This is a genomic window from Exiguobacterium sp. s150 (assembly GCF_018618435.1).
Taxonomy (GTDB): Bacteria; Bacillota; Bacilli; order Exiguobacteriales; family Exiguobacteriaceae; genus Exiguobacterium; species Exiguobacterium alkaliphilum.
Map to the genome: position 1 here is coordinate 1 of NZ_JACSMC010000002.1, position 112,983 is coordinate 112,983.

General features: G+C 55.2%; 124 protein-coding genes, 1 tRNA gene and 2 pseudogenes (1 of these 127 only partly in view). 95 read left to right on the plus strand and 32 right to left on the minus strand.

Annotated features, from left to right (window positions below):
* Positions 1-309 precede the first annotated feature (309 nt).
* The 12 genes from KNP76_RS01560 (at position 310) to KNP76_RS01615 (ending at position 9,737) form a co-directional block, all read left to right on the plus strand.
* On the plus strand, positions 310-912 hold the full coding sequence (locus KNP76_RS01560) for a TetR/AcrR family transcriptional regulator (RefSeq protein ID WP_211780691.1): 603 nt from the start codon (positions 310-312) through the stop codon (positions 910-912).
* 98 nt (positions 913-1,010) lie between these two features.
* Entirely contained in the window at positions 1,011-2,018 is a 1,008-nt protein-coding gene (locus KNP76_RS01565) for a tRNA dihydrouridine synthase (RefSeq protein ID WP_214842243.1), read from the plus strand.
* 70 nt (positions 2,019-2,088) lie between these two features.
* Complete coding sequence (locus KNP76_RS01570; protein WP_214842245.1) at positions 2,089-2,598, plus strand: hypothetical protein; 510 nt, start codon at positions 2,089-2,091, stop codon at positions 2,596-2,598.
* A 195-nt stretch (positions 2,599-2,793) separates the two neighbouring features.
* Positions 2,794-3,924 carry a Fic family protein gene (locus tag KNP76_RS01575; protein WP_214842247.1) on the plus strand — a complete coding sequence of 377 codons (1,131 nt, stop codon included), beginning with the start codon at positions 2,794-2,796 and terminating at the stop codon, positions 3,922-3,924.
* Between the two features lie 46 nt (positions 3,925-3,970).
* Entirely contained in the window at positions 3,971-4,621 is a 651-nt protein-coding gene (locus tag KNP76_RS01580; RefSeq protein ID WP_034817904.1) for an SIMPL domain-containing protein, read from the plus strand.
* Positions 4,618-5,040 carry a hypothetical protein gene (locus KNP76_RS01585; protein ID WP_214842249.1) on the plus strand — a complete coding sequence of 141 codons (423 nt, stop codon included), beginning with the start codon at positions 4,618-4,620 and terminating at the stop codon, positions 5,038-5,040. Before KNP76_RS01580 ends, KNP76_RS01585 begins: the two co-directional genes overlap by 4 nt.
* Complete coding sequence (locus KNP76_RS01590; RefSeq protein ID WP_214842251.1) at positions 5,037-5,936, plus strand: SWIM zinc finger family protein; 900 nt, start codon at positions 5,037-5,039, stop codon at positions 5,934-5,936. The genes KNP76_RS01585 and KNP76_RS01590 overlap by 4 nt, the downstream gene beginning before the upstream one ends.
* A 72-nt stretch (positions 5,937-6,008) precedes the next feature.
* Complete coding sequence (locus KNP76_RS01595) at positions 6,009-6,479, plus strand: flavodoxin family protein (RefSeq protein ID WP_214842252.1); 471 nt, start codon at positions 6,009-6,011, stop codon at positions 6,477-6,479.
* A gap of 108 nt (positions 6,480-6,587) precedes the next feature.
* Positions 6,588-6,989 (plus strand): hypothetical protein, encoded by a 402-nt coding sequence (locus tag KNP76_RS01600; protein WP_214842259.1) that lies wholly within the window; start codon positions 6,588-6,590, stop codon positions 6,987-6,989.
* 77 nt (positions 6,990-7,066) lie between these two features.
* On the plus strand, positions 7,067-8,179 hold the full coding sequence (locus KNP76_RS01605) for a M14 family metallopeptidase (RefSeq protein ID WP_034817910.1): 1,113 nt from the start codon (positions 7,067-7,069) through the stop codon (positions 8,177-8,179).
* 78 nt (positions 8,180-8,257) lie between these two features.
* Positions 8,258-9,058 carry an alpha/beta fold hydrolase gene (locus KNP76_RS01610; protein WP_034817911.1) on the plus strand — a complete coding sequence of 267 codons (801 nt, stop codon included), beginning with the start codon at positions 8,258-8,260 and terminating at the stop codon, positions 9,056-9,058.
* Between the two features lie 250 nt (positions 9,059-9,308).
* Positions 9,309-9,737, plus strand: a complete 429-nt coding sequence (locus KNP76_RS01615) for a CBS domain-containing protein (RefSeq protein ID WP_021066516.1) — start codon at positions 9,309-9,311, stop codon at positions 9,735-9,737.
* 95 nt (positions 9,738-9,832) lie between these two features.
* On the opposite strand, the gene KNP76_RS01620 is transcribed toward KNP76_RS01615, so the two are convergent.
* From KNP76_RS01620 to KNP76_RS01640, 5 genes and pseudogenes are all read right to left on the minus strand, one after another.
* Complete coding sequence (locus KNP76_RS01620; RefSeq protein ID WP_214842261.1) at positions 9,833-10,255, minus strand: hypothetical protein; 423 nt, start codon at positions 10,253-10,255, stop codon at positions 9,833-9,835.
* Between the two features lie 394 nt (positions 10,256-10,649).
* Positions 10,650-11,627: pseudogene (locus KNP76_RS01625) on the minus strand (MFS transporter); the annotation flags it as partial.
* A 123-nt stretch (positions 11,628-11,750) separates the two neighbouring features.
* Positions 11,751-12,842, minus strand: coding sequence for an IS200/IS605 family element RNA-guided endonuclease TnpB (gene tnpB, locus KNP76_RS01630; RefSeq protein WP_214842263.1), 1,092 nt, complete (start codon positions 12,840-12,842; stop codon positions 11,751-11,753).
* A gap of 5 nt (positions 12,843-12,847) precedes the next feature.
* Positions 12,848-13,246 (minus strand): IS200/IS605 family transposase, encoded by a 399-nt coding sequence (tnpA, locus tag KNP76_RS01635; RefSeq protein ID WP_214842265.1) that lies wholly within the window; start codon positions 13,244-13,246, stop codon positions 12,848-12,850.
* Positions 13,247-13,377: 131 nt separating this feature from the next.
* Positions 13,378-13,608 (minus strand): annotated as a pseudogene (locus KNP76_RS01640) (MFS transporter); the annotation flags it as partial.
* A 256-nt stretch (positions 13,609-13,864) separates the two neighbouring features.
* Here KNP76_RS01640 and KNP76_RS01645 point away from each other — a divergent pair.
* From KNP76_RS01645 to KNP76_RS01655, 3 genes are all read left to right on the plus strand, one after another.
* Positions 13,865-14,194, plus strand: coding sequence for a winged helix-turn-helix transcriptional regulator (locus KNP76_RS01645; RefSeq protein WP_200881502.1), 330 nt, complete (start codon positions 13,865-13,867; stop codon positions 14,192-14,194).
* 80 nt (positions 14,195-14,274) lie between these two features.
* Positions 14,275-14,778: a cupin domain-containing protein gene (locus tag KNP76_RS01650; RefSeq protein ID WP_214842267.1), complete on the plus strand. Its 504-nt coding sequence runs from the start codon at positions 14,275-14,277 to the stop codon at positions 14,776-14,778.
* Positions 14,775-15,665 (plus strand): aldo/keto reductase, encoded by an 891-nt coding sequence (locus KNP76_RS01655; RefSeq protein WP_214842269.1) that lies wholly within the window; start codon positions 14,775-14,777, stop codon positions 15,663-15,665. The genes KNP76_RS01650 and KNP76_RS01655 overlap by 4 nt, the downstream gene beginning before the upstream one ends.
* Positions 15,666-15,688: 23 nt before the next feature.
* On the opposite strand, the gene KNP76_RS01660 is transcribed toward KNP76_RS01655, so the two are convergent.
* A complete protein-coding gene (locus tag KNP76_RS01660; protein ID WP_034817915.1) occupies positions 15,689-16,120 on the minus strand; it encodes an Lrp/AsnC family transcriptional regulator in 432 nt (143 codons plus the stop codon).
* 115 nt (positions 16,121-16,235) lie between these two features.
* Between KNP76_RS01660 and KNP76_RS01665 the strand changes: the two genes are divergently transcribed.
* Complete coding sequence (locus KNP76_RS01665) at positions 16,236-16,664, plus strand: carboxymuconolactone decarboxylase family protein (RefSeq protein ID WP_034817916.1); 429 nt, start codon at positions 16,236-16,238, stop codon at positions 16,662-16,664.
* 11 nt (positions 16,665-16,675) lie between these two features.
* On the opposite strand, the gene KNP76_RS01670 is transcribed toward KNP76_RS01665, so the two are convergent.
* Positions 16,676-18,370 (minus strand): M3 family oligoendopeptidase, encoded by a 1,695-nt coding sequence (locus tag KNP76_RS01670; protein WP_214842271.1) that lies wholly within the window; start codon positions 18,368-18,370, stop codon positions 16,676-16,678.
* 206 nt (positions 18,371-18,576) lie between these two features.
* Between KNP76_RS01670 and KNP76_RS01675 the strand changes: the two genes are divergently transcribed.
* Both KNP76_RS01675 and KNP76_RS01680 read left to right on the plus strand, forming a co-directional pair.
* Positions 18,577-19,077, plus strand: coding sequence for a PTS sugar transporter subunit IIA (locus KNP76_RS01675; RefSeq protein ID WP_024370518.1), 501 nt, complete (start codon positions 18,577-18,579; stop codon positions 19,075-19,077).
* A gap of 85 nt (positions 19,078-19,162) precedes the next feature.
* Complete coding sequence (locus tag KNP76_RS01680) at positions 19,163-19,762, plus strand: helix-turn-helix domain-containing protein (RefSeq protein WP_214842273.1); 600 nt, start codon at positions 19,163-19,165, stop codon at positions 19,760-19,762.
* Between the two features lie 36 nt (positions 19,763-19,798).
* Here the strand turns inward: KNP76_RS01680 and KNP76_RS01685 are convergent, their stop codons facing one another.
* From KNP76_RS01685 to KNP76_RS01695, 3 genes are all read right to left on the minus strand, one after another.
* Positions 19,799-20,224 carry a hypothetical protein gene (locus KNP76_RS01685; RefSeq protein ID WP_034817920.1) on the minus strand — a complete coding sequence of 142 codons (426 nt, stop codon included), beginning with the start codon at positions 20,222-20,224 and terminating at the stop codon, positions 19,799-19,801.
* A gap of 63 nt (positions 20,225-20,287) precedes the next feature.
* On the minus strand, positions 20,288-21,481 hold the full coding sequence (locus KNP76_RS01690; protein WP_214842275.1) for an ABC transporter permease: 1,194 nt from the start codon (positions 21,479-21,481) through the stop codon (positions 20,288-20,290).
* A complete protein-coding gene (locus tag KNP76_RS01695; RefSeq protein WP_214842277.1) occupies positions 21,471-22,361 on the minus strand; it encodes an ABC transporter ATP-binding protein in 891 nt (296 codons plus the stop codon). Before KNP76_RS01695 ends, KNP76_RS01690 begins: the two co-directional genes overlap by 11 nt.
* Before the next feature lie 118 nt (positions 22,362-22,479).
* Here KNP76_RS01695 and KNP76_RS01700 point away from each other — a divergent pair, with 118 nt between their 5' ends.
* Positions 22,480-23,424 carry a VOC family protein gene (locus KNP76_RS01700; RefSeq protein WP_214842279.1) on the plus strand — a complete coding sequence of 315 codons (945 nt, stop codon included), beginning with the start codon at positions 22,480-22,482 and terminating at the stop codon, positions 23,422-23,424.
* Positions 23,421-24,020: an alpha/beta hydrolase gene (locus tag KNP76_RS01705; RefSeq protein ID WP_211780709.1), complete on the plus strand. Its 600-nt coding sequence runs from the start codon at positions 23,421-23,423 to the stop codon at positions 24,018-24,020. Before KNP76_RS01700 ends, KNP76_RS01705 begins: the two co-directional genes overlap by 4 nt.
* A 2-nt stretch (positions 24,021-24,022) precedes the next feature.
* Here the strand turns inward: KNP76_RS01705 and KNP76_RS01710 are convergent, their stop codons facing one another.
* Positions 24,023-24,517, minus strand: a complete 495-nt coding sequence (locus KNP76_RS01710) for a hypothetical protein (RefSeq protein ID WP_214842281.1) — start codon at positions 24,515-24,517, stop codon at positions 24,023-24,025.
* A gap of 257 nt (positions 24,518-24,774) precedes the next feature.
* On the opposite strand from KNP76_RS01710, the gene KNP76_RS01715 reads away from it, so the two are divergent.
* The 5 genes from KNP76_RS01715 (at position 24,775) to KNP76_RS01735 (ending at position 28,919) form a co-directional block, all read left to right on the plus strand.
* Positions 24,775-25,830 carry an acyltransferase family protein gene (locus KNP76_RS01715; RefSeq protein ID WP_034808252.1) on the plus strand — a complete coding sequence of 352 codons (1,056 nt, stop codon included), beginning with the start codon at positions 24,775-24,777 and terminating at the stop codon, positions 25,828-25,830.
* A 92-nt stretch (positions 25,831-25,922) separates the two neighbouring features.
* Entirely contained in the window at positions 25,923-26,240 is a 318-nt protein-coding gene (locus KNP76_RS01720) for an Asp23/Gls24 family envelope stress response protein (RefSeq protein ID WP_251137287.1), read from the plus strand.
* A gap of 199 nt (positions 26,241-26,439) precedes the next feature.
* A complete protein-coding gene (pgmB, locus tag KNP76_RS01725) occupies positions 26,440-27,105 on the plus strand; it encodes a beta-phosphoglucomutase (RefSeq protein WP_034817926.1) in 666 nt (221 codons plus the stop codon).
* Positions 27,106-27,321: 216 nt separating this feature from the next.
* The gene (locus KNP76_RS01730; RefSeq protein ID WP_034808248.1) at positions 27,322-27,735 is read left to right on the plus strand and encodes a Rok-like winged helix domain-containing protein; all 414 of its coding nucleotides are present in this window, start codon (positions 27,322-27,324) and stop codon (positions 27,733-27,735) included.
* A 125-nt stretch (positions 27,736-27,860) separates the two neighbouring features.
* Positions 27,861-28,919 (plus strand): glycosyltransferase family 4 protein, encoded by a 1,059-nt coding sequence (locus KNP76_RS01735; RefSeq protein ID WP_034817927.1) that lies wholly within the window; start codon positions 27,861-27,863, stop codon positions 28,917-28,919.
* Positions 28,920-29,264: 345 nt separating this feature from the next.
* Here KNP76_RS01735 and KNP76_RS01740 read toward each other — a convergent pair whose 3' ends face one another.
* Positions 29,265-30,269, minus strand: coding sequence for an LCP family protein (locus KNP76_RS01740; protein ID WP_214842283.1), 1,005 nt, complete (start codon positions 30,267-30,269; stop codon positions 29,265-29,267).
* 41 nt (positions 30,270-30,310) lie between these two features.
* On the minus strand, positions 30,311-30,952 hold the full coding sequence (locus tag KNP76_RS01745; protein WP_034808245.1) for a YigZ family protein: 642 nt from the start codon (positions 30,950-30,952) through the stop codon (positions 30,311-30,313).
* Between the two features lie 173 nt (positions 30,953-31,125).
* Here KNP76_RS01745 and KNP76_RS16010 point away from each other — a divergent pair, with 173 nt between their 5' ends.
* The 8 genes from KNP76_RS16010 to KNP76_RS01785 all read left to right on the plus strand — a co-directional run bounded on the left by KNP76_RS16010 (position 31,126) and on the right by KNP76_RS01785 (position 40,488).
* The gene (locus tag KNP76_RS16010; RefSeq protein ID WP_200871117.1) at positions 31,126-32,250 is read left to right on the plus strand and encodes a sensor histidine kinase; all 1,125 of its coding nucleotides are present in this window, start codon (positions 31,126-31,128) and stop codon (positions 32,248-32,250) included.
* 27 nt (positions 32,251-32,277) lie between these two features.
* The gene (locus tag KNP76_RS01755) at positions 32,278-32,970 is read left to right on the plus strand and encodes a response regulator transcription factor (protein WP_034808242.1); all 693 of its coding nucleotides are present in this window, start codon (positions 32,278-32,280) and stop codon (positions 32,968-32,970) included.
* A 95-nt stretch (positions 32,971-33,065) separates the two neighbouring features.
* On the plus strand, positions 33,066-33,914 hold the full coding sequence (locus KNP76_RS01760; protein WP_214842285.1) for a DegV family protein: 849 nt from the start codon (positions 33,066-33,068) through the stop codon (positions 33,912-33,914).
* 52 nt (positions 33,915-33,966) lie between these two features.
* The gene (gene treR, locus KNP76_RS01765; protein ID WP_214842287.1) at positions 33,967-34,674 is read left to right on the plus strand and encodes a trehalose operon repressor; all 708 of its coding nucleotides are present in this window, start codon (positions 33,967-33,969) and stop codon (positions 34,672-34,674) included.
* Positions 34,675-35,241: 567 nt separating this feature from the next.
* Positions 35,242-36,690: a PTS system trehalose-specific EIIBC component gene (treP, locus tag KNP76_RS01770; RefSeq protein ID WP_214842300.1), complete on the plus strand. Its 1,449-nt coding sequence runs from the start codon at positions 35,242-35,244 to the stop codon at positions 36,688-36,690.
* A 79-nt stretch (positions 36,691-36,769) separates the two neighbouring features.
* A complete protein-coding gene (gene treC / locus KNP76_RS01775) occupies positions 36,770-38,401 on the plus strand; it encodes an alpha,alpha-phosphotrehalase (protein ID WP_214842302.1) in 1,632 nt (543 codons plus the stop codon).
* 173 nt (positions 38,402-38,574) lie between these two features.
* Complete coding sequence (locus KNP76_RS01780) at positions 38,575-38,985, plus strand: GNAT family N-acetyltransferase (protein WP_371816143.1); 411 nt, start codon at positions 38,575-38,577, stop codon at positions 38,983-38,985.
* 162 nt (positions 38,986-39,147) lie between these two features.
* Complete coding sequence (locus tag KNP76_RS01785; RefSeq protein WP_251137288.1) at positions 39,148-40,488, plus strand: hemolysin family protein; 1,341 nt, start codon at positions 39,148-39,150, stop codon at positions 40,486-40,488.
* A gap of 101 nt (positions 40,489-40,589) precedes the next feature.
* Here the strand turns inward: KNP76_RS01785 and KNP76_RS01790 are convergent, their stop codons facing one another.
* Positions 40,590-41,336 carry a hypothetical protein gene (locus tag KNP76_RS01790; RefSeq protein ID WP_214842307.1) on the minus strand — a complete coding sequence of 249 codons (747 nt, stop codon included), beginning with the start codon at positions 41,334-41,336 and terminating at the stop codon, positions 40,590-40,592.
* A 164-nt stretch (positions 41,337-41,500) separates the two neighbouring features.
* Here KNP76_RS01790 and KNP76_RS01795 point away from each other — a divergent pair, with 164 nt between their 5' ends.
* From KNP76_RS01795 to KNP76_RS01845, 11 genes are all read left to right on the plus strand, one after another.
* Positions 41,501-42,652 carry a DEAD/DEAH box helicase family protein gene (locus tag KNP76_RS01795; RefSeq protein WP_214842309.1) on the plus strand — a complete coding sequence of 384 codons (1,152 nt, stop codon included), beginning with the start codon at positions 41,501-41,503 and terminating at the stop codon, positions 42,650-42,652.
* Entirely contained in the window at positions 42,649-43,317 is a 669-nt protein-coding gene (locus KNP76_RS01800) for a ComFC family protein (RefSeq protein ID WP_051622681.1), read from the plus strand. Before KNP76_RS01795 ends, KNP76_RS01800 begins: the two co-directional genes overlap by 4 nt.
* A 19-nt stretch (positions 43,318-43,336) precedes the next feature.
* Positions 43,337-43,720, plus strand: a complete 384-nt coding sequence (locus KNP76_RS01805; protein WP_214842311.1) for a flagellar protein — start codon at positions 43,337-43,339, stop codon at positions 43,718-43,720.
* 20 nt (positions 43,721-43,740) lie between these two features.
* Positions 43,741-43,992: a flagellar biosynthesis anti-sigma factor FlgM gene (locus KNP76_RS01810; RefSeq protein WP_034815907.1), complete on the plus strand. Its 252-nt coding sequence runs from the start codon at positions 43,741-43,743 to the stop codon at positions 43,990-43,992.
* A 107-nt stretch (positions 43,993-44,099) separates the two neighbouring features.
* Positions 44,100-44,456: a flagellar export chaperone FlgN gene (flgN, locus tag KNP76_RS01815; RefSeq protein WP_214842312.1), complete on the plus strand. Its 357-nt coding sequence runs from the start codon at positions 44,100-44,102 to the stop codon at positions 44,454-44,456.
* Positions 44,457-44,468: 12 nt separating this feature from the next.
* A complete protein-coding gene (gene flgK, locus KNP76_RS01820) occupies positions 44,469-45,959 on the plus strand; it encodes a flagellar hook-associated protein FlgK (protein WP_214842319.1) in 1,491 nt (496 codons plus the stop codon).
* Between the two features lie 6 nt (positions 45,960-45,965).
* Positions 45,966-46,895: a flagellar hook-associated protein FlgL gene (gene flgL / locus KNP76_RS01825; protein WP_214842321.1), complete on the plus strand. Its 930-nt coding sequence runs from the start codon at positions 45,966-45,968 to the stop codon at positions 46,893-46,895.
* A gap of 27 nt (positions 46,896-46,922) precedes the next feature.
* Positions 46,923-47,477, plus strand: coding sequence for a DUF6470 family protein (locus KNP76_RS01830; RefSeq protein WP_251137289.1), 555 nt, complete (start codon positions 46,923-46,925; stop codon positions 47,475-47,477).
* 15 nt (positions 47,478-47,492) lie between these two features.
* On the plus strand, positions 47,493-47,930 hold the full coding sequence (fliW, locus tag KNP76_RS01835; RefSeq protein ID WP_214842326.1) for a flagellar assembly protein FliW: 438 nt from the start codon (positions 47,493-47,495) through the stop codon (positions 47,928-47,930).
* Positions 47,930-48,157: a carbon storage regulator CsrA gene (gene csrA, locus KNP76_RS01840; RefSeq protein WP_024370483.1), complete on the plus strand. Its 228-nt coding sequence runs from the start codon at positions 47,930-47,932 to the stop codon at positions 48,155-48,157. The genes fliW and csrA overlap by 1 nt, the downstream gene beginning before the upstream one ends.
* A 99-nt stretch (positions 48,158-48,256) precedes the next feature.
* Positions 48,257-49,312 (plus strand): GGDEF domain-containing protein, encoded by a 1,056-nt coding sequence (locus KNP76_RS01845; protein WP_251137290.1) that lies wholly within the window; start codon positions 48,257-48,259, stop codon positions 49,310-49,312.
* Positions 49,313-49,339: 27 nt separating this feature from the next.
* Here KNP76_RS01845 and KNP76_RS01850 read toward each other — a convergent pair whose 3' ends face one another.
* A complete protein-coding gene (locus tag KNP76_RS01850; RefSeq protein WP_251137291.1) occupies positions 49,340-50,254 on the minus strand; it encodes a YitT family protein in 915 nt (304 codons plus the stop codon).
* Between the two features lie 138 nt (positions 50,255-50,392).
* On the opposite strand from KNP76_RS01850, the gene KNP76_RS01855 reads away from it, so the two are divergent.
* From KNP76_RS01855 to KNP76_RS01865, 3 genes are all read left to right on the plus strand, one after another.
* Entirely contained in the window at positions 50,393-51,241 is an 849-nt protein-coding gene (locus KNP76_RS01855) for a YitT family protein (protein ID WP_251137292.1), read from the plus strand.
* Between the two features lie 94 nt (positions 51,242-51,335).
* Positions 51,336-52,286: a DMT family transporter gene (locus KNP76_RS01860; protein ID WP_214842338.1), complete on the plus strand. Its 951-nt coding sequence runs from the start codon at positions 51,336-51,338 to the stop codon at positions 52,284-52,286.
* Positions 52,287-52,288: 2 nt separating this feature from the next.
* Positions 52,289-52,582 (plus strand): putative quinol monooxygenase, encoded by a 294-nt coding sequence (locus KNP76_RS01865; RefSeq protein ID WP_214842340.1) that lies wholly within the window; start codon positions 52,289-52,291, stop codon positions 52,580-52,582.
* Positions 52,583-52,615: 33 nt separating this feature from the next.
* Here KNP76_RS01865 and KNP76_RS01870 read toward each other — a convergent pair whose 3' ends face one another.
* The gene (locus tag KNP76_RS01870; RefSeq protein WP_024370477.1) at positions 52,616-53,113 is read right to left on the minus strand and encodes a hypothetical protein; all 498 of its coding nucleotides are present in this window, start codon (positions 53,111-53,113) and stop codon (positions 52,616-52,618) included.
* A gap of 155 nt (positions 53,114-53,268) precedes the next feature.
* Between KNP76_RS01870 and KNP76_RS01875 the strand changes: the two genes are divergently transcribed.
* The 7 genes from KNP76_RS01875 (at position 53,269) to KNP76_RS15980 (ending at position 60,614) form a co-directional block, all read left to right on the plus strand.
* Positions 53,269-53,754 (plus strand): hypothetical protein, encoded by a 486-nt coding sequence (locus tag KNP76_RS01875; protein ID WP_251137293.1) that lies wholly within the window; start codon positions 53,269-53,271, stop codon positions 53,752-53,754.
* A gap of 55 nt (positions 53,755-53,809) precedes the next feature.
* On the plus strand, positions 53,810-54,637 hold the full coding sequence (locus KNP76_RS01880) for a GNAT family N-acetyltransferase (protein ID WP_214842342.1): 828 nt from the start codon (positions 53,810-53,812) through the stop codon (positions 54,635-54,637).
* Positions 54,638-54,646: 9 nt separating this feature from the next.
* Complete coding sequence (locus tag KNP76_RS01885; protein ID WP_214842344.1) at positions 54,647-54,970, plus strand: hypothetical protein; 324 nt, start codon at positions 54,647-54,649, stop codon at positions 54,968-54,970.
* Between the two features lie 122 nt (positions 54,971-55,092).
* Positions 55,093-56,385 (plus strand): methyl-accepting chemotaxis protein, encoded by a 1,293-nt coding sequence (locus tag KNP76_RS01890; protein WP_214842346.1) that lies wholly within the window; start codon positions 55,093-55,095, stop codon positions 56,383-56,385.
* 148 nt (positions 56,386-56,533) lie between these two features.
* Positions 56,534-57,805, plus strand: a complete 1,272-nt coding sequence (locus tag KNP76_RS01895; protein ID WP_251137295.1) for a YlbE family protein — start codon at positions 56,534-56,536, stop codon at positions 57,803-57,805.
* Entirely contained in the window at positions 57,798-58,748 is a 951-nt protein-coding gene (gene arcC / locus KNP76_RS01900; RefSeq protein WP_214842348.1) for a carbamate kinase, read from the plus strand. The genes KNP76_RS01895 and arcC overlap by 8 nt, the downstream gene beginning before the upstream one ends.
* A gap of 216 nt (positions 58,749-58,964) precedes the next feature.
* Complete coding sequence (locus tag KNP76_RS15980; protein ID WP_214842544.1) at positions 58,965-60,614, plus strand: flagellin N-terminal helical domain-containing protein; 1,650 nt, start codon at positions 58,965-58,967, stop codon at positions 60,612-60,614.
* Positions 60,615-60,704: 90 nt separating this feature from the next.
* On the opposite strand, the gene KNP76_RS01910 is transcribed toward KNP76_RS15980, so the two are convergent.
* Entirely contained in the window at positions 60,705-61,580 is an 876-nt protein-coding gene (locus tag KNP76_RS01910; protein WP_214842350.1) for an endonuclease, read from the minus strand.
* 97 nt (positions 61,581-61,677) lie between these two features.
* Here KNP76_RS01910 and KNP76_RS01915 point away from each other — a divergent pair, with 97 nt between their 5' ends.
* The 5 genes from KNP76_RS01915 to KNP76_RS01935 all read left to right on the plus strand — a co-directional run bounded on the left by KNP76_RS01915 (position 61,678) and on the right by KNP76_RS01935 (position 64,764).
* Positions 61,678-61,893 carry a hypothetical protein gene (locus KNP76_RS01915; protein WP_214842352.1) on the plus strand — a complete coding sequence of 72 codons (216 nt, stop codon included), beginning with the start codon at positions 61,678-61,680 and terminating at the stop codon, positions 61,891-61,893.
* A 67-nt stretch (positions 61,894-61,960) separates the two neighbouring features.
* Entirely contained in the window at positions 61,961-62,317 is a 357-nt protein-coding gene (locus KNP76_RS01920; RefSeq protein ID WP_214842354.1) for a flagellar protein FlaG, read from the plus strand.
* A gap of 12 nt (positions 62,318-62,329) precedes the next feature.
* Complete coding sequence (gene fliD / locus KNP76_RS01925) at positions 62,330-64,024, plus strand: flagellar filament capping protein FliD (protein WP_214842356.1); 1,695 nt, start codon at positions 62,330-62,332, stop codon at positions 64,022-64,024.
* A gap of 15 nt (positions 64,025-64,039) precedes the next feature.
* The gene (gene fliS / locus KNP76_RS01930) at positions 64,040-64,414 is read left to right on the plus strand and encodes a flagellar export chaperone FliS (protein ID WP_034815960.1); all 375 of its coding nucleotides are present in this window, start codon (positions 64,040-64,042) and stop codon (positions 64,412-64,414) included.
* Positions 64,411-64,764 (plus strand): flagellar protein FliT, encoded by a 354-nt coding sequence (locus KNP76_RS01935; RefSeq protein ID WP_024370467.1) that lies wholly within the window; start codon positions 64,411-64,413, stop codon positions 64,762-64,764. The genes fliS and KNP76_RS01935 overlap by 4 nt, the downstream gene beginning before the upstream one ends.
* 36 nt (positions 64,765-64,800) lie before the next feature.
* Here KNP76_RS01935 and KNP76_RS01940 read toward each other — a convergent pair whose 3' ends face one another.
* Positions 64,801-65,178 (minus strand): DUF3021 family protein, encoded by a 378-nt coding sequence (locus KNP76_RS01940; protein ID WP_214842357.1) that lies wholly within the window; start codon positions 65,176-65,178, stop codon positions 64,801-64,803.
* A 162-nt stretch (positions 65,179-65,340) separates the two neighbouring features.
* Here KNP76_RS01940 and KNP76_RS01945 point away from each other — a divergent pair, with 162 nt between their 5' ends.
* The 3 genes from KNP76_RS01945 to KNP76_RS01955 all read left to right on the plus strand — a co-directional run bounded on the left by KNP76_RS01945 (position 65,341) and on the right by KNP76_RS01955 (position 67,093).
* A complete protein-coding gene (locus KNP76_RS01945) occupies positions 65,341-65,526 on the plus strand; it encodes a hypothetical protein (RefSeq protein WP_029334567.1) in 186 nt (61 codons plus the stop codon).
* 147 nt (positions 65,527-65,673) lie between these two features.
* Positions 65,674-66,300 (plus strand): DUF4352 domain-containing protein, encoded by a 627-nt coding sequence (locus KNP76_RS01950; RefSeq protein ID WP_214842360.1) that lies wholly within the window; start codon positions 65,674-65,676, stop codon positions 66,298-66,300.
* Between the two features lie 175 nt (positions 66,301-66,475).
* Positions 66,476-67,093 (plus strand): DUF4352 domain-containing protein, encoded by a 618-nt coding sequence (locus KNP76_RS01955; protein ID WP_214842362.1) that lies wholly within the window; start codon positions 66,476-66,478, stop codon positions 67,091-67,093.
* A gap of 30 nt (positions 67,094-67,123) precedes the next feature.
* On the opposite strand, the gene KNP76_RS01960 is transcribed toward KNP76_RS01955, so the two are convergent.
* The 8 genes from KNP76_RS01960 to KNP76_RS01995 all read right to left on the minus strand — a co-directional run bounded on the left by KNP76_RS01960 (position 67,124) and on the right by KNP76_RS01995 (position 72,804).
* Positions 67,124-67,621 (minus strand): DUF1572 family protein, encoded by a 498-nt coding sequence (locus KNP76_RS01960; RefSeq protein WP_214842364.1) that lies wholly within the window; start codon positions 67,619-67,621, stop codon positions 67,124-67,126.
* A gap of 280 nt (positions 67,622-67,901) precedes the next feature.
* Entirely contained in the window at positions 67,902-68,567 is a 666-nt protein-coding gene (locus KNP76_RS01965; RefSeq protein WP_214842366.1) for a DUF2225 domain-containing protein, read from the minus strand.
* An 8-nt stretch (positions 68,568-68,575) separates the two neighbouring features.
* Complete coding sequence (locus KNP76_RS01970) at positions 68,576-69,019, minus strand: YaaR family protein (RefSeq protein WP_029334571.1); 444 nt, start codon at positions 69,017-69,019, stop codon at positions 68,576-68,578.
* A 21-nt stretch (positions 69,020-69,040) separates the two neighbouring features.
* Complete coding sequence (locus KNP76_RS01975) at positions 69,041-69,865, minus strand: flagellin N-terminal helical domain-containing protein (RefSeq protein WP_214842368.1); 825 nt, start codon at positions 69,863-69,865, stop codon at positions 69,041-69,043.
* On the minus strand, positions 69,849-70,229 hold the full coding sequence (locus KNP76_RS01980; RefSeq protein WP_214842370.1) for a flagellar protein FliS: 381 nt from the start codon (positions 70,227-70,229) through the stop codon (positions 69,849-69,851). The genes KNP76_RS01975 and KNP76_RS01980 overlap by 17 nt, the downstream gene beginning before the upstream one ends.
* A complete protein-coding gene (locus KNP76_RS01985; protein ID WP_034815980.1) occupies positions 70,226-70,516 on the minus strand; it encodes an EscU/YscU/HrcU family type III secretion system export apparatus switch protein in 291 nt (96 codons plus the stop codon). Before KNP76_RS01985 ends, KNP76_RS01980 begins: the two co-directional genes overlap by 4 nt.
* A gap of 9 nt (positions 70,517-70,525) precedes the next feature.
* Entirely contained in the window at positions 70,526-72,205 is a 1,680-nt protein-coding gene (locus tag KNP76_RS01990; protein ID WP_251137296.1) for a hypothetical protein, read from the minus strand.
* A 92-nt stretch (positions 72,206-72,297) separates the two neighbouring features.
* A complete protein-coding gene (locus KNP76_RS01995) occupies positions 72,298-72,804 on the minus strand; it encodes a competence protein ComK (protein WP_245175480.1) in 507 nt (168 codons plus the stop codon).
* Between the two features lie 259 nt (positions 72,805-73,063).
* Between KNP76_RS01995 and cspD the strand changes: the two genes are divergently transcribed.
* The 12 genes from cspD to KNP76_RS02055 all read left to right on the plus strand — a co-directional run bounded on the left by cspD (position 73,064) and on the right by KNP76_RS02055 (position 87,020).
* Positions 73,064-73,261, plus strand: coding sequence for a cold-shock protein CspD (gene cspD, locus KNP76_RS02000; protein ID WP_024370455.1), 198 nt, complete (start codon positions 73,064-73,066; stop codon positions 73,259-73,261).
* 312 nt (positions 73,262-73,573) lie between these two features.
* Entirely contained in the window at positions 73,574-74,134 is a 561-nt protein-coding gene (gene hpf / locus KNP76_RS02005; RefSeq protein ID WP_034803921.1) for a ribosome hibernation-promoting factor, HPF/YfiA family, read from the plus strand.
* Between the two features lie 140 nt (positions 74,135-74,274).
* Positions 74,275-76,797: a preprotein translocase subunit SecA gene (secA, locus tag KNP76_RS02010; RefSeq protein ID WP_214842374.1), complete on the plus strand. Its 2,523-nt coding sequence runs from the start codon at positions 74,275-74,277 to the stop codon at positions 76,795-76,797.
* Positions 76,798-76,851: 54 nt separating this feature from the next.
* Positions 76,852-77,952, plus strand: a complete 1,101-nt coding sequence (gene prfB, locus KNP76_RS02015) for a peptide chain release factor 2 (protein ID WP_034803918.1) — start codon at positions 76,852-76,854, stop codon at positions 77,950-77,952.
* Between the two features lie 61 nt (positions 77,953-78,013).
* Entirely contained in the window at positions 78,014-78,871 is an 858-nt protein-coding gene (locus KNP76_RS02020) for a YitT family protein (protein ID WP_214842376.1), read from the plus strand.
* A 107-nt stretch (positions 78,872-78,978) separates the two neighbouring features.
* Positions 78,979-79,311: a cytochrome c551 gene (gene cccB / locus KNP76_RS02025; protein WP_214842378.1), complete on the plus strand. Its 333-nt coding sequence runs from the start codon at positions 78,979-78,981 to the stop codon at positions 79,309-79,311.
* A 90-nt stretch (positions 79,312-79,401) separates the two neighbouring features.
* On the plus strand, positions 79,402-81,009 hold the full coding sequence (locus KNP76_RS02030) for a BCCT family transporter (protein WP_214842380.1): 1,608 nt from the start codon (positions 79,402-79,404) through the stop codon (positions 81,007-81,009).
* Between the two features lie 339 nt (positions 81,010-81,348).
* Positions 81,349-82,035 carry a cell division ATP-binding protein FtsE gene (gene ftsE / locus KNP76_RS02035; RefSeq protein WP_034806846.1) on the plus strand — a complete coding sequence of 229 codons (687 nt, stop codon included), beginning with the start codon at positions 81,349-81,351 and terminating at the stop codon, positions 82,033-82,035.
* Complete coding sequence (gene ftsX / locus KNP76_RS02040) at positions 82,025-82,927, plus strand: permease-like cell division protein FtsX (protein WP_214842382.1); 903 nt, start codon at positions 82,025-82,027, stop codon at positions 82,925-82,927. The genes ftsE and ftsX overlap by 11 nt, the downstream gene beginning before the upstream one ends.
* 23 nt (positions 82,928-82,950) lie before the next feature.
* On the plus strand, positions 82,951-84,333 hold the full coding sequence (locus KNP76_RS02045) for a murein hydrolase activator EnvC family protein (RefSeq protein ID WP_214842384.1): 1,383 nt from the start codon (positions 82,951-82,953) through the stop codon (positions 84,331-84,333).
* A gap of 97 nt (positions 84,334-84,430) precedes the next feature.
* Complete coding sequence (locus tag KNP76_RS02050; RefSeq protein WP_214842386.1) at positions 84,431-85,843, plus strand: S41 family peptidase; 1,413 nt, start codon at positions 84,431-84,433, stop codon at positions 85,841-85,843.
* Positions 85,844-85,883: 40 nt separating this feature from the next.
* On the plus strand, positions 85,884-87,020 hold the full coding sequence (locus tag KNP76_RS02055; RefSeq protein ID WP_211780753.1) for a PDZ domain-containing protein: 1,137 nt from the start codon (positions 85,884-85,886) through the stop codon (positions 87,018-87,020).
* Positions 87,021-87,065: 45 nt separating this feature from the next.
* Here KNP76_RS02055 and glpK read toward each other — a convergent pair whose 3' ends face one another.
* The 3 genes from glpK to KNP76_RS02070 form a co-directional block, all read right to left on the minus strand.
* Positions 87,066-88,583: a glycerol kinase GlpK gene (glpK, locus tag KNP76_RS02060; RefSeq protein WP_214842389.1), complete on the minus strand. Its 1,518-nt coding sequence runs from the start codon at positions 88,581-88,583 to the stop codon at positions 87,066-87,068.
* 27 nt (positions 88,584-88,610) lie between these two features.
* The gene (locus KNP76_RS02065; protein ID WP_029334585.1) at positions 88,611-89,318 is read right to left on the minus strand and encodes an MIP/aquaporin family protein; all 708 of its coding nucleotides are present in this window, start codon (positions 89,316-89,318) and stop codon (positions 88,611-88,613) included.
* 118 nt (positions 89,319-89,436) lie between these two features.
* Complete coding sequence (locus KNP76_RS02070) at positions 89,437-90,273, minus strand: sulfite exporter TauE/SafE family protein (protein ID WP_214842390.1); 837 nt, start codon at positions 90,271-90,273, stop codon at positions 89,437-89,439.
* 132 nt (positions 90,274-90,405) lie between these two features.
* Between KNP76_RS02070 and uvrB the strand changes: the two genes are divergently transcribed.
* The 4 genes from uvrB to KNP76_RS02090 are packed head-to-tail and all read left to right on the plus strand — an operon-like array spanning position 90,406 to position 96,896.
* The gene (gene uvrB / locus KNP76_RS02075; RefSeq protein ID WP_214842392.1) at positions 90,406-92,376 is read left to right on the plus strand and encodes an excinuclease ABC subunit UvrB; all 1,971 of its coding nucleotides are present in this window, start codon (positions 90,406-90,408) and stop codon (positions 92,374-92,376) included.
* Complete coding sequence (uvrA, locus tag KNP76_RS02080; protein ID WP_214842394.1) at positions 92,377-95,250, plus strand: excinuclease ABC subunit UvrA; 2,874 nt, start codon at positions 92,377-92,379, stop codon at positions 95,248-95,250. It abuts the gene before it with no gap.
* 59 nt (positions 95,251-95,309) lie between these two features.
* Positions 95,310-96,485 (plus strand): DUF4097 family beta strand repeat-containing protein, encoded by a 1,176-nt coding sequence (locus KNP76_RS02085; protein ID WP_251137297.1) that lies wholly within the window; start codon positions 95,310-95,312, stop codon positions 96,483-96,485.
* Positions 96,486-96,536: 51 nt separating this feature from the next.
* Positions 96,537-96,896: a hypothetical protein gene (locus tag KNP76_RS02090; protein WP_214842396.1), complete on the plus strand. Its 360-nt coding sequence runs from the start codon at positions 96,537-96,539 to the stop codon at positions 96,894-96,896.
* A 226-nt stretch (positions 96,897-97,122) separates the two neighbouring features.
* On the opposite strand, the gene KNP76_RS02095 is transcribed toward KNP76_RS02090, so the two are convergent.
* Complete coding sequence (locus tag KNP76_RS02095) at positions 97,123-97,479, minus strand: hypothetical protein (protein ID WP_214842398.1); 357 nt, start codon at positions 97,477-97,479, stop codon at positions 97,123-97,125.
* 154 nt (positions 97,480-97,633) lie between these two features.
* Between KNP76_RS02095 and hprK the strand changes: the two genes are divergently transcribed.
* The 12 genes from hprK (at position 97,634) to KNP76_RS02155 (ending at position 107,716) form a co-directional block, all read left to right on the plus strand.
* Positions 97,634-98,572 (plus strand): HPr(Ser) kinase/phosphatase, encoded by a 939-nt coding sequence (gene hprK / locus KNP76_RS02100; RefSeq protein ID WP_214842400.1) that lies wholly within the window; start codon positions 97,634-97,636, stop codon positions 98,570-98,572.
* Positions 98,569-99,390, plus strand: coding sequence for a prolipoprotein diacylglyceryl transferase (gene lgt / locus KNP76_RS02105; RefSeq protein ID WP_211780758.1), 822 nt, complete (start codon positions 98,569-98,571; stop codon positions 99,388-99,390). Before hprK ends, lgt begins: the two co-directional genes overlap by 4 nt.
* On the plus strand, positions 99,390-100,040 hold the full coding sequence (gene ppaX, locus KNP76_RS02110) for a pyrophosphatase PpaX (RefSeq protein WP_211780759.1): 651 nt from the start codon (positions 99,390-99,392) through the stop codon (positions 100,038-100,040). Before lgt ends, ppaX begins: the two co-directional genes overlap by 1 nt.
* Positions 100,033-100,515 carry an acyltransferase gene (locus tag KNP76_RS02115; protein ID WP_034806821.1) on the plus strand — a complete coding sequence of 161 codons (483 nt, stop codon included), beginning with the start codon at positions 100,033-100,035 and terminating at the stop codon, positions 100,513-100,515. The genes ppaX and KNP76_RS02115 overlap by 8 nt, the downstream gene beginning before the upstream one ends.
* Positions 100,516-100,937: 422 nt before the next feature.
* Positions 100,938-102,284, plus strand: coding sequence for a tetratricopeptide repeat protein (locus KNP76_RS02120; RefSeq protein WP_051690299.1), 1,347 nt, complete (start codon positions 100,938-100,940; stop codon positions 102,282-102,284).
* A 68-nt stretch (positions 102,285-102,352) separates the two neighbouring features.
* On the plus strand, positions 102,353-103,306 hold the full coding sequence (gene trxB / locus KNP76_RS02125; protein ID WP_034806817.1) for a thioredoxin-disulfide reductase: 954 nt from the start codon (positions 102,353-102,355) through the stop codon (positions 103,304-103,306).
* Between the two features lie 125 nt (positions 103,307-103,431).
* Positions 103,432-104,304, plus strand: coding sequence for an RNase adapter RapZ (gene rapZ / locus KNP76_RS02130; protein WP_034806816.1), 873 nt, complete (start codon positions 103,432-103,434; stop codon positions 104,302-104,304).
* 1 nt (position 104,305) lies between these two features.
* On the plus strand, positions 104,306-105,301 hold the full coding sequence (locus KNP76_RS02135; RefSeq protein ID WP_034816034.1) for a gluconeogenesis factor YvcK family protein: 996 nt from the start codon (positions 104,306-104,308) through the stop codon (positions 105,299-105,301).
* Positions 105,302-105,331: 30 nt separating this feature from the next.
* A complete protein-coding gene (whiA, locus tag KNP76_RS02140; RefSeq protein WP_214842402.1) occupies positions 105,332-106,285 on the plus strand; it encodes a DNA-binding protein WhiA in 954 nt (317 codons plus the stop codon).
* An 86-nt stretch (positions 106,286-106,371) separates the two neighbouring features.
* Positions 106,372-106,608: a hypothetical protein gene (locus KNP76_RS02145; protein WP_024370426.1), complete on the plus strand. Its 237-nt coding sequence runs from the start codon at positions 106,372-106,374 to the stop codon at positions 106,606-106,608.
* 93 nt (positions 106,609-106,701) lie between these two features.
* On the plus strand, positions 106,702-107,217 hold the full coding sequence (locus tag KNP76_RS02150) for a DUF2179 domain-containing protein (protein ID WP_034806813.1): 516 nt from the start codon (positions 106,702-106,704) through the stop codon (positions 107,215-107,217).
* A gap of 70 nt (positions 107,218-107,287) precedes the next feature.
* Positions 107,288-107,716, plus strand: coding sequence for a hypothetical protein (locus KNP76_RS02155; protein ID WP_251137298.1), 429 nt, complete (start codon positions 107,288-107,290; stop codon positions 107,714-107,716).
* A 36-nt stretch (positions 107,717-107,752) separates the two neighbouring features.
* Here KNP76_RS02155 and clpP read toward each other — a convergent pair whose 3' ends face one another.
* Complete coding sequence (gene clpP / locus KNP76_RS02160; protein WP_024370422.1) at positions 107,753-108,328, minus strand: ATP-dependent Clp endopeptidase proteolytic subunit ClpP; 576 nt, start codon at positions 108,326-108,328, stop codon at positions 107,753-107,755.
* 152 nt (positions 108,329-108,480) lie between these two features.
* Positions 108,481-108,553, minus strand: a tRNA-Arg gene (locus KNP76_RS02165).
* A 123-nt stretch (positions 108,554-108,676) separates the two neighbouring features.
* Between KNP76_RS02165 and KNP76_RS02170 the strand changes: the two genes are divergently transcribed.
* The 5 genes from KNP76_RS02170 to KNP76_RS02190 form a co-directional block, all read left to right on the plus strand.
* Positions 108,677-109,813: an RNA polymerase factor sigma-54 gene (locus tag KNP76_RS02170; protein ID WP_214842545.1), complete on the plus strand. Its 1,137-nt coding sequence runs from the start codon at positions 108,677-108,679 to the stop codon at positions 109,811-109,813.
* Positions 109,814-110,071: a glutaredoxin family protein gene (locus KNP76_RS02175; protein WP_034806809.1), complete on the plus strand. Its 258-nt coding sequence runs from the start codon at positions 109,814-109,816 to the stop codon at positions 110,069-110,071.
* A 110-nt stretch (positions 110,072-110,181) separates the two neighbouring features.
* Positions 110,182-111,210 (plus strand): sugar-binding transcriptional regulator, encoded by a 1,029-nt coding sequence (locus KNP76_RS02180; protein WP_081825840.1) that lies wholly within the window; start codon positions 110,182-110,184, stop codon positions 111,208-111,210.
* Between the two features lie 58 nt (positions 111,211-111,268).
* Positions 111,269-112,276 carry a type I glyceraldehyde-3-phosphate dehydrogenase gene (gene gap, locus KNP76_RS02185; protein WP_034806807.1) on the plus strand — a complete coding sequence of 336 codons (1,008 nt, stop codon included), beginning with the start codon at positions 111,269-111,271 and terminating at the stop codon, positions 112,274-112,276.
* A gap of 98 nt (positions 112,277-112,374) precedes the next feature.
* Positions 112,375-112,983, plus strand: the 5' portion of a protein-coding gene (locus KNP76_RS02190) for a phosphoglycerate kinase (protein WP_214842405.1). 576 nt of this gene lie beyond the right edge of the window; the window shows 609 of its 1,185 coding nt (coding positions 1-609); its start codon is at positions 112,375-112,377; its stop codon lies off the right edge, out of view.

A 112,983-nucleotide genomic window follows, 5' to 3' on the forward strand; every position in this document is an offset into this window, starting at 1 on the left:
CTTTCGGATACATGAAGTGTCAAAACCGGCGGTTTATTACTGACGCTCCGTATCCGACATAGCTTTCATCCCACCCCTAAAGGAGTGGGCTTTCTCGCTATGAAGTTCTGTAACGCCCCTTTCATTTTAAAGTGTAGTGGAAAAAAATGATTTCTAAAACATACCGAACGTTCGTTATGTTTATGTGAAAAGTGTAACAAATTTAAGAAAGCGTTATCAATCGAGTTTGGGACGTCACAGTGACATGTCATAAATCCGTCAAATCATTATGATATAATTAGCCATTATTGTGTGAGGAGCGTCGAGCAGATGATGAACGAAGGAAAGCAAAAAATATTAGAGGCGGCGCGAGCGACGATCGTCGAACACGGGATTCAAGGAACGACGCTTCGGGGGATTGCCAAGCGAGCGGGTCTGAGTACGGGTGCCATCTATCATTATTACAGTTCGAAAGAAGCAATTCTGTACGATGTGATGGATGAAGGGCTAGGAGAGATTCGCCGGATCGCGACCGTGTCTCTTGAAGATCAAAAAGAAGTGAAAGAAATCATTCAAGAAATTTTTGCTGGGATGCAGGACCGATTAAAAAAAGATGCGGAGAATCGGTTACAGTTTTACTTGGCCCATGAGGCGATGCTCGGGAACGAGGAACTACAACTCAAGTTCAAGCAAAAGTACGAGGATTGGATCAGTCGGGTGGAAGCCATCTTCGTGCGGGCATACGGCGTCGAGCAAGGTCCCTCAACACGAGCGGTCGCCGCGTGGACGATGGCGGCAATCGATGGGATGGTGTTGCAGACGTTGCTGCAAACGAACGTCGTCGCGGTCGAGCATACGGATCGCGTATTGGAGTACTTGTTGCAAGACGGGTTTGCCCATTTCTTCAAAATCATTGAGACTGGACGGGGCTAAAGGAATTTGGAAGTATTGTCAGTTGATACATTCCCCCGTCCATAATAGAATGGATGAAGTGATTTTGTTGGATTGATTAAGAAAGGGAATGATTTTATATGAACGAAAACTTCTGGCGCGATTTGCCGCGTCCATTCTTTATACTAGCCCCGATGGAAGACGTGACCGATGTCGTCTTCCGTCACGTCGTCGCCCACGCCGGCCGACCGGACGTCTTCTTCACCGAATTCGCGAACTCGGACAGCTACTGCCATCCGGAAGGGAAAGGCAGCCTGCGCGGACGTTTGACGTTCACCGAGGATGAGCAGCCGATGGTCGCCCACATTTGGGGCGACAACCCGGACTACTTCCGCGAGATGAGCATCGGCATGGCCGAGATGGGCTATAAAGGGCTCGATATCAACATGGGCTGCCCGGTCCCGAACGTGGCGAAACGCGGGAAAGGGAGCGGACTCATCCTCCGTCCTGACGTCGCAGCGGAACTCATTCAAGCGGCGAAAGCGGGCGGCATCCCGGTCAGTGTCAAGACACGACTCGGTTTCGCGAAGCTCGACGAATGGCGCGACTGGTTGACGCATCTCTTGAAGCAAGATATCGCCAACTTGTCGATTCATTTGCGCACTCGCAACGAGATGAGTAAAGTCGATGCGCATTGGGAGATGATCCCGGACATCGTCAAACTGCGTGATGAGATCGCACCGGATACGCTCATCACGATCAACGGGGACATCCTCGACCGTCAGATGGGACTCGAGCTCGTCGAGAAGTATGGTGTCGACGGCGTCATGATCGGCCGCGGGATCTTCAAGAACCCGTTCGCGTTCGAGAAAGAGCCGCGTGAGCACTCGATGGAAGAGCACCTCGATTTGCTTCGTCTCCAGCTCGACTTGCAAGACAAGTTCCAAGAAGAGGTGCCGCGTTCGATCTCGAACTTGCACCGTTTCTTCAAGATTTATGTGAAAGGGTTCCGCGGGGCGAGCGACCTCCGCGTGAAGCTCATGGACACGAAATCAACCGACGAAGTAAGGGCGCACCTAGATGCGTTCGTCGAGAACTATCATAAAGAAGAAGCCGCGCTTGCCGAAGCAGCGTCGACAGTCGAATAAGTTTTGCCGGGATTCAGTGTATACTGGGTCCCTTTTTTTGTAAAATGAGAAGTGGGAAAGAGGTGGAGCAATGGACATCCGAGAAGTATTGTGGGGTGGGGATTTGCGCTCAATCGGTCGCGTCGATGAGGTAGTCGAATTTGTTGGGGACGACCCGGGCCGATTCAGTGAATTGATGACCGGCTTGACCGATGCCCATCCCGTCGTCCGGATGCGGAGCGCAGATGCGGTAGAAAAAGTGACGCGCCATCATCCGAAGTTACTTCAAGCGCATCAGGCGTCTTTGTTCGAGCAACTGCATCGTGCCACCCAACACGAAGTGAGGTGGCACTTGGCGCAACTCATGCCACGTATGAGGTGGACGGAGGAAGAGGCGGCCGAAATCGTCCATGTGCTCATCGGTTGGATTGACACCGAGACGAGCAACATCGTCATCGTGAACTCCCTGCAAGCGCTGTTCGACTTGAGTATGTTCCATCCATGCTTCCGGGAAGAAGTCGTTGCCTTGCTCGAAGCAAATCTGGAGTCGGGAAGTCCGGCCGTGAAGAGCCGCTGTAAAAAATGTTTACGAAACGTGTGACCGGTGTTCCCGTATTTCGGTTTATAAAGGTGCGGGACATGGAGATGAGAGATGGGAATGGACAATTGAGGATGTAGCGACGCTCATGATGACAAAAATCAAATAAGTCATCATGAACGTTGATTTTAATGTTTAATCGGAAATGAATTATAATTAAGTCATTATTTAATATAATATGACTTAAGGAGTGGCGGTATGGCGATAAAAGAGTTAACTAAATTACCTGTCAAAATAGAAATCACACAAGCCATCAAACTACTGGAACGGTTGGCGCATGTGAATACGCTACTTGGAAAACTCGATGTTGAATTGATGCATTCGAAAGCAAGCAAACAATTGATGCAACTCTTATCGCTTCAAGAGTCTGTGGAATCAACGAAAATCGAAGGGTCACAAGTGACATTCACTGACATGATGGAGTCTTCGCTAAAGAAAAGTGACGATTCCGATATCATTGAAATTCAGAACTATATGAGAGCCTTGCAATTTGGTTATGAATCTGTCGAAAATGGTTATCCGGTGACGACGCGATTGATCAAGCAGTTACATGAGATTTTAATGAAAGGAAGTCGAGGCGAAATCAGTTCAGCCGGTGAGTTCCGTAAAATTCAAAATTTCATCGGGCCGACGAATCGATTAGAAGATGCTTCTTACATTCCGGTAGAGGCTCATTTGATTAACGAATACATGGAGAACTTAGAAAAATTTATCAATACGGATTCTTACGGACGATTGCTACCGCAGAACCATTTAAAGTCAGACGGCTATGTCATTAACGAACAAGCGGCTCCACTTCTTAAAACAGGAATTATGCATGCTCAGTTTGAATCCATCCATCCGTTTTTGGACGGGAATGGACGTTTAGGACGGATTCTAATTGTGCTTTATCTCCTGCAGCAAAAAGTGATCACGCACCCCATCTTCTTTGTGAGTGAAGAACTTGAGAAAGAAAAGGCCCGCTACTACGATTTGCTCAACGGTGTCCGTGGAGACCGGTCGGATTGGGGAAAATGGTTACTGTTTTTCGTTGATGCTTCAGAACGAATGGCGACAAAGTTATTGGATCAATTGAATAAAGCCAATCGCTTGCTGACAGAAGGTGAGCAACTAATTGAAAACGAAGCGGAACGGAAACTATGGATTACGAGCTTTGAACAACCAATTTTGACGGTGGCGAAAGGTGTCGAAATGACGGGCTATTCACCTAACACGGTTCGGAAAGCACTCCATCAACTTGTTGACAAAGAACTCTTGTACGCCTCGAACACAGAGCGGAGAAATCGTAAATATCGAAATTATGCGTTATTGCGCATTTTCGTGAACTAAAAGCAGTATGCCGTTTTGAATCGCGAGCAATGAAGGGGGAAATCATATGGACCGCACAATCACTGTCAAAGGTACGGGAAAAGTATCGGCCAAGCCCGATTTGATTGTCGTGAAAATGGAGTTGACGTCAAAAGCTGTCCGTTATGAGGAGACGATGAACGGGGCGGCGCTCGCCGTCACACGGCTCCATAAAGCGATTGAGCAGGCCGGTTTCGCAAAGACGGATTTAAAGACGACCGACTTCTCGATTGACACGGACTACGAGAGCTACCGGGACAAGCAAGGCAACTATAAATCGCGGTTCCGGGGTTATGTCTGTCAGCAGAAGACGAAACTCGAGTTTCCGCTCGATACGAAACAGTTGTCCGCGGTCATCGAACACGTCAGCAACTCGCTAGCCGAACCAAAGCTGTCCATCTCGTTCACAATCAAGGATGCGGATACGATTCAAGATGAACTGCTCGCGAGTGCGGCGACGAACGCGCGGCATCGGGCCGAACTGTTGGCAAAGGGAGCCGGGGCGTCGCTCGGCGAATTGCTTCAAATCGATTACACGTGGGGCGAGCTCCATCTTTATTCACCGACGCGTCTCACGCTCCATGACGAGGTGCTCTTCTCAGAGGCGGCGATGCCGGAACTCGAGCCGGACGAGATCGACTTGAACGACTCAGCGACGTTCGTCTGGGCGATTCGATGAGGCGCGTCATCGGATTGGTGCTATTGTTGCTGTCCATCTCCTTGTCGACCCAAGCGTTGTCGTGGGCGTATGCGTTCGTCGTCTTGGACGGACGGGTGTACGAAGTGATGGACGTCGCCGTGTTGGAGTCGGACTTAGGTGAAGTCGTCGGTGAGGTGAAGACATTGGCGGACGATATGGACGGCAGCTATTACGGGGACGCCTCGAACACGTATCCGCTTGGAACGAAATATCGTGCTGTGGACGGGGAGTCGATTGAGGATGTGATTGCGGTCGAGGACGAGTCGGGGTGGAAACGGGCCGAGTATAGGCATGACGCCCCGTTCAGCATGCGTGATCATTTGGATAAGGTGGCGTATGCCGCCCTAGGAATTGGGGCCGCATTGTTCATTTTCACTAGAGTGAGGAAACGACAATGAATTTATATGATTTTGTAGACCATATACCAAATCGCATATTGGATCGTGGCTATGAATATTGGCTCGATGGTCGGGTCGTCGTGGAGTCAGAACGAGAATCGACATATTATCTTACAGCGGAAGGGTCGGAAACATACGAACTCCTCATCACGTTATCAGGTATTGATATTGTCGATTCGTCTTGCGATTGTCCATATACGAAAGGGCACTGTAAACACGAGGTCGCCGCATACTTTTTGTTGCGGGAAAAGGTGGCAGCACCTTCAAACCGTAATGTAAGACAACAACTCCAAAAGTTAACGAAACAACAACTTGTCGATCTCATCGCGGGACTGGCGAATGATCCAGAACTGTATCCGCGAATCGCGCGTTCGTTTGATACAAGTCATAAGTCGTTCACTCAAGTTATCAAAGAAATGCGACGTCGATTCAGTGAAAAATTTCCCATGTTCGAACTTGATTATACTTCGTTGTCGAGCTTCCAGTCGTTCGTTGATGCACGAGTTAGTGATGTACTCATTGTTCAAAATCATGAGATGAGGTTAAAACAAGGCATCGCGTTGATGCTCGGAATGTCAGACTATGACTTTGAAGAGTTGAGCGAGATGAGTCTGGAGACGGCAAATGAACTTGATTCGGCTATCTGTTCTGCTATCAACATGCTATCGAATGATGTAGTGTATCTAGAACTATTAGATGTTTTGAAGTCGGTAGATACATGGAACTGGACAGATTTACATCTAGAAATTCTGAAATCACTCACGTTTGAGATGAAGGACGGATTGGATGTGTTGCGCACATATATCGAGACGTACCGTGAGACCGAAGCGGATGATTATGAAGTTGAGGAGTTAGAGGTGCTTTTAAGGATTATTGAGGAAAAAAGAGATTCATGATGAACGCTTCACCATTAAGGGAATAGTTCTGTGTAGATAACAGAGGTCGTTCGTTTATGGGAGGGAAATCGCATGAAAATCCTCATCATCTATGATTCGATGTACGGTCACACGGAAAAAGTCGCCCATGCCATCAAAGACGGATTCGGAGAACTGCATCAAGTCAGGGCCGAACAAGTCGGTCACATCGGGTACGGGGACTTGGCGAACTTGGACTTACTCGTCGTCGGTTCGCCGACGCACGGCGGAAGGGAGACCGAGGACGTCAAGACGTTCTTAGACGGCATGTCTGACCATGCGTTACGCGGGATGCGAGCCGCTGCGTTCGATACGAGCATGGCCGAGGAAGACCAGGGCTTTTTCGTCGGGAAGATTGTGAAGTGGTTCGGGCACGCCTCGACACGAATCGAACGGTCCCTGCTTGAAAAAGGCGCGGAACCGGTGTTAAAAGAATCGTTTCTCGTCCTCGGGAAAGAAGGTCCGCTCAAAGAAGGAGAACTTGAACGGGCTCGAAACTGGGCCAATCATTTGTTTGAGAATTGAGTGAACGCATTCCAAACGGAGTGCGTTTTTTCTGTGGAGGGAGAGTCGAATGGTTTCGAAAACGGGTAAATAGAAGTATGGCTTTTTCTCTAGATAGGAGGGAGAACGATGAAAAAATGGGAACGTGATGTCCTCGTCGGTTGGATTGTCGTCTTGCTCATTGTAGTCGCTCACTATTTGATTACCATCTCGCTCGGGAATAGCTACTTCGCCGAAGCGACGTTGAACCGGATGCTTTGGTTCTCGAGCTTCCCCGCCTTCTTGATCGCATTCGGTGCGGCGTTCTTCTTGAAGACCGGAACGCTCACGCTCGCCGTTCGCCGAGGCGTCATTTGGACGGCCGAACTGCTCGTCGCCTTCGCCGTCGTCGCCTGGCTCTTCCGCTCGTTCAATGCGTTGTTTGAGAGCCCGGGTGCGTATTGGTTGTTCGGTGCCGTCTTGCTCGCCCCGCTCGTCTACTTGTTCGAGTTCCGACGGCAACACCATAATCGAAAGGCTCGGACACATTAAGCGCCCCCGAAAGGAGGCGTTTTTAGCATGCGACGGAATGGGAATTGGATAACAGAAGACACGAGGAGGGATGCAACATGAGTCATTATTTTTCAAGTTCCTATGAAGAGTCGCGCGAGAAGTTTCTCGGCTTGCTCGACACGGTGAAACACTATTATCCGAGCGCGCGGTCGATGTCGCACACGATTGAAGAAGGCACGATCGACGTCATCATCGGGGAACCGCCGGGCTCGCGCGAGCTGGTGCTCCTCATGACGATTGGGGAGCACGGCATCGAAGGGTATGCGGGAGCGGCCGTGACGCATCAGTTCGTCGAGACACAGCTTCAACACGTCCGGCACGAGTCGACCGGGATCTGTCTCATCCACGCCGTCAATCCGTGGGGGATGAAGCATTTTCGCCGCGTCAACGAGCATAACGTCGATTTGAACCGGAACTACGTCATTGACCGGGAGTCACTCCCGCGAAACGTCAACAAAGAGTATGAAGTGATGCGCCACCTGTTCGTCCCGGACGGTGTGATTGACGACTATCACGAGGCACGGGAACACATCTACTCGTTCCTCGGCTCCGGTATCAAGCTCGACGGGTTCGAGGCGATGAAGGAAGCGAAAGGCATGGGTCAGTATCAGTTCCCGAAAGGTGTCTATTACGGCGGCGAGGCCGATGAACCGTCGGCCATCTTTATAAAAGAAGTGCAACACGACCTGCTCGAGCGCTACGACCGCGTCGTCCATATGGACTGGCACACCGCACTCGGCCCGACGAACGAAGTGACGATGGTCGTCAGTGAACGGGACGGCCGTGACGTCGACACGTTGAAACAGACATACGGGCTAGCGAACGTTCAAACGTATGACCCGCAGGACGTGCTCGGGGATTCGACGAACCACTTCTATTACGTCCGCGATACCCATTATCCGGACAAACGGCTCGTCTCGGCGTTGTTCGAGTTCGGTACGTTCGGGACGTCGACGAAAGCGACGATTCGCGAATTTTTGACGATCATTCTGGAGAATCGCCTCTATTTCGAAGGGACAAAAGACCCGACGGCGCGTAACGAGATTCGTAAAGAATTTATGGCCATGTTTTATCCGGAAGATGCGGCGTGGCGCGAGGCCGTGCTCGCGGAAGGGGCGAAAGCGGTCGAGCACGTCTTGCGGGCCGAAGAGCTGTGGCGCGCGCGTTGACAGGTTTTCACTTCAACAAAACGGGAAAAGTCGCTTGTGGGCAACAACGGCTCAACACGAATCATCGGAGGTCATACAATGGGGAACTATATTACGGCACATGACGGGACAAATATTTACGTCGACGACATCGGCACCGGGGAAGCGGTCGTCTTCTTGCACGGCTGGCCGGCGAACAACAACATGTTCGAGTATCAGAAGAACGCGCTACTCGAGGCGGGTTACCGCTACGTCGGGATTGACTATCGCGGCTACGGCAAATCGGATGCCCCGGCAACGGGCTACGATTACGCGACGATGGCATCTGACGTGCACATGGTCGTCAACGGGCTCGGGGTCAAGGACTTCACGCTCGTCGGCTTCTCGATGGGTGGCGCGATCGCCATCCGCTACGCGGTCGACTACCCGGACGACGGCTTGAAGAAATTAGTGCTCGCCGGAGCCGCCGCGCCGGTGTTCACACAGCGTCCGGACTATCCGTACGGGATGACGAAAGAAGAAGTCGACGCCTTGATTCAAGACACGTTGCAGGATCGTCCGAAGATGCTCGAAGGGTTCGGAGAGATTTTCTTTGCGAAAGAACACTCGAAACCGATGCAAAACTGGTTCCATCATCTCTCGCTCGTCGCATCAAGCCAAGGGACGATCGCTTCGGCGAAGGCGTTGCGCGATGAGGACTTACGCGACGATTTGCAACATGTCGCGGTCGAGACGCTCATTATTCACGGTGTCCATGACAAGATTTGCCCGTTCGAGTTTGCCGAGGAGATGGAAAAAGGTATCCCGAACGCACGCATCGAACGGTTCGAAGAGAGCGGGCATGGGACGGTGCTCGATGAGATGGAGAAGTTCAACGAGACGTTGTTGCGATTCATTTGATGGGACAAGGCGCCTGATTTTGGGCGCTTTTTTTTAGTTAACGAGGCGGATAGCACAGTTTTGTTTCGGGTATACATAATGTGGGAGACACGTCGTCGGATTTGGTCATCCGGCAAGCGTTTTCAATCAAAATGAACAAATCGATGAAAGGATGGTGAAACAATTGTGGGGAGCGACCATTTATTGCGGTCGTCCGCACGATTCATGGTACAATGATGGGGTGGATTAACAGATTGAGGAGAGATTTGAGATGAATATCGCTTTCTTTTTATATCCGAAAGAAGACGTCAAATATTTAGACCCGGAGTCGACGGTACGCCAAGCGCTCGAGAAGATGAAACATCACCGTTTCACCTCGGTGCCGCTCGTGTCCGAGAACGGCTTTTACGCCGGAACGATGACAGAAGGGGATTTACTCTGGGCACTCGCCGAACAGCTTCGCGGGGAAGAAGACTACGAAAAAGTGCTCCGGACACGTCTGAAAGATATCAAGCAACGCGTCCGCTATAAACCGGTGGCAATCACGGCGCAAATCGAGGAGCTCGTCGATGCGATCACCGATCAAAACTTCGTGCCGGTCGTCGATGATGGCAAGTATTTCATCGGTATTATCCGGCGCCGTGACATCATCGAGTATTACTCGACGAAGTTGCAACAGCTCGAGAATAAAGTGAATTGAGAGAACGGACCAACCTGCTTGAAAAAGCGGGTTGGTTTTTTGTATGCGTGATACCGAGCAACTGTGTAAGCCTGTAGAATAAGGAAAAGCTTGATTCAACAAAGAAATACATTTGCCGCCCAATCCTGCCACTTGTCTTTCAAGGCAGAGATAAGTTCCTGGCCCCCAAAGGTAATCGAACCTTCGTGTGAAGCGTAAATCACCCAATTCATGTCTTCATTGAACCAAAAGCGTTCACCATAATGACCGTCATAGGATGGGTCTAATGAAGTTGTTTCAATCATCTGGATCGTGAGGTCTTCTTGCATTTCAAAAATACGATCTTTGTTTTGACTCAATAAGAAGTTTTGAATATCCAATACTTTACTTTCAATATCCTCGATGTAATCAGCGTTGAATGCAATAACATCGCTTCGCTTACAATCATAGAGCGGATACCAATAATGTTTTTCAATATCCCATATGGATAATAGCTTTTTTAGAAGATGATCAGCATGTTGGCTTGGTTCAAGGTCCATATAAGTTAAATCCCTCTGTCCAAATGGTAAGTTGGACAACCGAAACGATGAAGCTTGCCTTTCAGAAAGCTTGAGTCTCGCTCATCCTCATTCACTAACAATATCAAATTTCTAAATCCCACCATAGTCTGAATAGAAGTGTTCTGATCATGGACTGTTGCCGTAAATCTGTCCGACAGCTGAGTCCAAGAAGTTTGAATCTTTTAACAAGACGTCCCGAAGTCAGAGCGCCGTGAAGCCATAGTCGTCCGCTCGTTTGGTGAGCTAGACTTGACGTTCGAGTGTCGGGGTGCGCATCTTGAATTTTTCTAACGGGATGTGGAGACCGAGCGTGAGCTCGCCCTCCCGATACATCCGATTGTAGCTTTTGTGATTATTGAACATAAGCTCCTCCTTATTTCGCTTCCAAACGACGTGAGACGGCGGTCAAGATGACAGCGAGGATGACCATGATGCCACCGACCCAAGGCGTATGCACGAGACCAATCGAGTCCGCGACGATTCCACCGATGGTCGCACCGAGCGCGATTCCGATATTGAAGGCGGCGATGTTGAGCGCCGACGCGACATCGACCGCAGCCGGTACATATTTTTCAGCGAGTTGCACAATATATAGCTGAAGTCCAGGTACGTTCATGAAGGCGAGCAGTCCCATGAACATGATGGCGATGAGGCCCGCGACTTTGAACGGAATCATGAACGACATGACGATCATGACGGCCGCGTGGACGATGAACATATAGAACAACGCCTTGGCCGGGTTTTCATTGGCGAATTTACCGCCCGCCCAGTTGCCGATGGCGACGGCGATTCCGTAGACGAGCAGGACGATACTAATCAAGCTCGGACTGATGTTCGTCACGTCCTGTAAAATCGGTGTCAAATACGTGAAGGCGACGAACGTGCCGCCGTAACCGAGCGCGGTGATCAAGAAGCCGAGTAGGATACGGCCGTTCGTGAGCAATTTCAACATATCCGAGAACTTCGCCGGCGGTGACTGTTTCAAGTCGTTCGGGATCAAGAAGAAGCTGGCGATGATTGAGACGACCCCGAGTGCGGCGACGGCGAAGAACGTGGCGCGCCATCCGAACGCCTGCCCGATGAACGTGCCGAGCGGGACGCCGGTGACGGTCGCGACCGTCAAGCCGGTGAACATGAGGGCGATGGCACTCGCCTTCTTTTGTGGCGGGACGAGTTGGACGGCGATGGTCGCCCCAATCGAGAAGAAGACCCCGTGAGAAAAGGCGGTGATGAACCGGGCGGCGATCAGCAGTTCAAAACTCGTCGACAGGGCGGAAACCAAGTTTCCGATAATAAAGACGACCATGAGTGTCATGAGTAGCGTCTTGCGATTCATCCGGTTCGTGAGCGCGGGTGAACTACTCGCCACTTATTTGCTTCGCAAATTGAAGTGGGAGCTTCTTGGGAAGAACGTACTTTTATTAGCTACGTTTATTTACCAAGCTCGTCGGGTGGTTCCCACCCTGAAGAGCCGTTAGTCAGCTAACATCAGAAGATTGATGCTCGCGTTGATGTCACGGTCATGATGCGCGCCACAGGCACACGTCCATTCTCGGATGTCCATGGTCTTCATCTCGCCTTTTTCGCCGCAAGAAGAGCAGATTTGAGTAGAAGCAAACCATTGATCTGCCTTGATGAGCGTCCGTCCGTAGAACTTACACTTGTATTCTAGCTGGCGGACGAACTCGTACCAACTGACGTCGGCGATCGATTTGGCGACCTTGTGGTTCTTCATCATGTTCTTCGATTTTAATGTCTCCACGACGATGACTTGGTTCTCGTCAACGATTTGTTTCGACAGTTTATGAAGAAAATCTTTGCGTTGATTTGCGATCTTCTCGTGTTTCTTGGCGAGGATCAGCTTGGCCTTCTCTCGATTTTTACTCCCAACCTTCTTGCGAGACAAAGCGCGCTGCGCCTTCTTGACCTTTTCTTCTGACTTGCGAAGAAAGCGAGGGTTGTCGATCTTCTTAGACACCATCTCGTCATTTGTCATGATGACGAAGTGTTCCAACCCGAGATCGATACCCACTTTGTTTTTAGCAGGAATCCATTCTTCTTCCTTTTGGTCTACAAGAATAGAGACGAAGAACTTGCCCGTCTTCGTCATCGAGATTGTCGCGGACTTGATGATTCCCTCGAAAGAACGATGTTGTTTGAACTTCACGAATCCGATCTTAGGAAGTTTCACCTTCCCGTCCTCGATCCGGACGCTCCCGTTCTGATTGTTGGTCGTATAGGAGGAACGGTCTCTATGCTTCGATTTGAACTTCGGGAACCCGACAGATGTGTCGCGGAAGAAGTTGGCATATGCCTTGTTCAAATCCATCTGTGCATTCGCCAGAGACAAGCTATCGACCTCTTTCAAGAAAGGGAACTCGGACTTATACTTCGCAGGAGTAGGCAGCTTCTGCTTTGCGTCAGGGTTCAGCCTCGACTCTTCGTACAGTCGGATACGTTCTTCGAGCATCTTATTGTAGACGAAACGGACGCAACCGAACGTCTTCTTGAAGTATTCTTGTTGTGGCCTTGTCGGGTATAGTCGAAACTTGTACGCCTTCAGCAAAGTGATCACTCCTCTCCTTGTTTTTCGATGTATTGCCTGATGACGTCGATCGTCGCACCGCCGGTCGTCACGAGGCAGTAGCTCCGGGACCAGAACATTTCTTTCCACAGTCGTCTCTTGACGTGTGGAAAGTCTCGTTTGATCAGTCGGCTGCTCGCGCTCTTGTAGGCGTTCAGAAACTTCGACATCTCTGTGTTCGGATGGGCTTTGAACAACACATGGATATGATCACCGTCATGATTCCATTCGGTCAGTGTGATACGGTATGACGCGCCGATCCGTTCGAACGTCTGTCTCGCGAACTCCGAGACTGCGTCGTCAATCACCTTGCGTCTGTATTTGACCACCAAGACGAGGTGGTAATTCAGAAGGAAGACTGAATGTTTGTTTGTATCCATTTTCATTGATAGTTCAGTCCTTTTGATTGGTTACACTGATTGTATCAAACAATTGTAATCCTGCCAAGACGGGCGATTCATCTCCCACCTACGCTGGGCTTCGCCCCAAGACACTTAGAGGAGGGAGAATTCTCGCATAATTTAGTTAAAATTGGTGCGCCGAGGGCGACGCCGATCGCGTAACCGGAGATGATGAGACCGGCGAGCGTGATGCCGATATTCAAGTCACTGGCGATCGAGGCGAGCAGTCCGACCGGAACGAACTCGGTCGTCCCGATGCCGAAGGCGCTGATGGCGAGGGCAAGCAAGGCCAGCCCCCCGTTTTTGGGTGCCTGTTCGTCGACAGGCTGTGTGTATGGTTCATTCATGAGTCATTCCTCCTAAAAAATGGTTGATGAGACGAGGGCCCTTCGTCTCGAGGCAGCTCGAGCCTCTCAATCTCCTCTATTGTCCAGTACGGTCGAAAAAGAACCTTACTGTCTCAAGAAGCAGTTACGGATGAGATGGACTTGTATAACTGAGCTACAGTTGCTATCATAAGTCCAGCGAATTCAGTTGGGAAGTACGCACTTTCAAGTACGATAGGCACCGAAAAGTACCTACCCCGGCCAATAAGGAGGAACCATCATGCCATACAACATCCCGGTCGAGGCGACGCTCGACGTCATCGGCGGCAAATGGAAAGTCGTCATCATGTGTCATCTCATCAAAGGCGAACGCCGGACGAGCGAATTGAAAAAGCTCATGCCGAACATCACGCAAAAAATGCTCACGCAACAATTGCGCGAGCTCGAGGCAGATGGGGTCATCATCCGCACCGTCTATGAACAAGTTCCACCGAAAGTCGTTTACTCGCTTTCGGACTACGGATGGTCGCTCCAACCGATTTTGGATGCGATGTGTGCGTGGGGAGAGGGACATATCGAACAGACAGGCGAAGACGTCATCTCCTAATCAATCGGTCGCACAATAGGGTGCGGCCGTTTTTTGTTGGCTCAACTCGGGTACAGTCACAGAGACAAGGAGGGGACAACATGGAAGTGAAAGCGTATCGATTTGAAGATGACGGTTCAATCCCGAACAACCCGTATTTTCCGGTGTTGTTATATAAAGAAGCGTTCGCCGAGACCGATGCCATCCAATCGACGTTCGAGAACAACGGTTGGGGCAACAGCTGGGTGAACGGGGTGTTCGACTATCACCATTATCACAGCAACACGCATGAAGTGCTCGGCGTGAAGTCAGGACGGGCGACGGTGCAGCTCGGCGGGGCGACGGGGGATCTCGTCTCGCTCCAGGCGGGAGATGTCTTGATTTTGCCGGCAGGGACCGGTCACCGCCGATTGGAGGCGAGTGAAGACTTCGCCATCGTCGGGGCGTATCCGGACGGACGCGACTACGACACGTTGACGGGGAAACCGGAAGAACGGCCGGACAGCGTGAATCGAATCGAAACGATTGCCAAACCAGAGACCGACCCCGTGTTCGGGACGGCCGGTCCGTTGCATACCGAATGGAACAAGGAGGAGACGACATGAACCGCATTCCACATTCATTGATTTTAGCGACCTTGAAGCAACAGGTCGTCACGTTACCGGACGGGCGCGAGGTACGTACGCTCGGACAAGGCACGTGGCGGATGGGTGACGACGACTCAAAACGAAAAGCTGAGATTGAGGCGCTCCAGACGGGGCTCGATTGCGGGTTACACGTCATCGACACGGCCGAGATGTACGGGGAAGGGAAGGCCGAGTCGCTCGTCGGCGAAGCGATTCGAGACCGGCGCGACGACGTCTTCCTCGTCTCGAAAGTGTATCCACATAACGCCGGCGGCGACAAACTCGTGCAGGCGTGTGACGCCACGCTCGAGCGGCTCGGGACGGACTACCTCGACCTGTACTTGCTCCACTGGCGCGGCGACATCCCGCTCGAGGAGACGGTCGACGGGCTCGAGCAGTTGAAGGCGGACGGGAAGATTCGGGCGTGGGGCGTCTCGAACTTTGACGTCGACGATATGAAGGAGCTGCTCGCCTTGCCGAACGGGAAGCATTGCGCGGTCAACCAAGTGCTGTATCACCTCGGCAGCCGCGGCATCGAGCACGACTTGTTGCCGTTCCACGAAGAACAAGGCATCCCGGTCATGGCGTATTCACCGCTCGCCGAAGGAAGCGATGTGAAAGAGAAAATCTTTAACGACGAGACAGTGAACCGGATCGCCGAGGCGTATAGCGCGACACCAGCTCAAATTCTGCTCGCCTGGACGACGCGGAGCGGCAACGTCATCGCCATCCCGAAAGCAGGGCAGGCGGCGCACGTCGAAGAGAACGGCGCGGCGATGCTCCTTAACTTGAGCGAGGACGATTTAGGTGCACTCGACGAAGCGTTCCCACCACCGAGCGGGAAAGAACCGCTCGATGTGATTTGACGAAAATGGGTGAGCCTTTGGGCTTACCCATTTTTTATGTCGACTTCAGAGAAGACGAACGTCGTCTTCGTGTGCGCGTAGGGAATCGCGTCATCGATGAACTGTTCGGCTTCAGCGAACGTGGTAAAGCGCATCTTCAGGAGGAAACAAGCATCCCCAGAGACCCGATAGCAAAACGCGATGTTCGGATACGCCTGAAGGAAACGGGTGAACGCCTCGTAGTTCCCGTTCTTCACGGTCGCCTCAATCAGACAGTGAATCGGTTGGCCAAGTAAATCGTGGTCGAGCTCGATCGTATATCCTTTGATGACACCGAACGACTCGAGCCGACGGACGCGTTCGCCGACGGACGGGGCTGACAAGTTGATGCGACGTCCGAGTTCACTCATCGACAGACGGCTGTCTTTCGTCAATTCATCCAGCAGAAGACGGTCCGTTTCATCAATTTTTAGCATCGAATGAATTCCTCCTTATCTCGTTCTGTTTGCTATGTATTGTACCGCGAACACGTTAAGGATGAAATGGGAAACTCGACACATGGCTTCTATACTTGGATAAAGAGGTGATGAAATGAGTCGAATCGAACCAGCCCGTAACGGCGATACGCCATTCGAGCGATTGCTCGGTCATGACGAGAAGGTGATGCGACAATGGTCCGCGCTCGGAGACACGTTAGCAGGTGGAGGGAAACTGTCTACCGCATTGAAAGAACAAGTTCGACGGACGCTCGCGCAACAGAACGGGTGCGACTACTGTAAGGCGAAAGGGAAGCCTGAACCGGAAGCGTTCGATGAGCGGACGGCACTCGCCGTCGGATTCGCCGATGTGTTCATCCAACTGAAAGGCGATACACCCGCCTCGTCAATCCGTGTGCTCCAAGACGTCTTCACGGATGCCGAGATCAGTGAACTCTGTGCCTTTATCGCCTTCATGACGGCCTCGCAATACGTCGGGGCGATGCTCGGATTGGAACGAGAAAACCCACTCACGTCAATGTGAGTGGGTTCGTTTCAGTTCGCGAGCGGATGCTTCAACAAATAGTCTTCAATCTGCTCGAGCGTTTCTTTCAACACGCCGTCCTCAAACGGTGACTTGAGCCCGGCCAATTCGACGAGCTCGAGGAACGAGCGGCTGCCGCCGGCTTGGCAGAGCGTGAGGTAATCGTTCCACGCCGCCTCGCGGTCCTCATGCATGCGTACCCAGAACTGGAACGCACACACTTGTGCGAGCGTGTAGTCGATATAGTAGAACGGGCTTTGGAAGATGTGGCCTTGTTGGTGCCACCATGCCCCTGACTCGAGATACGCGTTCTCCTCATAGTCACGGTGCGGGAGGTACACCTTCTCGAGGTCACGCCATGCCTGGCGACGCTCCGCCGCCGTCATGTCCGGATTCCGGTAGATGACGTGTTGGAACTCGTCGACGAGGACGCCGTATGGAAGGAACGTGACGCTACCGGCGAGGTGATTGAACTTATACTTGTCGACTTGGTCGCCGAAGAACAGCTCCATCCATGGCCAACAGAAGAACTCCATCGACATCGAATGGATCTCACACGCCTCGTACGTCGGGAACGCGTATTCCGGCGTCTTCAAATGACGGCTCTCGTACACTTGGAAGGCGTGGCCGACCTCGTGCGTCAAGACGTCGATGTCCCCGGCCGTGCCGTTGAAGTTCGAGAAGATGAACGGGAGTCCTTCAGACGGTAAATATGTGCAGTAGCCGCCGCCTGACTTGCCCGGTTTTGCCGTCAAATCGAGGGCGCCGCGCTCTTGCATGTACTGGAAGAACGCATCTGTCTCATTCGACAGCTCCTTATACATCGTGTTGCCGCCTTCGATGATGAACGCTTCGTCGCCTTGCGGCGTGGCGTTGCCGTCCGGGAAGACGAACGACTCGTCGTAGTACGTGAGCGTGTCGACACCGATCCGTTTCGCTTGTTTCTCTTTTAAACTCGAGGCGAGCGGGACGATGACGTCACGGACTTGTTTCCGGAAGTTTGCGACGTTCGACTCGTCGTAGCCGACGCGTTGCATCCGGGCATAGCCGAGCTCGACGAACGACGGGAAGCCGAGGGTGTGGGCGATGTCGGTACGGACCCGGACGAGTTCGCCGTAGATGCGGTCGAGCTCTTCTCCGTTATCGCTTAAATATGTATAGCGTGCCTCTGATGCCGCTTTTCGTACCGAACGATCAGGGGACTGGAGGTATGGACCGAACTGGGACAAGTTGAGCGTCTTGCCGTCGAACTCGATCTGGGCGGCCGACATGACTTTCTGATAGCTCGTCGAGAGTCGGTTCTCTTCCTGCAGTTTCGGGATGAGCGACTCGTCGAACGTTTTGAGCGCGCGTTCGGCGAGCTCGAACAGTTGGCTGCCCCATTCTTCTTCAAGTTGGCTACGCAGCTCGTGCTCAGTCAGGACGCGGTAATACGCCTGCACTTCTTTCTCGTACACCGGCAACGCATCGTCAAAGAACGTCTGCTCGGCCTCGTAAAATGCGTCGCGTGTGTCGACCGAGTGGCGGATGGCGACGAGTTGACTTTGCGTCTCGAAATCGTTCCGCTCCTTGTTGATTTGGCGAATGAGCTCGTTCGCTTCTTCGAGTGTGCTCGCTTGTTGCAATTCGACTGAATAGTCCGACAATCGGCTGTTTAGAGCGTCCAAGTCGGGCCGTGCATATGACAATTTTGTGAAAGTCGTCATTGTAAGCGCCTCCATGATGTGAAATTTTTATAAAGTGTAAAAAGGGCTTGCAAAAGCGATTGCACACTCGTATCCTTACGATGTGTAAACGAATTCGCACTACCTTAAGACTACTATACCGTTTCTAAGGTAGGGATTGAAGTGCGAGCTTTTCGGGTATAAAAGCTAAGACTTTGATTAACAGAACATGTTGGAGGGATTAAGCTATGGGATTCTTTAAAAAACTTTTTGGTGGTAAAGAAGAACAACTTAACGCGGTTTCACCGCTTACAGGAAAGGTCATCGACATCACGAACGTTCCTGACCAAGTGTTCTCACAAAAAATGATGGGCGACGGCATCGCAGTCGAGCCGACAGACGGCAAAGTCGTCTCACCAGTCAACGGGACAATCGCGACAGTGTTCCCAACGAAACACGCGATCGGTATCAACGCGGATAACGGTGCGGAGTACTTGATCCACATCGGCCTCGACACGGTCAACCTTAAAGGGGAAGGCTTCGAGACGCACGTGACAGAAGGCCAAGCGGTCAAAGCGGGCGACACGCTCGTCACGTTCGACCTTGATTTCATCAAAGCGAACGCGCCATCGACGATCACACCGGTGATCATCACGAACCACGACAGCTTCGCAGTGAACAAGCTCGTCGCAGAAGGCGACAACGTGACGGCCGGCTCGTCTGAAGTCGTCGAATTGACGAAGAAATAAGATGATTTTCTTGCTCGGAGGCAGTCGCTTCCGAGTATTTTTTTGTCGTTTCGGGAACTATAATGAGAGAGAGGGGGAGAGACACATGGATGGAAAGAACGCACCGTACCGGGGTTACGGGGATCGGATTCGGATTTTACGTGAGCGGGCCGGCATCTCGATTGAGGCGCTCGCCGACAAGCTCGGGGTCGCGCCGTACTTTATTCGCCGGACCGAACTGAGCGAAGTATACCCGACGATGCCTTACATAGAGGCGCTCGCCGAGGCGCTCCAGATTGACGCGAACTACTTGGCCCGCCACATTTGGACGGGAGAGTCGCTGAAAGTGCTCATGAAAGGGAAAGTCCCTGAAATCGAACAGATGCGACTCGCCTATGACGAGGCGATGCACGGCAAGTCGACCGAGGACATGCAGCTCGAGCTCGAGGCGAGGATGCGCATCTTTGATTTGATGCACGAGGAGGAGTTGCGTCGCATCTTCGCCGAAGATGAGGAGCCGACGAACCATCACGCGCTCGAGGCACTCGTCGACGCCGTGCTCGACCTCGGCCGTGCCCAAGATATGTCGCACCGTATCGTGCCGTTTGCCCGTTACGTCGACCGCCTCGTCCCGGAACAATTCACCGAGAACTCGTTCCAGTACGCGGAATTCGGGTTGAGCGATAAATCCTATCGATTGCAATGAAAAAGCAGCCGTCCAAATTGGACGGCTGCATTTCGTTTAGCGCGACATGCGCGCTTCATAACGGACTTTCGGTTTCGTCCCGGCGAGCAAGAAGCCGAGCACGATGTTCAAAATCGTGAGCACCCATCCGACGTAACCGAACGTGTAGGCGAGGCTCGCGACCATCGTCTGCCAGTCGAGTAAGGAAGCGGCGTCACCTCGTACGGTGAAGCGGATGATCGTGAACCCGACGAGAGTCGTCGCCGTGATCAAAATCCCGATCCAGGCCCCACCGAACCGCGACGTCTGGGCACGCCGGCTGACTGGGTACCAGAACGCAAGCGTTCCGAGAAACGTACTTCCCGCATATGCGAGCAAGATTTGCCACAACGCATCGGCTTCCAAGAAGACGGTGTAACAGATAAACGTCGTGAGCGTCGTCATGAATGTAAAAATCAAAGCTGCGAGTAATCGTGATCGCATAGTTCGTTTCCTCCTCATTTTGCACATTCTTTAGAGTATACGAAAACGAAAATGCTGTAAACGTTATTGGCGATTCTGTAATATTTGTCTCCATTGTTTCAATGCGTTGTTTCCATAGAACAAGACGCCACCGCGATAGAATTTTGAGCCAATCCAAAGGATGACGCCAATCGAGCCGAGCATGATCCCAATCGACAGGGCGACTTCCCATACCGGCACGTCGACGAGCATGACCCGGAGGAACATGAGCATCGGTGTGAAGAACGGGACGAACGACAGAATCGCGACGATCGGTGCGTCCGGATTATTCAAGCCGAACATGGCGGCGAGGAAACCAGCGACGAGGAGCATGATGACTGGCATCGTCATCTGTTGTGCCTCTTCGACACGGCTGACGAGCGAACCGAGAACGGCGAAGAGGGCCGCATACAGCAAATAACCGAGCGCGAAGAACGTTAAGAGATAGAGAACGGCGCGGGCGTTGCCGGCGTTGTCGATGACGGACTGGGCCATCTCGTTGCTCCGGGCACTGAAGTATCCGAAGCCGAGGAAGATACCGATTTGCAGAAGCGCGAGCGTCCCGATGGCCGAGATTTTCGCGAGCATGTGCGTTACCGGGTGCGTCGTCGAGATGATGAGCTCCATGACGCGCGACGATTTCTCCGTCGTGACCTCGGTCGAAATCATCGACCCATACGTGATGATCGAGACGTATAGGAGCATGAGCATCACGTATACGAAGGCGAACGACGAGAACAGCTCGTCGGAGTTCTCCCCGCCGCGGCCGAGATACGATTCTTCGACCGGGATCGGCTCGTTGAAGGCGGCGATAACGGCCGGGTCGACATTCGCCGAATCGATCAACTCGGCGTTACGCACTTCACGGAGCGCCGTCTGAAGGAGCGTCGTGAACTCAGTCTCCGGACGTTCCGACAAGACGCGGGCCGAATAGCCGTCGATGAAGGCGACGACCTCGTAATCACCGTTATCGAGTCCTGCCCGTGCTTCGTCCTCGGTGACGTTTGCCGCCTCGACGTCTTCGTAGCCGAGCGACTGCATGACGGTGACAAGTTCTACGTTCTCCGTGACGAGGAGCGCCTCCCCGCTGTCCGTGTCCGCGAAGTTTGATAGGATGCGATCGATGTTCGTGAAACCGAAGATGAAGAGGATCGTCAACAGCGTCGAGATGAGAAACGCCTTGGAACGAAGTTTCGAACGTAACGTGAACGAGTAGAGCGGTCCGAAGTTATGAAACATGTTGGCCGACCTCCTTGATGAAGATGTCGTTCAGAGAAACAGGCTGGCGCATGAACGTCTTGACGGAAGCCCCCGCTTGGACGAGGGCGCCGAGCACGGCGTCACTGTCATCGAACGAGGCGAGGCGGACAAGGTGACCCGTTTTATGCGGTTCGACCGCGCGGACGACCGGGAGCGCCGTGACGACGTCGATTCGGTCCGTCTCAAGGAAGAGGTCTGGCTCTTCGTATCGGGACTTGATGGACGTCACGTCGCCGCTGACGACGGCGCGCCCACCCTTCAAGATGCCGATATGTTGGCACAGCTCCTCGACGTGCTCCATCCGGTGGCTCGAGAAGACGATTGTCGTCCCGGCGTCACGAAGGGCGAGCACTTCCCGCTTCAGAATTTCGACGTTCACGGGATCGAGCCCACTGAACGGCTCGTCTAAGATGAGGAGCTCCGGGTTGTGAATCAGCGCGGCGACGAGCTGGACTTTCTGCTGGTTTCCTTTTGACAGCTGCTCGACGCGCATCGTTTCATATTGAGGAATCTCGAGTCGTTCGAGCCACGACTTGACGGCTCGTTTCGCCTCGGCCGAGCGCATTCCTTTTAGACTTGCGAGAAAGACGAGCTGGTCGCGCACGGGCGACTTCGGATAGAGCCCGCGTTCTTCCGGCAAGTAGCCGACGAGGCGATGGTCGACGACACGCCCGTCCCACGAGATGTTGCCGTCGCTCGGTTTCAAGATGTCGAGGATCATTCGGAACGTCGTCGTCTTGCCGGCGCCGTTTGCTCCGAGTAACCCATACATCTCGCCTTTCGGTACGGTGAAGCTCAAGTCGTCGACGGCCGTGAAGTCGCCGAACTGCTTCGAGACGTGATCGATGTGTAATGTCATGTTTATACCCCCTTCAAAAAAGTGTCTACGCTTAGCGTACGCCTTCGTGAGCAAAAAGTTTCACATTTCTTCAAAAATGATTTATCTTGAAATCAAGATAATAAAAGGAGGACATGACATGACACTGCAATCAGTGGGCATCCATCACATCTCGGCGATGGTGAAAGAGCCGCAACGGACCATCGACTTTTACGGTGACGTCCTCGGACTCCGTTTCGTCAAACAGACGGTCAACTTCGACGACCCGGGCACGTATCATCTCTATTTCGGGGACGAGGAAGGCGCGCCGGGGACGGCCATCACGTTCTTCCCAATCCCAGGCTTGAATCAAGGCAGCGTCGGCAGTGGGCAGGTCGGCGTCACGGCGTACCTCGTGCCGGAAGGGAGCCTCTCGTTTTGGGAAGATCGCTTGAACGCGCATGGCATCCAGACGGTCGCGACCGAACGGTTCGGGGAGCCATCGCTCTTGTTCGAGGACCCGGACGGCCTCGTCGTCGAGCTCGTCGTCCGAAAGAGTTCGAAACGGACGAAATGGGTCGTCCCCGGCATCACGCAAGCAGAGGCGATCACCGGGTTTGCCGGGGCGACGCTCTTGTCGAAACAGCCAGAAGCGACCGTCACACTCTTGACCGACCTGTTTGGTTTTAAAAAGGTAGGGGAAGATTCGGAATGGGTCCGACTCGTCGGTACGGCCGACTACGGCAACGTCATCGACGTGAAAAAGACCGTCCTCCCGAACGGGGTGCCGGGAACGGGGACGGTCCATCACATCGCCTGGCGCGTCACGGACGGAAGCGACTATGACAAATGGCAAGACGCCATCTTCGAGCGCAGGCTCCGCCCGACCGAGGTGAAGGAGCGGCACTATTTCCGCTCGGTCTACTTTCACGATGACGGGCGCATCTTGCACGAGCTCGCGACCGACGCGCCGGGCTTCCTCGTCGACGAGACGATGGAGTCGCTCGGTACATCGTTGAAACTGCCGGACTGGTTCGAGTCGAAGCGCGACGCCATCACGAAGACGTTACCCCCAATCACGATTCCAAAAGGAGAAATACTATGATTCATCAATTCATTAAAGGCACGACCGAGACGACGTTCGTCCTCTTACACGGTACAGGCGGGACGGAGCAGGATTTGATTCCGCTCGCGAAAGAATTGAACGCGGACGCCAACATTTTGACGCTCCGGGGCGACGTCCTCGAGAACGGGATGTCACGCTTCTTCCGCCGCCACGCGGAAGGTGTGCTCGACTTGGAAGATTTGAAGAAGCAGACGGAACGCTTCCTCGCCTTCCTCGACGAGGCGGCCACGGAGTATGGGATTGACCGCGACAAGATGATCCCGCTCGGCTATTCGAACGGGGCGAACTTGATCGGCTCGGCGCTCTATCGTCAGAACGCGTTCCACGCGTCGCTGTTGTTCCACCCGATGGTGCCGGACCGTTCGCTCACGCTCCCGAGCCTTTCCGGCGCGAACGTATTCATCTCGGCCGGGGAACGGGATCCAATTTGCCCGAAAACAGAAACAGAAGAGCTCACATCGACGCTCCGGACAGCCGGGGCGGACGTTGAACTCTTCTATCACGGAGGCGGGCATGAACTGCGGATGGAGGAAGTCGAGGCGGCCCGGACATGGGTCGCGTCATTCATCGGCTGACCTTACGCCATCTTCTTCGGCTTCGATGTCGATGGTCGAGAGTAGACGACGAGGACACCGCGGTCAATCAAATAGGCGGCGAACAGACGTTTCGCCTCTTCAGAACGGACAGTTCGGTCGATGTGGATATACAATCGGCCGAGCTTTTTTTGTGACGTGCGGGTGAGGAGCCAAATCGAGTCGAGCGTATATTCCCAGCTCTTCAGCGTATCAGGCCCGATGTAGAGGTAACGGTTCGCGGTGCGTTCGAGCAAGTAGTTGAGCCACCAGACGTCCCGGGCGAGCTTCATGACGACACCGGTCAAGAACGTGATGCCGATGAAAAAGAGTGTAGACAGAAACGGATGCATGTCGGTGAACCGGTCGCGCAACGGTTCGAAGGCGACGAGGAACAGTCCGACGGAAAAGGCGCCGATGAACCACCAGAATCCGAAGTTAGAGAATGATCGTTTCGGGTCGTGGACCATGTGGTGGCGGTTACGGATGACGGAAGACATTCTCTACACCTCCTTTTTTTAGAATATTCAGACTATTTAGTAAAACTACTATACTATACATTACCCAAACTCGTCTATTTGAATACGCGGCAAACGTGCTTACACGTGAGCATTTTTTGAAGAAATCGCTTGCAACGGATGAAACGTGGGAATGATGACAGTGACGTCATCGTTTTTTTGTGAAATCGTAATTTCCGTACGCAGAAAAATCGGCTATGATGAGTGAGGAAAAATTAGATAGAACTTGAGGAATGTTTATGCGAAACCATTGGTACGACAATATTAAAGGCGTGCTCGTCTTGCTCGTCGTCTTCGGTCACTTGCTGACCGATGTGCGCGGCGCCTATGACGACCTGTTGCCGAATTGGATTTATTTGTTCTTATACACGTTTCATATGCCGTTGTTCATCATGCTGAGCGGTTACTTCTTCCGGGAGAACCGTTATTTGCGCGTCATCCAGCTGTTCGTCGTCTACGTCATCTGGCAAGTCATTCTCGGGTCGTGGTTCGCCTTCACCGAGGGTATCCCGCTTTTGTCGATTGACAATCCGGGTCTGAACGTCTTGAAGCCGTATTGGGCGCTCTGGTACTTGATGGCGATCATCATCTGGTACGTCATCACCCCGTACGTCACCCAGTTGAAAGGCTACGTCCTCTATGCGCTCTTGTTCGCGCTCCTTTTCGGCTTCCAAGCTGAGTCGACCGGCTTTTTCGCCTTGCGTAAGGTCATCATGTTTTATCCGTTCTTCTTAATCGGCAACTGGATGAGCGAGCGCAATACGTTGAACTTCTTCGAACTGCCGAAGCGGGCCGAGCAGCGCAACCGTTACCGACTCGGCGGAGCAGCCGTCTTCACGACACTCACGCTCGGGTTGCTCGCCTCGATGAGCTTCCAGCGCACGGACGCGTTCTATCATGTCGGCAACTTGTTCAAGTTCCGCTTCGCCTACGAGACGGCTGTGCCGGAGGCGATTTGGAGCGGGCCGTTCGCGTTCCTCATCGTCTACACGGTGTCGCTCCTCATGGCGATCAGCTTCGCGCTCATCGTGCCGGGACGTGAGCTGCCGCTCTTCACCCGGGCCGGGAAGTATAGCCTGTACGTCTATTTGGTGCACGTCTTCTTGGTCGTCGCCTGGAAGGCGTTCATCCCGGCCGCGTTCATGCCGACGTCGTGGCAACAGCTCCTCGTCTTGTTCGGGGTGTCACTCCTCATCGTCGCGGTCATCATCAGCCCGCCGGTCGTGCGCTTGTTGCGCCCGCTCGTCGAGATTGACGTCCGCCGCGCGCAGGACGAACGGGCGACAAAGGCGTAAACCCTTTTCTAAACGAGCGTTTTCCGCTACACTTTAAAGTAGGGTAACGAAACTAGAGCTAAGGAAGTGACACCATGCCATACGGAAATGGAATGAACAGTACTGAAGGAGACGTCAACGTCTCACGCCACGTCGTGGAAATGATTGCCGCGGTCGCGGTGAAAGAGACGAAGCACGTCTCGTTCACACAGGAAGACACGAAGTTGTCGGAGCGTGCGCTCATGAAGCACGTGAAAGTCGACGAGACCGAGGAAGGCGTCGTCATCCAGCTCGCGGTCTTCGTCGCGTACGGCCAGTCGATCATCAAGACGGTCACTGCCGTCCAAGAACGCATCACGCAAGACATGGACACGATGCTCGCGATGACGCCGCTCGCGGTCAACGTGAAAGTCGTCGGCATCCAATTATAAGGATCGGGAGAGGGGCGATGTGCTCCTCTTTTTATTTTTTTCTGCGAAAGCGGTTGCATAGATGAACCGATATCCGATATAATAGAAATCGAACAAGTGCAACCGTTTGCATCGATGACCAACGAGCAGCGGGTACTTGTCAAGTTCCCTAAATGTAGTCTGACGACAGAAACATTGGAAGGAAAGGCGGAAAGCATGTATGTCAACGATTGAAGCAGTTATTTTCGATTTGGACGGTGTCATCACCGACACCGCGGAGTACCATTACCTCGCTTGGAAACAACTCGGAGAAGAGCTCGGCATTCCCTTTGACCGTGAGTTCAATGAGACGCTAAAAGGCGTGAGTCGCACCGACTCGCTCGAACGCATCCTCGCGCTCGGCGGACGGCAAGCTGACTTCACACCGGCTGAAAAAGCGGAACTCGCGGACAAGAAGAACGAGCATTACGTTGAACTCATTCAGCACATCTCTTCTGACGATCTGCTCCCAGGCATCGTTTCATTCCTCGATGAAATCAAAGAGGCGGGACTCAAAATCGGAATGGCATCTGCTTCAAAGAACGCATTCGCGGTCGTTGACGCACTTGGCGTCCGTCATTACTTCGACCACATTGTCGATGCAGCAACTGTCGCCGATTCGAAACCACATCCCGAAGTGTTTTTGAAGGCTGCCTCTGCCCTTGGCGTGAAACCCGAACATGCCATCGGCGTTGAAGACGCAGCCGCAGGCGTGACTGCGATTAAAGCGGCAAACATGTTTGCTGTCGCCGTCGGGGACGAGTCGATGCTCGGTCATGCAGACCTCATCGTCTCTTCAACCGACGAACTCTCGCTCGGACGCATCCTCGAACGCGTCGGAGCGTAAAGACTACAATCATCTTCCGTGAGACGGCGACTGCCCCGAACAGTCGCCGTCTTTATTTAGGTATAAAGTCCCGAATAGACAGAAATGCCCAAAAACAGATGACAAGGACGTTACAAATCCGTTACACTTTTATATGAAAACAAGGAATTATTAGAAATTCTTGATTTAAAATAGGTAATCAAGGGTTTTAAATGGAATGTAGAAGGGGATTTGTGCATGGAAACCACGAACATCAACGAGCACATCTATCGGGAACTGATGGAAATCGAGGAGTCGTATCGACAATTGCAGCGCCGCGCTGAGTATTTGATCGCAGAACTAAGCCGGGACAAACGTGAAGACGAGATGATGCTCGATGCGACGAAACGGCTGCGTCCGCGCCGCGTCAACCAACGTTATCCGCTTGAGGTGTACGTCCATCAAGTGACGGACCTCTTAAAAGAACGGAAGACGATGAGCGTACGGGATATCCAAATGGAGCTCGAGCTCCGTTACCGGCACCATATCAGCAACATCTATCAGCTGATGGTGAAAATCGAGTCGGTCAATCCAGAGATTAAGAAGATTGGCCGCGGCCTGTATACATATGAAACAGCTGAGAACGTCACGACGGAACCAGCGCACGCATGACGGTAGCCCGACGAAGTACTCGTCGGGCTTTCTTGCTTGTAACATTTCTGATACGATTTCGGTGACTGGATTTATGCTATAATTCGCCAGAGTCTATTTTTTAACGAGAGAGGAACGGTTGGCCCATGTTATGGATTGCCATGTTGGTCAGTTTTGTGATGGCCATGTTGATCACGCCGCTCGTACGCCGCTTCGCGTACTTGATTGGCGCGGTCGACCACCCGAACGCCCGAAAAGTACATGTGCGGACGATGCCACGCATCGGTGGTCTTGCCATCTTCATCGCGTTTTTGATCGGTTACGCCCTGTTGCTTCCGGCGAGCCGATACAATGACGCCATCTTGATTGGTGCCGTCGTCATCGTCTTGACCGGCCTCATCGACGACCGGTTCCAACTGTCGGCCCGCGTCAAGTTGATGGGGCAGATGATCGCGACCGTCGTCGTCCTCAACTCGGGCATGCGGATTGAGATGATCAACTTGCCGTTCGACCAACAGCTTTACCTCGGCTCATGGAGCATCCCCGTGACCGTGCTCTGGCTGATTGGAATCACGAACGCCATCAACTTGATTGACGGCCTCGACGGCCTCGCAGCCGGTGTCTCGAGCATCGCGCTCGGGACGATTGCCGTGCTCGCCATCATCCAAGGCAACGTCTATTTGACGATGATGGCGCTGCTCCTGCTCGCGAGCACGCTCGGCTTCCTCGTGCATAACTTTTATCCGGCGAAGATTTTCATGGGCGACACCGGGGCGCTGTTCCTCGGTTATATGCTCGCCGTGTTCTCGCTCATTGGCTTCAAGAACGTGACGCTGTTCTCGCTCGTCGTGCCGGTCCTCTTGCTCGGCTTGCCGATCTCGGACACGATTTTCGCCATCGTTCGCCGGCTCGTCCAAGGACGGCCGCCGATGTCGCCGGACAAGTCGCACATGCACCACCAACTGATCGATATGGGGTTCACGACGCGCCAAGCAGTGCTCCTCATGTACGGGATGACGCTCTTCTTCGGCATCGCCTCGATTCTGTTCGCGAAGACGACGATGCTCGGCGCCGTCATCACGTTCGTCATCGTCTTGATCGTCATCGAGCTCATCGTCGAGTCGACCGAATTGATTCATCCGAACTATAAACCGCTCATCCAGACGTCCCGGCGCTTACTCGGCCGAACGAAGGCGGCGGATTAAACAGGAAACGACCGTGGGTAGCCCCGCGGCAGCTTGTTGACTAACATCAATAAAATCGCTCGTCCTTCCGGCGCAGCATCGCGACTCGCGTCGCTGCTAGGTCTCCGTCAGATTGCGTTCCTGTCGGAGCCGGTGCGCCGTCGGACGAGCAACACAAACGGTCGCCATCGGGCGGCCGTTTGTGTTTTTCTGAGGTCTCGATGGCCGAAGTAAAAGACCTCGTTTTCAATCTCGTGCTGGGCAGAGCGTCTCAAGCTTATCGAACATAAAAATGAGACGAACCCATTCGCGAAAAGCGAATGGGTTCGTTAACAGCCTGACCGTCTGAAGCCGCACGGTCGTTTTTTAATAGGCCGTCGTTTCTGACAAGTTATCGTCCGACTCTTCCTGCGTGTCAGTCTCTGCTGTGACCGGCAGTCCAAGTTCGGTCTTGAGGAGCGCTTGCTTGTCTTCGAGGTCCGCCTCGTCAATCTCGTAATAGTAGACGCCGCCAATCGTCAAGTCGCCGCCTTTGAGCGTCTCTTGGTTGAACGAGCGGAGCGACTTCGTGTACGGCTGCAGCTGTGATGCCTCGGCGAGCGTCATGTTCGTCCGAATGTTGTTGCCGACGGCGTTCATGATACGATTCAGCTTCGCAAACGAGTTGATTGTCGTCGCCTCGTTGATGATCGCCTCGAGCACCTGTTGCTGGCGTTTCGCCCGGCCGACGTCACCCTCGGGGTCGTCTTTGCGCATCCGGGCATAGGCGAGCGCCTCCTTGCCGTTCAGCGTCTGGACGCCCGGTTCGAGCTCGACGTTCCCGGTCGCCCGTCCCGAGATGGGGATCAACACGTCGACTTCGACGCCACCGACCGCGTCGACGAGGTCCTCGATGCCGTCGAAATTGATTGTCGCGTAATAGTCGATCGGGATGTCGAACAAGTTCTCGACCGTCGCGATCGTCGTGTCGATGCCACCGTACGCGTAGGCGTGGTTGATTTTGTCTTTGAACTCGCCGTCCGTCGTGACGATGTCGACGTAAGCGTCACGCGGGATGCTGACGAGCGTCACTTGGCGAGATTCCTTGTTGAACGTCGCCACCATGAGCGAATCGGTGCGGCCTTCCTCGAGCAAGGCACCGCCATCGACGCCGGCGAGGAGGACGGAGAAGTGGTCTTTCGTCAAGTCGATGCTGTCGTCCCGGCGCTCGGACTTGTCGCCACGGTCGAGCGCGTCGTTCGTGTTTTCGGCCGTCTCGTTCGCCTTGAACACGAAATAACCGAACGCGGCGCCGCCGAGGACGAGGACGATGCCGAGGGCGATGAGGATCACTTTCCACGGGGTACGTGTCTTACGAGGGGGTTGTTCCATGTCATCTCCTCATTTCAGTCGTTTCTTTTAGTATACGTGACTTATCGCACAAAATCACGTTCGATGACACGTACGTCCTGGGTCTTAAGACCCCCTTGCCCGTTCGTCAAATCGACGAGCCAGGCGAGCGCCGTCTCGGTCTCTTCGACCGGGACCGAGACGTGGAACGTGACGTCCTCGGCATAGACGATATCGTCGAGCAGATAGTCCGATTGCCGCAGTTCATTCTCGACTTTTCCGATCCAGCCGTAGTCGACCGATAGCGTCAACCGTTGCATCGGGACGCGCTCGACGATGCCGATCGCATCGAGCCCCTCGCTCACCGTGCCACCGTAGGCGCGGATGAGTCCGCCGCCACCGAGCTTGATGCCGCCGAAGTAGCGGGTGACGACGACGACCGTGTCTTTCAGTTGCCGCTTGCGGAGCACCTCGAGCATCGGCATGCCGGCCGTGCCGCTCGGCTCGCCGTCATCGTTCGCCTTCTGGTGTTCGTTCCGTTCCCCGATGATGTAGGCCGAACAGTTATGGTTCGCGTTCCAGTGTGCCTTTTTGATCGTTTGGATGAACGTTTGCGCCTCTTCCTCGGTCGCGACCCGTTTGAAGTGGGCGATGAATTTTGACTTTTGGATGACGACCTCGTATTCTCCATCTTGTTTTATAGTATAATTTGGTTCAACAGACATTTCTGAAAATTCTCCTTTCTATTTTTGAATATTTTTTTTAGAATTCAAGTAGGCGTTCATGCCGCACTTGGCGAATTTGGCTAAAGGAGACCACTACGTTTCGCTGTAACATTCGCTTTTTCAGACGATAATAGAAACGAGGACTAACTACCGACGTATTAGGGGATGGCATCGTGAATCATATTACCGATCGTACAGCTTTAGAACATATCATAACAAATATGATTGATACGGTGACGGAAAGTAAAGAGGAGATCGTCCGGATCACCGAGAGTTCGGCCACCGAGTACTCCTTGATTCAAAACGAGTTGAAAGAGCTGACGGAGAAGATTGAGTTTTACATCGCCGAATCGGACCGGCTCGATTTGCTCGTGAAAGCGGCGAAGAACAAGCTCGTCCAAGTGAGCAAGAAGTTTCATATACATAGCGAACAAGAAATCCGGGACGCCTACGAGCGGGCGAACCAGATGCAGCTCGAGCGCTTCCTCGTCCAAAAGGAAGAGATGAACGCACAGCAGCGTCGCAACGACCTCGAGCGCAGATTGCTCGTCCTCGAGGACACGATCGAGCGGGCCGAGAAACTCGTCAGTCGCGTCTCCGTCGTCTTGAACTTCTTACGTGACGACTTGCAACAAGAGTATTCCGACATGATGAAGAAGCAAGAGATGGCGATCAGCGTGTTCGAGGCGGCCGAGCGCGAGCGGCGCCACCTCGCCCGCGAGATGCACGACGGACCGGCGCAATCGCTTGCCCATATTTTGATTCGGGCCGACTTGATCGAGAAGACGTTCGACAAGCGCGGCAAAGACGAGGCGTTCGCCGAGCTGCATGAGTTGAAACGGCTCATCCGCGGTGCCTTGGTCGACGTGCGCCGGCTCATCTATGACCTTCGTCCGATGTCGCTCGACGACCTCGGCTTCTTGCCGACGCTCGAGCGCTACTTGCATCAGACCGAAGAGTACACGGCCATCAAGACGCGGCTCAACTATCGTGGGAATCGGGCCCGCCTGCCGGAGAAGCTCGAGATTAACGTGTTCCGTCTCGTTCAAGAGGCGGTCCAAAACGCCATCAAACATTCGAAGACGGCCGAGATTATCGTCAACGTCGAACAAGCACATGATGCGATTCATATCCACGTGCGCGACCACGGCGTCGGCTTCGTGCCGAGCACGATCGGGGAAGAGTCGTTCGGCATCGTAGGGATGCGCGAACGGATCGAGCTCGTGAACGGAAGCATCACCATCGATTCGGAAGTCGGCAAAGGGACGGTCGTCCGCATGTCGATTCCAATCGCGTAACCGAACCAACCAAGGGGGAATCATCCAATGGAACTGACACAGACACGCATCGCGATCGTCGATGACCATGAGCTGTTTCGTGAAGGCTTGAAACGGATTTTTGATTTAGAGGACGAGTTCTTCGTCGTCGCCGAAGGGCGCACCGGGCTCGACGCGATTCGTATCGCGAGCGAGCACAACCCGGAGATTATGATTCTAGACATCAACATGCCCGACTTGAACGGCATCGAGGCGACGAAGCAGCTGTCGCTCCTCTCACCGGACACACGCGTCCTCATCTTGTCGATTCACGACGATGAGTCGTACATCACGCACGCGCTTGAAGCCGGGGCTTCAGGTTTCTTGCTGAAAGAAGTCGCCTCGACCGAGCTCATCTCGGCCGTCCGTTCGGTCGCCAAGGACGGGGCGTACTTGCACCCGAAAGTGACGACGGGCGTCTTGAAAGAATATCGCCGCTTGCTTCAAATCAAAGACGAGCACGCCGGGCGCAACGTCGAGAGCCGCACGGACGATCCGGTGTACCAGCTGTTGTCGCGCCGTGAAGTCGAAGTGCTCCACTTGCTCGCCGACGGCCGCTCGAACCGCGACATTAGCGACATGCTCTTCATCAGTGAGAAGACGGTCAAAAACCACGTGTCTTCCGTGCTCCGCAAGATGGACGTCAACGACCGGACGCAAGCCGTCGTCGACGCGATTCGCCGCGGATGGGTCGAGATTTGACCGAGACCGATGCTTTACCTCGTTTTTGTGTTACAATATGGAATGGAATCCTAACATAATTGGAAAAATGAAACGACGTAAAGTGAGGATATAGAATGGGAAACATAGCTATTTTGACCGACAGTACCGCCTATTTGCCGGCCGAATTTTGTGAGACGCGCGAGGTGCACGTCGCGCCGCTCAGCGTGATTTTTGACGGGGAATCGTACCGCGAAGCCGTCGACATCACGACCGAGGCGTTCTATGACCGCATCGAGGCGGGGAATTTGCCGACGACGTCACAACCGAGTATCGGGGAGACGGTCGAGTTGCTCGAGCAGCTCCCGAGTGATGTGACCGATGTCATCGCCATCACGCTCTCGAGCGGGATTAGCGGTACGTACCAATCGATGGTCGCGTTGAACGACATGGTCGACGTCAACGTCCACGCGTTCGACTCAGAGATCTCATGCATGCCACAAGCGTTCCTCGTCGAGGAGGCGGTCTACCTCCGTGACGCCGGCGCCTCGGCCCAAGAGATTCTCGACCATCTCGAGAAGATGCGTTCGATGATTCGCGCCTACTTCGTCGTCGATGACCTCGACCACTTGCAGCGGGGCGGCCGTTTGAGCGCGGCGCAGGCACTCGTCGGCTCGTTCCTTCAAATCAAGCCGGTGCTTCATTTCCAAGACAAGCTCATCGTCCCGTTCGAGAAGATTCGGACGTACAAGAAGGCGGTCCGCCGCATCGAAGAGATGATGGAAGAGTCGATCAACGGTGACGGGGAAGGCTACTGCATCGGCATCATCCATGCGAATTGCCCGGAACGGCAGGCCGAGGAAATCGCCTCGTTGAAAGCGAAGTTCCCGAAAGCGCATATCACGGGGAGCCACTTCGGTCCGGTAATCGGGACGCATCTCGGACCTGGGGCAATCGGCATCACGTGGTATCGCCGCGACTGGTAAAACAAAAGACGGCCGAGCGGTCGTCTTTTTCGATTGAAAGGGGAGGAGACACGTGGCCAAGTATCGCCAAATCTACGAACAGCTCGCCGAGAAGATGCGGAGCGGCGCCTTGCCGGCCGAATCGAAGCTCCCGTCCGAGACCGAGCTGATGCATGCGTTCGAGGCGAGCCGCGGCACAGTCCGCAAGGCGCTCGATCTCTTGCAAGAGCACGGCTACGTCCGGAAGCATCACGGCAAAGGCGTCTTCGTTCTTCGCCGCGACCAAATCGAGTTCCAGTTCAACGGCATCGTCAGCTTCTCCGAGGTATACGCGTCCATGCTCGGCCGCTCGATTCAGACGACGGTCGCCTCGTTCGAGGAGATTGAGGCGCCGCCTTGGCTCGCCGAACGGATGAACCTCGAGCCGGGGACGGGGATGTATCGCATCGAGCGGGTCCGGAACTTCGACGGGGAGAACGTCATCCTAGACGTCAACTATTTCGTCAAAGACCTCGTGCCTGGATTGACCGAGGCGGTCGCCGCGCATTCGATTTATCATTACATCGAGCATGAGCTCGGCCTGCAAATCAGTTACGCCAAGCGGAAGATTGCCGCCGAGGACGTGACGGCGCTCGACCGGGTGCGGCTCGATCTACACGACTACGAATACGTCATCGTCATCACGAACGACACGTTCCTGTACGAGGGACGCCAGTTCGAATATACGGAGTCCCGTCACCGGCTCGACAAGTTCCAGTTCAGTGACGTGGCCCGCCGCTAAGGTCCTTTCTTCGGAAGAGGGCACTGAAAAACTTTGCCCTTGAGCCGCCCTGTCCGGTACGCCGCTTTCCTGGGGGCGGGCGTCGAGCCGCATCGCGACGTCGTCGCTGCTGGGTCTCGCCTTGCCCGCTGATTCCCCGGGAGTCGGCGTGCCCTCGGGGCGACACTGTACGTCGTCTCCCTTCCGGACTAAACTGGCTGTAACCAAACACCCTGGAGGCGATTTCGATGATGCCTGACCTACCAAACATGCCGCCGAGCCCGTATGCGGCGCTCTATGACCTGGAAAAAAGGCGATTGGCCCGACACAAGTCGGACCAATCGCCTTTTTCACGTTCTCACGCTCGGATAGAGAGGAGGTTTTTCAGTGCCCTCTCTTCGGAAGGGGTCTTTTTTCGTTTCGAATCGACACGAGAGGGAACAAAATGAATGAACGCCTGTCACACATTTGTCACGGTAACTTATATAGATAAGTTGTTGACACAACTCGTCTATATAAGTTAAACTTTGTTTGTAATCATATGTAACCGTTCTCAACAAACGCTTTCAAACAAAGGAGGCCTACATTATGAAGGCAGATTATCGTCAAATCGCGGCGGATATCCTCGAAGCCATCGGGGGCAAGGATAACGTCGACAAGGCGGCGCACTGTGTCACGCGGCTCCGTCTCTCATTGAAGGACCAGTCGAAAGTCGACGAGGCGAAAGTAAAAGAAGCCGACCTCGTCAAAGGGGCATTCGAGAACTCGGGTGTGTACCAAGTCGTCATCGGGGCAGGGGACGTCGAGCGCGTCTACGCCGAGTTCATCAAGCTCGCCGGACTTGAAGCGGCGACGGTCGCCGAGGTCAAATCGGCCGGCGGGAAGAAGATGAACCCGCTTCAAAAACTCGTTAAAGTCTTCTCAGACGTCTTCATGCCAATCATCCCGGCGATTATCGTAGCCGGTCTTTTGATGGGGATCAACAACCTACTCGCATCAGAAGGTCTCTTTGTTGATAATGCGACGCTCATCGAAGCGTATCCGAACCTACAAGGTCTTTGGGACTTAATTAACATGATGGCGAACACGTCATTCGTCTTCCTCCCAGCGCTCGTCGGTTGGTCGGCGACGAAACGGTTCGGCGGCAGCGAAGTGCTCGGGATCGTCATGGGTCTCTTGCTCGTCCACCCGGACCTCTTGAACGCCTGGGGATACGGTACGGCGGCGCTTGAAGGCGACGTCCCGACGTTTGACATCCTCGGTTTGTTCGAGATTGAGAAAGTGGGCTACCAAGGTCAAATCTTGCCAGTCCTTGCTGCAGCGTTCATCTTGAGCCATATTGAAATCTTTTTGAAGAAGCACGTACCGAACGCAATTCAGCTTCTCGTCGTACCGATCACGGCGATTGTCGTCACCGGTTTCCTCGCGCTCGCGATCGTTGGACCAGTTACGCGTGGTCTCGGTAACGTCATCGCGATGAGCATCGTCAACGTGTTCGAAGCGATCCCGGTCATCGGGGCGCTCCTATTCGGACTGTTCTATGCACCGCTCGTCGTCACAGGGATGCACCACTTGTTCATCGCCATCGACTTGCAGCTCGTCGCCGAGACGGGTGGCACGTTCATCTGGCCGATGATTGCCTTGTCGAACATCGCCCAAGGTTCGGCCGCGCTCGCGATGTTCTTCGTCTACAAGCACAACGCGAAACAAAAGAGCATGGCGTCGACGTCAGCGATCTCGGCTTACTTCGGGATTACCGAGCCGGCCATGTTCGGGGTGAACTTGCCGAACAAGTTCCCGTTCTACTCAGCGATGATCGGTTCGGCGACAGCCGCCATCTTCATCACGCTCAATAACGTCCAAGCGATCGGAATCGGTGTCGGGGGACTCCCTGGCTTCCTCTCGATCTTCACGGACAAAATCCTTCTCTTCATCGTCGGGATGATCATCGCGATCGTCGTCCCATTCGTTTTGACGTTCGTCTTGTCGAAGCGTTACATGAAGAAAGGTGAAATTGAACAAAATAAAGTAGCATGATGACTCGGGAGGGAGGGACGGCAGTTCTTCCCTCTTTTCGATTGGAATGAAAACTCTTACAAAAAAGGAGATTACACACATGACACAAAAAAACTGGCGCAAATCCGTCGTCTATCAAATCTATCCGAAAAGCTTCTACAGCCCGGAAGGTAACGCCACCGGATCCATCAAAGGGGTGACCGCGAAGCTCGACTACTTGGCCGAGCTCGGCATCGAGTACATCTGGATGACGCCGGTGTACAAGTCCCCACAAAACGATAACGGTTATGACGTGAGCGACTATTACGCGATCGACCCGTCGTACGGGACGATGGACGACCTCGACGAGCTCGTCCGTGAGGCCGAGGCGCGTGGCATCGGGCTCATGATGGACATCGTCGTCAACCACTCGTCGACCGAGCACGAGTGGTTCCAAAAGTCGCTCGCCGGGGACGAGCGCTACCGCGACTACTACATCTGGCGCGACGAGCCGACGAACTGGGAGTCGAAGTTCGGGGGCAACGCCTGGAAGTATGACGAGAAGAGCGGCCAGTATTTCCTCCACCTGTTCGACGAGACGCAGGCCGACCTCAACTGGGAGAACGAGCAGATGCGCGAGGACGTCTATGAGATGATGCGCTTCTGGCGCGAGAAAGGCATCAAAGGGTTCCGTCTCGACGTCATCAACTTGATTTCGAAACAGCAGGACTTCCCGGAAGACGACTCGGACGGGCGCAAGTTCTACACGGACGGCCCGCGCATCCATGAGTTCTTAAAAGAGATGAACCGTGAAGTGTTCGAAGGGCATGACGTCATCACGGTCGGCGAGATGTCGTCGACGACGCTCGACCACTGTGTCCGCTACTCGAACCCGGACGAGAAAGAACTGAGCATGACGTTCAGCTTCCACCACTTGAAGGTCGACTACCCGAACGGCGAGAAGTTCGTCGCCGCCCCGTTCGATTTTCTACAATTGAAAGACATCATGTCGACGTGGCAGGAAGGGATGCACGGCAAGGGTTGGAACGCCATCTTCTGGTGCAACCACGACCAGCCGCGCGTCGTCAGCCGTTTCGGCAACGACACCGACCACCGCGTCGAGAGCGCGAAGATGCTCGCGACGGTGCTGCACGGCCTGCAAGGGACGCCATACATTTATCAAGGCGAGGAGATCGGCATGACGAACCCGGGCTTCGACTCGCTCGATGAGTATCGCGACATCGAGACGCTCAACATCTACAAGCTGAAGCGTGAGCAGGGCGTGTCGCACGAAGACATGATGGCCGCCATCAAACAGAAGTCACGTGACAACTCGCGCACACCGATGCAGTGGGACGCGACGCCGCACGCCGGTTTCACGAGCGGAACGCCGTGGATCAACGTCGCACCGAACTATACAGACGTGAACGTCGAGACGGCGCTCGACGACCCGAACTCGGTGTTCTACCACTACAAGAACTTGATCTCACTCCGAAAAGAGCTCGACGTGTTGACGGACGGGGACTATACGCTCCTGACACCGGACGCGCTCGACGTCTGGGCGTACACGCGGAAGACGGACGAGGAGGAAGTGCTCGTCGTCGCGAACTTCTACGGACCTGAGACGACGTATGAGATTCCGGAAGGCTTCACGCGGGCCGACGTCGTCAGCCACAACTACGACGTGCCGAAGCTCGACGGGACGACGTTGTCGCTTCGGGCGTATGAGGCGATCATGTTCTACAAGAAGTGAATCGAAAGGGTGATAGGTCCGACTTGAATCGGGCCGGTCGCCTTTTTTCATTAGGGGCGGCGCGAGAGATGAGCAAGACTCGATTGCGTATAAGCGCTAAACTGATAGTAGCCCTAGCCGTCTATTTACGTCTGGGAGTTGAAAGAGAGTCTACGAAAAGAACGGAGGAGTCAATCATGGAATCGATCTGCTATACGACGGAGCCGCCTGCTGACTTTGGAGCGTTGTTAACCATCTATGAAGAGTTAGGTTGGAATTCACTTGGGTTATCCGTTGAAGAGTTGGAGCGAATGTGTCGGCAAAGTTGGTATGCGCTGTATGCGTTTGATGATCAACAGCTGGTCGGGATGGGGCGCGTCATCTCAGACGGGGTGATTACCGGCATCATATGCGGCGTGTGCGTGTCACCAAGCCATCAAGGGAAAGGAATCGGCCAAGACATCATGGTTCAACTCATTCAACACTGTGAACGACATCGCGTCATCCCTCAACTCATGTGTGTCGAAGACTTGGGACCGTATTACGAGAAGCTCGGCTTTGAAAAGTTTTCAATCGGTATGACGAGACGACCGACTTCCCGGTAAAGAAAGCTCGGCTATCTTTTTCATTGCCGAAAGTCGGCTTCTCGTGGTAGATTATTTCTTAATGGTGTCGTGTTCATACGACCCTATAAAATTTTATACACTATGGAGGTGTCACTCGATTTATTCGAGGAAAATGTGGACAGGATATACTCGACACAGGTAATGGCCGCTGGGGCTGGCGGCGGAGATGTGGATGGCCCGATTTGGTTGTTGTTGTCACTCGTTGCGTTATTGATCGCGCTCACGGCGTTCTTCGTCGGTTCGGAGTTCGCGGTCGTCAAGGTCCGGATGTCTCGGCTCGATCAATTAGTCGCCGAAGGGAACAAGTCGGCCGTGCTCGCGAAGAAGGTCGCCTCAGACCTCGACTACTACTTATCGGCGTGTCAGCTCGGCATCACGGTGACGGCGCTCGGTCTCGGTTTCCTTGGGGAACCGTCGGTCGTCCGGTTACTGACGCCGCTCTTCAATGAGTTCAACATCCCGGCGTCGCTCGCGTCCGTCATCTCGTTCATCACGGCGTTCGCCATCGTCACGTTCCTACACGTCGTCATTGGCGAGCTCGCACCGAAGTCGCTCGCGATTCAATACGCGGAGCGGATGACGCTCATCTTTGCCCGACCGCTGTTTTGGTTCGGACGCATCATGTTCCCGTTCATCTGGTTGTTGAACGGATCGGCGCGTCTTCTCCTCGGTTTGTTCGGGGTGAAGCCGGCTGGGCACGAAGAAGCGCACTCGGAAGAAGAGTTGAAGATCATCATGACGCAAAGCTTTCAAAGCGGGGAGATCAATCAGACGGAGCTCGCGATGATGCAAAACATCTTCTCGTTCGACCAGCACGTCACGAAAGACGTCATGGTGCCGCGGACGAAAGTCGAGGCGATCGACATCGAGGCGACGCGCGCCGAAGTGCTCGCGACGTTCGCTGACAGCCAGTACACCCGTTATCCGATCATGGAAGGCGGGGACAAGGACCATTTAATCGGCTACATCAACGTCAAGGAAGTGCTCATGGGCTTGGCGATGCAGCCTTCTGTCGATTTGAAGGCGTACGTGAAAGAGTTGCCTGTCGTCCACGAGATGACACCGTTAGAAGATACATTGAAACAGATGCGCGAGGTGCGGACGCATATCGCCATCGTCCTCGACGAATATGGCGGCACGTCCGGCCTCATCACGCTCGAAGATTTGCTTGAAGAGATCGTCGGCGAGATTCGTGACGAGTTCGACGAGGACGAGGTCGACCCGATCCATACGGTCGATGCGTCGACGTACGACATCGACACACGCGTCCGCCTCGACGAGCTCGAAGGACGCTTCGGCCTCACGTTCGAGAACGCCGAGGAGATCGATACGCTTGGCGGTTGGCTCCAAGTCAACCGGGACGAGAATAGCGTCGGGACGACGTTCGAGTTCGACCGCTATATGCTCACCATCCTCGAGATGACAGAGCATCACGTCGAACGGGTCCGTCTCATCGTCCATCCAGACGTCAAAGAGGCATAACAAAAGGTTCATCCGCGTTTGTTGCGGGTGAACCTTTTGTCGTTCCATCAATGCGGGGGCGACGATGTTTCTGAAGCGAGGAGGTTTAGTCTACCCGTCGGTCATTCCATCTCCATCCATTCTTTATGATTTCGTTGCAGTCGGTCAGCCAAACCTTCCTGATCGATTTCTTCCGCGTTGACGCGTCCGGAATAGAATGACTTGTTCCCGTCTTGAATCGAGATGAGAAGTGTCCGGAACGGCACGTCGGCCTCGTCGAGCACGCGTTTGACGTCACACATCCGTTCACTCGCATGTTGCGCCGTCGCATCTTCGCCTTCAATCCAGATGACGAGGGAACCGTGATCGCGTCCGATTTGTTTGATGTCGTACGGGTGGTCGAGGATGAGCGTCGTCGGGTCGAGCGCCTCCTCGGCCGAACCTTCGCCTTCATAGATGGTCAACACTTCTTCATACAACTCATAGTCGAACGGGAGCGAGCGGAGGGCTGTTTCCACGAGCGGGTGATATTCCGCATGTAGCCGATTGAACGTCACCGTCCCGGACAGGACGTCATCATAGTAATCGTTGATAATCGCGCCATCCCCGTTTACGACCACATCAAACTGTGTGTCCTCGCTCGTTTGTGATGCAAATGTGACGACGTACGCATCGCTCCCCCAAATCTGTAGCCCAGCGTGTACCGCCGATACCTCGATATGTGGATAGTTCGTCGTGACGTATTGTTCCGCCGTCGCGATTGCTCGCTGTTCATCTCGCGGGTCACCGAACAATGTGTGTGATAGGAGCGTACCGACCCCGTACAGGATGAGCCCGGCTCCGATCAGCGTCCCGAGAAAACGCCGCATACATACCACTTCCTCACTAAAAAAGTCTGTTTCTTCCATCATCGTAATCGATTGCGTATTTGAACACATCCGCCTAAAGAACGAAAGGCGTCGACTTACGGACGATAACTCGTGTGTCATGCAACCAGTCGACCTGATAGCGTCAGAGAAAAAGGACTGATTTCATGGGACAACTCGTCATCCATCCAGACGGGCAACGCGCCATCCGTTTCGGCATGTGCCAACGCTGCCTGAGTACCGACGTCCGGGGTTTCACGTGTCTTCACGGGAGCTGCAGCTATTGCCGCAACTGTCTCCACCTCGGTCGGGTATGCCGCTGTGACTTCTTAAAAGAACTCGACGTCACGACGCCGGTCGAGCCGACCGAGCTCGTCATGCCGTTCGCGTTGAGCGACGGCCAACAACATGTGAGCGAACAGCTCCTGAAGTGGTGGGAGACGAAGACGTCCGGCCTCGTCCACGCCGTCTGTGGGTCCGGCAAGACGGAGATGGCGTTCCCGGTCATCGAACGCGTCGTAAACGTTGGGAAGCGTGTCCTCATCGTCTCGCCGCGTCGCGACGTCGCCATCGAATGGGCCGACCGACTCGAGCGCGCCTTCTCCGTCCCGATCACAAGGCGTTACGGCGGTGGGGAGAAAGACACGGTCGGGATGATCACCGTCGCGACGGCACCGCTCCTATTGAATTTGAAACACGTCTTCGACTACGTGCTCGTCGACGAGTCGGACGCGTTCCCGTTCGCCTTTGACTTGTCGCTCTGGTGGACGATTCGACGCGCCGGGAAAGGCGTCTTCTTGTTCGTGACGGCGACCCCGACCGTCTGGCAGCGTCAGTTCCCGACCGTCCACTTGTCCCGGCGCTATCACGGGCATGACTTGCCCGTCCCGACGCTCGTCAGACAGACGGATGAGGCGATCATCGCGTTCTGCCAGAGGGAGACGCCGCGGCTCTTGTTCGTCCCGACGAAGGCCGACCTCGTCCGCTACGGGGAACGATTGACCGATGCCGGCTTCACGGTCCGCATGGTCTCGGCCGACACGGACGAGCGGACGGACACGCTCGAGTGGCTCGCCTCGACGAACGGCATCGTGCTCGCGACGTCGATTTGGGAGCGGGGCATGACGGTGCGCGGGGTCGATGTCGCCGTGATCGAGAGTGAACATGAGCTCTTCACCTCGCGCGGTCTCATCCAGATGGCCGGGCGGGCCGGACGAAAACCGGACGCGCCGACCGGGGACGTCGTCTTCTTCTACAACGAGCGGACGTGGCGTCAAGACCGGGCCATCGAAGCGATTGAACGGGAGAATCGCCGATGAACTGCCTCGTCTGTCGGAAACCGCTCAATGTCAAATGGACGCCGTCGACGTTGTTCAAACGTGACTGGGTCTGTTCGGACTGCGAGACGTCACTCACCCCGCTCGTGCCGGGCTGTCCGAGATGCGGGCATCCGACCGAGGACGAGAAGACGTGCCCGGACTGCATCCGCTGGCTCGCCCTCGGTCTCGACTTGACCGTGCGCTCGCTCTACGCCTATGACGAGGCCGGGGCGAACTGGCTCCACCGGTACAAGTTCGGCGGGGACGTGGCGCTCGTCGAACACGTGAAGCCGGTCCTCCGGGCGTGTCGTGAGAAAGGCGTGTGGTACGTACCGATTCCGCTCGGCGAGGCGCGATTAAAGGAGCGGCGCTTTAATCAAGCAGAGCTTCTCGCGCGTGCCATCGGACCGACGCGGCCGCTACTTCAAAAAACGGAGGTTTTGAGTCAACGCGAACTTGGGAAAGGAGAAAGGCGGCACCGTCAAAACCCGTTCGCTATACAAACCGAAGTCCGATGTGAGAAAATTGTTCTCGTCGACGACGTCTATACGACAGGGACGACGCTCCATCAGGCGGCGCTCACGTTGAAACATGCGGGCTACCGAGAAGTTTCTGCCGTTTGCTTGTTCCGGGCGCTAAACAAATCAAAAACGCGTCCGATATAAAAGGCAGAGGTGAAGGACAATGGAAGCCACAACGTGTCAAAAGTGCGGACGCCTGTTCATGAAACAAGGCCGCTCGCCTTACTGCCCGTCCTGCGGGGAAGTCGACTTTCAAAACTTCTTGAAAGTACGCGACTTCATCCGCGAACCAGACAATAGAGAGACCACGATCGGGGCCCTCGTCGAAGCGACAGGCGTCTCCGAGCTTGATATCACGCGATATATCCATGAAGGACGCCTGATCATCAAGGACAACCCAGGACTCGCCATCAGCTGCGTCCGGTGCGGGGAACCGACGAACGACGGAAAAGTTTGTACGAGTTGCCAGACCGACATGCAGCAAGAACTGCACAGTTTACACCAGAGCATCACGAAACCAAGCGCTCGCGCTTATCGTTTGGACTAACATCAAGAGGGGGGATACGCATGCGCATCGATTCTGCCAAGTGGGTACATTTACCACACACGTACGAGAAGAAAACGCAAGCCGAGACGAAGCCCGAGCCAACACGCCAAACGGACCGACTATCGATATCGGCGGAAGCCCGCGCCCGGTTTGAAGAACCGGTGAAACATCCGGAACGCCTTGAGAAGATCAACGCCTTGAAGGCCGAGATTGACGCAGGGACGTATTCACGGGACGCGCGCGACATCGCCAAACGCTTTCTACAAGGATGAATGGAAGCAAGGTCCGCTTGAGGCCTTCGCACGGATAACACGGCACGGAAGCTGACTAGAGGGGACCCCTTTTTAGTCGGCTCTTTTTTTGGAAAAAGGAGAGACTTATGCTCACATTACATACACGTTTACTTGAACTCGCCTACGAAAAAGAACAGCTCTTGATCAAAGGCGACATGCCCGCCTTTACCGCCCTCGTCAAGGAAGAGTCGAAACTCGTCCGGCAAATCGCACAAAAAGAAGCGGAACGGCTTCAAGGTTTGCTTGTTTTGGACGATGAAGAGAAAGAAGCACTGAGACCGGTCTTGTTCGAATTGAAACGGCAGAACGAACTGAACGCCGCCTTGCTCGAACAGTCGCTCAACTATATCAACTGGCACCTCGACATGCTCATGCCAGACGCAGACGATTTCACTTACGGCCAACAAGCGTTCGAGACACGCTCGTTCAGCCGCGACGTATAAGGGGGAAGATTGATGGGTTCAACATTTATGGGATTAGAGACGGCACGGCGGAGCCTCTCGACACACCAATGGGCGCTCCAGGCGACCGGCAACAACGTCGCCAACGCCTCTAACCCGGGCTATTCACGCCAACGCCTGACGATCGGCATGACCGAACAACTGAGCGTCAACTTTGGCGGCACGAAGGCCGGACAGTTCGGGACCGGTGTCCGCGGCGAGACGCTCGCCCGGATTCGTGATTTGATGATTGACCAGCAGTATCGGGACGAGTCGGTGAAAAACGCCTTTTACGCGACGAAACAGGCCGCCTTCGGCCGGATGGAAGACATCATCAACGAGCCGTCGGAGAACGGGCTCGCCAAGTCGCTCGACTTGTTCTGGGCGTCGCTCCAAGACTTGTCGGTCAACCCGGACGACACGGGCGCGCGCAGCGTCGTGCGGCAACGGGCGATGACGCTCACGGAGACGTTCAACTACATGTCGTCGTCACTCTCGAAAGTCCAGGACGACTTGAAGTCAGAAGCCGACGTCGTCGTGAAGAAGATTAACGACCTCATGACGAAGATCGCGAACGTCAACCGTCAAATCGGGGACTCGGAACCGCTCGGCGTCTTGCCGAACGAGCTCTATGACGAGCGCGACCGCTACATGGACGAGCTCGCCCAATACATCGACTTCAAACGCGTCCCGGTCGATTACTTGAACGGCGAGACGCGCGGGAACTCGCAACGCGTCGCCGAAGGCCGGCTCGATATTCGCGTCACGATCAACGGGCAAGACGTGACGCTCGTCGAAGGCATCTCAGGTAACGTCGGCAAGTTCGACAATTTGGCGATGACGGACGCGACGGGTGCATCGACGGACTTGACGCACGCCGACATGCCGAACGGGAAGTGGAAAGCGCTCGTCGAGATGTACGGCTCGGCCGATGGTCCGGAAGGGGCCGACGGAGCCTTCACGACGATGCTGAAAGACTTGGACGAGATGGCGAAACAATTCGCCACCGCTTTCAACGCGCTACACGGACAACATAAAGACGCCAAAGGTGCGGACGGAACGAGCGACTTCTTCGCAAACGTTGACAGTGCCGCGACGATCAACGTGAGCGACGCCATCATGAAAAACCTCGACTTGATCGCCGCATCCAAGGACGGCAACATCGGGGACGGAAGCGGCGCGCTCGCGCTCGCGAACTTGAAGTCACAAGCGCTCGCCTTCAACGGCTCGGTCACGACCGACACGTCGATCGGCAAGTACTATCAGAACGTGATCGGCAACATGGCCGTCGCGGCTGACCAGAGCGGTCGCCTCGCGGCGAGCACGTTCGCCCTCATGGCGAGCTCGGACCAGCGCCGCATGTCGGTGAGCGCCGTGTCGCTCGATGAAGAGATGACGATGATGATCCAGTACCAGCACGCCTATAACGCGGCGGCCCGGAACATAACGGCCGTCGACGAGATGCTCGATAAAATCATCAACGGCATGGGAATCGTAGGGAGGTAATGACTGATGCGTGTCACACAGACGATGCTCACACAGACGAACTTGAAGCACTTGTCGGCGAGCTATAACACGCTCGCGAAAGTGCAAGAACAATTGATTAGCGGGAAACGGATTCAACGCGCCTCGGAGGACCCGGTCGTCGCGATGCAAGGCATCCGTTACCGGACCGAGGTGCGCGAGGTCGACCAGTTCCGCCGTAACGTCAGCGAGGCGACGAGCTGGATGGATTTGACCGATTCGACGCTGAACGAAGTGACCGAGGCCGTCAAACGGATTCGCGAATTGACGACGCAGGCGGCGAACGACACGTACGAGTCGTCGCAGCGCGCCATCATCAAGAGTGAGATCGACCAGCTCGTCGAGCATATCGGCTCGCTCGCGAACGCGAAATCGGGCGAGAAGTACATCTATAACGGCACGAAGACGGACCAGCCGCTCATCGACATGGCCGCGCTGAAGGCGTTCCTCGCCGACCCGGCCGCGGACGTCGATTCGATTTATACGGGCGGTGTGCCGACGGACAGCGGCAAGATTTCCTTCGAGGTGTCAAAAGGCATCACGATGCAAGTGAACATGCAGCCGGAGACGGTGTTCGGCCGGGAGCTGTTCGAAGGGCTCCGTGACCTCAGCCGTCTGCTCGGGGACGAGACGTCAGGCGGGGCCGACTTGTCGGCACAGCTCGCGACGCTCGACACGCTCGGACAGAACTTGATCACGGAACGGGCCGAACTCGGCGCGCGCGCGAACCGACTCGAACTTGTCGACAATCGCCTGCAAGACCACGAGATCATCGCGAAGACGATCATGTCGGACAACGAGGACATCGACATCGAGCGCGTCATCATGGAGCTCAAGTCCCACGAGACGGTGCACCGGGCCGCACTCTCGGCCGGCGCCCGCATCATCCAGCCGACGCTCCTCGACTTCCTTCGGTAACGGCGGATGAATCTCGCGAGGCTTGAGATGCGGCAGACGCATGCCGCCATCCAGATGACGTCGAACCGGCCCGTGCTCGAGATGAGACAAGGGCGGGCGGAGCTCTCGATGACGCAAGGGAAAGTCGAGATGTCGCAACGGACGACACAAGGGACGCTCGAAGTCGACTCGTCGGTCGCCCGGAGCGAGAGCAACTTAAAAGGCGCGCTCGAACTCGGCCGCCATTTCGGCGGGCTCGGCGAACAAGGGGCGCGCGAGGCGACGAGTATGGCCGCCCGCGAAGGCGACCAGCTCATGCGGATCGAGAACGGCAACCCGATCCCACAGATCGCCGCCAGCAAAGTGAACGACCCGTATCCGGTCGTCGACCTCGATTTCATGCCGAAGTCGATTGACCGCGTCAAGTTGACGTACACGCCGGCGGATGTCAAAATCGAGTGGAACGTGACACCGGCCCAGATTGATGTATCGCTCACCCCGACCGATTTCTCGTTCACGCCATGGACGACGGACATCTCGCTCCGTCAACAGGCGTCGCTCGAGATGTGGGCGGTCGGTGGGATGTATGATGAGACGCGTTGAAAGTGAGGAAGATCCATGTTCATTGAGACAGATTATTTTGGCAAGATCGAAGTGAAAGAAGAAGAGACGATCTCGTTCGTCAGTGAGATCCCGGGGTTCCCGGAGTCGAAGACGTTCGCGCTCATCCCGTACGGTGACGACCTTCCGTTTTGGTCGCTCCAGTCGCTCGAGGACAAGGCGTGCGCCTTCGTCGTGACGAACCCGTTCTGGCATAAGCCGGACTACGCGTTCGAGTTGACGGACGGGGCGAAAGACCAGCTCGGCATCGACGAGGCCGAACACGTCTCGGTGTATGCCATCGTCACGCTCCGCGAGCCGTTCGAGACGTCGACGCTCAACTTGAAGGCCCCGATCGTCATCGAGACGAACGAGCGCCGCGGCAAACAAGTCATCCTAGACGATGCCTACCCGGCGCGCTTCCCGCTCGGCGGCCAGGAAAGCGAGGTGCGCTGATGCTCGTATTGAAACGAAAACAAGGCGAGGCGATTCATATCGGCGACGACGTGACGCTGACGGTGCTCGCGATCGAGGGCGACCAAGTAAAGCTCGGGATTGACGCGCCGCGCCATATCGACATCCATCGTCATGAAGTGTACGTCCAGATGCAGGCCGAGAACGAGTCGGCCCGGGATAGTGCGAATTTGATGAGACAGATGATGCAAAACAAGTCGGAAGCGTGAGCTTTCGGCTTTTTTCATTGGTGTAGCTTATTAACGGATGACAGTCGCCCTGATCATGCGTTACGATGGATGGGAATTTCGGGGAAAGGGTGCGGTCGTTTGGGTCAAGTTGTCAATATTTTCTTTATCAATATCAGTATCATCTATCTCGTCTTGTCGCTCACCCTCTACTTGATGCGACACGTGTTGCCGGTGCAGGTGGCGTCACCGCTCGCCGTCCGGGTATGGTTCGGGGTCGCGATGGGGGTCGCGGCCGTCTTGTTGACCGTCAACTCGTTCTCGGTCGGGGAGGCGCGCATCGACCTCCGTATCATCCCGCTCGCCTTGGCGGCGGCGTATGCCGGACCGGTCGGGGTCGCCGTCACGATTGGGCTGACACTTCTTGGTCGCTTCGGGCTCGACGGCATGACCGATCAGTTCATCCGCTCGCTCGGCACACTCGGCCTGTTTTTCGTCTTATCGCTCGTCTTGAATCGATTGTCACTGCGGCGCGGTCACTTATACTCGGCCTATCTCGTGTTTGGGGCCGTGCTCGTCTTATTCCGCATCGCCGGGAATATTCCGATGCACGCGTTCACGAATGTGTTCCTGCCGTATTTCGTCATCACATTCTTCGGCGGCTGGATGTGCTACTGGGTCGCGAAACAGATCGAGACGCATTTACGCATGTTCCGGCTCCATACGCAACGGGCGACCGTCGACGAGTTGACAGGGCTACCGAACCGTTATCTGACGCTCGAACGGTTGAACGACGTCGAGGCGTCGGGCCTCCCATGGGCGCTCCTCGTCATCGATGTCGACCGGTTCAAACAGTTGAACGATACATATGGCCACCGGGCCGGGGATGCGGTGTTGCGTCGAATCGGGACGACGCTCCGCGACCATTGTCCGGAAGCTGGCTTCGTCGGACGTTACGGCGGGGAAGAGTTCGTCATGGTGACCGAGGACACGCATGATGCCGATCAGCTCGCCGAACGCCTCGTCCGTGCGGTCCGGGAGACGACGTATACGTTCGAGGGCCAACCGATTCCGATGACGATCTCGGTCGGGGTGTCGATCGCGAACGCCGAACCGGGCACGGTCGTGTTCGAGCGGGCCGACGCGGCGCTCTATCAGGCGAAGGCGGACGGGCGCGACCAAGTGAAGATCGGGTAAACAAAAAATCGGCCGCGGCCGATTTTTTTAGTGGATATTTTTCTTCTTGAACTGTCCGCCCCGGACGTCGTGGATGTTGCCGATGGCGAGGAACGCCTTCTCGTCATAGTCGTCGAGGATGTCTTTCAGCTTCGTCTCCTCGAGTCGGCTGATGACCGTGAAGACGACTTTCTTCCCATCGCCCGTGTACGCCCCTTCCCCGTGCAAGTACGTCACGCCGCGGCCGAGCCGGTCCATGATCGCCTGGCCGACGTCTTCAGGCGACGTCGTGATGATCCACGCCGCCTTCGATTGGTCGAGCCCCTCGAGGACGACGTCAATCGTCTTGAAGGCGATGAAATACGTGAGGAGCGAGTACATCGCCCGGTCCCAGCTGAAGACGAAACCGGCCGTCCCGAGGATGAAGATGTTGAAGAACATGACAATCTCGCCGACGGAGAACGGGAGCCGGTTCGTGAAAGCGACGGCCAAAATCTCCGTCCCGTCGAGCGATCCGCCGGCGCGGATGACGAGACCGATGCCGACGCCGAGCAAGAAGCCGCCGAAGACGGTCGACAAGAGCAGGTCGTCCGTGAACGGTTCGATGTTATGTAGCAGAATCGTGAAACCCGACATGAGGAGGATCGCCGTCAACGTGACGACGGCGAACGTCTTCCCGATTTGACGATAGCCGAAGTAGATGAACGGCAAGTTGAAGAGGACGAGCCAGATGGCGAGTTTCGTGCCGGACAAGTACGAGACGATAATCGACACCCCGACGATGCCGCCGTCGATGATTTGGTTCGGGACGAGGAACGCCTCGAGCCCGATGGCGAAGATGAGGGCGCCAAACAAGAGGAGGAGTCCTTTGGCGACGAGTTCCGTCCGTTTGATCGGGTTATGTTCGCGCTTCAAGCGCGTCACTTCCTCCGGTGACGGGGAAGGCATCGGTGGACGCTGCATAGACATCCGCCCCTTTCCTTTTTTTATTTAGTATAGCATGTCGACCCCGGATGCGAACGACACCATCTCGTGAATTTAGTTATGTATTATAAATAAAACTATGCTAGACTGATGAAATGTAACGAAAGGAAGGGTACTATGAAACGAACAAAATGGAGCGTCAACCTCATCATGAACGTCATCGGGGGTTTGATCGCCGCTTATGGACTCGAGTCGGTCCTTATCCCGAACAACGTCTCCGACGGGGGCATCACCGGCCTCAGCATCGTCGGTTCTCAGCTGTTCGGCTTGCCGCTCGGGATCTTCATTGCCATCTTGAACGTCCCGTTCATCTATCTCGGCTATAAACAAATTGGCAAGAGCTTCGCGATCTTGTCGGTCACCGGTATCGCCTCGCTCTCGATCGGAACCGTCGTCATGCACCACGTCCCGACGATCATCGAAGGGGACGCGCTCCTCATCACGGTCGTCGGCGGGATCATCATCGGTCTCGGCATGGGGCTCGCGCTTCGGAACGGGGGCGCGCTCGACGGGATCGACATGCTCGCCGTCTTATTGTCGCGAAAGCTGCCGTTCAGCACGAGCGACTTGATCCTCTTTTTGAACGCGTTCGTCTTCATCGTCGTCTCGACGGTGTTCGGGCTCCAAGGCGCGGTTTTGTCAGCCATCGCCTACTTCATCGCCTCGAAAGTGATTCATATCGTCGAGGAGGGCCTGAGCGGGGCGAAGACGTTCAACATCATCACGAGCGCACCCGACGAGATGGCCGACACGATTCGCGACCGGCTCGGACGGAGCGTGACGCGCAAATCGATTCAAGGCTCGTACTCGAAAGCGGCGTACCATGAGATCACATGCGTCATCAACCGGCTCGAGGAGCGGAAGTTGAAAGGCATCATCGATCACGTCGACCCGGAGGCGTTCGTCGTCGTGTATGAAGTGACGGAAGTGAAAGGCGGCACGTTCCAAAAGCGCGACATCCACTGAACATCGGACCGAATCTGGTCCGGTGTTTTTTTGATTTGGCAGGAGAACGGGCGGGGCGCATTGAACTAGTGGGGATTCAGAAAGGAGGGATGCGATGCGTCCGCTCATCCTCGGCGTGTTCGCCGCGCTCTTTTTTGCGAGCACGTTCGTCTTAAATGAAGCCATGCATATCGGGGGCGGCCACTGGGCGTATAGCGCCTCGCTCCGCTTCTTGTTCATGATTCCGCTCCTCATCCTCGTCGTCGCCATGCGCGGCGGATTAGGGCGCGTGCGAAAGGCACTCGCAAGCGACCCGATGCCGTGGCTTATATGGGGGACGGTCGGATTCGGTTTGTTTTACGTCCCCATCTGTATCGCCGCCGTCGAGGCCCCGCCTTGGCTCATCGCCGGGACGTGGCAAGTGACGATTCTCGCTGGCGCGCTCTTATCGCCGCTCTTTAAACGAGCGGACGGGACACGCGAACAGATTCCGTGGACGGCGCTCCGGTTCTCCGGGATCATTCTGTTTGGGGTCGTCCTCATGCAAGTCGAGTTTTTACAGACGTTCGAGCCGCGCTTTCTTTTGATTGGCGTCTTGCCGGTGCTCGTCGCCGCGTTCGCCTATCCGCTCGGCAACCGGAAGATGATGGCCCACATCGACCTCGACGTGTTCGAGCGCATCTTCGGCATGTGCGTCGGCTCGCTCCCGGTATGGTTGTTGTTGTTCGGCTACGGGCTGACGACCGGTGTGCCGTCGGGGGCGCAAGTGTCGCAGACGCTCCTCGTCGCGTTACTGTCCGGCGTCATCGCGACGGTGCTCTTCTTCAAAGCGACCGACCTCGTCAAACATGACATGGGTCGGCTCGCGACGGTCGAGGCGACGCAGGCGCTCGAGGTGCTGTTCGCCCTCGTCGGCGAGATTTTGATTTTACAGGCGGGGCTGCCGTCAGGGCTGTCGCTCCTTGGAATTGGGATTGTCATGCTCGGCGTCACGTTGCATAGCCGGGCTTCACTCAAAGTGATGGAAAGGTCAGTCGCGATCGACCGTTACGGGAAGGAGGGATGAAGATGGCATATGGAATAATCGGCAAGTTGACCGCGATTCAAGGAGAGCGGGAGACGTTGCTGGCGATATTGCTTGAGGCCGCCACGGCGATGGAACAGGAAGCGGGGTGCGAGGCGTATCGGGTGAGCGTCTCGCTAGACGACGACGCGATCGTCGTCTATGAAGTGTGGGCAAGTGAGGCCGCCCACCAACAGTCGCTCGCGCTTCCAGTGACAAAGCGATTGATCGATCAGGCGAAGCCGATCTTGGCCAGTGTCGAACGGCTCGTGACGATTGAGCCGAAAGGGAAGCATTAAAAGAACCCACGTCCGCGGACGTGGGTTTGTCAGTTACGATTTTGTGAGGCTGCCTTTGACTTTGGCGTAGAAATCGTCCATCATACCAGTACGGCTGCCGAGCTGGCAGACGAGTTCGAGCGTCTCTTTATAGAACTTCTTGACGAGCCCTTTGTTTTTGATGGCTGGCATCGACGCGAGCGTCTTCTCTAAGTTCTGCAAGATCTCTTCGATTTGCGCGTCCGAGTCCGGCTTCACGATCGTCATGTTTTCCGGGATCTTGACGATTTTGTCTTGCTCCTGGTGACGGAACGAGGCGCCGAAGCCGAGGTTCTCGATGAAGAGGTGCGGCATTGCCTTCTGGCCGAAGAACTGTTTATGCCAGTCCGTCGCTTTCATCGTGTCCATGTCCTGCTTGAACGTGGACGCCGTCGAGACGTACTGTTTGAACAGGTCGGTCATGAACTTCTCGATGACCGGGATTTGAAGGGCGAAGACGTTCTTTAAGAGCGCGTCGAGCTGCGCCCGTGACAATTGGGATTCGTTAGACATGTCGGTTCCTCTTTTCTATAATGCGATACTTTTATCGTATGGGATTGGGGAACGTGCGTCAACGCATCCCGAAACATTTTTTCAGAATATTTAATGATTTGCCTGTATTTTGTGCGATAATCGTGTCATGGCAGACTAAAGAGGAGTGGATCAACATGAACAAAACATTGAAATGGGCCGTCGCGCTTGGCGTGACCGGGGCCCTTGTCGCAACGGTCGGTGTCGTCTCGTCCCGGGGACGGACCGATGACACGTCGCAGACGATTCGCGACCGTGCCCTCGGTTATGAGATCATTCTCCCGTCGAAGATTGCTGGGGCAATCGAGCGCGGAGACGTCTATATCGAGAAGTCGCAAGACGTGACCGATATCGGCGACAAGGCGAGCTACGGCACGTTCGACCTCTACTACAACCTCGAAGGCGGCGACGACCAATTGTTGTTCCACTTGGACCTCGTCGACCGCGAGTTGTCAGAAGAGGCGTTCGCGGAGGAAGTCGGCTACGGCAACTACCTCGGTGCGAGCGACAAGACGTTCTTCTGGGTCGAACCGACCGAAGCCGTGCCGGGTGCCGAGGCGCATACGGATGAGATCACGGAGCTCCTCGAGACGCTCCCGGAGCTCGAGTTCCGCACGTTATGAGTCCGCCCGCTTCGGCGGGCTTTTTGTTGTGCTACAATAAAGGCGAGGTGATGGTATGAACTATACAGTAGAAGAAGTGAGACAACCAGAAGACGTGCGAGCGCTCGAAGCAGCGGTCAACACGTTTGACGGAATCGACGTCAAAGTCGGCCACGAGGCGGTCGGACAGAACGACTACGCCGTTTACGCGGACGATTTGCTCGTCGGGTATTTGATGTTGTTCCCGTATCTCGAGAACGAATATGAAGTGAACGCGCTCGTCCATCCGGATTATCGGAAGCAAGGTGTGTTCACGGCGCTCTTGGAGACCGCGAAGCGCGACGCGAAAGCGAACGGCTGCGAGGCGTTCACGTTCGTCATCGATCGGAAGTCGAAGTCCGGCAAGGCGGTCGTCGACCACCTCGGTGCGGCGTATCGGTTCTCCGAGTACAACCTCGTCTTGAAGAAGGCGGAGCTGTTCTTGAAGCCGAACGAGGTGTCGCTCCGCGAGGCGACGGACGCCGACCGTCCGCTCATCATCGAGACACTATCTGAGGCGTTCGGTGACCCGATTGATGTGACGGAAAACATCTATCGGCAAATCGACACGCCGGACCGCGTGACGTATATCGGCGAGGTCGAAGGTCGTCCGGTCGGCGTCATCCGCGCGCTCCTCTCAGGCGACGACGCGGGCAGTATCCACGCGTTCGGTGTCCGGGCGAGCGAGCAGGGCAAAGGCTACGGCTCAAAGATGTTGAAGCAGATGGTCCAGCAGCTGTTCCGTATGGGCCGGACGAAGCTCGAACTCGACGTCGAGACGGAGAATAAGGCCGCGCTCGAGATTTACAAGCGGGCCGGTTTCGCGGAGAATGGCGGATATGAGTTTTACCTATTAGAACTGTGAGGTGACAGCATGGTTAGAAATTTGAAATGGCTCGGGGCGGCGTTTGAGGCGTTCCTCGGGATCCCGATCCTCGGCGGTCTGTTCATCATCAGCATGGGCTACTCGCCGCTCGGATTCATGCTCGCGTTCCACATCGTCGTGCTCGTCTTGTCGCTCACCCGGCTGAACCGATTGTCGTTCGGTCCGATCGTCGGCATCACGGCGTCAGTGCTCGGCTTTATCCCGATCGTCGGGATGATGCTCCATTGGGCGGCAGCAATTGCGCTTGCAATCGATGCGCTTACGACGACGCGTGAACGGTCGCGTGTGACAAAAGACACCGCCCCGTTTTGAACGGACGCTCTCCATATGGAGGGCGTTTTTTCATTGACCAAACGTTCAACTGAAAACGCTATACAAAAGCTTCCAACGAGACGATATAGAAGGTGATGAATTACACAGAGGAGGAACTCATAGTGAAGATTTTTAAAAACTTTACGACCCAGCTGCTCGCGTGGATTTTGGTCACATCCATCGTGACGGGCGGTTCGGTCGGGTACATCACGCTTCTATTGCTAACGGAGCTCGAGATGGAAAAAGGTCAGGTCATGCTCGTCGGGACGGCCGTGTCGCTTCTCATTTCAACTATCGGCAGTATCGTCATCTACTTGATTGCGCGCCGTCCGCTCAAAGCGATCGAGTCGGCGTCGGATAAGGCGGTCCAAGTCGGTAACGGTGACTTGACGGTCGAATTTGCGAACGAGTCGACGAACGACCGCTCGGAGATGGGGCGTCTGCTACTGTCGATGGACAACATGGTCGGACACTTGCGGGAGCAAGGAACGAACATGCGCTATACGGCGGACCAATTGACGGGTTCGGCGCAAGAAATCGCGGCGGCCGTCCAAGAAGGGAACGTCGCCGGCGAGAACATCCGCCAAGCGATGGACGCATTGAACAAGATGCTCGAAGACAACGTCAACGCGACGTACAGCTCGATGGACTTGCTCGGGGCCGTCGCCCGGACGATGGAGAACATCCGTCAAGAGATGGGCTCGGCTTTGAATGCGGCGAGTGAGATGCAACAAGAGGCCGAGAGCGGGAAAGGGCTCGCCTCGTCATCGGTCGATGCGATGCATGCGATCGCCGGCAAGGTCGAGCAGTCGTCGACGCTCAACAGCAAGTTGACAGAAATGACAGGTGAGATTTCACGGATCACGGATGTCATCAGTGACATTTCGGCACAGACGAACCTGTTGGCGTTGAACGCGTCGATCGAAGCGGCACGGGCCGGGGAACACGGGCGCGGCTTCGCGGTCGTCGCGGCCGAGGTCAAGAAGCTCGCCGAACAGACGGCGAACTCGACGCAAGAGATCACGGATTTGATTGTCGACGTCAAGCGTTTGGTTGGCGACACGTCGTCATCGATGGCGAACGTGAAAGCAGAAGTCGAGACGGGCGTCGGCCTCGTCGAGAAGGCGGGCGGTGCGTTCGCGACGATCCACAACTCGGCGAACGAAGTGTATAGCCACGTCCATTCGGTCGATACGCTCTTAGATGAGTCACGCGGCCAGATCGATTCGGTCGTCACGAACTCGGCTGGTATCGTCGGCATGGTCGAAGAGGCGTCACGTTACGCGACGGAAGTGACGTCAGCGGCGAGCCAGCAGGCGGCGAGTCTCGGTGAAGTGAACGGCGCGATGACGGAGCTCGTGCGTGTCGCGGAAAGTTTGCAGAATGAGACGGAGCAAGTGAAAGTGGAAGTGTAAGGAGGAGCGACCCAGCGATGGGTCGTTTTTCTATTCAACTCTATATACAATCAGTGTTGGTTCGTCGGCCTTCTCAAAAGATATCGAACGGCAAGGGACGGACGTCGTCCAATACGACTGGTCGCCTCCAGCGGGCGGGGATATCGCCTTGCTCGCGGCGCTCGACCGGTTGAACACGGATGAGACGAACGAGCGGAACGCGGAAGCCGTCGCGAAGATCAAGGGGGCCCACCCGGTGCTCGTCGGCATCAACCACGCCCGCTACGAGATTTCGGGTATGCACGCCCACCTCATCTTGCACGCCGGTCCGCCGGTCGAATGGGTGGACATGTGCGGACCGATGCAAGGCGCTGTCATCGGGGCCCTCCTCTATGAAGGGCTCGCGACGACGGAAACCGAGGCGCGCGAACTTGCGGCGTCGGGTGTGATCGAGTTCGCCCCGTGCCACGAGCATGACGCGGTCGGACCGATGGCCGGTGTCATCTCGCCGTCGATGCCGGTCCATATCATCGAGAACGTGACGGACGGGAACCGGGCGTACTGCACGGTCAACGAAGGGCTCGGCAAAGTGCTCCGTTTCGGGGCGTTCTCAAGTGAAGTGCTCGAGCGCTTACGCTGGATCGAGAAAGTGTACATGCCGGCGCTTCAAAAAGCGCTCGACGTGTCAGGCCCGGTCGACTTGCGCACGTTGATCGCCCAGTCGCTCCATATGGGCGACGAATGTCATAACCGCAACAAGGCGGCGACGAGCCTGTTCCTTCGGGACATGATGCCGGCTTTCCTTGAGGCGGATCTCGACGAGGGCGTCCGGAAGCAGGCGCTCGCCTTCATCCAAAAGAATGAGCATTACTTCCTCAACTTGTCGATGCCGGCGGCGAAGGCGTCGCTTGACGCCGGGCACGGTGTGAAAGGCTCGACGATCGTCACGACGATGGCAAGGAACGGCGTCGACTTCGGCATCCGGGTGAGCGGTCTCGACGGATGGTTCACGGCACCGGCGAACTTCGTCGAAGGCTTGTTGTTCCCTGGGTTCGAGCCGACAGACGCGGCACCGGACCTCGGGGACAGCGCCATCACTGAGACGCTCGGAATCGGAGGTTTCGCCATGGGCGGCGCACCGGCGATCGTGCAGTTCGTCGGGGGGGCGGTCGAGGACGCGCTCGACTATTCACGCTCGATGTACACGATCACAGAAGACGAGAACAACACGTACTCGATTCCGACGCTCGATTTCCGCGGTACGCCGCTCGGCATCGATATCCGTAAAGTGATCGAGACGGGTATCCTTCCGGTCATCAACACCGGGATGGCGCACCGCGAGGCCGGAATCGGTCAAGTCGGGGCAGGTATCGTCCATCCGCCGCTCGACTGTTTCACGAAAGCGTTAAAAGCGTATTCAGAGGAGGTCAGCCATGTCTAAGTTACTCATCGCCCTCGGCGGGAACGCCCTTGGCAACAGTCCGGCGGAACAGCTCGAGCTTGTCCACGAAGCGGCGCGCTCGATCGCTGATTTGATTGAGGCCGGACACGACGTCATTTTAGCGCACGGGAACGGACCGCAAGTCGGCATGATCCATCAAGTGTTCGACGAGGCGGACGCGCAACCGGACGTCCCGATGGCGGAAGCCGTCGCGATGAGCCAAGGGTATATCGGCTATCATTTGCAGCAAGCGTTCCGCGAAGAGTTGGGACGGCGTGGGATCGAGAGAGCGGTCGCGTCGGTCGTGACGCAGACGCTCGTCGCGAAAGAGGATCCGGCGTTCCGGCATCCGACGAAACCGATCGGACAATTTTATACGAAAGATGAGGCCGGGCGGTTCGAGAAGAAAGGGATGGTGTTCATCGAGGACTCGGGGCGCGGGTATCGCCGCGTCATCCCGTCACCGGAACCGATCGAAATCATCGAAGTGGACGTGATCCGTTCGCTCGTGTCAGCAGGCCACGTCGTCATCGCCGGTGGCGGTGGCGGGATCCCGGTCGTCCGGGAAGACGGGCGTCTCGTCGGGGTCGATGCGGTCATCGACAAGGACCGGGCGAGTGAACTGCTCGCGCGAGAACTTGATGTCGACGTGTTGTTCATTTTGACGGCGGTCGACCAAGTCGCAATCGACTTCGGAAAACCGACGCAGCGTGGGATTGTAATGTTGTCGGTAGGTGAGGCACGAGAACATATTCAAGACGGTCAGTTCCCAGCCGGTAGCATGTTGCCGAAAGTCGAGTCGGCGCTCTCGTTCGTGACGTCACGGCCAGGGAGAGAGGCGATCATCACGTCACTCGAACGGGCGGGCGAGGCGATTGCTCGGAAGACCGGGACGAGGTTTGTGGAGGAAGTGGTGGTGAAGCGAGGAGGAGCGACCCAGTGATGGGTCGTTTTTTCGTTAACAGAATGAGAAGGAGTTTACGGTTTGAGAATAAATTTTTCGAAAACACTAAACAGAATGAAGATGACTCCGATATAGAGTATGGAAACGATAAAACGTTCCAACTAATACAAGGTGAGGGGCCGGCCTAAACCTTGTATGCTCGGACAAATGGATTTGGAAGAGCGGAAAAACTCAAACCTATGGAGGGAAATTAAAATGATTATTAACAATAACATGAACGCAATGAACGCACATCGTAACATGTCGTTCAACACGACTCAAACTGGTAAAGCAATGGAGAAATTGTCTTCAGGCCTTCGCATCAACCGTGCAGGTGATGACGCAGCTGGTCTTGCGATTTCAGAAAAAATGCGAGCCCAGGTTCGTGGATTGGATCAGGCAACTCGTAACGCGCAAGATGGTATCTCATTAATTCAAACAGCTGAAGGTGCACTGAACGAAACACATTCTATTCTTCAACGTATGCGTGAACTTGCGGTTCAATCTTCAAACGATACAAACACTGACGCTGATCGCGCTTCAATCAACACGGAAATTACACAGTTAAAAGATGAAGTGGATCGTATCGGAAATACAACTGAATTCAACACCAAAAAATTAATTGATGGTTCAATTGGTCAAAAGCAGTTGACAGGCTCAGACAAAGCGGCTGTTATCAGTTCTGCATTGGGTAAAGAAACTGCTGCAACTGTTACAACTGCTGAAGTAGATGATGCTGCCTTTGTTCCTGCTAATGGTACACTTAATTTAAAAATTGATGGTGCAAACATTTCTGTTAGTCTAACTGCGTCAGATTATACAGGATTTAAGTCTGGTGCTGTTGTCAATACAGAAGCATATGCTGCAAAACTACAGGAAGATATTAATTCAGCTATCGAAGCTTATAACAAGTCGAACGATACAAAAATTTCAAACGTTACAGTGACAGAAAGTGCTGCAACCGATGGGACTATTAGTATTAAGTCTGGATCTGTAGGTGCAACTTCTACTGTAGATGTAGTGGCGAGTGCGACTTCTGCTGCTTACGGACTTACTGCGAACGCCACAACACCAAGAAGCTCAACAGGCTTGGAAGGTACTTTCTCTGCAGCTGGTGCTGCTCAAGTGACGGCTATCGCTAACAGTGCTACTAGCGCACGTGAAATGACTATGACTATCGATGGCACAGATATTAAGGTTGATTTAGCTACAGTAGGTGTAGCAACTTACAATGCCAACGCTGATATGTCTACATTCGCAACTAACCTTCAAAGTGACATCAATACTGCGATTACTAAATATAACGCTACTGTCCCTACTGAAAAACAAGTACAAAGTGTTAATGTATCCATTAAAGATGGCTCAGTTGTAGTTGAGAGTGGATCTGATAAAGCTACAAGCAGTATTAAGTTTGACAATAGTGAGGCCGCTCAACTTTTGGGTCTTGCAAAACAAAATAGTGCGACCCAAGGTGGAGGTCTTGATTTCCAAATTGGTGCCAACCAAAAGCAAACAATGAAAGTAACAATTGAAGATATGCGTACCGATGCACTGAAAATCAAGGATGTTGATTTATCAACAAAAGCTGGTGCACAAGAAGCACTAACTAAAATCAACGATGCGATTGAGAAGGTCTCTAGCCAACGTTCAAATTTAGGTGCTTTCCAAAACCGTCTTGAGCATACAATTAATAACCTCGGAACATCGGCTGAAAACTTGACTGCTGCTGAATCACGTATCCGTGATGTCGACATGGCGAAAGAAATGATGAACTTCACGAAGAATAACATTCTTAACCAAGCTGCACAAGCAATGCTCAGTCAAGCTAATCAGCAGCCGCAAGCGGTTCTTCAACTTCTTCGTTAAGATTTTTATTAGACTTTTGAATCAGTATACACAAGGTACTGAATGCATGATGAAACCCGTCTCTCGCTAATCGAGAGGCGGGTCTTTTTGTTAGAACGTGTATATCGCTACTTCTTCTTTTAAATGATTCTTCTTAATATCTTGCCACTTATAAACGACCGACCAGTATGTTCGGTTTAACTCTGAGGCAATCTTCGCATCTGTCATCCCGTTTTCTTTCGCTTGAATGATGAACTGTATTTCGTCCTCTGTATAATCATTTTTTGCTTTTGAAGCAATCACCTTCATATCTGGATGTTTGTCTCGTTCCATTTGTAGACGGTACTCCCAATCCAATTTTTTTCGCATCGAAGGAAGGGCATAGGCGTAAGGTGAAAAGTCATTTAAGAATCGTATCGCTTCTTCTGTCTTTTGGATTCGGAGTGTGTAGAAGTGTCCGTCAGATCGACGGCTGAGTACGAAATGATGATTGAACGTCCGTGCGATAAAGTCACTTAATTGTTCTAGCTCTTCTGGATAGAAAGCTTGTAAGTACAAATAGATGTGTGGAGTGACGATGACCTGATTTAATTGAGAACGAGTCGACTTGGTGAGGGAAAGGCTCCCGTCATCCAAATAAAGCGCGAGCAAAAAGACAGGGTGCGTGCAGTCTTCTAATAAGTGAATCGGAATGTGCTTCTTGCGGTCGATGTAACATTGTTCCCAAAGCCAAGAAAAGAGTTCGTCTTTTTCAGAATACAGCTCAGCGCTCGTCCCCGTCTTTCGAATCTTGATTCCTTTAAAAATTCGAGGTGCCGCGTTTAACTTCCATTCTCGATACTCCATTTGTTTGACCGAGAAGTGTTCCCGGTACTGAAGGCCTTTCTTTGGAATTAACTTCGCTTTCGTCCGTGCAATCGTTCCGTCTCCGAGTAACGTCCCCAACAATAAACTTTTCTCGAACACCGTCAAGTCATCCCACTTCATCTAACTCGCCCCTTTCAAGATATTCATTATTATTTTCCCGCTCTTAATAATGTATACTCTTTTGACCGATATAGAAAAAGAGAGAGGGTGGAGGTTTATGAATCGTGAACAGTTGATTCAGTCATTAGAAAATGTAAGGACTCAGCAACACTTACTAGACATAAAGGAAGAAACGTTACAGACGATGCGCTCGATTGCGATTGAGGCGATTCACGCTGATGACGCGAGACGAAACGTTCTAGACCGCTCGTTCCAAGATTTAAAGCAACAATTATTGGCAATCGAATTAAAGATTGTAGACTCTTTTCATTAATAACTGAAAGACAATTGCAGATAAGCCGATATAGTCCATGAGAACAACTAAAGAGGAGTAGACGCAAATGAACCCGACCATTTCTGAAGTCCGGCTTCACCTACCTTCTTCCGTCTTGCCGTATGAACAAACGAAAAACGTGTTCGTCGAAGCGAATCAAGCGAAACTCGCCGATGAAGGTATCGTCATTTTGCCGACGCCTCAACACGTCACAAAGTTAGAGGCGGCCGTCGAGAAGGCGAACTTGGTACTCGAGCAACAACGTACCGGCTTGAAGTTCATGAAACATGAGAAGCTGAACGACTACTATATTCAAATCGTGGATACGAACAACGAAGTCATCCGCGAAATCCCAAGCAAGAAGTCACTCGACTTTTTCGCCGCGTTCATGGAGTTCAACCAACTGTTCGATGAGCGTGTGTAAAGGAGGCCAACCATGACATCACCGATCCGATTCGGCGGACTCGCCAGTGGAATCGATACCGATACAATCGTTAAACAATTGATGCAAGTCGAGCGTGTGCCGGTCGACAAGCTCGAACAAAAGAAACAAGTGACCGAGTGGAAGCGCGACGCGTATCGCGAAATTAACCGCTCACTCATGTCACTCCGTAACAGCGCCGTCGACTTGATGTTCAGCCGGAATTTCTATGCGAAGACGGCGAGTTCATCGGATGTCTCGAAAATCAGTGTGACTGCCGGACCGTCTAGCGGGAACAGTGCCCTCCGGATCGACTCTGTGACCCAACTCGCAACATCGGCGACGACAATTTTAAGTGCGACCGATAAAAATGGAGCTAAATTGACAGGCGCAACAAAACTTTCGGATATGAACGGTTTTGTGGCTGGTCAAAAGCGAGTCATTCAAGAGACGGCCGGAACGGAGATGACGTTACCGAAAGATTTAGACTTTACGAACGTCACATTGAAGAACGCTGCCGGACAAACACTTGATCCGAACGATTTTAGTTATGACGCGACGACGGGGAAACTTATTGCAACAAATACGACTGCTTACCCTGGCGGTGTCGTCCCTCAAGGTGTGTCGGCGGAGTTCATATCCGGTACCGGCTTTGAGATTCAATATAAGTCGTCCACTACCGGCACATACAAGAAGATTGAGCTTGGTGCGAATGCGACAGTGCAAGAACTCGTATCGAAACTGAATGAAAAAGAAACGGGCTTATCCGCGTTCTTCGAATCATCGACTGGAAAGATTTCACTCTCGACAAAAGATACGGGCGCAACCGCGACGCTCGACTTTGATTTAGGCTTCAAATCAGCCTTCGCGATAGGTGAAACGAACCCTATCGGTCAAAACGCCCAATTCAAAGTGAACGGGATCGATGTGGAACGAGCGACAAACACCGTCACCATCGACAACATGACGCTCACGTTGAAGTCGACGTTCACGGAAGCGCAGGGAGCCGTCACACTCTCAGCCGCGACCGACACCCAAAAGATCTTCGACAACATCAAAGGGTTCGTCGATAAATACAATGAGACGATCGACCTGATGAACAAGAAAGTTCGTGAAGAACGTTTCCGCTCGTTCACGCCGCTCACGAAAGCCCAACGTGACGAATTATCAGAAGATGAGATCAAGAAGTGGGAAGAGAAAGCGATGAGCGGGATGCTCAAAGGCGACACGATTTTACGTAGCGCGATGGACTCGCTCCGCGGCAAATGGTCGGGCACGAGTTCGGCGACGAACGACGCTGACATGCGCCAACTGTTCCAAATCGGCCTCTCGACCGGCGCCGACTTCACGAACGGCGGAAAGATCGAGTTGAACGAAGAGAAGCTCAAAGCCGCCATCGAAAAAGACCCGGAGCAAGTGTATCAGCTGTTCACGAACGCGGAGAGCGGACTGCTCCCTCAGATCCGTGACGCGGCGGCCGCTTCCCGGTCGAACATCACCCGAATCGCCGGGGCGGACGGGGCCGGTGCCCCGACGTATTCGATGGGTCGCGAGATGACCCAAATCGATACTCGCATCCAACGATTAAATGCACTGCTTGTCGATAAAGAGAACGCCTACTACCGTCGCTTCGCGGCGATGGAGACGGCGATGAACCAGGCGAACTCGCAAGCCGCCTCACTGCAACAGTTTCTAGGCAGCGGTATGTAAGAGGAGGAAATAAACATGGTAGCTAACCCATATGCAGCTTATCAAAATAACGCGGTCACGACCGCGAACCCGCAAGAACTGACGCTCATGTTGTATGACGGGGCGCTCAAGTTCACGCGCCTCGCCAAACTCGCCATCGAGCAAGGGAACCCGGACCTAAAAAACACGAACATCCAAAAAGCACAGGCCATCTTCCAAGAGATGCGTTTGACGCTCAATAAAGACATCGCCATCTCGGCGAACCTCGACTCGCTGTACGAGTACATCTGGCGCCGCCTATTGGACGCGAACGTGAAGAACGATACGACGATCCTTGATGAAGTGCTCGACTTCACGACCGAACTCCGCGACACGTGGAAAGAAGCGATGAAGCTCGCGAAGCAAGCATGAGACCAATCGACGAGATTATCTTAAAAACGCAACGACTGAAGGACCTGCTCGCGCAAGTACCGGAAGAGCCAACGTACGACACGTGGATGGACCAAATCCATGAACTCCTTGACGACCGCGAGCAACTGCTCGCCGCGCACGGGCCGGACCTAGAGGCGGCCGACCAAACCGTCATCCGTCAGCTCGTCGACGACAGTCAAAAGATCGCCCGCTTGATCGAGGCCGAGCACCAACGACTCGGCATGACGCTCGGGACGGCCCGACAAGAACGGAAAGCCGTCAAGACGTACGTCGACCCGTACGAAGACGTCGACTCGAACTTCTCGGGACTATTCGATCAGCAAACATAAAACAGCTCGAAGGCGCGCCTTCGAGCTGTTCGTCGTTCACGGGGTCTTCGGTTGGCGTCGAACTCTAGAGACGAAGTGCGTCACGCCGAACAAGATGAGCCCGCTCACGTTGAAGTTCACATACAAGTGACCGAAGTCTTGAACAGAGTTGACAGGAATGAGCCCGGACAGAAAGACAAGCGGTAAAATCGTCACATGCATGACGGCCCAGTGGATGAAAATCTGTTTCGGGAACGACCATCTTCTCACCTCGTAGATGATGCTCGTGACGCCGAGGAAGAAACCGATGCCGCCGTACGTCAAGATGAGGCGGACGCTTTCCGTGTCACCCACAAGTATGTTATAAAGGGCGAACACGCCTGAAGCCGCCAACAGAAGCGTCCCGCGCTTCAAGCCTTTCTTGAATAAATCCATCGAACCCATCCTTCCGGTTATGTAGTGGTCTATTCTACGCAATCGGCCGCTCAGAAGTTTCATCGATTTTCGAGACAGATGCAAACACGTCTGTTATCCGGTAAAATCGGGTAAATACCACTATACCCGTTGCTTCTTTTCTGGAATGAGGAGGGAAACGAGATGAGTGAGAAAAAAGTGAAACCCGAGTCAGCCAAAAAACGTCGTTACTTCGTCTACGGTCCAGAAGGAGCGTACGATGAATACGTGGAACGTGACCCGAAGCTCGAGGCGTACGTCGAGGATGACGCGCCGGTCGAGGACGGACCCGACCCGTATGAAGAAGAGGATTTGAAATCAAGAGGATAACGCAGCCGAAGTCAAGGTCAGATTCATGACCTTGACTTTTATTTGTTCAGGGCACGAACCTTGAACTTTTTCTTACACCGGTCAGGCTAGACAATCCCGTATGCTCATCTTATCAACCACTACTCACACGAAAAGGAGAGATTTTTGATGAAGATGAGACGATACGGATTGGTGCTCGCGTTGCCTTTGGCACTACTTGTCGGATGCGGAGAAGCCGACGAACTGAAGACGACGGCGACCGATACGGAGGAAGTCGTGGCAGCTGAAACGGAACAACAGACGGCTGAACCAAAAGAAGAGGTGGACGTGCAAGAGAGCGAGCTCGGCTCAAACCAGATCTACATGAAGAATAAGGCGCTCGACGTCAACGAGACGATCGGTTCGATTCAGTTCGCCATCGATAAAGTCCAGACGTCACGACTCACGGTCGAGGAGTCATACCGTGAACTATTCGATGGGAAAGAGGCGGTGACGGTCGTCGCGATGAACGTCATCGTCGAGAACACGATTGACGACACGGTCAGCTTCCACCCGAACCAGGCGACGCTCGTGACGAACACGGGCGAACAGGTGACGGCCGACCTCTGGCACTCCGACGACGTCGGTGGCGAGTTCCTCGGGAAAGTGAAGAAGGAAGGGAACGTGCTGTTCTTCGTCGAGGCGATGCCCGAGGAGTTGACAGAAGTCCGCTTCATCGTCGACGGGCCGTTCGACGCGAACTATGAGCAAATCGCCGAAGGCCGCTACGAATATAAAATCGACGTCACAAAATAAGAGTGAGGCGCATCCGTTAAAAGATGCGCCTATTTGATTGAAGACTTTAAAAATCATCCATATTTAGTAATCAAACGTGAATTCAATACGGGAAATCGGGAATAAGTTCTATATAACTTGGAAAAGTCTTGTGATATAGGAGGGGATTGGATTGAAAGTGCACCATATAGTACTCATGTTTCCACTTATCCTTTTGGTCGGTTGCGGTGAAACCGAACCTTCTAATCAATCGACGGTTCCTGCCAATCAGACCGAGGTACCGACAGAAGAGGCTGAAAGTGCCACGGAAGAGAAAGCCGATGTAATAGAAGAGGATGAATTTGAAGTAGAGGAAGATGAGGTCGGACGCAGTCAAATCTATATGAAGAATCGAGAACTCGGTATTAGAGAGACAATGGGGTCGATTGTTTTTGAAATTGATAAGGTACAGACGGTCCGTTTAGAAGTGAGACCTGACTATCGCTTTTTATTTGATGATAAAGAGGAAGTGACCATCGTATCGTTCAACGTCATCGTTGAGAACACGACTGATGAGACAGTTACTTTCTATCCCGACCAAGCAAGACTCGTGACGAATACAGGCGAGCAGGTGGACGCAGATTTATTCATATCTGAAGATGTCGGTGGAGAATTTTTAGGGAAAGTGAAGAAAGAGGGCGGCGTATTGTTCTACGTCGACTCCATGCCTGAAGAATTGACAGAAGTGCGATTTATCGTGGAAGGACCTTATGATGAGCAGTTCCGGCAGATTGCCGAAGACCGCTACGAGTATAAAATCGACGTCACAAAATAAGGAGAGTGCATCCGCACGGATGCATTCCCCTTATCGTTGGTGCGGCAACGGAATCGTCAACACGTTCCAGTTCTCCCCGGCGAATACTTTTGCGAGAAAGACGATTTGCCCGACGTGATAGCTGTAGTGTGACACTTGCTTCTCGATCGCCCAGATGACGCTCTTCTCCTCACCACGAATGAAGACCGTCTTGCCGAGGTCTTCTGGTGTGAGGCTCGCGAGCACGTCGTCCAACAGCTCCCAGCGCGCGTCCCACGTCGCCATAAGTTCTTCACGAGACAGCTGCTGGTCCTCAAACTCGGCGTCGCGGTTGCGGTCCGGCTTCTCGCCGTCTGTCGTCAAGAAGTCGGTCCATCTAGATTTCATATTATTCGAGATGTGCTGCACGATGACGGCGAGCGAGAGGGTGTCTTTTGCAAGCACACGATGCAGGTCCTCGTCGTTCACTTGGTTCAACGCGTCCTCGGCGAGCTGTTTCTGTTCCTGAAAAATCGAACGTACCGTTTCAATATAGCGGGCTTCAAACATAAAATGACCTCCTTTGGATTCCTAATAAGCATACCCCAATCTCAATCGCATAAAAAATAATAGTAAAATAGCAAATTCCAACTTATAATAGAAATGAACCGTGCAAGACGCCACCGCGCGATCGGTTCTTGGGTGCCTCGTTTAGGTTTTGACGTGAGTCATGTCGCGTCTATCTCCTTTCGGTTTAGGGGTTCACCCGTAAAGAGAACCGACCGCGTTTGTCTGTGAGTGGATGAGCGCGGTTTTTTGTATGCGAAAAGGGAGAGCTGCGGCTCTCCCTTTAGGCGTGTTCCAATCGAAAATCTTCCCAATGGTCCCGGGCTTGGTTCCGAATCCGCTCCGACACTTCTTTGCTGCCGAGAAGGATCCCGTACCAGCGCCGTGCTTCTTCATAAAATCCGAGCGCGGCTGAAAGGTCCGCGATCCGCAGCATGAGCTGGTCGTACGGGAGGCCGGTCCGGACTTGATCGGTGTAGCCTTCCTGCACCTCGTTATACTTGTCGAGCGTCCGCTTCATCCATTCACGTTCCGCCTTCGCGTTCCCCGTCAACCGATACATCCAGACGAGGCGCATGCCGAGCATGGCGACGACGGACGGTTTCTGCCCGCTCAATTGGGCCGTCATGACTGCGAACTTATACAGCGTGATGACGTGCTCCGGCGTCCGGTCACCGGCCAAGACGTCGGCGTTCACGCGCGGGAAGTATTCGGTCTCGAGCGCCTCGCGGTTGTTCTTCCGCACCTTGTCGAACGAGTCGTGGAAGACGAGGTGGCAGTGGCCGCAGACGGCCGGTTCATACAAGTACGGGTTCTCGCCGTCATACGTCGTATAGCCGTCCTTCGCGACTTCTTGCGGGCGGATGTGGCGCGACAAGACGCGCGGCGTCGTGCTCTCTTTCAAACAGTACGGGCATTTCACTTTCTTTGAAAACAGATGTTCAGCCATAGGTCACCTCACACGTACACGTTGACGAGCAACCCGCGAATCTCACCGACCTGGTCAAGCAGCGACAGGCGGGACGCCTCGCCCGAGATGACCTGGTCCGTCAACGCGAGCAGCTTCTGGTCGACTTGTTCGACGATCTTATAAATCTTGGCCCGGCCGCGGCGGTTGAAGCCGCGCTTGTCCTCGAGACGGAGTGCCGCGTCAACGGCGTCTTTCATAAAGTCTTTAATCAGTTGTTTATATTCAGCGAGCGACTCGACCGTCTGACTCTCGGCGAGGAGCTCGCCTTGTTCGTGGATGGCCGCGATTTGGCGCTGGAAGCGCTCGTGCTCGCGGTCTTCTCGTTTCTGTCCGATGACGTTCGAGAATGAGACACCAGGCTCGACGTCCGGTTTCTTCGCCTTGCCGGCGCCGAGGAGCGACTGCGTCTCCATGATGCGACGAATGTCCATAAGGATCCGTCCTTCCTTAAGTTAGTTCAATAATTGTAACACGCCTTGCGGCAGGGCGTTCGACTGGGCGATCATCGCCATGCCGGACTGGTTCAAGATGTTCAGGCGGGCGAAGTCCATCATCTCGCGGGCCATGTCGGCGTCACGGATGCGCGACTCGGACGCCGTCAAGTTCTCTGAACCGATCGTGACGACGCTGACGTTCGCCTCGAGCCGGTTCTGGATGGCGCCGAGCTTCGAACGCTCGAGCGAGACGGCGTTGATGGCGGCGTCGAACTTGGCGATGGCGTCCCCGGCGTCGGATGCCGTCAACACGTTGAGTCCGTCGATGCCGAGCGCGCTCGCACGCATGTCGGCGACGTTCAAGATGACGGCTTCACCGCTTCCGGCCCCGACTTGGAAGAACAGCTCCTTCGCGCCTTGCGTGTACTCGCCGTTCATGATTTTCTTCGAGTTGAACTCGGTCGTCTCGGCGATGCGCGTCACTTCTTCCGTGAGGGCGGTGATCTCTTCTTGAATCGCTTTCGCGTCGTCGCCGCTGAGCGTCCCGTTCGACGCCTGTACCGACAACTCGCGCATCCGTTGGAGGAGGGCGTGCGTCTCGTTCATGCCGCCTTCGAGCGTCTGCGTGAGCGAGATGCCGTCGAGCGTGTTGCGCTCGGCCATCGACAACGAGTCGAGGCGCATGCGCATCTTCTCGGAGATAGCGAGCCCGGCCGCGTCATCGGACGCCTTGTTGATGCGGACGCCGCTTGAAAGCCGGTCCATCGTCTTCTTCATCGACGCCTGGTTGAGCGAGAGCGACGTGTACGCCTTCAGCGCCTGCACGTTATTGGTAATTTTCATAGCGGTTCCCTCCGATCGGTTGCGGTGCGAGTTTGGCGCGTTGCATCGCCTCGCCCCACGTCTTGTCGAGGTCGGTGGCGAGGGCGCGCAGCTCCTCGATCTTCGATAAGTCTTGTTCAATCAGCGCCTCGAGGCTCGACTTCGCCATATACAAGTAAATCTCATCGAGCTGGGCCGAGATGATGCCGCCGTTGTCGTGGAGGCCTTGGTGCAGTTTCGCGAGCAGCTCGCGCGCCTGCCGGAGATGGCGGTTGCGCTCGGCGATCGTCGCATCAAGCGCGAGGTCATAATGGTAGGTGAGGGCGTGGAGCATCGCTTGCGTCAGCTCTTCGGCGCTCATCTCGTATAGTTGATTCTGGTTCATCCTTGTTCTCCTTTAAGTGAGTCGAGTTCTTCAATCAACAACAGTACTTCAGCCATGACGTCATACAGCTCGGGCGGGATGGCGTCACCGAGGTCAAGGTCGAGCAGGTGGCCAAGGAGCGAGTGGTCATGCTCGATGGCGACGCCGCGCGCTCTCGCCTCATCTAAAATCTTGTCGGCGACGGCGCCCGTTCCGCGGGCGACGATGACCGGGGCCCGGTCCGTCGACTCGTCGTAGCGGACGACGGCGGCCGTCTTTCGTTTCGTCAAATCCATGCGTTGATACATGTCGGCCTCCTAAATCTTGAAGTCGTAGCCGCTCGTCGGCGTAGCGACCGGTTCGGCTTCGACTTTCTCGGTCTTCGTCAACGGTCTAAACTGCGTCGTGACGCTCTTATAGCCGATCGCCTCCAAAGTCGTCTCGATCTTTCCAAAGAGCGGACGGGCGAGCGTCTCGACGCGCTTGTCGTCGTGCTCGAGCGTCAGGCGCAGATTCCGGTCGATCGCCTCGAGCTTCACCGCAATCTCGCCGAGCCGCGGCGTCTCGAGCCGGATGTAGAGGACGCTGTTCTCCCAGTCGACGACGTCGCCGGCCTCCCGGTTCTGGATATGGACGTGGATGCCGGTGTCGATCTCTTGTACTTTCGCCGGCAAGGCGAGGAGCAGCTGGTGCAGCTGGCCGCCGTCGAGCCGGTTGAGCGTCTGTTGGACTTGGAAGAACGAGGCGAGGCGTGCGGCCTCCGGGTTCGCCGCATCCGCTTTGACAGAGAGACCAGACGCCTGGACGCGCTGCGCCGTCTCTTGGATGACGCGGCCCGACAGCTGTTGGTCGAGCTTGAACGGCGGGACTTTCGCGATCTCGCCGGCACGGGTCGCACCATGCGGGATATATTCGAGCCGGACGTGGTTCGGCACGTACCGGAAGTCATTCAACGCAGCGCGCACTTCTTTGATGAGGGCGGCGCTCTCGGCCGGTTTCGTCGAAAGCAGCCCGAGCGCGACATCGAGTTTCGCCGTCATCGAGACGAGCGCTTTCTCTTGCGTCGCGTCCGTATGTAACAAGGCGTCGGTCTTCTGGATGAGCTGCGTCAGCCGGGTCGATACCGTCTCGAGGGCGGGGCGGGCCGTGTGCGGACTCGTCTCGACGAGCGCGGCGACTTGGCCGAGCTGTTTCGTCACGGTCGCCTGTTCGTTCCGGAACGTGTTCGTCACGGTCGCGAGATGGTTCGTCACTTCCTTGACGACGACTTGTCGTCCGGACGGGAGCGTCACCGCATCAAATTGTGGGCGGTTCACCGGAACGTGAAGCGGCTCGACAGCTTTCTGTGGCGCCGGGACGTCGCGGATGATGCGGTCGACCGTCTCGGGCGTCGGCGTCATGCGTTCGCTCACGGGGCGGGACAAGTTGACGAGCTCGACGAAGCGTTCCTTCTGCGGGTACGGCGCGTCAGGGGCGGGCGGCTTGATTCGCTCTCTCGCCTCGGAGAGCGTCGACGCGGCGATCGCGTTCTGGACGTCGCGCGGGACGTCCGGGGTGTCGACCGTCTTCAATAGAAGGATCGCGTCGCGCAGGTCGCCTTTCATCGCCGTCTCGAGCAAGCGGACCGTGTCGGCGTTCATCGGCAGGCGCCCCGTCTGGAGCAGGCGGCTGACGGCGCTCCGCACTTCGGGCGGGAGCGCGGCGAGGAGTGTCTGAATCTTTGATTCGAGCTTCGCCGGCTGACTGGCCGGTTCCGCTTCTTCTTTTGCCGGGACGACCGTCGCGAGGAGCGTGCCGTCTTGGTCGGCGAGCGTCACGTGGAACGGGTTCGTCTTCGGCATGCCGTCCTTGAACGTGAGCTCGACTTCTTCGCCGTTGATTTTGACGATGGCCGTATCGGGGCCGGTCTGTTTGACGAGCTCGGCCTTATAGACCCGGTTCGTCTGGATGCCGGCGCTCGCTTGCACGAGGGCGAGCGGTTGGGCTTGGATTTGCATAGTTGTCACCTCGACCAATATATCGACCTCTTTTTAAAAAAGTGAAGCAAATTAGATAAGAAAAAACCTCCCGTCACATGACGGAAGGCAGGTCAAGATTCGAGCACAGGGCTCATGTTCAGTTGTTGGAACCGGGCGACGAGTTCTCCCGTCGCTTTGATTTGATTCTTCAAGACGTACGCGGTCGCGTTCGTCTGAATCCGGCGGCCGTCGGTCGTGACGATGATGCCGTTCGGGTTCCCTTCGACCGTGGCGATTTCACGGACGTGGGACCAGGCGTACCATTCGCAGTCCTCGCGCTTCGGCGATTTCGTCGGGAAGAAGACGAGACCGCTCGTCGGTTCGATGACGACGGGCACTTTCCCTTTGACGCCGGCGACGCGCTTGGCGATGAAGATCCGTTCCTCGATCGAGCTGTTATACTGGCGGCAAGAGAGCTGCAGCAACTGATACGGCCTGAGCGGGGTCGAGATGTCCGTGCCATCCTCGAGAATGATTTGCGACTGCTTCATCATGTCGAAGCAAGGCAAAATCGCCACGGTTCGTTTCGTGATGCGATATTTTTCGTCGGAATAGTAGGGGCGCATACGCTGCACCATCCTCCTCATATTGGATTTTCAGGATCGGCTAAATGTTAGCGGCACAAACCTAAATCATCTCTTCCATGATATATCACAAAAAATGTAAACTCAATATGACAATATGAAAAGTAGGGAAATATAATTCCAATGTAAGCCAAAAAGTAAATCGTTTGCAAAATATTGAGAAAGTGTTTGTCACGCCATCCATAAGGTGGTAAGATTACCGGTAGAGGGAAAGCCTCTGTATTCTTCAATGGTGAAAGGAATGGATTTACACATGGTAGGTAAAGTAAAATGGTTTAACTCAGAAAAAGGTTTTGGATTCATCGAAGTAGAAGGCGGCAAAGACGTGTTCGTACACTTCTCAGCAATCCAAACTGACGGCTACAAATCACTTGACGAAGGTCAAGAGGTAGAGTTTGAAATCGTTGATGGCGAGCGTGGCCCACAAGCGGCTAACGTTGTAAAATTATAATTTCAAACTGAGCCGGCTCTCGCGTAGAGCCGGCTTTTTTGTTTTTCTCACATAACGTCTGACTCGTCAATTTCGCGTTTAAAAATCTGTGGAACGGGTACAAACCTTTATACCAACCGATTCAGCGGCGAGACGGATCATTTGGAACAAAATTGTCATTATTTTCTGATGATAACGTTTTCAATGCAAACGAATTCGGGGTATACTAAATATGAGCCACCTGGTTCCACTTTCTTTTCAGAAATGAAGCAGGAGATTCCGTCACATGCGACGAATCATTGGGTCAAGCGGTTATTTTAAGGAGGAGTTCAGATGATTTATAACATTCGCGGCGAAAACATTGAAGTCACACCAGCCATCCAAGACTATGTCGAGAAGAAGCTGGAGAAGTTGACTCGGTATTTCACAACTCCTACGGATGCACAGACGGCTTACGTCAACTTGAAAGTGTACAATGAAAAGCAAAAAGTAGAAGTCACGATTCCGATGCCGAACTTGTTGCTTCGTGCTGAAGAGACGAACCTCGATATGTACGCGGCGATCGACCTTGTCGTCGACAAGTTGGAGCGTCAAATCCGTAAACACAAAACGAAACTCAACCGTAAAGGACGCGCCAAAGAAGGCGGGATCGGCGAGTACTTCAAAGCGCTCGAAGGCCCGGAGGACGTGGCAGTGTATGACGATGAAGAGTCAGAGCTCGAACTCGTGCGGACGAAGCGTTTCACGCTCAAGCCGATGGACACGGAAGAAGCGATCCTTCAGATGGATATGCTCGGCCACAGTTTCTTCGTCTTCTCAGACGCCGAGACGGGCAACACGAACGTCGTCTACCGTCGGAAAGACGGCAAATACGGCTTGATTGAACCAGAATAATCTTAACTCGACTATCACACGGCCTCCCTCGACGGGGGGCCGTTTCGTTTTGCCTTTCCTTGAAAGCGCGGGTCACTTCGGTTAAACTGTACATTAGGGAAAAAACATGCATTTTATAGGAATGCTGAGGAGATATGAGTATGGCGAACTTTTTGAAAGATTTATTTGCTCCACAGAAACGGATATTGAAAAAAGCAGAGAAAGCGGCCGACCTCGTCGAGTCGTTTGCTGAACCGATCAAAGCGTTGTCTGACGAACAGTTGCAGGCGAAGTCTGAAGAGTTCCGCGGCCGTCTCGCGAAGGGCGAGACGCTCGACGACATCCTCCCGGAAGCGTTCGCGGTCTGCCGCGAGGCGTCGGAGCGCGTGCTCGGCATGCGTCACTACCGCGTCCAGCTCATCGGGGGATACGTGCTCCATAACGGCGACATCTCCGAGATGAAGACCGGGGAAGGGAAAACGCTCGTCGCGACGCTCCCAGTTTACTTGAACGCGCTCAAGGGCCGCGGCGTCCACGTCGTCACGGTCAACGAATATTTGGCCCGTCGTGACAAAGAGTTGATGGAACCGCTCTACTTCGCGCTCGGCCTCTCGGTCGGCTTGAACGTCTCGAACATGGGACGCGAAGAGAAGCAGGCGGCATACAACTGCGACATCACGTACTCGACGAACAACGAGCTCGGGTTCGACTATTTGCGCGACAACATGGTCCTTTATAAAGAAGACCGCGTCCAGCGCGAACTTTACTTCACGATCGTCGATGAAGTCGACTCGATTCTCATCGATGAGGCGCGTACTCCGCTCATCATCTCGGGATCGGCCCAGAAGTCGACCGAGCTCTACACGCGCGCCGATGCGTTCGTCCGCACACTGAAAGTCGAGGACGACTACACGGTCGACGTGAAGACGAAATCGGTCCTCCTCACGGACAAAGGGGTCGACCTCGCCGAGAAGTTCTTCGGCATCGACAACTTGTTCGCGATTGACCACGTTTCGGTCAACCACCACGTCGGCCTCGCCCTCCGTGCGAACGCGGTCATGCACCACGACGTCGACTATATGATCCGTGACGGCCAAGTCATGATCATCGACCAGTTCACGGGCCGGGTCATGGACGGACGCCGCTACTCGGAAGGGTTGCACCAGGCGATCGAGGCGAAAGAAGGCGTCGAGATTCAACGCGAATCAATGACGCTCGCGACGATCACGTACCAGAACTACTTCCGCATGTATGAGAAGCTCGCCGGGATGACCGGTACGGCGAAGACGGAGGAAGAAGAGTTCCGGAACATCTACAACATGCAGGTCGTGACGATCCCGACGAACAAACCGATTCTCCGTCAGGATAGCTCCGACCTCATCTTCAAGTCGATGGAAGGCAAGTTCAAGGCGGTCGTCGAAGAAATCACGGCAGCGCACGCGACAGGCCAACCGGTGCTCGTCGGGACGGTCGCGGTCGAGACGTCTGAATACTTGAGCAAGCTCTTGTCGAAGAAAAAGATTAAGCATGAAGTGTTGAACGCGAAGAACCACGCCCGCGAGGCCGAAATCATCGAGAACGCCGGTCAAAAGGGCGCGGTCACGATCGCGACGAACATGGCCGGACGCGGAACCGACATCAAGCTCGGCGAAGGCGTCATCGATCTCGGTGGTTTGTATATCATCGGGACGGAACGTCACGAGTCACGCCGGATCGACAACCAGCTCCGTGGTCGTGCCGGTCGTCAAGGGGACCCGGGTAAATCCCAGTTCTACTTGTCGCTCGAAGACGAACTGATGCGCCGTTTCGGTACCGACAGCCTCCAGAGCATGATGGAGCGTCTCGGGATGGACGACACGCAACCGATCGAGAGCCGCATGGTCTCGAAAGCCGTCGAGTCGGCCCAAAAACGAGTCGAAGGGAACAACTACGACGCGCGGAAACAGCTCCTCGGTTACGATAACGTCATGGCCGACCAACGGAAGGTCATGTATAAGGACCGGGCCAGCATCCTCGAGAACGAGTCGGTGTCTGACATCGTCCGTTCGATGATGCAAGACACGGTCGAGGCCGGCGTGGCGCAGTATACGCCGCTCGAGCTCGTGCCGGAAGAATGGAACATCGACGAGCTCGCGCACTGGGCGAACCAGACGCTCGCGCTCGAGAATTCGGTCGAAGGGAAAGACTTCTTCGGCAAGGAACGCGAAGAGATCACCGAACTTCTTCTCGAGCGCACGAACGCGCAGTACGAGGCGAAACGTCAACTCGCGCCGCCAGAGCGGTTCAACGAGTTCGAGAAGATCATCGTCCTCCGTGCCGTCGACTCGCACTGGATGTCGCACATCGACCATATGGACCAGCTCCGCCAAGGGATTCACTTGCGCGCCTACGGTCAGAACGACCCGCTCCGCGAGTATCAGGCGGAAGGGATCAACATGTTCGACGCGATGAACGCGGCCATCTCGGAAGAAGTGACCGGATTCGTCCTTCGCGCCGAGGTCGGCGACAACCTCCGTCGTGAGAAAGTCGTCGAAGAAGAAGTGGCCGTCTCTGGCAAGGACGACGCCCCGGTGAAGAAGAAGCCGGTCCGTCGCACCGAAGACCAACGTCTTGGCCGCAACGACCCGTGCTGGTGCGGATCGGGCAAGAAGTTCAAGAACTGCCACGGTAAACAACAAGCTTGATTTTTTAAGAGGCGAGCCTGCTCGCCTCTTTCCTACGGAAAGGTGATACACACTATGGAAATTTCAGATATTCGGAACGAACTCGAGGCGATGGCCAAACGCCTCGACAACTATAAGGCTTCCCTCAACTTGACGGAGAAGCAGGCACGTATCGCCGAGCTCGAGAACGAGATGACGTACCCGGACTTCTGGGACAGCCAAGAGAAGGCGCAAAAAGTCATCGACGAATCGAACGGCTTGAAAGCGATGGTCGACAAATATCAGGCGCTCGCTGACGGACATGAGGACGGCGAAGTGACGCTCGAACTCATCAAGGAAGAGCCGGACGCCGAGATGCAACAAGAGCTCGCCGAGATGGTGACGGAGCTGAAAGGTCAATTCGACGAGTTTGAGCTCGAGATCCTCTTAAACGGGCCGTATGACGCGAACAACGCCATCCTCGAGCTTCACCCGGGGGCCGGCGGGACCGAGTCGCAAGACTGGGCGTCGATGCTGCTTCGCATGTATCAGCGCTTCGCCGACAAGCAGGGTTGGAAAGTCGAGACGGTCGACTACCTTCCGGGCGAGGAGGCCGGCGTCAAGTCGGTCACGCTCCGCATCGTCGGGCACAATGCGTACGGGTATTTGAAAGCGGAGAAAGGGATTCACCGGTTGGTGCGTATCTCGCCGTTCGACTCGTCAGGACGCCGTCATACGTCATTCGTCTCATGTGACATCATGCCGGAGTTCGATGACGACATCGAAGTCGACGTGAAGACCGAAGACCTCCGCATCGACACGTACCGCGCGTCAGGCGCCGGCGGTCAGCACATCAACACGACCGACTCGGCCGTCCGGATCACGCACGTGCCGACGGGTGTCGTCGTCTCGTGTCAGACCGAGCGCTCACAGATCAAGAACCGTGAGTCGGCGATGAAGATGCTCAAGGCGAAACTTTATCAACGCGAGCTCGACGAGCAGCAACGTAAGCTCGACGAGATTCGCGGCGAGAAGACGGACATCGGCTGGGGCAGCCAAATCCGTTCGTACGTCTTCCACCCGTACGCGATGGTCAAAGACCACCGGACGAGCTACGAAGTCGGGAACACGGGCGGCGTCATGGATGGGGACATCATGGGCTTCATCGACGCGTACCTCCGCAAGACAAATATGTGATGCATGTGGCTCAAAGACCGATGTCTTTGGGCCACGTTGTATGTAGAGGAGAAAACCTTTAATGAAGCAAATCGTCAAAGACTACATGTATTTACTGACCGGGTCCGTCTTCGTCGCCTCGGCGTTCAGCTTGTTTCTACTCCCGAACAACCTCGCCTCGGGCGGCGTCAGCGGGATCTCGATCATCACGTACGAGCTGTTCGGCATCTCGCCGGGGGCGTTCCAGCTCGTGGCGAACGTGCTCCTCCTCGTCATCGGCTGGATGATCCTCGGGCTCGGCTTCGGCGTCAAGTCGCTCGTCGGCTCGATCTTCTTGCCGGGCGTGATCTTGTTGTATGAGTTGATTGACGCCGGTGCCGCAGTGAACGATACGTTGCTCGCGGCCGTGTTCGGCGGGGCGGGCGTCGGGATTGGCCTCGGCCTCATCTTCCGGGGGCGCGCCTCGACGGGCGGGATGGACTTGATCGCGCAGATCCTACATAAGTTCACGCACATCCCGCTCTATCTGTGTATCGCCATCCTCGACGGGGCGGTCGTCCTCGTCGCGGCGGTGACGTTCTCGTTCACGACGGGACTGTATGCGCTCATCGCGCTCTTCATCACGATCAAGATGATCGACTTCGTCCAGCTCGGCTTCACGCAAGACAAGATGGCGTACGTCATCTCGGAGAAACGTGACGTCATCACGCGGGCCGTCTTCGACGAGCTCGACCGCGGGGCGACCGAGATTCAGGCGATTGGGGCCTACTCGCGACTCGACCGACCGATGCTCCTCGTCGTCGTCCGGCAGAATGAGGTGAGCCGGTTGAAGGAGATCATCCGTCGCATCGACCCCGACGCGTTCCTCGTCTTCAGCGAGGCGCACGAGGTAATGGGGCAAGGGTTCACGTCGGACAAACGCTACATCAACGTGCCGTAAGATGTGTAATCTTTGTGTACTTTTCATGAGATTAGGTTAGAAAGCGCTTCAGAACGGCTATAATGGTAATTGTAGGTTATTTCTACAACTTAGGAGGGGAACCCTATATGAAGAAGTGGATGATGGCCATCGGCCTCGGCGCCATGCTCACGCTCGGTGCGTGCGGTGGCGGCGATGAGGAAGACACGTCAGGCAACGATTCGGGGACGACGACAGGCTCGATTGACGCGGAAGCGGTATACGCGCAAAACTGTGCGGCTTGTCACGGCGCGAACTTAGAAGGGATGAGCGGTCCGGCTTTGACAGACGTCGGGGCACGCTTGTCGGCTGAAGACATCGAAGGAATCATTCGAAACGGGAAAGGCGCGATGCCTGCGAACGTTATCCAAGATGACGACGAGATCGCAGCCGTGTCGGCTTGGCTCGCTGAGAAGAAATAATACGGAGACCACGGGGCGACCCGTGGTTTTTTGTTTCGTCGCGATGAAATGTTGGTAAAAAAGAATAACAACTTCAAGGGGTGGGGTACATTGAAAACGAAATTGATTGATTGGCCCACGTTCATCGGCGCGTTCTGCCTATTGCTCGCGGTGACGCTGCCGCTCGTCTTGTTCCCGGAGACGGGCAGGACATGGGTAGGGGTAGCGAACACGTTCATGACCCAAAACTTCGGGATGCTGTACTTGGCGATGGGACTCGGCGCGTTCGGGTTTTTGATTTTTGTCGCCTTCAGCAAGAACGGCCACGTCAAGCTCGGGCGCGAAGACGAGGAGCCGGAGTTCAGCACGTTCTCGTGGGCGGCGATGCTGTTCGCGGCCGGGATCGGCTCGAGTATCCTCTATTGGTCGGTCATCGAGTGGGTGTACTACTATCAAGGGCCTCCGTTCGGCGTCGAACCGGAATCGACCGAGGCCATTCAGTGGGCGACGGCGTACGGGATGTTCCACTGGGGTCCGATCGCCTGGGCGATCTATACGCTCCCGGCGCTCCCGATTGCATACTTCTTTTACGTCCGGCGCAAGTCCGTACTCAAAGTGAGCGAGGCGGTCCGGCCTGTCATCGGCAAATGGGCGGACGGTCCGGTCGGGAAGCTGATTGACATCTTGTTCATCTTCGGCCTGCTCGGCGGGGCAGGGACGACGCTCGCCCTTGGCACGCCGATGATCGCCGAAGGAGTGAACGAAATCACCGGCATCCCGGTGACGCTCGGCATGCAGGCGGTCATCATGCTCGTCTGTACGGCTATCTTCGCCGTCAGCTCGTACGTCGGGTTGAAGCGCGGCATCAAAGTGCTCAGTGACTTGAACATTTGGCTGTCGCTCTCGATTCTCGCCTTCGTCCTCATCCTCGGGCCGACGCGCTTCATCCTCGAGACGACGTTCAACGCCGTCGGCATCCTGCTCGACAACTTCTTCAAGATGGCGACGTGGATGGAACCGTTCGGGAACCTCGGCGGATTCACCGAGACCGGCTTCCCGGAAGCATGGACCGTGTTCTACTGGGCGTGGTGGCTCGTCTATGCGCCGTTCGTCGGACTGTTCGTCGCCCGCATCTCACGCGGTCGGACGATTCGCGGGATGATCATCGGGACGATGGTATATGGGACGTTCGGTTGTATCCTCTTCTTCGGAATTCTTGGGAATTTCGGGCTTTATCTCCACTTGAGCGGCGCGTTCGATGTCATCGGTTATATGGATACGTACGGACCGGCTGCGACGATTATCGCCATCATCGGGCAGCTGCCGTTCGGCAAGGTCGTCGTCGCCGTGTTCACTTTCCTCGCCATCATCTTCCTCGCGACGACGTTTGATTCATCCTCATATATTTTGGCATCGGTGACACAAAAGTATGTCGAAGGGGAGCCGGCGGCTTGGAATCGTTTGTTCTGGGCGTTCGCGCTCTGTATCATGCCGCTGACGCTCATGTTCCTCGGCGGGCTCGACACGCTCCAAACGGCGAGCATCGTCGGCGGGTTCCCGCTCATCTTCATCATGCTACTGCTCGCCTGGTCGTTCATGCGTGTGTCGAGTAAGGACATCCGCGCCTCGGACGAGTACGAATCGCCGACAATCCACATCAAGTACCGAAAGAAAAAGCGGTCGCCGTTTGATGCGTTGAAAGACCAACCCCCTGAATAAGGAAGGTGCCCTCGTCACAGGGTGCCTTTTTTTGAATCCGAATTTCAATGAATATGACAAATCGGTGAAGCGGACGTTCGGTGTGACAATTTCCCACTGTGCGCCCTCCAACTGAAATACTCCTGTAATGGTGTTTTAAAAAACCGATTGTTATAATGGTAGCGCTCATAGTCCCGCCTTTCGTCCTGTTTGTAAGGAAGTTGGGCACGAGCGACGTGCCTTGACAGCACGTTCTGTTTCCTGTAGAACAGAGGCTAGACGAAAAATATACAGTTACTAAAACAATGAAACTTCGTCATAGATGCATGAAAAATATTTAAAAAGGGTAGGGAATACGTTATGATTTCGATGCAAAAAGTCAGTAAAGTATATCCGAACGGCGTCGTCGCCGTCGATGATCTCGACATAGAAATCCAAGACGGCGAGTTCCTCTACGTCGTCGGACCATCCGGCGCCGGGAAATCGACGTTTATGAAAATGATTTATCGGGAGGAGAAGCCGTCGAGCGGTCAATTGTTGATTGACGGCATCGATGTCGGCAAGCTGAAGAATCGCCACGTGCCGAAACTTCGCCGCCAACTCGGCGTCATCTTCCAAGATTTTAAGTTGTTGCCGTCGCTCACCGTGTACGAGAACGTCGCCTTCGCCCTCGAGGTCGTCCAAGCCGACACGAATACGATGCGCAAGCAAGTGATGGACGTGTTGAACCTCGTCGGGCTCAAAAACAAGGCCCGCAACTATCCGGACGAACTGTCGGGTGGGGAACAGCAGCGCGTCTCGATCGCCCGCGCGATTGTCAACAAGCCGAAGCTCATCATCGCCGATGAGCCGACCGGGAACTTAGACCCGGACACGGCGTGGGGCATCATGGAAGTATTTGAAGAGATTCACCGCCGCGGTGCGACGATCGTCATGGCGACACACAACCGTGACATCGTCGATAAGATTCGCCATCGCGTCATCGCGATTGAGAACGGGAAAGTCGTCCGCGATGAAGAGAAAGGAGCGTATGGCTATGATATTTAAAAGTGGACTCCGCCACTTACGGGAAGGGTTCAAAGGAACACTTCGCAACGGGTGGATGACGTTTGCGGCCATCAGTGCCGTCACCATCACATTGTTACTCGTCGGGATTTTCGCGCTCGTCATGTTCAACGTCAACGAGATCTCACAAAACGTCGAGAACGACGTCGAGATTCAAGTGTTCGTCACACGGACCGCCGAAGAGGCGAACGTCGAACAGCTCGGACAAAACATCGAACAGATTCCCGGTGTCGCCGAAGTCACGTTCAGCTCGAAAGACGATGAGCTCGAGAACTTCCGCAACCAATTAGGGGAAGACGCGAACGCATACGGTGCGGTCGAGAAGGACAACCCGCTCCACGACCGTTACATCGTCAAGGCGTCAGACCCGCTCGAGACCGAACAAGTCGCCGAGGCGGTGCAGTCGCTTGAGAACGTCGATAGAGTCACATACGGACAGGACTATATCGACAAGATGTTCGCGTTCTTCAACGGGATTCGCATCGGCGGACTCGTATTGATCGTCGGGCTCACGCTCATGGCGATGTTCCTCATCTCGAACACGATCAAGATGACGATCTTCTCGCGTCGCCGCGAGATTGAGATCATGCGTCTCGTCGGGGCGAAAAACAGCTTCATCCGCTGGCCGTTCTTCATCGAAGGACTCCTCCTCGGTGTGCTCGGCGCGCTCATCCCGATCGCCGTCGTCTACTTCGGCTACGATGTCGCATATAGTGCTTTACAACCATCGCTAGATCAATTGAATAGTGATATATTTAAGTTGATTGATCCATCGACGCTCACGACGCAAGTGTCACTCGTCTTGTTGGCACTCGGGGCGTTCATCGGGATCTGGGGATCGACGACATCGCTCGGTCGATTCTTGAAAGTCTAACTTAGATAAGGGGGAGTTGGCGGATGAAACGTTCGCTTGCGCTTGGGTTATGTATGACGTTACTTGCCGCGCCGGTCATGGCGACGGAGAAAGAGACGTTACGGGAACGACAAGATCGTCTATCCAAACAGCTAGAGGCATCCAAGAAAGCGCAAGCCGAGACGGACGCCGAGCTCGACATCACCGAGGCGGAGCGTGACGCGGTCTTGACCGAGGTGAAGGCCGTCAACGAACGGCTCGATAGCCTCAGTGAACAGATTGCCGTCCAGCAGGCTGAAGCCGACGCGGCCCGCACCGAGCTCGAGACGACACGCCGCCAACTCGCTGCCCAAGAGCAGTACCTCCAAGGCCAGAAGGCGCTCCTCAGTGAGCGTCTTCGTGTGCTTCAAGTAAACGAGGACCGGTCCTATCTCCAAGTCATCTTCGAATCCCGCACGTTCGGGGATTTCGTCACGCGTCTCATGACGGCGCAGTCGATCGCGGAGCAGGACCGGGACCTCATACATAGCTTCATGGAAGAAGTCGAGCGGCTCGAGTCGCTCGAGACGACGCAACGGACCCAGCTGTCGTTCGTCAAACAAAAAGAGCGTGAACTCGTCATCACGAAGCAGGCGCTCGACCGTGCAGCCGAGGAGAAGCAGTCGCTCCTTTCCGAACTAAACGAACAAGTCGAGCTACTCGAGCTCGAACAGATGACGCGCGAGGAAGAACAGGCGCTCATGGACGAACAGCGCCGCATCATCGCCGGTCAGCTCGAGGCGATTGCAACCGCCGAACGCGAGGCGGCCGAAGCGGAAGCGAGACGACAAGCGGAAGCGAAAGCAGCAGCCGAGGCACAGGCAAAGGCAGACGCCCAAGCGAAGGCAGATGCAGAGGCGCGAGCACGCCAAGAAGCCGAGGCGAAAGCGAAGACGGAGTCGTCGCCGGGCACAGCACCTGTCGCGCCACCGGTTCCGCCAGTCGAAGCGGCTGAGAACGTGACGCAACCTGTGTCGACGTTCGTCCGTCCCGTCTCCGGGTACGTCTCGAGCCGGTTCGGCCCGAGGGCGAACCCGCTCACCGGGGCGCCGGAGTCGCATCGCGGCATCGACATCGTCAACGCGACCGGCACGCCCATCGTGGCGGCGGCACCCGGCATCGTCATCAAGGCGGCGCCGGCGACGGGCTACGGCAACGTCGTCTTTGTCTCGCACGTGTTAGGCGGCCAAGTGTGGACGACGGTGTACGGCCATCTCGACTCGATCACGGTCACACCGGGCCAGACGATCGCGGCCGGCCAGACGGTCGGAACGCTCGGCAACACGGGCTGGTCGACGGGGCCGCACTTACATTTCGAACTTCACCGTGGCGAATGGGCCCCGGGGCAACCGAACGCGGTCGACCCAGGTCCTTATATCGGCTATTGACGGAGAGACGCGTCCCAAATGTGTGGAACGCGTCTTTTCTTCTAAACTTTTTGCTATACTGAATGAAAGACTGATCAAGAGAAATGAGGGACTACCCGTGAAAAATTCAACCGCTGGACTACTCGCCGGCGCCACGTTCGTCGCTGGGGCCGGTGCAGGGCTCGCGACGATGGCGTTTACTGATACAGCCGCTTTACCGACCGCCATTCAACCGCGGAGCGAGGGCTGGGACAAAGTCGAACAAGTGCGCAAGCTCATCGAGGCCCACTCACTTAAAGATATATCAGACGAAGCGCTCCTCATCGGGGCGCTCGACGGGATGACCGCCGCCCTCGACGACCCGTATTCGGACTTCCTCGACGCGGAAGAGACGTCGCAATTCACCGATTCGATTGAGTCGAGTTTTGAAGGAATCGGCGCGACTTTGGAGAAGAAAGGAGAAGACATCTTAATCGTCGCTCCAATCAAAGGCGCTCCGGCCGAAGCGGCCGGACTCCGTCCAGGGGATGTCATCACGGCCGTCGACGGCGAGTCGATTGAAGGGATGGCCGTCGAAGAGGCGGTGCGTCTCATCCGCGGGGAGAAAGGGACCGTCGTCACGTTGACGATTCGCCGCGGCGGGCAAGAGGCCGACTATGAGATCACGCGGGACACGATTCCAATCGAGACGGTGACGTCAGAGGTGAAGGAAGAAGCCGGCAAGAAGATCGGCTATCTGCAAGTGACCCAGTTCTCCGAACCGACCGACGACGAATTTTTGGAACAGCTCGAGGAACTCGAGAGTCAAGACATCGATAGCCTCATCATCGACGTGCGCGGAAACCCGGGTGGCCTGTTGCCGTCCGTCATCACGATGGTCGAAGGTTTCGTCCCGACGGACACGCCGGTCGTTCAAATCGAGGACGCGCAAGGGGAGCGTGAGTCGCAGAGCGGTCGCGCCCGTGAGGCGAAACCGTATGGCCTCTTCGTCTTGACGGACGAAGGCTCGGCCTCGGCGTCCGAGATTCTCGCCGGGGCGCTCAAGGAAGGGGCCGGGGCGACCGTGATCGGCAACAAGACGTTCGGCAAGGGCGTCGTCCAGACAGCGTTCGATTTGGCGGACGGCAGCAACTTGAAGCTGACGACGAGCAAGTGGCTCACGCCGGACGGCAATTGGATTAACGAGAAAGGAATCGAACCGGACATCGAAGTCAATCAACCGGACTATTTCAGCGTCAACCGCATCCTCGCCGAGGCGGACACGCTCGAGGTCGGTGATTACGGTGAATCCGTATCGAACTTGCATACCGTCCTCGAAGGGATCGGCTACGAGCCGGGCGGTCAGCCGGGCTATTACGGCGACACGATGGCCCGGGCCGTCGCCGCGTTCCAAGAAGACAACAATTTGACGGCGGACGGGATCGTCAACGAGGAGACGGCATCGGCGCTCGAATCGCGATTGCTTGAAGTCATTCAAGACGAGGCGAACGACGCCCAGTTGAACCGTGCGCTCGAAGAAGCTGCAAAATAAGGATTAGGGAAAGGATTGGACACGTGTGGACGTTCTACGAATGAGTGTACTCGCTTTATTGACTTTGATCGGTAGTCCGCTGCTCTGGGTGACGCTCGTCGCCCTCGCTTACATATCCATGACGCGCATCAAACGGGAACGGGCGATGTTCCGCTCGCGCCGGCGCTCGCCGAAATCAGATTGGATTCATTTCGTCTGGCCGAGCGTTTTGCTCGGGGCGCTCGCCTCGGTCGCGACCGTCTGGCTCGAGACGACGGTCAACGTCGAATGGCTCGTCACGTTCACCGTCCTGTACGCCCTCGTCGTCTTGACGATGCATCCGCGCTTCGTCAGCCCGGCGTTCCCGCTCCTCGTCATGCTCGCGGCCGTGTCGCTTCGTGACGTCATCTCGTTCGGACCGCTCGACGAGACGGTCGCTCGGCTCGCCGAGGTCGGTTGGCCGGTGTATGCGCTCGTCTTCGGCGTCGTCACGCTCGCCGAGGCGGTCTTGCTACGGTGGAACGGGAACGTCGAGACGTCGCCGACGCTCATCTTGTCGAAACGTGGTCAATTCATCGGCGGTCACGTCGTCAAACGACTCTGGTTCTTCCCACTCGTCGTCTTCTTGCCGCCGTCGTTCGGGTTCGACGGGATGGTCCCAGTCATCCTACCGATTCCAATCGGGGTGAGCCTCTTGTCGACCGGGGCGTTGCCACGGACGCTCCTCGGAAAGTTGAGCACGTATCGCGGCATCCTTGCCGTCATCGCGCTCGGTCTGTTCGGAGCGTCTTACGCACTTGACGTGCCGTACGCCGGTTACGTCTTGATCGCGCTCTATGTATTGTATGAGCTCGCGTTACAGCTCATCAAACGTGAGAACCGGGCGACGACGCCGGTGTTCATCAACGGCAACCGTGGGGCGGTCATCGTCGACACGCTCCCGGGTTCGCCAGGGGAAGCGATGCAACTCATCCCGGGCGAGTCGATTTATAAAGTGAACGGGACGGTCATCACGGGCGGGAGCAGCTTCTATGAGGCGCTCCAGCTTCATAAACCGTACATCAAGCTCGAGGTACTCAACTTGAACGGGGATATCCGGTTCGTCCAGCGGGCGATGTATGAAACCGACCCGCATGAGCTCGGCATCTTGTTCGTCGGGGAGCCGATGAGCCCGCGGCTACGTCTGCGCAAGTTATGAATGCTCGAAAAAAGGGAGCCTCCGCGGAGGCTCCCTTTCGTGTGCTTACGATTCAAGTTTCGATGGTTTGAAGCCCATCGTCGCTTCGACGGCGTGTTGCCAGCCTTTGTAAAGATTTTCGCGGTGCGACTCGTCCATGCTCGGTTCGAACTGTTGGTCGAGTTTCCACTGTTGCTTGATTTCCGCTTGGTCTTTCCAGAATCCGACGGCAAGACCGGCGAGGTAGGCGGCCCCGAGTGCCGTCGTCTCGCTCACTTCCGGCCGCTCGACCGGGACGTCCAAGATATCAGCCTGGAACTGCATGAGGAAGTTGTTGTTGACCGCGCCACCATCGACACGGAGCGTTTTCAACTCGATCCCTGAGTCTTGTTCCATCGCCGTCAAGACGTCACGCGTCTGATAGGCGAGCGACTCGAGCGTCGCCCGGACGAAGTGTTCTTTCTCGGTACCGCGCGTCAGGCCGAAGATGGCACCGCGCACGTCCGAGTTCCAATACGGGGCACCGAGCCCGACGAAGGCAGGGACGACGTAGACGCCGTCTGTCGTCTCGACACGGTTCGCGTATTGCTCCGTGTCTTTCGCTGACTTGAGCATCCGGAGCCCGTCGCGCAGCCATTGGATGGCCGAACCGGCGACGAAGATCGATCCTTCGAGCGCATACTCGACTTTCCCATCGTAGCCCCAGGCGATCGTCGTCAACAGGCCATGGTCCGATTTGACGGCTTCCTCGCCCGTGTTCATGAGCATGAAGCAACCCGTGCCGTACGTGTTTTTCCCTTCGCCTGAATCGAAGCACGCTTGCCCGAACAAGGCGGCCTGTTGGTCACCGGCAGCGCCGGCGATCGGTACTTCGAAGCCGAAGAAGTGGTACGGGATCGTATGGGCGTACACTTCACTCGATGGCTTGACTTCCGGGAGCATCGATTTCGGTACAGTGAGGATGTCGAGGAGCTCGTCATCCCACTTCTGCTCATAGATGTTGTACATGAGCGTACGTGACGCGTTCGAGTAGTCGGTGACGTGGGCGTGGCCGCCGGAAAGTTTCCAGATGAGCCACGTGTCGATCGTCCCGAAGAGGAGCTCGCCGTTGTCCGCTTTCTCACGGGCGCCGTCGACGTTGTCGAGGATCCATTTGACTTTCGTTCCTGAGAAGTAGGCGTCGATGAGGAGACCGGTCTTGTCACGGAACAAGTCGCCGTGACCGGCCGCATTCAACTCGTCACAAATACCGGCCGTCTGACGTGATTGCCAAACGACGGCGTTATAGACCGGGCGGCCCGTCTCCTTCTCCCAGACGACGGCCGTCTCACGCTGGTTCGTGATCCCGATGGCCGCGATCTCTTTCGGGTCGATGTCAGCCGAACCGAACGCCTCGGCCATGACGGCGAGGACAGAACCCCAAATCTCGTTGGCGTTATGCTCGACCCAGCCTGGTTTCGGGAAGTATTGCTTGAACTCGCGCTGGGCGGTCGTGACGATTTTACCGTCGTGGTCGAAGATGATGGCGCGTGAGCTTGTCGTGCCTTGGTCAAGTGCTAAAATATAACGTTTTTCTTTATCCATGAAATAGTGCCTCCTTAGAAGTTGTGATTATGGGACGAGAATGCCATAGACGAGGGCGGCGATGACGGCCCCGATGATCGGTCCGACGACCGGGATCCAAGAGTAGCCCCAATCTGACGTCCCTTTCCCTTTGATCGGGAGTATCGCATGCGCAATCCGCGGACCGAGGTCACGTGCCGGGTTGATCGCATATCCCGTTGTACCACCAAGTGAGAGACCGATCGAGACAACGAGGAAACCGACGATGAGCGGATTCAAGCCGTCCGTGAACGTGTTGGCCCCGAATGACAAAATTCCGAAGACGAGAACGAACGTACCAATGATTTCCCCGATCAAGTTGAACGGCGTGCTACGAATCCCTGGTGCGGTCGAGAAGGTGGCCAGTTTGGCACCCGGATCGTCGGTCACATCATAGTGCGGTTTGTAGTGCACGAACACGAGGACGGCCCCGATGAACGCCCCGATAAACTGTGCCAAGATGTAGGCTGGCACATCAGCCCAAGGGAATGAGCCTGCTGTCGCGAGCCCGACCGTGACGGCAGGGTTCAAGTGCGCCCCTCCGTAGATTCCGGCTGCGTATACCCCGATCATAACGGCGAAGCCCCAACCGAACGTGATGACGACCCAACCTGCGTTCTCCGCTTTCGAATGACGGAGGACGACGCCGGCGACGACACCGTTACCGAGCAAGATGAGTAGCATTGTACCAATAATTTCGCTGACGAATGCTGACATGTGATACTCCCCTTTCCCATATTAAATTTTGACTTACCACTTCATTATATCCCCCGAATGAAAGCGCTTCAAAACAAAGATATTCAAAAAAACCACTTTTTTATTTTCAAAGTGGCTTTCACTTGGTAAAACGCCCGATGAAATCGGCGGTGATACCGACGATAAAAACGAAAAGGACGCCTAGACTTATATACGTGAACGGCATCCAAAGTTGCGTCATCAAGTCGAGTGTGATCGAGACGATGACCACGCCATACAACAAGGCGAGGCGGCGTGAAATCTCTTTCTCACGATAACGGCTCGTCACCGTCGCGCCGAGCGGGGCTCCGATGAACGCGCCGAGGATGAGCGCGGCCGGGACAAGGAAGTCGAGCGTGAGCGACGGCAAATAGCTGACGAGTCCTCCGAACGCGATGAACAAGACGGCGGCGAGGCTCGTCCCGACAGCCCGGTGCGTCGAGTAGCCGAGCCAGCTGACGAGGAGCGGGACGATGATGAAGCCGCCGCCGATGCCGAGGAGCGCAGACAACAGCCCGGCGATCGCCCCGATGACACCCGCGGCGACGGTCGTGTTTTCTTTCGGTCGGCGTTTCGATGTTTTCTTTAAGAGCGTAACGGCAAAATAAGATAGGATAGCGAGATAGAACACGTTCAGCAGCCAATCACTCGTACCGGAGAAGGCGAGGACGAGCCGGCTCGACAGTTGGGCCGTCACGGCACCAGTCAGTCCGATGAGGAGCCCGGTCGTCCAGGAGACGTTGCCGAGCGACGTATGCCGCTTCGCACCGGCGAGGCTCGTGCCGACGACGAAGAGCAGAGACGTCGCGACCGCCTCGGCCGCCGTATAACCGCTGAACAACAGCACCGGGACGATGATGACCCCGCCGCCGATGCCGAAGAACCCGGACAAGGCGCCGACGACGGCGCCGAGCGGGATGAAGAGGAGAGACCACATGTCGACCAACTCGTTTCTACATAGATTCATCCTTTATCATAACGGAATGGGCGACATGTCAGAAGCGAATATTTGTTCGTGTATGTGCTATAATCAAATCAATTATGTAGGAACAGAAAGTGAGGAATCATCATGGAATCGATCCCGTTCGCATTACAATCGGAATATACGCCGGGAGGTGACCAACCGGAAGCGATTCGACAGCTCGTCGAAGGCGTCAACCGTGGCGACCGCTACCAGACGTTGCTCGGGGCGACCGGCACCGGCAAGACGTTCACCGTCTCGAACGTCATCCAAGAAGTGAAGAAGCCGACGCTCGTCTTAGCCCACAACAAGACGCTCGCCGGCCAGCTCTATTCGGAGTTCAAAGAGTTCTTCCCGAATAACGCCGTCGAGTACTTCGTCAGCTACTACGACTACTATCAGCCGGAAGCGTATGTGCCGTCGACGGACACGTTCATCGAGAAAGACGCGTCGATTAACGATGAGATCGATAAATTGCGTCACTCGGCCACGTCCGCCTTGTTCGAACGGGACGACGTCATCATCGTCGCCTCGGTGTCGTGCATCTACGGCCTCGGTAACCCGGAAGAATATCGGAGCCTTGTCCTTAGCCTCCGGGTCGGGAAAGAGATGGGCCGCGATGAGATGCTTCGGAAGCTGATTGACATCCAATATGAACGGAACGACATCGATTTCCAGCGCGGACGGTTCCGTGTCCGCGGCGACGTCGTCGAAATCTTCCCGGCGTCGCGTGACGAGCATTGTATGCGCGTCGAGTTTTTCGGTGACGAGATTGACCGGATTCGCGAGATGGACCCGCTCACGGGCGAGATTATCGCCGACCGCGAGCACGTCGCCATCTTCCCGGCGTCCCACTTCGTCACACGTGACGAGAAGTTACAAAAAGCGATCGTTAACATCGAGGCCGAACTTGAGGAGCAGCTCGAGAAGTTCCGCGAGGAAGGAAAGCTGCTCGAGGCGCAACGGCTCGAACAACGGACGAACTACGACCTCGAGATGATGCGCGAGATGGGTTACTGTTCCGGGATCGAGAACTATTCCCGGCACTTGAACCTGATGCCCGAGGGCGCGACACCGTACACGCTCATCGACTACTTCCCGAAAGACTTTCTGCTCGTCGCCGACGAGTCGCACGTGACGCTCCCGCAAGTGCGCGGGATGTACAACGGCGACCAGGCGCGAAAACAAGTGCTCGTCGACCACGGCTTCCGTTTGCCGTCGGCGAAAGACAACCGTCCGCTCAAGTTCGAGGAGTTCGAGAAGAAGTTGAGCCAGGCGATCTTCATTTCGGCGACGCCGGGTCCGTATGAGCTCGAACATACGCCGCACATGGTCGAACAGATTATCCGTCCGACGGGTCTCATCGACCCGACGATTGAGATTCATCCGATCAAAGGGCAAATTGACTACTTGATGGACCAAATCCGCGAGCGCATCAAACGGGACGAACGTGTCCTCGTGACGACGCTCACAAAAAAGATGGCCGAGGACTTGTCCGACTATCTCCGCGAGGCGGGCATCAAGGTCAACTACATGCACTCGGAAATCAAGACGCTCGAACGGATCGAGATCATCCGCGACCTCCGTCTCGGCAAGTATGACGTCCTCGTCGGAATCAACTTGCTCCGGGAAGGGCTCGACATCCCGGAAGTGAGTCTCGTCACGATCCTTGACGCCGATAAGGAAGGGTTCCTCCGTTCGGACCGCTCGCTCATCCAGACGATTGGCCGGGCGGCGCGTAACGCGAACGGGCACGTCATCTTGTTCGCCGATAAGATGACCGACTCGATGAAACGAGCCATCGAGGAGACCGATCGACGGCGGACGATCCAATTGGCGTATAACAAAGAACACGGCATCACCCCGAAGACGATTCGAAAAGAAGTGCGCGGTGTCATCCGTGCGACGGTCGATGCCGAGGAGGAAGTGCTCGAGTCGCTCAGCTCGATGAAGCCGGCCGAGCGCGAGGCGGCAATCGCCAAACTAGAAGAAGAAATGAAACAAGCGGCCCGCGACCTCCAGTTCGAGCGGGCGGCCGAATTGCGTGACTTAATCTTGGAGTTGAAGGTAGGGAGTTAAATGGCTGAGAAGAAAAATGCGATTGTCATCAAAGGGGCGCGCGTCAACAACTTGAAAAACATTGATATTGAGATTCCTCGGGACCAACTCGTCGTCTTGACGGGTCTGTCCGGTTCCGGGAAGTCTTCGCTTGCCTTCGACACGATCTATGCGGAAGGACAGCGCCGTTACGTCGAGAGCTTGTCCGCGTATGCAAGGCAGTTCCTTGGGCAGATGGACAAACCGGACGTCGACACGATCGAGGGTCTCAGTCCGGCCATCTCGATTGACCAGAAGACGACGAGCCGGAACCCGCGCTCGACCGTCGGGACGGTGACGGAGATTTACGACTACTTACGGCTCTTGTTCGCCCGGATCGGGAAACCGGTCTGTCCGAACCACGGCATCGAGATCTCGAGCCAGACGATCTCGCAAATGGTCGACCAAGTGATGGAGCTACCGGAGAAGACGCGCCTGCAAATTCTCGCCCCGATCGTCTCCGGACGAAAAGGGACGCATGTGAAAGTGTTCGACTCGCTCAAGAAAGAAGGGTTCGTCCGTGTCCGCGTCAACGGGGAAACGATCGAACTGACCGACGAAATCGAGCTCGACAAGAACAAGAAACATTCGATTGAAGTCGTCGTCGACCGTCTCGTCGTCCGACCTGACGTCGAAGGACGGCTCGCCGATTCGCTCGAGACGGCGCTCCGCCTCGCGGACGGCCGGGCCATCATCGACAAGATGGACGGGACGGAGCTCCTCTTCAGCGAGCATCACGCCTGTCCGATTTGCGGCTTCTCGATCGGGGAACTCGAACCGCGCATGTTCTCGTTCAACTCACCGTTCGGCGCATGCCCGACGTGTGACGGACTCGGGACGAAACTCGACGTCGACCCGGAACTCGTCATCCCGGACGCGACGAAGACGTTGAAGGAAGGCGCGGTCGCCGCGTGGCAGCCGACGAGCTCACAATATTATCCGCAACTGCTTGCGGCGATGTGTCATCATTTTGACATCGACATGGACGTCCCGTTCGAGCGGTTATCAAAGCGAGACCAAGACCTCGTCTTGAAAGGGACCGATCAAGAATCGTTCTTGTTCCGCTATGAGAACGATTTCGGTCAAGTTCGGACGAACACGATTTTCTTTGAAGGGGTGCTCCGTAACATCGAGCGTCGCTATAAAGAGACGACGTCCGATTATATCCGTGAACAGATGGAAATGTACATGGCAACCCATGCGTGTCCGACGTGTAACGGGTATCGGTTGAAAGAAGAGACGCTCGCCGTGAAAATCACGGGCCACCATATCGGGCAAGTGACGGAGTTGTCGGTCGTCAATGCGATCAACTTGTTCGATACCATCACGAGCGAGATTAGCGAGAAAGACCTCGCCATCGCCCGCCTCATCTTGCAAGAGATTTGTGAGCGGCTCAGCTTCTTGAACAACGTCGGACTCGACTATTTGACGCTGTCACGGGCAGCCGGGACGCTCTCGGGCGGCGAGGCGCAACGGATTCGACTCGCCACGCAAATCGGGTCGCGCCTCACAGGCGTCTTGTACGTCTTGGACGAGCCGTCCATCGGGCTACACCAGCGTGACAACGACCGCTTGATCGCGACGCTCAAACAGATGCGCGATATCGGCAACACGCTCATCGTCGTCGAACACGACGAAGACACGATGATGGAAGCCGACTATTTGATCGACATCGGGCCTGGGGCCGGAGAACATGGCGGGGAAGTCATCGCCGCCGGGACGCCGAAGCAGCTCATGAAAAATAAGAAATCGCTCACCGGTCAATACTTAGCGGGCAAAAAGTTCATCCCGCTGCCGACCGAACGAAAAGTACCGGACGAGCGCTTCCTCAAGATTTTGAAGGCGGAAGAGAACAACTTGAAAGGGGTCGATGTGTCGATCCCGCTCGGCATGTTTATCGCCGTCACCGGGGTATCCGGGTCCGGGAAGTCGACGCTCATCAACGAGATTCTGTACAAGTCGCTCGCCCATCACATCAACCGGGCGAAAGCGAAGCCAGGGAAACACAAGAAGATTGAAGGGCTCGACCAGATCGACAAAGTCATCGACATCGACCAGTCCCCGATCGGACGGACACCGCGGTCGAACCCGGCGACATATACGGGCGTGTTCGATGATATCCGCGACGTGTTCGCCTCGACGAACGAAGCGAAGATGCGTGGCTATAAGAAAGGCCGCTTCAGTTTCAACGTCAAAGGTGGGCGCTGTGAGGCGTGCCGCGGCGACGGGATTATCAAAATCGAGATGCACTTCCTTCCGGACGTGTACGTGCCGTGTGAGGTGTGTCACGGGAAACGCTATAACCGTGAGACGCTCGAAGTGAAGTATAAAGGGAAGACGATCGCCGACGTCCTTGACATGACGATTGAGGAAGGGCTTGACTTCTTTGACAAAATTCCGAAAATTAAGCGCAAGATTCAGACGATCTTTGACGTCGGTCTCGGCTACATGAAGCTCGGCCAGCCGGCGACGGAACTGTCGGGCGGGGAAGCGCAGCGCGTCAAGCTCGCCTCGGAACTCCATAAACGCTCGACCGGGAAGACGATTTACATCTTGGATGAACCGACGACGGGACTCCATGTCGATGATATCGCCCGGCTGTTGAAAGTCCTGCAGCGCCTCGTCGAGAACGGGGACACGGTGCTCGTCATCGAGCACAACCTCGACGTCATCAAATCGGCCGACTACTTGATCGACCTCGGTCCGGAAGGCGGTGACGGCGGCGGGACGATCGTCGCGACGGGGACACCAGAAGAGGTCGCCGAAGTGGCGGCATCGTATACCGGCAAGTATTTGAAGCCGGTATTAGAACGAGATGCGGCCCGGGCGAAACCGAAAGCAGGAAAACGGAAGTAAGGTATAGAAATGATGAGAAACGGGAACATGATTGACGTGTATCCAATTCGAAGGGGGAAATGAACGTGAAACAAGAAATGCGTGAACTGATTCTCCAGCAAGTGAAAGACGGCAAGTTGACGATCGAGGAAGGCATGACCCAACTCGAACGGCTCGAACGGTTAGAGCCCGAGCGTGTCCAAGCGCTCGAGGCGCAACAAGAGACGGAGAAGGTCGACGCCTACTCGGTCGAGTCGCTGACGACGAAATTGACTTCGGCGGTCGAAGGGCTCGTCACGAAACTGCGGGACAGCGATTTCTCGTTCAGCTCGAACTTCGGGCCGGAAGTGACGTACTCGAAGTCGTTCCCGTTCACCGGGACTGACATCGCGCTCGACTTGTTCAACGCCTCGGCGACGATCGTCTCGTCGGACAACGACGAATGTGAACTCATCGTCACCGGCCGTCCGCTCCGCCAGCAAGATGCGGACAAGGCGCTCGAACAGCTCCAATCGGCCGTGAAACACTCGGTCATCGGGGACCGTCTCGTCGTCTCGCTCCGTGACAAACTCGTCCGGGCGCACGTCGAGCTATACGTCCCGCATCATCATTTCGACCACCTGCACGTCCAGACGCTCAACGGGGAAGTCCGTGCCGACGGGCTCGATGTCGAGAGTGTGCGCGTCCAGACGGCGAACGGTCGCGTCGTGCTCCATGAGGTCCACGCCTCGGAACTCCTCCTCAACACAGGGAACGGCACGGTCGAGGTCGACGGTGTCGAGACCGAGCTCGTCCACGTCCGGACCGGCAACGGTGCGGTCATCGTGAGCGGGAAGTATGACAAAGCCTCGCTCAAGACCGGCAACGGCAACATCCGGGCCGAACTGGCGACGGCACGTCCGGCCAAGTTCGAACTCGCCTCGCTCGCGGGGAACATCCGTCTCGTCTTGCCGCACGGCGCCGAGGTCGAAGGGGAGCTCGAGACGAACTTCGGAGGACTCCACTGCAACTTGGACGAACTCGAGATCGTCCGCGACCGGAAAGACGTCGCCCAGCGACGCCTCGAATTCATCTCGGGCCGTGGCCAGACGCCGCGCATCGAGGTCGAGGCCGGAACGCGTACCGGAACGATCGACCTCGAGCACGGCTCGCAGCATACGCCTTCGACGTTCCTCGAAGAAGACAAGCATGAACCGGTGGACCCGGTGGACCCGGTCAATCCGGGTGACTTGAACAATCCGTTCCATCAGAAGTGATACACGACCCGGAGGCGATGCCCCCGGGTTCTTTTATAGAGGGGGGATGAGATGCGACGATTTGTTTCAGTGTCCGGATGGATGATGATCGCGGTGCTGTTGCTCGTCGGATGTGACGAGGAGCAGCGCGTCGTCAACGGAAATGAGCCGGCTGACGACGAAGCCATCGCCGTCGCTTGGGCGTATGTGACCGCTCGAAACTGGGAAGAACCTGCAATCAATGCGGGAGGAAGTGCTGAGGTACAGCGTGTCACGGTCGATCACGGCTATGAACTGTTAGATGATACGTATTTTGGGAGCGAGGTGCTCGCAGTGTCGTTCGCGTCTGAACCGGACAGTGTCGTTGGTGTCCCGACAATTTCAGTCGAGCCGGAGTCGGACACCGTGGTCGGCTATATGCCGGGTGAATGACAGAATCATCGAAAACCTCGAGTCCAAGTCGGACATCATCAGGATCGCCCTTTCCATGGGTCGGTTACGTCCTGTTTAGTCCGCAACGGGAAAGACGTACAGCGCCGCCCGAAAGCCCGGCCCTCAGGAAAGCGGCGTGCGGCCAAGGTGGCTAAAGGACGATCAAACAAAGGAGCATCATCCCGAGTGGGACGACGCTCCTTTGTTTGACGTTTGTGCCGTGTGGTCACAGGTTCATCTCATACTCCATCTGTTCCCAGTCCATCATCGGTGCGTCGTATAACGTGAACGAGCCGATAATCAACAAGATGAACAGAATCGGTCCGGCGATAAGCAGAATAATCCCGAGGTTGCGCATCTTTTTCGACCGGTTCCAGTAGAAGATGATGGCGACGATCATCGAGATGAGCGAGCCGGACAAGAAGAAGCCGACGATGTTCAAGATGAATAATAACAGGACCGTTTCGTTTTTCGTCGCAGCGTACTCGCGCCACATATCGATGAGCGACTTGATCAAATAGACGAGCGCCGCGATCCCGACGATAAAAATAAAGACGATGGCAATCAAAAATAGTGAGTTCATGCGTTTTTCACCTCCTCATATGGTCTATACCCGTTCTACGAAATGTTGGCCGATTAGTTTCATTTCTTTTTTCTGACACACCACGACTCACTTTCGCTGACACCAAGTATAGAGAGCTATGATACAATAATGAGCGTGAAAGGGGCAGATACTCATGCAAAATATCGTACGCACGGCTCAACTTGTTGAGCGCTTCAAACTTCAAGTCATTTCCGGTGAAGAAGGACTCCACCGTCCTGTCGTCACACCAGACCTCAGTCGTCCAGGACTCGTCCTCGCCGGCTACTATACCCACTATGCGAAAAATCGCCTGCAAGTGCTCGGCAAGACGGAGCTCACGTTCTACGCGAGCCTGTCTGAAGAGAGCCGGCGCGAGCGGGCGAAGATCTTGTGCACGGAATCGACACCGGGCATTCTCATCACGCGCGGCTTCGATATCCCGAAAGAGATTCAAGAACAGGCCGAGGCGGCGAACGTGCCGCTCATGCAGACGAACGCGGTGACGACGTCCATCGAGTCACAAATCACGAACTTCCTCGAGATGGAGCTCGCACCGATGACGGCGATGCATGGCGTGCTCGTCGACATTTACGGCGTCGGTGTCTTGATTAAAGGCCAGAGCGGTGTCGGGAAATCCGAGACGGCGCTCGAGCTCGTCAAGCGCGGCCATCGTCTCGTCGCCGATGACTCGGTCGAGATTCGCCAGACGGGCGACCAACTGCTCGTCGGGTCGGCACCGAAACTCATCCGGCACTTGCTCGAGATTCGCGGAATCGGCATCATCGATGTCATGACGCTCTTCGGAGCCGGGGCCGTTCGCTCGCACAAGAAGATAAGTCTCATCGTCAACCTCGAGAACTGGGATGCGGGGAAAGTATATGACCGTGTCGGGCTCGACCATAACACGATGAAGATTATCGACAGCGAAGTACCGCTCCTCACGATCCCGGTCCGTCCGGGACGTAACTTGGCCGTCATCGTCGAAGTCGCGGCGATGAATTATCGCCTGCAAAACATGGGCATCAATACCGCGGAAGAGTTCGCCGAACGTCTCGCGAACGCGATCCACGATAACGAAGGGGAGATGGAATGATGGTAGAGCCGACGTTTGATCGTGTAGCGTTTGAAATCGGGTCGCTCCCGATTTACTGGTACGGGATGATTATCGCCTTCGGGGCGATGCTCGGACTTGTACTCGCCTTGTTCGAAGCGAAACGGATCAACTATGATTCGGAACGACTCGTCGACGTCGTCATCTGGTCGATCCCAATCAGTATCGTCTTCGCCCGTGTGTATTACGTCGTCTTCCAGTGGGACTACTATAGCCAAAACCTCGGGCAAATCATCGACATCCGGCAAGGCGGGATTGCCATCCACGGTGCGATTTTCGGGGCGCTCCTCGTCGTCGTGATCTACAGCATGCGCAAGTCGACGTCGTTCTGGAAAGTGACCGACATTCTCGCGCCGTCGCTCCTGCTCGGACAAGCGGTCGGGCGTTGGGGCAACTTCATGAACCAAGAAGCGCACGGCGATGAGACGACGCGTAGCTTCCTCGAAGAGACGCTCCGTCTCCCGGACTGGATCGTCAACCAGATGTTCATCGACGGCGTGTATTACTTGCCGACGTTCTTGTTCGAGAGCGTCTGGAACATCCTCGGTGTCATTCTGCTCGTCGTCTGGCGCGTGGTCGGCAATCCGCCGCGTGGCTACATCTTCTTGTCGTACCTCGTCTGGTACTCGGTCGGCCGCTTCTATATCGAAGGGCTCCGGACGGACAGCCTCATGGCAGGCGACTTGCGGACGGCCCAAATCGTCTCGATTTTGATGATCGTCTTCGGTATCGTCATGATGGTCGTGCGCCGCAAAGCGAAACGGTATGATGACCCTTCAGAGAAAGGACTGTTTGATTGATGGATACGTTACTGTTTGATTTGGACGGGACGTTGCTCGACACGAACCCGCTCATCCTCGCGAGCTTCCGGCACACGCTCGGCTACTACTTCCCGGACGAGACGTATCGGGATGAAGACTTGTACCCGTTCATCGGCCCGACGCTCGAGAAGTCGTTCCGTGAGCTGAACGAGCCGGAATGGAAAGAGATGCAGGCGTTTTACCGGAGCTTCAACATCGCGATGCACGATGCCCTCGTCGCCGAGTACCCGGGCGTCATCGAAGGACTCTATCGCCTGCACGCGAAGGGCTATAAGATGGGTGTCGTCACGTCGAAAGGACGTCCGGTCGTCGAGCAAGGCTTGCGCCTGTTCAACATCGACCATTTGTTCGACGTCGTCATCACGGCCGACGACGTCGAAAACGAGAAGCCGCACCCTGAACCGGTCGAACGTGCCCTCCGCGCGCTCGACGCCGCGCCGGAACGCGCCGTCATGGTCGGGGACAACGACACGGACATCTTCAGCGGCAAGAACGCCGGGACGAAGACGGTCGCCGTCGGCTGGGCGCTGAAGGGCCGCGCCTTCCTCGAGTCGCTCGAGCCGGACGTCATCATCGAGTCGATGGAGCATTTCGAGGCGTGGCTCGACGAGGTCACGGTCCATGCGTAAGACGGAACGGTTCCGTCTCGCCGGGCCGAACCCGCTCTGGCAGATGTATCGGACGATTCGGTTCGTCCGCGTGTTCAAGAACACGGCCGTCGTCATGGTCGGCCGCTTCTTCCCGTCGGTGAAGGCGAAGCGTTGGTTATATCGGACGTTTCTCGGCATGCGGATCGGGGAGTATAGCGCCCTCGCCCTCATGGTGACGCCGGACGTCATGTTCCCGGAGCGGATCTCGATTGGACGGAACACCGTCATCGGATTCAACACGACGATTCTCTGTCACGAGTACCTCGTCGATGAGTATCGAATCGGCGACGTCTCGATTGGGGACGAGGTGTTGATTGGGGCGAACGTGACCATCCTTCCAGGTGTCACGATCGGCGACCGGGCCGTCGTCGGTGCCGGTGCCGTCGTCCATCGGGACGTCTTGCCGGGCGAGCGCGTCGTCGGGGCGAAGCTCCAAACGGTCGACACGAAATAGACACAATTTAGCACGAAATCAATTTCTTGCGGTGACGAACGTCACGACTTGAAAATACTTGAGCGGTATCACTTTTTCACGAAGCGATACCGTTTTTTTGTGTCTTCAAGCGACTCGGGGCGGCTAACAAGTTTTTGCCGAAAAGCAATTATGAGACCCTATAAAATATATTCATTATAGAAGGAATATAGTCCCGATTTTTTTTAAGTTTTACAGTTGCCCTCGCCGTTTGAGTGCGGTATTCTTAACCCTGCAACTAAAAAACGATTTAGCATTTGATGTGGGGGATTTAGAATATGGAAGCGAACTATGAAGCTCTAATGACGCTACCCGAACCAGAATCTCCGCTCGCTGCGGAGCTCCACTACTATAGAGGTCGTCGCGCGTTACGAGAAGGTCGCCTAGATGAAGCGACTTTTTTCATGGCTGAAGCTACGGCTGCCGCCACGCATCGCGTCGATTACCATAAACAGTACGCTGAACTGTTATTTGAAGTAGGAGAGGTCTACCACGCCAACGACGTGTGGAAACGGGTGCTACAACTCGATGATACGGCGACAGAGGCCCTTTACCACCTCGCGAGCAACTGTGCCTACATCTCACAATATGAAGAAGCGGCCACGTACGCGAGCCGCTACCTCGAACAAGAGGCGAACGGTCCTTACGCGGAATCGGTCCAGTCGCTCCTCGAACTGATTGAGCTCGAGCAAGAGCTTGAAGACGAAGAGGAAGACGAGTTGATCACGTGGCATACGGAGGCACAGCGTCAAATCGACAAAGGCCGCTTGTTTGCCGCCAAGTCGACGCTCGAGCGGTTGATTGACCGCTATCCGACGTTCTGGCCGGGCTATAACAATTTGGCGGTCGTCCATTTCTATCTTGGGAACGACGAGACGGCGTTCGAGACGCTCGGGTACGTGCTCGATGAGAATCCGGGCAACTTGCATGCGATTTTGAACACGATCTTGTTGCTCCATGAAGCCGGACAGTCCGAGGCGGCGCTCCAACTATCAGCCCCGCTGACGCGCGTCCGTCCGCTTCAATTCGAAGTGCGCTATAAACTCGCGACGACGCTCGCGCTCGTCGGGCATTACGATCACGCCTACGAAGAACTCCGGCTCTTGAAAGAGCGGGGCTTCCGTGGGGATTCACTGTTTGGGCATTGGCTCAGCGTCTCCGCCTACAAGACCGGACGTCTTGAAGAGGCGGCGACCTATTTGAACGGTGAGCAAGCGAAGCAAATCGAGGACAAACAGTCGTTCGATATTCGCGACAACCTCGAGTTCCGCTCGGCGCTCGTCCAAGGCTTGCGTCAAGAAGACGATTTGGCGCGGATCGAGATTATCCGCATCATCGCCAAACTTGAAGACGACGAGGCGTTTGAGGCGCTCGCGCTGACGAGCACGGTCACCGATGACGAGACGGTCATCGCTTTCGCGAAGAAGTGCCAAGCTGTCATCTGTGCCGTCCCGTTTAAAGGTGACGCACGTATCGAGCGTGCATACGAAGCGCTCGTCTTGGCTGAACGGCACGTCTCGGAAGCCGAGCAGATGAGCCTCGAAGGCGACTTCTACGAACGATTCGCGCGCCTGTTGCTCGGACAGCACACGTTTGACGACGTCACGGCATCGGCCGCTGCGCTCGTCTGGATGTTTTATGCGAAACGGGACGCGCTCGTTCTCGCGGACTGTGCCGACGTGTTCGGGGTCGACGTCTCGACGCTCACGGACACGATCCGTTCGTTCAAAGCGACACTCGAACGAGCATAAAGATAGACGATACCTCCCGAGGTTTCATATACTGAAGGCAATCAATTTCATGCAGAGGTGGTATCTTTATGACAGAAGAAAAAATCTATGACGTCATCATCATCGGGGCCGGCCCGGCCGGAATGACGGCGGCGCTCTACGCATCGCGCGCCAATTTGTCGACGCTCATGATCGAGCGCGGCATCCCAGGTGGCCAGATGGCAAACACAGAAGATATCGAGAACTATCCAGGGTACGACAGCATCCTCGGTCCGGACTTGTCACAAAAGATGTTCGACCACTCGAAAGCGTTCGGCGCGGAATACGCGTACGGTGACGTACAGCGCATCTCGGACGAAAACGAATACAAAATCGTCCACGCCCATAACCGTGACTATAAAGCACGCGCGATCATTCTCGCTTCAGGCGCGCAATATAAAAAGATTGGCGTCCCGGGCGAAGAAGAGCTCGGCGGTCGCGGCGTCTCGTACTGCGCGGTCTGTGACGGCGCGTTCTTCAAAGGCAAGAACTTGTTCGTCATCGGTGGCGGCGACTCTGCCGTCGAAGAAGGCGTGTTCTTGACTCGTTTCGCCGACAAGGTGACGATCGTTCACCGTCGCGACGAGTTGCGCGCCCAGAAGATTCTTCAGAAGCGGGCGTTCGACAACCCGAAAATCGACTTCATCTGGAACCACACGCTCCAAGAGATTAAAGAAGTCGACGGCAAAGTCGGCGGCGCACGTCTCGTCAGCACGATTGACGGCACGGAGACGGACTATGACATCGACGGCGTCTTCATCTATATCGGAATGAACCCGATCACCGGGTTCGTCCAAGATCTCGGCATCTTGAACGAACAAGGCTATATCGTCACGAACGAGGCGATGGAGACGAAGATTCCTGGAATCTTCGCTGCCGGCGACGTTCGCGACAAGACGCTCCGCCAAGTCGTAACCGCGACGAACGACGGATCGATTGCCGCGCAAAACGCGCAACACTATATCGAGGGTCTCCTCGAGGCGTTGCACGAACAAAACGCGTGATTCAACGGAGAAGGCATTGCGGGCGACCGCAATCCCTTCTCTTTTTTTCGAGCGTTCGCTATACTAAAGAGTGAAGAGCGCTACACACACGGCTCGGTTGTCAAAATTAAGGGGGCGTCATGGAGATGGAAGACTTTAAAGGATTAGAAGAATTGATCATCATCAGCGGGATGAGCGGGGCCGGGAAATCGGTCGCGATGAATAGTTTCGAGGACCTCGGCTATTTTTGCGTCGATAACTTGCCGCCAGTCTTGTTGCCGCAACTGATCGATGTCATCAGCTCGGTCCGTCCGAAAATCGCCGTCGCCATCGACACGCGGACGCGCGACTTCATCGATAGTCTGTTCATCGTCATCGATGACTTAGAAAAGAAGAACGTCCATCCGCACTTACTTTATCTTGAGACACGGGACGACGTGCTCGTCCGCCGCTATAAAGAGACGCGCCGGTCACATCCGCTCGCACCGGAAGACGCGCCGCTCGTCGGCATCAAGATGGAACGCGAGCTGCTCGAAGGGTTCCGCGACCGGGCGCATACGCTCTATGACACGAGCGATTTGAAGCCACAGATGCTCAAGGACCGGATCTTGCTCCAGTTCAACGAGGAGCGCATCCCGTTCACGGTCAACTTCATGTCGTTCGGGTTCAAGCACGGTGTGCCGCTCGACATCGACCTGTTGTTCGACGTCCGCTTCATCACGAACCCGTTCTACATCCCGGAGCTCCGTCCGCTCACGGGCCAGACGAGCGAGGTGCAAGACTACGTCATGTCGCACCCCGAGGCGCGGGCGTTCTATAAGAAGCTGATTGACATGCTCGAATTCCTGTTGCCGCAGTACAAGCGGGAAGGAAAGACGCAAGTCGTCGTCGCGTTCGGCTGTACGGGCGGGAAGCACCGCTCGATCACGTTCGCTGAAAAAGTATCGGAACATTTCGCGGAGCGCTATAACGTCAAGACCGTCCATCGCGACTTGGCGCACGCGACGAAGGAGAAATGAGATGAGACGCGATCGGAAAGTTGTCGCCATCGGCGGCGGTACCGGACTATCGACGCTCGTCCGCGGGTTGAAGCATTATCCGCTCGACATCACGGCCATCGTCACGGTCGGGGATGACGGGGGCAGCTCAGGACGGCTCCGCGACGAGTTCCATATGTTGCCTCCGGGCGACATTCGAAACGTCATTCTCGCCTTGTCGGAAGTCGAGCCGCTCATGGACAAGATTTTACAGTATCGGTTTGACAGCGGGTATGGCCTTGAAGGGCACTCGCTTGGAAACCTGATGCTGACAGCGGCGACGCATATTTGTGAAGGCTCGTTCGTCAAGGCGGTCGACGTCTTGTCGCAACTGTTGAACGCACAAGGTCGCGTGCTCCCGGTCACGGAGACGCTCATGACGCTCGCGGCCGAGTTCGAGGACGGGACGATCGTCAAAGGCGAGTCGAAGATCCCGCTCGTCGAGAAACCGATCAAGCGGCTGTTCTTGCTCGAGGACGGCATCAAGCCGGCACCAGGGGTCGTCGAGGCGATCCATGAGGCGGACGTCATCGTGCTCGGGCCGGGCAGTCTCTATACGAGCATCATCCCGAACTTGTTGATTCAAGAAGTGCGCGACGCCATCGTCGAGGCAGGCGTCCCGGTCGTCTACATTTGTAACGTCATGACGCAACCGGGCGAGACGAAAGGGTATGACGCGATGAAGCACTTAAAGGCAATCGAAGTGTATCTCGGCAAATCGTCGATTGATACGATCGTCGTCAATAACGAGCCGATTGAAGAGACGTACCTCGAGCGTTATCTCGAGGACGGCTCCGAGGAGGTCCGCTTCGACCGCAAGAAGCTCCGGAACTACGGGACGAACGTGCTCGCCGGGGACATCGTCGACTATAACCGTGACTACATCCGTCACGACTCGGACGCGATTGCCGGGCTCGTCATGCAGCGCGTCCTCCGTATCAAGAAACCACGCTCGTTCCAAGAGCTTGAACTGAAATAGAACGATTGATCAAGAAAGGAGGGGAATGAGATGAGCTTTGCTTCAGACGTCAAAAAAGAATTGACCCAACTGACCGTCACCGATGCCGAGGCGAAAGCGGAACTGTCCGCCCTCGTCCGGATGAACGGTGTCATCTCGCTCGCCCTCGGGCGCGGGATGACGCTCGACGTCTCGACGGAGAACGCGGCCATCGCCCGACGGATTTATTCCCTGATGAAACGACTGTACGACCACCACCTCGATTTGTTCGTCCGTAAGAAAATGCGGCTGAAGAAGAACAACGTCTACATCGTCCGCGTCTCCCAGCACGCCGAGACGATGTTGAAGGACCTCGAGATTCTCGGTGAGCATTACGAGATGATTCGGACACTCAACTCGGACATGACACGTGACGAGAATTTGGCCCGTGCCTACTTGCGCGGCGCCTTCCTCGCCGGTGGCTCAATCAACCATCCGAAGACGTCGTCGTATCACCTCGAGGTATACAGCTTGTACGAGAACCATAACCAGGCGCTCCGAGACCTCGCCAACCGGTTCGGCTTGAACGCGAAGACGCTCGAGCGGAAAAAAGGGCATATCCTCTACATCAAGGAGAGCGAGAAAATCTCTGACTTCTTGAAGCTCGTCGGGGCGACGCGCGGGATGCTCGATTTCGAGGACGCCCGTATCATCAAGGACATGCGCAACTCGGTCAACCGGCTCGTCAACTGTGAGACGGCCAACTTGAACAAGACGGTCGGGGCGGCGCTCCGCCAAGTCGAGAACATTAAGTATCTCGAGCGGACGGTCGGCCTCGAGGTGTTGCCGACGAAGCTCCGCGAGATCGCCGAACTTCGGGTCACGCATCAGGACGTCTCGCTCCAAGAGCTTGGCGAGATGCTCGAGACAGGACCAATCTCGAAGTCCGGCATCAACCACCGACTCCGGAAGATTGACCAGATTGCCGAGAAAGTCCGAATGGGCGAAGAAATCGGCTCCTCGTGAGACCGGTTGCGCCAAAACCATTCTTCCTATATAATTAGCAATTGTGTATAGGATTTTGAAAAGCGAACTAAAGGAGCTTTATGATTATGGCGAATGATAAGAAACGACTTTCGCTCACGATTGACGCAGAACTTGACCGCGTCATCACCGAGCGTGCAAAAGAAATCGGGATTCCAAAAAGTGCACTCGTGACGTTTGCGACGAGCCTTTTCCTCAACCAACTCCGGGCGGAAGAGATGCTCTCAGGCAACACGAACGCAATCTATCAAGTCATCCGTAAGGACTATGAGTTGCTCACAAGTGTCCGCAACTTAGATAACTAAGCGAAAGGCTGACTGCGGTCAGCCTTTTTTTGGTTGCATCCGCCTGTGAAATTTGGAATAGTGGAGATATTGAATCGATAGGAGGTCGATGGAATGGGTCAAATCTTGCTCATCTTGTTGTTACAACTACTATACGTCCCGGTGCTCACGCTCCGGACGATTATGCTCGTTAAAGGGAAGACGGTCATCGCCGGATTGTTCGGGACGCTCGAGACGCTCATCTACATCTTTGCGCTCGGCATCGTGTTCCAAGACTTGACGACGCTCGGCATGGTCGTCTACGCCGTCGGATTCGGACTCGGGATCCTCGTCGGCGGATTCGTCGAGCGGAAGCTTGCGATTGGCTACAACATGATTCAAGTGCACACGCAAGAGTTCCCGGCCGAGCTCATCCAAAAGATGCGCGACAGCGGCTACGGGGTGACCCATTATCAAGGGCAAGGCCGTGACGGCGTCCGCTATCGCCTCGACGTCTTGGCGGCCCGGACGCGCATGAAAGAGTTGCGTCAGCTCGTCGAGCATTACGAGCCGAAAGCGTTCCTCGTCGCGTTCGACCCGATTGACTTCAAAGGCGGCTATATGATGAAAGGGCTCCGTCGCCCGAAATGACGGACGAGACTCACGGAAAGTGGGTCTTTTTTTGTGGGAACGGGAATAAGGAGTCAAAGGAGTGGGACGAATGAGACGAAAAACGATGTGGTTTTGGGTGATCGTGTTGATCCTTGTCGGAGGGATTGTGTACGGGCTGTCTTGGCAGACGTCTTCCGGCGTCAAACCGCCGCTTCCAACCGTGAAGGTCGGATCGGTGACGGCCGAAGTGAAGCAGTCGACGTATTGTTGGGCGAATGGGGACGAGGCCGTCTGTGAAGATCACGCCTTGCCTGAGCCGGACGACTTGCAAATTGTGACGGTCGAACCCGGTGCAACGGTTGACGTCTCGTTCCATGAAGCGCCGGACAATGAGACGTTCCATCAAATCGTGGACGGGGAACTCGTCCCGGCCGAGCGAATCGTCCCATCGGAGCCAGGCGTGTATCTGTTCGAGACCGGCGGGGACTGGGCGAATGGGGATAGTCGCTACGTGTTCGGGGTCGAGGTGACGGAATAAAGAAAATCCCTTCTCAGACGAGAAGGGATTGATGTGTTAACGCGTCATGACCTTGTCGATGAGACCGTAGTCTTTCGCTTGGTCAGCAGACATGAAGTAGTCGCGCTCTGTGTCGCGCTCGATGACTTCAAGCGGCTGGCCTGTGTTGTCGGCCATGATTTGGTTCAACTTCTCACGCATCTTGATGATCCGCTCGGCGTGGATTTTTATGTCCGACGCTTGACCTTGCGTGCCGCCGAGTGGTTGGTGAATCATGATCTCCGCGTTCGGCAATGCGAAGCGTTTCCCTTTTTCACCGGCTTGGAGCAAGAAGGCACCCATCGATGCGGCCATTCCGATACAAATCGTCGACACGTTCGGCTTGATGAAGTTCATCGTGTCATAAATCGCCATTCCGGAAGTGATCGAACCACCCGGGCTGTTGATGTAAAGCGAGATGTCCTTATCTGGGTCCTCGGCTGCAAGGAAGAGAAGCTGCGCGACGATCGAGTTGGCGACGTTGTCGTCAATCGCACTTCCGAGCAAGATGATCCGGTCTTTGAGCAAGCGTGAGTAAATGTCATATGCGCGTTCCCCACGACCTGTTTGTTCGATAACTGTTGGAATTAACATTGAATCTGCCTCCTTTATGTAGGTTGTAAACATATCATACCGTTATAGTCAATGTTGGTCAAACGATAGTCATCGTTTTTCACCTATTCCACCATTCTTTGGCGATGAAACGAAAAAAGAGGCCAGGCGTGTGCCTGACCTCTTACATATGATACACCCGGAGAGATTCGAACTCCCGACACCTGGCACCGGAAACCAGTGCTCTATCCCCTGAGCTACGGGTGCATGTTCTCTGACACGATTTATTATACATTTGTTTTTTTAAAAAAGCAATCCTGTTTCATGACCTTTTTTTGAAGCGGCGTGGAGTCGCTTCCGCTACAATAGGAGGCGAGGGGAGTGACCGAGATGCAACGGCAAGAGCAGCATCAAGTACAACGACAACAATTGACGCAAGACATGCTACGGCGTCTGCCCGTCCTAGAGGCGGACCGGGCCGCCATCGTGTTCCAACTCGGACGGCTCGCGGCTCGAAGCGGACAGGTCGCCAAAGGGAACGGCATGGTCGAGTGGATTGCCGACGCGGGGGCCGGTTTCGAGGCGCGTCTGTTCGAGCAGATCGAGGAAGGGAGCGGGACGGAAGCGGAGAAGGCGCTCCAACGACAGCTCGTCCTCGCGCTCGACCATCGGGGGCTGTTGCCCGAGACGGATGCGATGCTCGCGGACCAATTCGGTGTCGAGGAGAGCGCCATCGAGTCAGCGCGCCGGGCGCTCTTGTTTCTAGAACCGACGGGCGTCGGAGCGAAAAACGAACACGAATGCCAATATCGACACGCCATCGAACACGACGACCCGCTCGTCTTGGACGTGTTCGAGGCAATGGAGGCGGGCGTCGACGATGTCCCGGGCCGCCTCGGGTTGAGTGCGTCCGAATTCGATCGCGTCACGCGCCTCATCGCGACGTTGCCGAAAGTGCCACTATTATATGAAGAAACCGAACAAATTTTCCCAGAGCTCGAAGTGAGACGGGAGGACGGACAGCTCGTCACGACGTGGTTCACGCCGGCACTCGACATCGAGGCGGACGCAGAGCTGACGTGGTGGCACGACACGCTCGCGATGCGGGCGAAGACGTTGCAGTCGATTTGGGACGTCATCGCGGAACGGCAGGCGGACTGGTTGAACGGGGAGCTCGTATTACACCCGTTGACACGAAAAGAAGTCGCCGCGCGTATCGGTAAACATGAGTCGACGGTCGGGCGGGCGATTCAACAGAAGTTTGTCCGCACCGAGGGCGGCACGATGGCATGGCGTGATTTGTTCGTGCGGGCGACCGTGCGGGGACAGTCGCCGTTCATGATCAAACGCATCATCGCCGAGCTGATTTGTTCCGAGACGGCACCGCTTAGTGATCAGGCGTTGACCGAGGCGCTCGCGAACGAAGGGTATCACGTGACGCGACGGACGGTCGCCAACTATCGGGAAGCGCTCGGTTTCGGCAACTCGCGGGAACGGGAGCGGCAACTATGGAAAGGAGAGAGTTGAATGAAGCTGACACTTTATCGGCGTGACAACTGTTCGTTATGCGAGGAGGCGCTCGTCATGCTCGAATGGTTGCGAGAGGACTATCCGTTCGAGCTCGAGCAAATCGACATCACGACGGACGAGGCGCTCGAGGCCAAGTACTTGTTCGAGATTCCGGTCGTCATATATGAAGGGCACGTCATTAGTCAAGGGCGATATGATGACAGCAAAGTTGAAGATTTTGTTAAGTATACGCTTACATCGAAAAAAAACGTTTAGAGGGGTTGCAAGACGGAAAAGTGATTGATAAGATGGACTCGTAGCGGTGGGACGTAAAAATAAAAGTGGGACAAAAAATGTCCACACTTAAAGTCGAGGGGGAATGAGGTATGATCCAGCAACTGATTCATGTTCAGAAGCAAATCGTCCCAGACCTGCTCGACACGCTCCGACATCGTTACGACATCTTACATTATGTCCGATTGATGCAGCCGATTGGCCGCAGGACATTGGCCACGAGCCTCGGGCTAACGGAACGAATCTTAAGGCGGGAGGTCGACTTCTTGAAAGACCAAGGTCTACTCGCAGTCGCCACTCAGGGTATTTCCCTTACGGAATCGGGCCGAAACGTTCTTCGAGACTTGCATGAGGTCATGGGAGAAATCCTAGGTATCTCAGAAGTCGCGCGAGAACTCGAGCAAAAGCTAGGCGTTCGCCAAGTCGTCATCGTACCGGGAGACTCGGACGAGACGTTCTGGGTCCAGCGAGATATCGGACGGGCCGCCGTCACGCAGTTAAAAGCGCGACTGGCACCGGACGACAATATCATCGCGGTCACAGGCGGCACGACGATGGCATCTGTCGCGGCGATGATGTCGCCCGATAAGAAAGAACGGCCGATGCATTTCGTACCAGCGCGCGGCGGACTCGGCGAGACGCTTGAACTTCAGGCGAACACCGTCTGTTCAAGGATGGCGGACCGGGCCAACGCAGACTATCATTTGCTCCACATTCCAGACGAAGTGTCGCAAGAGACGTTCGAGCGGATGGTGGAGGAACCTAGCATAAAAAATGTGCTGGAAATGATTAGAGCGGCGCGAATAGTGGTACATGGAATTGGTGAGGCCGAAACGATGGCGAAACGCCGTCGCGCCACACCGGAGCATTTGCGGATGATCGAACGGCATGAAGCCGTCGCCGAAGCGTTTGGCTATTATTTCAACGCGGAAGGTGAAATCGTGCATCGGGTCAAGACGGTCGGCATTCAATTAGAAGAGCTCGACAACATGGACACCGTCATCGCGGTCGCTGGAGGGAAATCGAAGGCGCAGGCGATTGCCGCATATGCGAAACATACGCCGAACATCATTCTCGTCACGGACGAAGGTGCGGCAACAGAATTATTAACGTGTTATTAAAGAGTTGACCCCCGTTGGCTCTTCAATAAATAGCTTCTACCCTAAGGAGGAAATTAACATGGCAGTAAAAGTTGGTATTAACGGATTTGGACGTATCGGTCGTTTGGCATTCCGCGAGATCATCAAAAACGAAGGAATCGAAGTTGTTGCAATCAACGACTTGACTGACACGAAGATGCTTGCTCACCTTCTCAAGTACGACACGACGCAAGGTCGTTTCGACGGAGACGTTGAAGTACACGACGATCACTTCCTCGTAAACGGCGAGAAAGTTCTTACACTTGCAAACCGCAACCCAGAAGAACTCCCATGGGGCGAGCTCGGTGTTGACATCGTTCTCGAATGTACTGGATTCTTCACAGACAAAGAGAAAGCGGAGCTTCACTTGAAAGCTGGCGCGAAAAAAGTTGTCATCTCGGCACCAGCTACAGGTGACATGAAGACTGTTGTTTACAACACGAACCACGAAATCCTCGACGGTACAGAGACAGTTATCTCTGGTGCTTCATGTACGACAAACTGCTTGGCGCCAATGGCGAAAGTTCTCCAAGATCAGTTCGGAATCGTTGAAGGTCTCATGACGACGATCCACGCTTACACAGGCGACCAAAACACGCTTGACGCGCCACACCCGAAAGGTGACTTCCGTCGTGCGCGTGCGGCAGCAGCAAACATCGTACCGAACACGACTGGTGCGGCGAAGGCAATCGGCCTCGTTATCCCAGAACTTCAAGGTAAACTTGACGGTGCGGCACAACGTGTACCAGTTGCGACAGGTTCACTCACAGAGCTCGTAACAGTTCTTGAGAAAACTGTATCGGTTGACGAAATCAACGCAGCGATGAAAGCAGCAGCAAACGAGTCTTACGGTTACACGGAAGACGAAATCGTTTCTTCTGACATCGTCGGCATCACGTACGGTTCACTCTTCGACGCGACACAAACGAAAGTCATGACAGTTGGCGACAAGCAACTCGTTAAGACAGTTGCATGGTACGACAACGAAATGTCTTACACTGCACAATTGGTTCGCACACTCAAGCACTTCGCTGAAATCGCGAAGTAAGTTCGTGAACTAAATAGAATCAAATAGGAGCGGAAACAAGAGATTGTTCTCCGCTCTATTTATGAAATTGAAATGCACGACACATGGAGGCGAAGGTTATGAACAAAAAGTCTATTCGTGACATCGATGTAAAAGGGAAACGCGTCTTCTGCCGCGTTGACTTCAACGTTCCACTCAAAGATGGCGTCATCCAAGACGAGACGCGCATCCAAGCGGCTCTTCCGACGATCAAGCACTTGATCGACGGCGGCGCGAAAGTCATCTTGGCGAGCCACCTCGGCCGTCCAAAAGGCGAGAAGAACCCTGAGTTCTCACTCGCACCGGTCGCGGCACGTCTCGGGGAACTCCTCGGCAAAGACGTACCACTCGTCGAAGAGGCATATGGCCCGGTCGCGGAAGAAGCGGTCGCAAAACTTTCTGAAGGCGACGTCGTCGTGCTTGAGAACGTTCGTTTCTACCCAGGTGAAACGAAAAACGATCCAGAACTCGCAAAAGGCTTCGCATCACTTGCTGACGTCTTCGTCAACGACGCGTTCGGTGCGGCTCACCGTGCCCACGCTTCGACGGAAGGCATCGCGCAAAACGTCGACACGGCAGTCGCCGGTCTTTTGATGGAAAAAGAACTTGAAGTGCTCGGCAAGGCGCTCTCGAATCCAGATCGTCCGTTCACGGCGATTATCGGCGGATCGAAAGTTGCTGACAAGATC

Coding starts and splice junctions, on each gene's coding strand:
- flgL (WP_214842321.1), top strand. CDS start 45,966: ATGCGTGTCACACAGACGATGCTCACACAGACGAACTTGAAGCACTTG.
- KNP76_RS01945 (WP_029334567.1), top strand. CDS start 65,341: ATGAGTGAGAAAAAAGTGAAACCCGAGTCAGCCAAAAAACGTCGTTAC.
- KNP76_RS01785 (WP_251137288.1), top strand. CDS start 39,148: ATGGCCGCTGGGGCTGGCGGCGGAGATGTGGATGGCCCGATTTGGTTG.
- KNP76_RS02070 (WP_214842390.1), bottom strand. CDS start 90,273: ATGTGGTCTCTCCTCTTCATCCCGCTCGGCGCCGTCGTCGGCGCCTTG.
- hprK (WP_214842400.1), top strand. CDS start 97,634: ATGCAAAATATCGTACGCACGGCTCAACTTGTTGAGCGCTTCAAACTT.
- KNP76_RS01830 (WP_251137289.1), top strand. CDS start 46,923: ATGCGGCAGACGCATGCCGCCATCCAGATGACGTCGAACCGGCCCGTG.
- KNP76_RS01790 (WP_214842307.1), bottom strand. CDS start 41,336: ATGCGGCGTTTTCTCGGGACGCTGATCGGAGCCGGGCTCATCCTGTAC.
- KNP76_RS01655 (WP_214842269.1), top strand. CDS start 14,775: ATGAACCGCATTCCACATTCATTGATTTTAGCGACCTTGAAGCAACAG.
- KNP76_RS01795 (WP_214842309.1), top strand. CDS start 41,501: ATGGGACAACTCGTCATCCATCCAGACGGGCAACGCGCCATCCGTTTC.
- KNP76_RS02115 (WP_034806821.1), top strand. CDS start 100,033: ATGCGTAAGACGGAACGGTTCCGTCTCGCCGGGCCGAACCCGCTCTGG.
- flgN (WP_214842312.1), top strand. CDS start 44,100: ATGCTCACATTACATACACGTTTACTTGAACTCGCCTACGAAAAAGAA.
- KNP76_RS01955 (WP_214842362.1), top strand. CDS start 66,476: ATGTTTCCACTTATCCTTTTGGTCGGTTGCGGTGAAACCGAACCTTCT.
- KNP76_RS01975 (WP_214842368.1), bottom strand. CDS start 69,865: ATGAAAATTACCAATAACGTGCAGGCGCTGAAGGCGTACACGTCGCTC.
- csrA (WP_024370483.1), top strand. CDS start 47,930: ATGCTCGTATTGAAACGAAAACAAGGCGAGGCGATTCATATCGGCGAC.
- cccB (WP_214842378.1), top strand. CDS start 78,979: ATGAAGAAGTGGATGATGGCCATCGGCCTCGGCGCCATGCTCACGCTC.
- KNP76_RS01605 (WP_034817910.1), top strand. CDS start 7,067: ATGAGTCATTATTTTTCAAGTTCCTATGAAGAGTCGCGCGAGAAGTTT.
- KNP76_RS02085 (WP_251137297.1), top strand. CDS start 95,310: ATGAACGTGAAACAAGAAATGCGTGAACTGATTCTCCAGCAAGTGAAA.
- KNP76_RS02180 (WP_081825840.1), top strand. CDS start 110,182: ATGATCCAGCAACTGATTCATGTTCAGAAGCAAATCGTCCCAGACCTG.
- gap (WP_034806807.1), top strand. CDS start 111,269: ATGGCAGTAAAAGTTGGTATTAACGGATTTGGACGTATCGGTCGTTTG.
- whiA (WP_214842402.1), top strand. CDS start 105,332: ATGAGCTTTGCTTCAGACGTCAAAAAAGAATTGACCCAACTGACCGTC.
- KNP76_RS01610 (WP_034817911.1), top strand. CDS start 8,258: ATGGGGAACTATATTACGGCACATGACGGGACAAATATTTACGTCGAC.
- treC (WP_214842302.1), top strand. CDS start 36,770: ATGACACAAAAAAACTGGCGCAAATCCGTCGTCTATCAAATCTATCCG.
- KNP76_RS01740 (WP_214842283.1), bottom strand. CDS start 30,269: ATGGAACAACCCCCTCGTAAGACACGTACCCCGTGGAAAGTGATCCTC.
- KNP76_RS01875 (WP_251137293.1), top strand. CDS start 53,269: ATGAACAAAACATTGAAATGGGCCGTCGCGCTTGGCGTGACCGGGGCC.
- KNP76_RS01810 (WP_034815907.1), top strand. CDS start 43,741: ATGCGCATCGATTCTGCCAAGTGGGTACATTTACCACACACGTACGAG.
- KNP76_RS02170 (WP_214842545.1), top strand. CDS start 108,677: ATGCAACGGCAAGAGCAGCATCAAGTACAACGACAACAATTGACGCAA.
- KNP76_RS01595 (WP_214842252.1), top strand. CDS start 6,009: ATGAAAATCCTCATCATCTATGATTCGATGTACGGTCACACGGAAAAA.
- KNP76_RS01720 (WP_251137287.1), top strand. CDS start 25,923: ATGAACAGTACTGAAGGAGACGTCAACGTCTCACGCCACGTCGTGGAA.
- KNP76_RS02020 (WP_214842376.1), top strand. CDS start 78,014: ATGAAGCAAATCGTCAAAGACTACATGTATTTACTGACCGGGTCCGTC.
- KNP76_RS02145 (WP_024370426.1), top strand. CDS start 106,372: ATGGCGAATGATAAGAAACGACTTTCGCTCACGATTGACGCAGAACTT.
- KNP76_RS01700 (WP_214842279.1), top strand. CDS start 22,480: ATGACACTGCAATCAGTGGGCATCCATCACATCTCGGCGATGGTGAAA.
- KNP76_RS01915 (WP_214842352.1), top strand. CDS start 61,678: ATGAATCGTGAACAGTTGATTCAGTCATTAGAAAATGTAAGGACTCAG.
- tnpA (WP_214842265.1), bottom strand. CDS start 13,246: ATGAAAATGGATACAAACAAACATTCAGTCTTCCTTCTGAATTACCAC.
- ftsX (WP_214842382.1), top strand. CDS start 82,025: ATGATATTTAAAAGTGGACTCCGCCACTTACGGGAAGGGTTCAAAGGA.
- KNP76_RS01855 (WP_251137292.1), top strand. CDS start 50,393: ATGAAACGAACAAAATGGAGCGTCAACCTCATCATGAACGTCATCGGG.
- KNP76_RS01575 (WP_214842247.1), top strand. CDS start 2,794: ATGGCGATAAAAGAGTTAACTAAATTACCTGTCAAAATAGAAATCACA.
- KNP76_RS01935 (WP_024370467.1), top strand. CDS start 64,411: ATGAGACCAATCGACGAGATTATCTTAAAAACGCAACGACTGAAGGAC.
- KNP76_RS01735 (WP_034817927.1), top strand. CDS start 27,861: ATGTTATGGATTGCCATGTTGGTCAGTTTTGTGATGGCCATGTTGATC.
- KNP76_RS01710 (WP_214842281.1), bottom strand. CDS start 24,517: ATGTCTTCCGTCATCCGTAACCGCCACCACATGGTCCACGACCCGAAA.
- KNP76_RS01590 (WP_214842251.1), top strand. CDS start 5,037: ATGAATTTATATGATTTTGTAGACCATATACCAAATCGCATATTGGAT.
- KNP76_RS01670 (WP_214842271.1), bottom strand. CDS start 18,370: ATGACGACTTTCACAAAATTGTCATATGCACGGCCCGACTTGGACGCT.
- uvrA (WP_214842394.1), top strand. CDS start 92,377: ATGGCTGAGAAGAAAAATGCGATTGTCATCAAAGGGGCGCGCGTCAAC.
- KNP76_RS02055 (WP_211780753.1), top strand. CDS start 85,884: ATGAGTGTACTCGCTTTATTGACTTTGATCGGTAGTCCGCTGCTCTGG.
- KNP76_RS01920 (WP_214842354.1), top strand. CDS start 61,961: ATGAACCCGACCATTTCTGAAGTCCGGCTTCACCTACCTTCTTCCGTC.
- lgt (WP_211780758.1), top strand. CDS start 98,569: ATGATGGTAGAGCCGACGTTTGATCGTGTAGCGTTTGAAATCGGGTCG.
- KNP76_RS01865 (WP_214842340.1), top strand. CDS start 52,289: ATGGCATATGGAATAATCGGCAAGTTGACCGCGATTCAAGGAGAGCGG.
- treP (WP_214842300.1), top strand. CDS start 35,242: ATGAAGGCAGATTATCGTCAAATCGCGGCGGATATCCTCGAAGCCATC.
- uvrB (WP_214842392.1), top strand. CDS start 90,406: ATGGAATCGATCCCGTTCGCATTACAATCGGAATATACGCCGGGAGGT.
- KNP76_RS01970 (WP_029334571.1), bottom strand. CDS start 69,019: ATGGACATTCGTCGCATCATGGAGACGCAGTCGCTCCTCGGCGCCGGC.
- KNP76_RS01585 (WP_214842249.1), top strand. CDS start 4,618: ATGAGGCGCGTCATCGGATTGGTGCTATTGTTGCTGTCCATCTCCTTG.
- prfB (WP_034803918.1), top strand. CDS start 76,852: ATGGAAATTTCAGATATTCGGAACGAACTCGAGGCGATGGCCAAACGC.
- ftsE (WP_034806846.1), top strand. CDS start 81,349: ATGATTTCGATGCAAAAAGTCAGTAAAGTATATCCGAACGGCGTCGTC.
- KNP76_RS02175 (WP_034806809.1), top strand. CDS start 109,814: ATGAAGCTGACACTTTATCGGCGTGACAACTGTTCGTTATGCGAGGAG.
- KNP76_RS02120 (WP_051690299.1), top strand. CDS start 100,938: ATGGCTGAAGCTACGGCTGCCGCCACGCATCGCGTCGATTACCATAAA.
- trxB (WP_034806817.1), top strand. CDS start 102,353: ATGACAGAAGAAAAAATCTATGACGTCATCATCATCGGGGCCGGCCCG.
- KNP76_RS01805 (WP_214842311.1), top strand. CDS start 43,337: ATGGAAGCCACAACGTGTCAAAAGTGCGGACGCCTGTTCATGAAACAA.
- clpP (WP_024370422.1), bottom strand. CDS start 108,328: ATGTTAATTCCAACAGTTATCGAACAAACAGGTCGTGGGGAACGCGCA.
- KNP76_RS02155 (WP_251137298.1), top strand. CDS start 107,288: ATGAGACGAAAAACGATGTGGTTTTGGGTGATCGTGTTGATCCTTGTC.
- KNP76_RS01695 (WP_214842277.1), bottom strand. CDS start 22,361: ATGACATTACACATCGATCACGTCTCGAAGCAGTTCGGCGACTTCACG.
- KNP76_RS01660 (WP_034817915.1), bottom strand. CDS start 16,120: ATGCTAAAAATTGATGAAACGGACCGTCTTCTGCTGGATGAATTGACG.
- fliS (WP_034815960.1), top strand. CDS start 64,040: ATGGTAGCTAACCCATATGCAGCTTATCAAAATAACGCGGTCACGACC.
- KNP76_RS01800 (WP_051622681.1), top strand. CDS start 42,649: ATGAACTGCCTCGTCTGTCGGAAACCGCTCAATGTCAAATGGACGCCG.
- KNP76_RS02150 (WP_034806813.1), top strand. CDS start 106,702: ATGGGTCAAATCTTGCTCATCTTGTTGTTACAACTACTATACGTCCCG.
- KNP76_RS01880 (WP_214842342.1), top strand. CDS start 53,810: ATGAACTATACAGTAGAAGAAGTGAGACAACCAGAAGACGTGCGAGCG.
- KNP76_RS01650 (WP_214842267.1), top strand. CDS start 14,275: ATGGAAGTGAAAGCGTATCGATTTGAAGATGACGGTTCAATCCCGAAC.
- secA (WP_214842374.1), top strand. CDS start 74,275: ATGGCGAACTTTTTGAAAGATTTATTTGCTCCACAGAAACGGATATTG.
- KNP76_RS15980 (WP_214842544.1), top strand. CDS start 58,965: ATGATTATTAACAATAACATGAACGCAATGAACGCACATCGTAACATG.
- KNP76_RS01990 (WP_251137296.1), bottom strand. CDS start 72,205: ATGCAAATCCAAGCCCAACCGCTCGCCCTCGTGCAAGCGAGCGCCGGC.
- fliD (WP_214842356.1), top strand. CDS start 62,330: ATGACATCACCGATCCGATTCGGCGGACTCGCCAGTGGAATCGATACC.
- KNP76_RS01995 (WP_245175480.1), bottom strand. CDS start 72,804: ATGGTGCAGCGTATGCGCCCCTACTATTCCGACGAAAAATATCGCATC.
- KNP76_RS01980 (WP_214842370.1), bottom strand. CDS start 70,229: ATGAACCAGAATCAACTATACGAGATGAGCGCCGAAGAGCTGACGCAA.
- KNP76_RS01665 (WP_034817916.1), top strand. CDS start 16,236: ATGAGTCGAATCGAACCAGCCCGTAACGGCGATACGCCATTCGAGCGA.
- KNP76_RS02090 (WP_214842396.1), top strand. CDS start 96,537: ATGCGACGATTTGTTTCAGTGTCCGGATGGATGATGATCGCGGTGCTG.
- ppaX (WP_211780759.1), top strand. CDS start 99,390: ATGGATACGTTACTGTTTGATTTGGACGGGACGTTGCTCGACACGAAC.
- KNP76_RS01885 (WP_214842344.1), top strand. CDS start 54,647: ATGGTTAGAAATTTGAAATGGCTCGGGGCGGCGTTTGAGGCGTTCCTC.
- KNP76_RS01960 (WP_214842364.1), bottom strand. CDS start 67,621: ATGTTTGAAGCCCGCTATATTGAAACGGTACGTTCGATTTTTCAGGAA.
- KNP76_RS01940 (WP_214842357.1), bottom strand. CDS start 65,178: ATGGATTTATTCAAGAAAGGCTTGAAGCGCGGGACGCTTCTGTTGGCG.
- glpK (WP_214842389.1), bottom strand. CDS start 88,583: ATGGATAAAGAAAAACGTTATATTTTAGCACTTGACCAAGGCACGACA.
- KNP76_RS01675 (WP_024370518.1), top strand. CDS start 18,577: ATGGGATTCTTTAAAAAACTTTTTGGTGGTAAAGAAGAACAACTTAAC.
- KNP76_RS01910 (WP_214842350.1), bottom strand. CDS start 61,580: ATGAAGTGGGATGACTTGACGGTGTTCGAGAAAAGTTTATTGTTGGGG.
- cspD (WP_024370455.1), top strand. CDS start 73,064: ATGGTAGGTAAAGTAAAATGGTTTAACTCAGAAAAAGGTTTTGGATTC.
- fliW (WP_214842326.1), top strand. CDS start 47,493: ATGTTCATTGAGACAGATTATTTTGGCAAGATCGAAGTGAAAGAAGAA.
- KNP76_RS01950 (WP_214842360.1), top strand. CDS start 65,674: ATGAAGATGAGACGATACGGATTGGTGCTCGCGTTGCCTTTGGCACTA.
- pgmB (WP_034817926.1), top strand. CDS start 26,440: ATGTCAACGATTGAAGCAGTTATTTTCGATTTGGACGGTGTCATCACC.
- KNP76_RS01620 (WP_214842261.1), bottom strand. CDS start 10,255: ATGGACCTTGAACCAAGCCAACATGCTGATCATCTTCTAAAAAAGCTA.
- KNP76_RS01985 (WP_034815980.1), bottom strand. CDS start 70,516: ATGTATCAACGCATGGATTTGACGAAACGAAAGACGGCCGCCGTCGTC.
- KNP76_RS01715 (WP_034808252.1), top strand. CDS start 24,775: ATGCGAAACCATTGGTACGACAATATTAAAGGCGTGCTCGTCTTGCTC.
- KNP76_RS01565 (WP_214842243.1), top strand. CDS start 1,011: ATGAACGAAAACTTCTGGCGCGATTTGCCGCGTCCATTCTTTATACTA.
- KNP76_RS01600 (WP_214842259.1), top strand. CDS start 6,588: ATGAAAAAATGGGAACGTGATGTCCTCGTCGGTTGGATTGTCGTCTTG.
- KNP76_RS01745 (WP_034808245.1), bottom strand. CDS start 30,952: ATGTCTGTTGAACCAAATTATACTATAAAACAAGATGGAGAATACGAG.
- KNP76_RS01680 (WP_214842273.1), top strand. CDS start 19,163: ATGGATGGAAAGAACGCACCGTACCGGGGTTACGGGGATCGGATTCGG.
- KNP76_RS01685 (WP_034817920.1), bottom strand. CDS start 20,224: ATGCGATCACGATTACTCGCAGCTTTGATTTTTACATTCATGACGACG.
- KNP76_RS01615 (WP_021066516.1), top strand. CDS start 9,309: ATGAATATCGCTTTCTTTTTATATCCGAAAGAAGACGTCAAATATTTA.
- hpf (WP_034803921.1), top strand. CDS start 73,574: ATGATTTATAACATTCGCGGCGAAAACATTGAAGTCACACCAGCCATC.
- KNP76_RS02135 (WP_034816034.1), top strand. CDS start 104,306: ATGAGACGCGATCGGAAAGTTGTCGCCATCGGCGGCGGTACCGGACTA.
- KNP76_RS01570 (WP_214842245.1), top strand. CDS start 2,089: ATGGACATCCGAGAAGTATTGTGGGGTGGGGATTTGCGCTCAATCGGT.
- KNP76_RS02065 (WP_029334585.1), bottom strand. CDS start 89,318: ATGTCAGCATTCGTCAGCGAAATTATTGGTACAATGCTACTCATCTTG.
- KNP76_RS01860 (WP_214842338.1), top strand. CDS start 51,336: ATGCGTCCGCTCATCCTCGGCGTGTTCGCCGCGCTCTTTTTTGCGAGC.
- KNP76_RS01560 (WP_211780691.1), top strand. CDS start 310: ATGATGAACGAAGGAAAGCAAAAAATATTAGAGGCGGCGCGAGCGACG.
- KNP76_RS01705 (WP_211780709.1), top strand. CDS start 23,421: ATGATTCATCAATTCATTAAAGGCACGACCGAGACGACGTTCGTCCTC.
- KNP76_RS01755 (WP_034808242.1), top strand. CDS start 32,278: ATGGAACTGACACAGACACGCATCGCGATCGTCGATGACCATGAGCTG.
- KNP76_RS02095 (WP_214842398.1), bottom strand. CDS start 97,479: ATGAACTCACTATTTTTGATTGCCATCGTCTTTATTTTTATCGTCGGG.
- KNP76_RS01690 (WP_214842275.1), bottom strand. CDS start 21,481: ATGTTTCATAACTTCGGACCGCTCTACTCGTTCACGTTACGTTCGAAA.
- KNP76_RS01580 (WP_034817904.1), top strand. CDS start 3,971: ATGGACCGCACAATCACTGTCAAAGGTACGGGAAAAGTATCGGCCAAG.
- rapZ (WP_034806816.1), top strand. CDS start 103,432: ATGGAAGACTTTAAAGGATTAGAAGAATTGATCATCATCAGCGGGATG.
- arcC (WP_214842348.1), top strand. CDS start 57,798: ATGTCTAAGTTACTCATCGCCCTCGGCGGGAACGCCCTTGGCAACAGT.
- KNP76_RS01730 (WP_034808248.1), top strand. CDS start 27,322: ATGGAAACCACGAACATCAACGAGCACATCTATCGGGAACTGATGGAA.
- KNP76_RS01965 (WP_214842366.1), bottom strand. CDS start 68,567: ATGGCTGAACATCTGTTTTCAAAGAAAGTGAAATGCCCGTACTGTTTG.
- KNP76_RS02045 (WP_214842384.1), top strand. CDS start 82,951: ATGAAACGTTCGCTTGCGCTTGGGTTATGTATGACGTTACTTGCCGCG.
- KNP76_RS01760 (WP_214842285.1), top strand. CDS start 33,066: ATGGGAAACATAGCTATTTTGACCGACAGTACCGCCTATTTGCCGGCC.
- flgK (WP_214842319.1), top strand. CDS start 44,469: ATGGGTTCAACATTTATGGGATTAGAGACGGCACGGCGGAGCCTCTCG.
- KNP76_RS01870 (WP_024370477.1), bottom strand. CDS start 53,113: ATGTCTAACGAATCCCAATTGTCACGGGCGCAGCTCGACGCGCTCTTA.
- KNP76_RS01850 (WP_251137291.1), bottom strand. CDS start 50,254: ATGCAGCGTCCACCGATGCCTTCCCCGTCACCGGAGGAAGTGACGCGC.